This window comes from Vreelandella sp. 21 (assembly GCF_050995515.1).
Lineage (GTDB): Bacteria > Pseudomonadota > Gammaproteobacteria > Pseudomonadales > Halomonadaceae > Vreelandella > Vreelandella alkaliphila.
In genome coordinates this window covers 3,452,684-3,568,026 of the sequence record NZ_CP194673.1, presented here as the reverse complement: position 1 = coordinate 3,568,026, position 115,343 = coordinate 3,452,684, and the positions used below count along the sequence as shown (strand labels likewise).

Below are 115,343 nucleotides of genomic sequence, written 5' to 3'. Positions count from 1 at the left end.
ACATGAGTGGCAAATGTCCTGTAATGCATGGTGGTAATACGTCTACTGGCACCTCCAACAAAGATTGGTGGCCAGAGGCGTTGAACCTAGACATTCTGCACCAGCATGATCGTAAAACTAACCCGATGGATCCTGACTTTGACTATCGGGAAGAGGTCAAAAAACTCGATTTTGACGCCCTCAAACAAGATGTTCATGCCTTGATGACTGACAGCCAAGCATGGTGGCCAGCCGACTGGGGCCACTACGGTGGCCTGATGATCCGCATGGCATGGCACTCTGCTGGAACTTACCGCATTGCCGATGGCCGTGGTGGCGGTGGTACCGGTAACCAGCGTTTTGCACCGCTCAACTCCTGGCCGGATAACGTAAGCCTTGATAAGGCGCGCCGTTTGCTGTGGCCAGTGAAGAAGAAGTATGGCAATAAAATCAGCTGGGCCGACCTAATAATTCTTGCGGGTACGGTTGCCTACGAATCTATGGGGCTGCCCGCTTACGGTTTCTCGTTTGGTCGCGAAGACATCTGGCACCCAGAGAAAGACATTTATTGGGGGGCTGAAAAAGAGTGGTTAGCGCCTTCTGATGAGCGCTACGCTGATGTCAATAAGCCAGATACCATGGAAAACCCGCTTGCAGCGGTACAAATGGGGCTTATTTACGTTAACCCGGAAGGGGTAAATGGCCAGCCAGATCCGTTGAAGACGGCAGAGCACGTGCGACTAACGTTCGCCCGTATGGCGATGAACGATGAAGAAACAGCCGCACTTACAGCGGGTGGCCATACCGTGGGTAAATGTCATGGCAATGGTGATGCCGCTGCATTGAGCGCTGAGCCTGAAGCGTCTGACGTTGAGAACCAGGGCTTTGGCTGGGGCAACCCGACCATGGATGGCAAAGCAAGCAATGCCGTGACGTCGGGTATTGAAGGTGCTTGGACCACCAACCCAACTAAGTTCGATATGGGCTACTTTGACCTGCTGTTTGGCTACGAGTGGGAGCTGAAGAAAAGTCCTGCTGGTGCTCATCAGTGGGAGCCTATCGACATTAAAGAAGAGGATAAGCCGGTTGATGCAACCGACCCCTCTGTGCGTCACAATCCGATCATGACCGATGCGGATATGGCGATGAAGATGGACCCGACGTACCGTGCCATTTGCGAAAAATTCATGGCCGATCCGGAGTATTTCAAGCAAACCTTCGCTAAAGCGTGGTTTAAGCTAACGCACCGTGATCTAGGCCCGAAAGCACGCTATATCGGCCCAGAAGCGCCGGCTGAAGACCTTATCTGGCAAGATCCTGTGCCTGCAGGTAGCACCGATTACTGCGAAGAAGTGGTTAAGCAGAAAATTGCTGAGAGCGGCTTAAGCATTAGCGACATGGTCAGCACCGCGTGGGATAGCGCGCGCACTTACCGTGGTTCCGACATGCGCGGTGGTGCTAACGGTGCGCGCATTCGTTTGGCTCCCCAGAAAGATTGGCAAGGCAATGAGCCAGCGCGTCTTGCCGATGTGCTTAACGTATACGAGCAGATCTCTGTTGATACGGGGGCCAGCATTGCCGATGTGATTGTCTTAGCGGGTAGCGTGGGTATTGAAAAAGCGGCCAAAGCAGCGGGCTTTGATGTGCGTGTGCCGTTCCTCAAAGGCCGTGGTGATGCCACTGATGAGATGACTGACGTAGATTCTTTTGAGCCTTTAGAGCCACTTGCCGATGGCTTCCGTAACTGGCAGAAGAAAGACTACATCGTCAAACCCGAAGAAATGCTGCTGGATCGTGCCCAGTTGATGGGGCTCACCGCACCGGAGATGACCGTGCTGTTAGGTGGAATGCGTGTGCTGGGCACCAACTATGGTGGTACCAAGCACGGTGTGTTCACTAACCGTGAAGGTCAGTTGACCAACGACTTCTTTGTCAACTTGACCGATATGGGCAACAGCTGGAAGCCGGTGGGCAATAATGTTTACGAGATTTGCGACCGTCAAACGGGCGCGGTTAAGTGGACAGCCTCTCGCGTTGATCTAGTGTTTGGTTCTAACTCACTGCTACGCTCATACGCAGAGGTGTATGCCCAGGATGATAACGGCGAGAAGTTTGTCAAAGACTTCGTCGCTGCCTGGGCAAAAGTGATGAACGCGGACCGCTTCGACGTTGCATAAACGTCAAAGCAACGCTTGCTCTAAGTAACTTCCCTGTTCTAACCCGCATCGAGAGATGCGGGTTTTTTAATGCCAATGGCTTAATTGCTTCCGATAGGCAATTTGCGCTTGGCTGGCACTGACAGGGCTCAAATGCACCTCGGTTCCCGGTACGCATTGAGCAAGCAGCGCACAGGCCATCGGGGTAAGTGCACCTAGGCGTGGATAGCCGCCAATGGTTTGGCGGTCATTCATTAACACAATCGGCTGGCCGTCGGGTGGGATTTGCACGGCGCCAAGGGGAATTCCTTCAGAAATAATGCCACCGAGCGTGCAATGCAGAGGCTGGCCAGTGAGACGAACACCCATGCGATCAGCGCGATTATCTACTGTCCAAGGCTGGTTAAAAGCGTTGTACAGGCTGCGTCCGGCGAAATTTGAAGCTTGCGAGCCAAGCACCATGCTGAGTTGGCAGCTTTTTTCTGGCATGGCGGGGGCTGTTCCTTCAGGCAAGCTGCGCTCGCCGGGTGAGTTACCTTGCCAGGTGAGCTGATCGCCGGTTTGTAGCGGTTTGCCGTCGTCACGGAGCCCGCCAATTTGCTCGCGGGCAGTGCAGGAACGGCTGCCCAGAATCGTTGGTGCGTTTAATCCGCCAGGAAACGCCAGATAGGCCCGTAGGCCACGCCGAGGCTGGCTGAAAATGAGTGTTTGACCGGAACGCAGCAGAAAGCTTGTGTTGGTGGCTAATGGCTGTCCATCGATGGTGGCACCAAGATCGGCCCCGGTGAGCGCCAGACGTACCTCGGCATTGGCAACCAAGCTGAGGTTGCCACCCATAACAATCTCCAGTGCCGCGCTATCAGGTGCGTTACCGAGGAGCCAGTTTGCCCAGCGAAATGAAATCCAGTCGGCGGCACCGCTCTGGGTGACTCCCAAATGACCCACGGCGAACCGCCCTAAGTCTTGAATCAGAGCCAGTGGTCCGGCCTGCTTAACCGTTAGCATTGCCTGGCTCATGGCCGCTCCTCCATCGGCGTTGTATCGCCTCCTGATGCTTCAAACTCTGCTTTGCCAATCGCTTTAAAGCGCACCTTATCGCCAGGACGCAGCAGGGGCTCGCCCCGCTTAGCGTATTCAAATAGCGGTACGGCGGTGCGACCTAAAATATTCCACCCCCCTGGAGAAAGGAGCGGGTAGATAGCCGTTTGTCGATCGGCAATGCCCACACTGCCTGCCGCGACTTTGCGGCGGGGTGTTTTCAAGCGAGGCGTGGCGATGCCTTCGTCTACCAACCCCATAAAACCGTAGCCGGGGGCAAAGCCCAGCGCGAAGACGCAGTAATCATGGTCGCAGTGACGCTCGATCAGAGAGTTAACGCTGAGCCCTGCGCGTTTTGCCACCAGCGGAAGCTCAGGGCCAACGCTTTCGTCATACCATACGGGGATCTCATGCAACTGACCGTTCTGCGACTCGGCGGGCGTTAAGTGGTGCAAGGCACTGCGAATCAGCGTAGCGACTTGGCTAAAGGTTAGTTGCTGGCTGTCGTAGTGAACCAGCAGCGTGGTGTAGGAGGGAATCAGGTCAATGAGTGCCTCGCCCAGCACATCGCGCAGGGTTTGGTCGGCAGCGATGATCCACGCCATATTGGATTCATCGATAGTGTCAAACAGCCGTACCGTTACGGCGTCCATGGCCGCCGTTTCTAAACGCAGTTTCACGCAGACTCCAGCGCCGTAAAGGCATCACGAATCGCGCGCACGGCAGCCACTGACTCAGGGTTGTCGCCGTGCACGCACAGGGTGTCGCAGGGTAGGCGCAGCGCGCTACCGTCGCGGGCGGTCAGCGCCTCGCCTTTGGCGAGAGCAACGGCTTGCGCAACGATAGTGGCTTGGTCGTGGTGGACAGCGCCTGCCAGGCGGCGAGAAGCGAGGTGGCCGGTTGCTTCATAGGCGCGGTCAGCGAACGTTTCAAACCACAGGGTAACGCCCATTTTTTTCGCCAACTGACGATGAGGTTCCGGATCGGCAGTTGCCATGACCATCAGCGGAAGGTTGGCATCATAAGCACGTACCGCACGCATGGCTCCTTCCAATAACTCAAGATTCGCCGCCATGTCGTTATACATCGCTCCATGGGGCTTTATGTAGCTCAGCGTCACGCCTTCGGCTTGGCAAATTCCGGCCAGCGCACCGACCTGGTACAGCATCATATCCTCTACTTCTGCGGGCGAGCAGGCCATAGAGCGACGACCAAACCCCATTAAGTCAGGGTAACCGGGGTGGGCGCCAATACGTACGCCATGCTGACTGGCCAAGGCGACCGTGCGACGCATTACATGAGGGTCTGAGGCATGATAGCCACAGGCGATATTGGCACAATCGACGTAAGGCATTACGTCGGCATCTAAGCCAATCGACCAATTACCGAAGCTTTCGCCCATGTCGCAGTTGAGCAGTGGGAGTTTATTATCGATCATTGTGCACTCTCTTTATGAGTGAGCAGCTCAACCCTGCGTGCAAGGGAGCATCATAGACTGATAGCTGCGATAGGCGCTCATTACGGTCTCGTACTGCACTTGGTGCGCCATAATGAAGTCGTCATCGTAAATCGTCTCGTCTGGATACTCAGTAATCAGCTGTAGCGGGGTCAGCTGTTGGTCGTCAGGCGTTAGCAAGTAGGGGATATGGTGGCGCGTCAAGAACTCCAAGCTACCGGCATGAGCCTCGAAAACCTCGATTTGGCGTTGGTTATACTCAACCAATCCCGGTACGGTTGATAGGTGATCGGTAACCCCCTCTAGTAACGCTTGGGCCTGCGTTTCCCACTCTTGATGATAGCGGATGACGAGAAAGAAGCCCTTGGGGATTGACCATAGCTCAAAGTTACGTGGTATGTAGCCGGTTAAGGGGCGAGTCCATTCATGCGCAGGGTAGCCATGCAAATTGATATGCAGATTGGCGCCGCTTAACGCCTTGGCCCGTTCACGGATGGCAAGCTCGAACTCACCATTGGCCGCTTGTGCCTGTAAGTCGTTGCCAAAGGCCGTATAACGCGCCGCATGATGCATATGGGTTGGCTGCTCAGCGACTAGTCGTTGCTGTAGACGGTAGCCATCGGGGTTTTCTAAAGGTGAAAGCACAAAGTGTGTGCCCGCTTGCAGCGCTAGGTCACGCCCAGCACGAAGGGCGCCAACGATGCCTGAAGGCTCATTAGCATGCTGCGCAGCGCTAATCATTACTGCACGGTCGCTTCCTTGACGATAACGTGCAGACAGTAAGCGCCCGCAGCGACTCTTGGCGTTGATAATGTCGCCGCCGAGAGCTTCCAACTGCTTGGTGATTTGTGGAACGCTGGGAGGATGCGGAGCCGTATCAAGCGCAATATCACCTTGAGTAGGGGCTATAGATTTACATAGCGGCCGTAGACTGATCACCAGTGACATTGGCTTTTCAGGACAGTTACGAATTTCCGGCACAATCTGCCCAGGCTGAATCGAACGATCTCCTAGTGGTAAACCGGCATGGCACTGATAATACTCTAGTAGCGAAAAGTAGAGTTCCTCATGCATACCTTCGGTGAGGCTGATGTGCTCTCTACCAAAAGGTAGTGATGTGTCTTGGATCGGCAGGTTAACGCTGATATTCAGCTCTTCGAAAAAGGGCTGCTTGGTTGACCAGGGCGTTTGGATAATCGTCTCCATTGCCACTTCAAACAGACGCTCGTAATCGCAGGTGTAATACGTACTATCTCCCTCGCCATTCGCGGTGCGCCAAGCAATCCAGCCGCAAGGGGAGAGTTGCCAAGTATTTACATGGTCGAGGTGGCGCCGGTTGGGAGCAGCGACGCTGATTTGTTCGTGCTGGCCAGCGTCGTTGGTCAGCGTCAGTTCATAGTGATAGAGCGCAGTTTGGGTTGCGCAAGGCACTGCTTCCCAGGTCAGCGCCACCTGCTTCTCGAGTAGCCCGGCCAGAGGATAAGCTTCCAGCAGAAAACGTTGGGGTGACTCTTCGGGCGCAGGATAGCGGATATGTATTGCGCGCAGTGGGCAATCGCCGAGCGTTTCGTTAATGCTTTCAATAAAGTAGTGAATTAGCGGCTTATAGGCGCTGTAAAAGCGTGCCTTGATACCGTGCTGAGCAAGTAACTGTTCGGCGTGTTGTCGAGTGGATTGGTCATCGAAAACCCAGGCAGTCAGCTCATCACCGGGTGATAGCTGGCGCTGATACTGTGCCACGAGCGCATCGACGCTGCGCTCAAATGTGGTGTCTAGCAGTAGTGTCATTGTGACGTCCGCCCCGTTGGATCTAAGGTATCGCGTAGCCAGTCGCCAAGCAGGTTAAGACCCAGCACGGTGAGTAGGATCGCGACACCAGGAAATACGCTGATCCACCAGGCAGTTTGGAGATAGGTACGGCCTTCAGCCAGCATGCCGCCCCAGCTGGGGATCACTGGATCGACGCCTAGTCCCAGGAAGGTGAGACTGCTTTCCAGTAGAATATTGTTCGCCACATTGAGCGTCATTAGCACAATCACCGGACCAAGCAGGTTGGGAAGCAGGTGCTGGAAGAGAATACGCCAGTCGCGCACGCCAATCGCCTGGGCTGAAAGAATAAATTCGCGATCTTTAAGTGACAGTACCGACCCTCTGACCAGACGAGCGTACTGCACCCATTGAGAGACGATCAGCAGAATAATCATATTGGTCAGTCCGCCCCCGATGACCGCGATAAACGTGATGGCGAGCAGAATGAAAGGAAGCGCGAGCTGCACATCGGCAAAACGCATGACGATCATATCAACAATACCGCCGTAGTAGCCCGAAAGCAGTCCCATGACGATACCCAACACAACCGCTCCCAGAGCAGAGTAGAACCCCACCTTTAGTGAAATTTCACCACCGATAATGACCCGAGCGAGAATGTCGCGGCCCAATGGGTCCGTACCGAGCGGGAAGCTGCCATCGGCGAGTGGCGGGGTTAACCGCATGGCGAGATTAACGCCGCTTCCGCCGCCTGGAAATAGCCAGCCTGAAAATAGCACTGCAAAGGTAATACCGCCGACTAGCAGGGCACCCATGATGAACTCGAAGCTTTTGAAACGCTCCAAATCAAGAGAATTTACCGACATAATGGCACCTAGCTCTTACGCACGCGCGGATCGACAAAGCCGTAAGCGATATCGACCAGCAGATTGATGGAGATAATCATCAGCGAGAGGATTGTGATAACGCCTTGTAGCACTGGATAGTCACGGGCGGCCACGGCATCGAAGGCCAATGTTCCAAGTCCTGGCCAATTGAACACTCGTTCAACCACGACGATACCGCCGAGTAACCCGCCGAACTGCAAGCCAAAATAGGTGATTAGGGGAATCGAACAGTTGCGCAGAGCGTGCTTATAGAGCACGACGGAGTTGGAAAGGCCCTTAGCTCTTGCCACCATGATGTACTGTGAGCGGAGCGTTTCCAGCATCGTGGTTCTTACCAAACGCACGTTGGTTGCTGTCAAAATAATGCCCATCGTCGCTGCTGGCATGATAAAGCTTTGCCACCCTTCCATGCCGCTAGGAGGAAGCAAGTTAAAGGTAATCGAAAGCAGCAGCACCAGCATGATGGCGAGCCAGAAGTTCGGAAAAGAAAGCCCTACGAGCGATAGAATACGAATCAACTGATCGGGCCATTTGCCACGCGAAACAGCAGCTTTAATACCCAGCGGAATCGAAACAACAATAGACACCACAAGTGATGCGAAGGCGAGAGCCAGCGTGGCAGGCAGAGCTCGGCCGACCAGCTCACTTACCGGCGTACCGCCCATAAAACTGCGCCCCAGGTCACCGGTAAACAACCCTTTAAGGAACTCTAGATACTGGACCAAAAACGGTTGATTCAGGCCCAGGGCTTCGCGAATGCGTTCGAGGTCCGCCTCGGTGATACTTCCAGCGCCTTGTGCCAGCATCACCGCCGGATCGCCTGTAAGGCGAATCGCAAACGAAACGATCAGCGTTACGGCTACTAGCACAAATAGTGCTTGTAGCAATCGGTAGAAAAGAAACTTGGCCACGTGGCCTCCCTCTCGATAAACAAATGGCCGCCGCCGTTCATGGCGGCGGCGAATTGGACTTATTCAGAGACGTCGACGTTGGTCAGGCGTATCCGGTTATCGGGCGCCGGTTCAAAATTTTCTACCCGCTCTCCCACGCCGTACAGAGCGTTCAAACTATAAAGTGGCATTTCAAGTGCGCGCTCCTGGGTATAGCGAGCGATATCCTGCAGTAGCGTTTCGCGCGCATCGCGGTCCAAAATACCGCGCTGTGCGTTGAGCATCTCGTCTAGTTGTTCATCGCTGTCGTAAGGGTTCCAGCGTTCGCCTGTGTGATACATCAGGTAAGCAGTGTTGTCGTAGTCAAACGTCCAGCCGCCCCACTTCTGCTGAAACATTGCACCGGTGCGTCCTGCTGGAATGATGTCATTGAGTAGCACATTGGTTTCATAAGGCTGAATGGAAGCATTGAGTCCTACACCTTGCAGATAGGCGGCAACCACCTGAGCAACTTCGGCAAAGGTTGAGTCATTGCCACGAACATCAATCTGGAGCGTAGCCCCTGGTTCTACGCCTGCTTCCCTGAGCAGCTCTTGGGCGCGCTGAGGGTCATAAGGATAAGGCTCTAGTTCCGAATCGAATCCAAACGATTGGCTGCCTTGGAAACTGGCGATAACGTTTCCTTCGCCAGCCAGAATGGAATCAACAATCGCCTGGCGATCCACTGCCATGATAATGGCTTGGCGCACACGCTCGTCGGCGGTGATACCAGACTGGGTATCAAAGCGGAGCGCTTCTACCGTCGGTGATGCGACGCTGACTACCTTAGTATTGGGATGATCGTTGATCGCGCCAATCATGCCGATAGGGATGGTTGGTGGAAGCACAATGTCGATTCGTCCTGCCTGCAGCTCGGCGACGGCCGTAGATGGCTCAGAGATGAAACGATAGGTGACGCTATTGAGCTTGGGCGTGCCGCCCCAGTGATCGGTAAATGCTTCCAGTTGCACATCAGAACGTGGCGTGTAGTCGACTACTTTAAAGGGACCAGTGCCTACAGGGTGGGTATTAAAATAATCGTCGCCATGCTCCTCAATGTAACCGGGAGGCACGATCATGGCTCCGTAGCCAGCTAACTTCGTGAGCAATACGGGGTCGGGTTCATTTAAATAGAAGTCGACGGTGTAGTCATCAACAATATCGACACGTTCGATAGCGGTGTAGTTCGAGCGCTGTGGACCGCGTGCGCCCTCTTCGCCAAGTAGCCGATCAAAGGTGAACTTGACCGACTCGGCGTTGAACGGTTCTCCGTTATGAAAAACAACGCCTTCGCGTAGCGTGAAACGTAGGCGCGTACCGTTGTCCAGCTCTTCCCATGCTGTGGCTAGCCCAGGAACCAGCTCAAGATCAGGGCCACGGTAGGTTAGTCCATCAAAGATATTGGTGGCTACCGAGGCCCAGTTAACCAAAAAGGTGTCAATAGGATCCCAACTGCCTGGGTCTTGTGGCGAGGCTATCGTCAGCGAGCCTGCGTGGCTGGCAGTTGCTGTCGCCATGGCGGCCGCCAATGTGCAGGCTTGGAACAGTGTTGTCTTTTTCATTTTACAGTTCTCCAAAAGCTTATTGTTGATGTTTACTGCGGATGACTACAGGCAGTGCGAAGCGCCGCCACGTGAGACGAAATGACCAGCTTCTATTTCGTCTAAGGAGAACACCGTTGGCTCATCCCCTACCTTACGAATAGGACTTGGGATATCTCCCTCCAGCAGTAGGTGTTCGCGACGGTAGTGAGGGTCAGCCACTGGTACGGCAGAAAGTAGTTTCTGAGTGTAGGTGTGCTGAGGGGAGTCAAATACTCGCTGGCGTGGTCCCATCTCAACAATCTGTCCCAGATGCAGCACCGCGACGCGATGACTCATTTTTTCAACCACAGCCATATCATGGCTGATGAAGAGGTACGCGAGTCCCTCTTCGCGCTGTAACTGCATCATCAGATGAATAATTTGCGCCTGAATCGAGACATCCAGTGCTGAAAGCGCTTCATCGGCAATAATCAACTTGGGTTTCGAGGCCAGAGCCCGAGCGATGCAAACACGCTGCCGCTGGCCACCTGAAAACTCATGCGGGTAGCGATTAGCATGTTCTGGTTGAAGACCAACACGCTCTAACAGCTCGTTAACTCGCAGTTGGATGCGTTTTCGATCGCTCATCAATCGGTGGGTATGAATAGGCTCAGCAATAGAAAAACCTACGGTCTTACGCGGGTCTAGTGAAGCAAAGGGATCTTGGAAAATGTACTGCACCTGTTGGCGTAGCATCATTTTCTCGCTGCGTGACATTTCCGTAACAGCTTTGCCGGAAAAGACGATGTCGCCGCTGGTGCTCTCCTGCAACTGCTGAATGGTGCGGCCAATGGTAGATTTTCCGGAACCTGACTCTCCGACCAATGCCAGCGTTTCGCCAGGGAAAATATCAAAGCTCACGCTCTCTACTGCGTGGACGCGGTGGCTGACGCCGCCAAAAAAACCTTTGTTGATATCGAAACGCGTTACCAAGTTCTTGACGCTTACCACCGGCGTTTCCTGAGTGCGAACGGTATCCTGTACCGTCGGCTCGCCTTGAGTGATGATTTTATTGCCGTCAAAAATAACCAGTGGCTCGGCACGTGGCAGCGTTTGACCTTGCATGCTGCCCAATGTTGGAACAGCAGCCAGCAGTGCTTGAGTATAAGGAGCCTGGGGGGACGCAAAGAGGGTGCTGACGTCCGCTTCTTCCACCTTCTCACCATTACGCATTACGACAACGTGGTCGGCGACCTCTGCGACTACGCCCATATCATGGGTGATAAAGATAACCGCCATCCCCAGCTCCTTTTGGAGGTCGCGGATGATAGCCAGGATTTGAGCCTGGATGGTGACATCCAGCGCAGTGGTGGGTTCGTCAGCAACCAGTACCTTGGGCTTACAGGCAAGTGCCATCGCGATCATCACCCGCTGACGCATACCGCCGGAGAGTTGGTGAGGGTAGCGCTTGAGTAGGGACTCTGCATCAGCTAAACGCACAATGCGTAGCAGCCTTAATGCCTCTTCTCTGGCGGTGGCTCGGGTGTAATCGCCATGCAGCAGCAGTACCTCGGTGATTTGATCGCCAATGGTGTAGACCGGGTTCAGCGACGTCATCGGCTCCTGAAAGATCATTGAGATCTCTTTGCCACGAATTTTACGCATTTCCTTATCAGAAAGTTGCGTTAAATCAATCGGTTTACTGTCTGGGCTACGACGAAACAGGATATTGCCCTTAGCGATGGTGGCATTCAAATAGTGAACTAAGCCCATCGTGGCCAGCGAGGTCATGGATTTTCCTGATCCCGACTCGCCTACAATTGCCAGTGTCTGGCCAGCGTATAGGTCAAACGAAAGGTCTTTGACGACACGGTTGGAACCAAAGGCAATATCCAGCGATTGAACGGACAGTAGGGGAGGATGATCATGATGAGGCACAGTAATATACCTATATTTTTTATATGATTTATCTGTAAATTATCTGCATAGTGTTCACGTGTCAATTGTACGATTTACCCTCTTTTTTTAATGGTAGAAGAACCTTTGATATCGAAAACGAGTTGCTAGCTGCCCCTAAAACCGCGGACTATGGTTCAATTAGCGGGTGTCCGCTCTGCTAATATGGATTAACAATGCAAAATAAATAGGTAGGTATTAATGATAGATGTAGAGCAAATGGTAGCGGGTGGGCGTGGGCCGATTGTTTCGTCGGAGCACTTATCACACAAGGCGAAAGAGTTGTCTGAACTTGAATTCGGTTTGATCATCTCGAGCCATGCCTTCAATCGCTGGATGGTGCGTTGTATGACCGCTACTGGCTATCCAGAATTGGGGACGTTGGATGTGCTGGTTCTGCATAGTGTCAGCCATCGTGAACGTGCAAAGCGTCAAGCTGATATATGCCTCGTGCTAAATGTAGAAGACACTCATACTGTTACGTATGCGCTGAGAAAGTTAGTTAAACTCAATCTCGTTAAAGGTGAAAAACAAGGTAAGGAAACTTACTTTTGTACTACTGAACAAGGACGAAATGCCTGTAGCCGTTATGCCGAAATCCGTGAAGCCTGTCTAATTGATTCGCTTACATCGATGGGTATAGAACGTGCAGAAATCAGTAAAGTGGCAGGGATTTTACGTGCAATGTCAGGCCTGTATGACCAGGCAGCACGGGCAGCTGCTTCTCTTTAAAAAGTGTCAGCTTTGATGCAACGAGCGGCGCGTGAGCCTGTAAAAAGGATGAAGTGACTAAACGATTAAGGAGCCTATGCAATTCGAAGATCTCTAAGTTGTTCTGCAAGTTCTAATGTACAGCTTTAATTAGCACGATTTTTCAGTGACGTGATGCTTGAAACAAAAAAGCGGCTTCTATCTGCCTTGAACGCATATGAGCTATGTTGTGATGTGGCTTATAGAAAATGTAGAAGTAATGCGCCATTACTTCTGCTAAATCTAAGTGAGCCTCCACGAATATTACAAATAAGAGGAATGCTCCTATGCGTAACTGCATTTTTACTCCCCTTGCCCTAGTCACTATCTGTAGCTTGGCTGCCACGGCCCATGCGGCTGAATGGACCATGGCAACGCCTTATGGTGATGCAAGCTTCCATACCCAAAACAATAAACAGTTTGCAGAGGATGTGGCTGAGGCCACAAACGGTGACTTAACCATTACGGTGCACAGCGGTGGTTCGCTGGTCTCACATGGTGAAATTAAGCCGTCGGTGCGCCGCGGTACGATTGATGCTGGCGAAGTGTTCCTCTCTGTTCTTTCCAATGATGACCCTATTTTCGAAGTTGATACGCTGCCGGGGGTGGCCGGTAGCTATGAAGATGCCTATGCCTTGTGGGAAGCCACTAAGCCGATGATTACTGAGCTGTTTGCCTATGAAGGAATGGTGCCTTTGTATGCTGTCGCTTGGCCAGCGCAGGGCATTTACACCTCTGCGCCGTTAACGGATCCCGGTCAGTTCGACGGCTTGCGGGTGCGTGCGCCAAATATTAATACTCAGCGTTTCGTTGATAATTTAGGTGGCAGCCCGACAGAAACCGAAGAGTCTGATATTCCTACTGCCTTTAGCACCGGTCGTGTGGATGCCATGATTACGTCCAGTTCTACCGGTAACTCCATGGCAGCCTGGGACTATGTGACCGACTACACCGATGCCAACTTGTGGCTGCCTAAGAATATTGTGTTTATGAGTCAGCGCAGCTTTGATCGTTTAGATGAAGCTACCCAAGACGCGCTGATGGAAGCGGCTGCTCGGGCTGAAGAGCGTGGCTGGCAAATGAGCCGCGAGAACAATGAAACTAGCCTGGAGGCGCTGAAGGAAAATGGCATTTCAGTTTCTCAGCCTAATGAGGCGGTCTCTGCTGCTCTGCAAGCGGCGGGCGATGAGCTGTTTGCCGACTGGGAATCCCGTGCTGACGAAGACGCAAAACAAGCCTTAGAGAACTATCGCGAACAACGCGGTAACTGAGTCTTAACAACTAATGCTGGTTTTAAGTAATGCTGGCTTTAAGGGCGGCTGTTTATGCCGCCCTTACCACCCACGCGCTCAATGAGACTGCGAACATGATGTTTAAATTCGACAAACTCTACCGCCTCGGTGCTTGGGGTGCTGCCGCGTGTATGGTGGCTATTTGTGCACTTATCGCACTGCAGGTCACGTTTCGGTTAGTAGATGCGCTGCTTGTTTTGGTTGGCCTTAGCCGACTCGGCGTGAGCATAACCGGCGTTTCTGAGATGGCGTCTTATCTGTTAGTCGGGGCAACGTTTCTTGGGCTTGCCTACACCTTTGTCCACCATGCGCATATTCGGGTGACGCTGCTTATCTCGCGTCTACCTTCTGCCATACGCGTCTGGTTTGAGGTGTTTGGATTGCTCATTGCGGTAGTGATCAGCCTTTTGCTGACCTATGGCTTGATTGGACTGGCAAGAGAAAGCCTTCAATATAACGATGTATCGTCAGGCTTTTTATCGATTCCCTTGTGGATACCGCAATCGGTATTAGTTGTTGGGGTAGGGCTCTTGGCATTGGCACTTCTGGAAGCCTTGTGGATAGCGCTGCGTATCGCTATCCACGACCCTGCGAGCTTCCGTGAAGCAACCGCCATCGACGACAACGAAGCGCATTAAGACGCTACCCAGGAGACACCCTCGTGCTATTACTTAGTTTGGCTACCATCTTTACCCTCGTGGTGCTGTTAGGCAGTGGCGTCTGGATTGCCTTTGCTCTGATTGGCACTGCTTGGGTTGCTCTTCAGTTTTTTAGTCCCTTCGACCCCGGCCCTATTCTTGCCTCGGATTTTTGGGGAGCAAGCTATGGCTGGGATTTAACGGCATTGCCGATGTTTATCTGGATGGGTGAGATTCTGTTTCGCTCAGGTCTTGCCGACAATATGTTTCGTGGCTTGTCGCCCTGGTTAAATCGCCTGCCAGGACGTTTACTTCACACCAATATCATTGGCAGCGGCATGTTTGCCGCCGTATGTGGCTCTTCAGCGGCGACCTGTGCAACGGTGGGGAAAATGACCCTGCCAGAACTCGAACGCCGCGGCTATGACAGCAACATGGCGATTGGTACATTGGCCAGCGCTTCAACGCTAGGCTTGCTGATTCCGCCTTCCATCGTACTGATTGTTTATGGCGTGGTGACTGAACAGTCCATTACCCGGCTATTTATGGCAGGCATTGGGCCAGGGCTGATGATCTTGGCCATGTTTATGACCTATCTGGTGCTGTGGGCCCTATTGAAAGGTAACCGAAACGGCTTAACCGGCGCTGATGAGTCGGGCATGAGCTTTGTTGAGAAGCTGCGCAATACCTGGTCGCTGGTGCCAATCCTGCTGCTTATTGGCGGTATTATCGTATCGATCTATGGCGGCCTAGCATCACCAACAGAAGCTGCCGCGGTAGGCGTCGTGCTGTCGATGGTCATTGCGCATTTTAATGGCCACTTTAATCGAGACATTTTTACCAGCTCGTTATTTGCCGCAGTACGTACCGCGTGCATGATCGCCTTTATTATTGCTGGCGCGTCATTTTTGACCTCTGCGATGGGCTTTACTCAAGTGCCTATGCAGTTAGCTCGCACGATTGGTGAAATGGGTCTATCTCCTACGATGCTGCTAGTGGCCTTAACGGTGCTGCTGTTGATCATGGGCTGTTTTTTGGATGGTATTTCACTGATTCTGCTAGTCACGGCCATCATTATGCCAGTGGTTAGCGCCGCTGGATTTGATCTGATCTGGTTTGGTATCTATCTGGTGATTGTGGTCGAGATGTCACAAATTACGCCGCCTGTGGGGTTTAACCTATTTGTCATTCAAGGACTCACTGGTAAAGATATTGTCACCATCACGAAAGCAACACTGCCATTCTTTCTGCTGATGCTGCTGGCGATTGCTTTTATGCATCTCTTCCCTGAAATCGCCTTGTATCTACCCCAGGCACTGAATAGATAGTAGACGACTAACGGTCAATCTTGGCCATGAACGGAGATGCCCCGGCGGCCAGAGCGTTTGATGAAATACATGCTCTGGTCGGCGGCATCTATCAGCTCCCGTTCATTGCTGAAGTTGCCATTGCTTAAACACGCAATGCCCATAGATGCAGTGATATACAGTGCTTCTTGGTCAATTTCCAACATAGGTTGCTCATTTAAATACAGAGCAATGCGTTCGGCTAACTGTCTCGCGGTTTGAGCGGTCTCATCGGGCAAGATAATTAAAAATTCTTCACCGCCATAGCGCCCAGCCAAATCGCCTGAGCGAGTTAATGACGCTAGTATCTTACCAAAACGTTCCAGAATTAAGTCGCCTGTCTGGTGGCCATATTGATCGTTAAGCACTTTGAAATGATCTAAATCGATAAACACCACTGACATTGTGCGGCCTTGCTCATTGCAAAGCGCAAAACGTTCTTGGAGTTGCTGCTCTAACCACGCACGGTTGGCCAATTGAGTTAGTGGGTCAATACGGCTGCGTTCTTCTAATGCAGAATTATGCAACTGTAGTGTATCCAGCTGCTGTTGCTGAGCATCTAATCGTGCGGTGAGCGTCAAAGAGTGTTGATAGAGCAACTGCTGTGCGTCCGCCAGCAGTGTTTGACTATTCACCGGAGCGGGTACGGTGAGATCCAGAATATCTGTTAATAAATCAATTTGTTCTGACAAGTGATGGAAAAGCGCTTCAATGACATTCGTAGGCAGTGTTTCTGTGACCGCTAACTGCCTAAGCAACATTGCTAAGGTGGTGCTTGGTTCAGGGCTGAGCCATGCATCGGCGATTGAACCGGATAAACGTAGACAGAGTGTTGCCATGTCATCGGTTAAAAAGCCGTCATGACTTTGGTCAATAGCATGCACGATTGAGGACGGTAGCCCCCACTTGGCGGCTAACCAAGCGCCAATCAGTGTGTGGTCACTGCCAAAGTGGCGGCGTTCAGCGTTGACTAACTGTGCGTGAGACACTTTGCTTTCAGCGTATAGTGCCTCGGCCTCGTCTGGGTAGGTGGTGAGGATCGCGAAAATGCCTATATCCTGCAGTAGGGCAAGCGTGAATGCGCTGCCAACCTGTTCGGGGCAGAGTTGGTGAGCCAGCTTACTTGCTACCACGGCGGCAACAATGGCGCGTCGCCAAGTTTGTAGAGCTGCGTTCTCTGTGGGTGGCCAGGGAAACAGAGTGAAGCTCAATACGGTGGCGAGCGTTGCGTCTAATCCCAGTCGCTGGGTTGCTTCCAAACTGGTTTGTGCAGGATGAGCTGAACGAAGGTAGTGCACGCTATTCGCGGCCGCAATAAGGCGGGCCGTTAACCCAGGGTCGCGTTCAATAACATGAGCATAGTCACTCAGAGAAGCCTGAGGGGAGCGCGCTACTTCAAGCACTTGCATGGCAATAGCAGGAAGCGAAGGTAGGTTGGCCGAGCGTAATAACGCATTACCAAGAAAACTGGGAAGCCCATTAGTAAGCGAGGTATAAAGTGTTTCATCTTCTGTTGAACGGCTCGTCATATTACCCCTAAACGTGCTGTCCAGCGTAGCGAGCAGCCACTAAGTTATGTGCTAAGTTATCAATCATAGCGCCTGCGTCTGTTTAGCAGGGTTATAGATAGGCGTGGTACATCAGTAAAATAACTGTTTATGCTGTAGCCCGCTGCATTTTATTGCAACAGCTTATTACAACAGTGCTCTGTGGGCAGCTGCTCTACGATGACAAAAGTGAGTGCTCCAATGCACACCATAAACGAAGCGTCGGAGATTTTCCGTCAGTTGGCGGAAGGTTTAGGACGTAGTGGAAGACCTGACTTTTATACGACGCTTGTCGAGCAACTTGCCCAACTGCTTGGGATTGATCATGCGTTGATCGCTGCGGTCACCGAGCCTCATATGGCCACAACGTTGGCCGTTTGGTCAAATAATCATCATCAGGAAAATGTCGCTTATCCTCTCATTGGAACGCCTTGTGAAACGGTTTTAGGTAGAGAACCTTGCTTGTATGCCTGCGATGTTCAGGCGCGCTTTCCTAAAGACGAGCTACTCAGCCAACTGGGTGCAGAGAGTTACATGGGACTGCCTCTGTTTTCATCCGATGGCTCGGCCATTGGTATCTTAGCGGTGTTAAGCAATAAACCGATGCAGCTTGATGGACTTGAAAACGAAATTTTGCGCATTGTGGCTGCTCAAGCGGGGGCAGAGCTTGGTCGCTGCCAAGCCGAGCAAGCGCTTCGTCAAAGTGAAGAATTGGCCCGAGAGAGTGAGCGGCGTTTAAACACATTGCTTAATCACCTTCCTGGTATGGCCTACCGTTGCCTAAATGATCAACACTGGACGATGCAGTTGGTCAGCCAAGGGGCTGAGGCGCTCACGGGCTACCATCCGGACGAATTACAAGATAATCGACTCATCAGTTTTGCCTCCCTCATACACGAAGCCGATCAAGATCGCGTTCATCTAGCAGCACAACAGGCAATCCAGCAGCGTCAGCCATATCGCGTGGTGTACCGATTGCGCCATCGGGATGGCAGTTACCGTTGGATGTGGGAGCAAGGGCAAGCTGTTATCGATGATGATGGCCATGTTGCCTATCTCGAGGGCTTTATCTCAGATGTGACCGACCAGCACGAATCACAACGCGTGCAGGATGCGGTGGTACAAGTAGCCTCTACAGTTACCTCACGCGTAGGAGACGATTACTTCCACCAGTTGATCATCACGTTAGCCACGTTATTAGAAGCAGATGCTGGGTTTATCGCGTTATTGGATCAACCTGTTCCACAGCTTTTGGGAGCATCTAATAAGATAAACGCGGTGCTACCCGCAACAGCAGCCCAGACCGTTAGTTTAGTCACGAATGGCCAGTTAATAGATAACCAAACGTTTATGCTGCAGGGAACGCCTGCTGAACGAGTCGTGTTTGAAGGCGAGAGCGTTGTTCAAAGTGGCCATGCGTTTACGCTGCCGGGAACCTCATTAAGTACCCAGGCGTGGATAGGCCGCCGCTTGGATAATGCTAAGGGCGATGCCATCGGCGTGATGATGGTGTTTTATCAAACACCACTGACGACCAATGCGTTTGCAACTTCCGTGCTGAGAATTCTCTCTACTGGTGCTGCCGGTGAGCTTGAACGTCGCCGTGATCATCGTCACATACATCGTCTTGCCTACACAGATAACACAACAGGATTACCTAATCGTGCGCGCTTTATGGAGCTATTGGCCAGTATGGGAAAAGAGGCAGCTAGTCAGGGTGACTCTCTTTCACTGCTGCTGCTGGATATCCGACGCTTTAAAGAGGTAAATGATTTACATGGCCACGAGGTAGGAGATCAGTTACTCGCAACCGTAGCCGAGCGCTTGAGGCAAGCTAGCCTATCTAAAAGCGCTGTCGCACGACTTTCCGGTGATGAATTTACGATACTGCTACCCAACATTGAGGATGTTCGTCTTCAAGAAGTAGTGTTTCAGCTATGCGAGGTAATCAGGCGCCCCATCCAGCTGGGGCATCGTGTTTTTAATCTCGACGTCAGTATTGGGGTAGCCAGCTATCCAAGCGATGTATCGGAGGCCGGTGAGCTGTTTAACGCAGCCAGTATTGCACTCCATCACGCAAAACGCCGTGATAATAGCGTATGCCCCTATACACAGGCGATGCGTCAGACGCTGGAACGCCGGCAATGGATGACCGAGCGCCTGCATCAAGCCATTATTGAAGGGCGTCTACAACTTTACTTCCAACCCCAGTTTAGTCTTGCTAGCAAAACATTGACGGGGGCTGAAGCGTTGTGTCGCTGGTTTGACCCTGAGTGGGGCTGGGTAAGCCCCAGCGAGTTCATTCCTCTGGCGGAAGAGCGTGGCTTGATCCGCATGCTGGGAGACTGGGTGCTAGAAGAAGCGGCACGTCAGTTAAGTGTTTGGCAGGCTAGCAATATGCCACTGCCAGGTAGGCTCTCAATCAATATTTCAGCGCAACAATTTGCCGATCCTCAGCTAACCGCACATGTGGCTAAGCTAACCGCCTGTGTACCTCCGGGCAGCATTGCGCTTGAACTGACTGAAAGTGATTTTATGCGTGATCCCGATCAGGCGGTCACAATTACTCAGGCTATGCGTCAGGCTGGCTACGCGCTGTTTATTGATGACTTCGGTACGGGTTACTCATCGCTCTCGTATTTACGGCGCTTCGCTGCGGATGCGTTGAAGATAGACATTTCGTTTGTGCGTGACATGCTCGATAACCACCATGATCGGGCGATTGTGCAAACCATTATTGCCATGGCTGACACGCTTGATATGAAAACCCTTGCAGAAGGAGTTGAAAGCCCTGCCCAGGCCGATTTGCTCGCACAAATGGGCTGTAGCGAAGCTCAGGGGTACTGGTTTGGTCGTCCGCTACCCGCCGATGAGTTTGCCTCAATGTGGTTAACCCCTTAAGCCATTTTATTGACAGGTAGGGCGAGCAATTTCCATTCTCATCAATGGCGTCATCGTCCTGTCATCATCGTTGGCATACCCTACGGCGCCGCCGAACTCGCGAAAAAAGGAGTGCCACATGCGCCTCGCTCTGTTTGATCTTGATGACACCCTCCTGGATGGAGACTGCAGCGACCGCTGGAATTTATGGATGATTGAGCAGGGGTGGATCAGTGATGCCGAGATCTTTATAGCCCGTGCCGAACAGATGCAGCAGGCTTATCATGCCGGTAAGCTAAAGCTAGAGGAGTACTTGGCAATGACCTTGGCGCCGCTGCGGGGCCGCCGAGTAATAGATGTACAAAAAGAAGTTGAGCGCTTTGTCGCTACTCATTTGCAGCCCCGTATTTTTGATCAAGCCTGGCGCTGCCTGGACGCGCACCGCCAGTCAGGCGATATCCTCGTCCTCATTTCTGCGTCATCGCATCACCTGGTCGCGCCGATTGCGACGATGTTAGGGATTGATCATGTGCTGGCGGTAGAGCTAAGTGTCGAACATGCGGCAAGCGGGGCAAGCTACACCGGCCATAGCAAAGGCGTGCTCTCTTACCGTGGGGGGAAAGTAGTGCGTTTTCAGCAGTGGTTAACCGAGCAAAAAATTGCTCCCAGCCACACAACGTTCTACTCGGATTCCCGCAACGATATCCCGCTGCTGCAGTATGTCGACTGCCCGGTGGCGGTTAACCCTGACCCCGTGCTGGCGGAGGTGGCTAGTGTAGAAGGGTGGCAGCGCTTAGACTGGCGGATGGCAGCGTCGACAGACGCTTCATCGGCCAACGATCTATCAGGAAAATCGGCGCATGCCTGATGCCTACTATTTACAGTTAACGGAACAGCTTCGTTATTTAATTACCCAGCATGCCACGCAGTGGGAAGGCAAATTGCCCGCTGAGCGAGTGTTGGCAGAGCGCTTCTCTACGACCCGCGTTACGTTGCGCCAAGCCTTAGCGCAACTGGAGGGGGAAGGGCTCATTCACCGCAGCAATCGGCGTGGCTGGTTTATTTCACCGGCTCGGCTGGTGTATGACCCCACCCGGGACGCAGGCTTTAACGACTATGTGGGGGCTCAGGGGCGGCAACCACGCACGGCGGTTCTAAAGCTGGAAACCCGCTCACATCTGGTGGCTGCCCGTGCCTTGGGGCTGCCCGATGATCAGCCGTTTCACCATATTCGCCGTCGCCGTTACGTGGATGATCGCGCTGTGCTGGTGGAGTCGCTTTGGGTGGTGCCAGAGCGTGCGCCAGAGTTGCTAGACATCTACAGCGGACAGTCACTCTGGGGGTTGTTGAGAGGGCGGTGGGGGCATCACTTGGCCAATCGCTCGATACGCATGGTGTCCGAAGCGCTGTCGCCATTAGATGCAGAAGAGTTACTCGTTGCCCCGGGCGCGGCAGGGCTAAACATTTGCCGTGCCATTTTTGATGATCAACAGCGCCCTATTGAGTATGACGAAGAGCACTGGTTACACGATTCGTTATGCATCAGTGTTGAGCTGTCTGGCCAGCAGTAACAAGGTTACGAAGACAAGGGCGCTCAAGAGCCCCCTCACAAGAACCCTCACAAGAACTTATGCTTGAGCGTACATAACAACTTAAAAAATCGGTCAAACAAGCGTCATCGCACTGTCATTTAACAACGGCAAACTTCTGGTCTATACCAAAACGCTGGGAGCCTACCATGTCGAAACTTCGCCGTTTGTTCCAACCTACTCAGATTGCAACTGCTCTGCTTGCAACGACTGCCGTTGCCTTCACTTCGGTGGCTAGCGCCACTGAGCTAACGGTGTACACCGCCGTTGAGTCAGATGACCTGCAAAAATACGCCGAACGCTTCAATGCCGCCCATCCCAATATCACCATTAACTGGGTGCGAGATTCTACGGGCGTGATTACTGCGCGCTTGCTGGCGGAAAAAGATAATCCCCAGGCAGACGTCATCTGGGGCTTAGCCGCTACTAGTCTGCTGGTACTTGAAGAAGAGGACATGCTGGAACGCTATGCGCCCGCAGGCGTTGAAAACCTTGATCCTAAATTTATTGATGCTGCTTACCGTAATGGTGAAGACCCTGCGTGGGTAGGCATGGATGCCTGGGTCGCGGCCATTTGCTACAACACTATTGAAGGCGAGCGCCAGGGCGTGCCCATGCCGACCTCCTGGGAAGACCTGACCCAGCCTGAGTTTGAGGGGCATGTGATTATGCCTAACCCCAACTCCTCCGGTACCGGCTATCTGGATGTAGCCAGCTGGATGCAGCTGTGGGGCGAAGAGCAAGGTTGGGACTATATGGACCGTCTGCATAACAACATTTCCCGTTACACCCACTCAGGCTCTGCTCCTTGCAGCCTAGCGGCCACCGGTGAAGCAGTGGTTGGCGTGTCGTTTGCCTTCCGTGGTGCACGGTTAAAATCTCAAGGCGCACCGATTGAAGTGATCTTCCCGGAAGAGGGGCTTGGTTGGGATATGGAAGCTGCCGCCATCGTTGCGGGTACCGCCAAACAGGAAGCTGCACAAACGCTGATGGATTGGGCCGTTTCCCGCGAGGCTAACGAACTCTATAACGAAGGCTACGCCGTGGTGGCCTATCCCGGTGTGGCACAGCCGATTGAAAACTATCCTGCGGACATTACCGATCGCATGATTGATGCCGACTTCCAGTGGGCCGCAGTTAATCGCGAGCGCGTGCTGGCAGAGTGGCAGCGCCGCTACGACGGTAAAACCGAACAGTAAGTACGAACAGCTGCCCCGGCCAAGGCCGGGGCTTGGAGATGTTATGCAGACCACACTGACATCGCCGCTGACGGCTCACTCGGCGGCGAAACCCCTCTCACCCTCTGCGCACCTAAGCATAGATGGTGTCACCAAGCGTTTCGGTAGCTTTACCGCGCTGGACAACATTGCGCTACAGATTCAGGAAGGCGAGTTTGTATGCTTTTTAGGGCCTTCTGGCTGTGGCAAAACAACCCTGTTGCGCACTATTGCAGGCCTAGCTCAGCAAACAGCAGGTAGCTTAATTCAGCGCGGCAAGGATATTTCCATGCTGCCCCCGCAGGCGCGGGATTTTGGCATCGTGTTCCAATCTTATGCGCTGTTTCCCAATCTGACAGTGTTCGATAACGTTGCCTACGGGTTACGCAACCGTCGCAGTGATCGAGCGATGATTGATGCCCGCGTGGCGGAGTTACTTGCGCTGGTTGACCTTAGCGGTAGCGAGCATAAATATCCTGCCGCACTTTCTGGTGGGCAGCAGCAGCGGGTTGCGTTGGCACGAGCGCTGGCTACTGAGCCTGGCCTGTTGCTGCTGGATGAACCGCTCTCTGCGCTGGATGCGAGGGTGCGCGGTCATCTGCGACATCAGATCAAAGCTCTACAGGCGCGTCTTGGTGTGACCACCATTATGGTGACCCACGATCAAGAAGAAGCACTCACCATGGCTGACCGTATCGTAGTGATGAACCACGGGGTGATCGAACAAGTGGGTACGCCTGCCGAGATCTACCACCAGCCCGCCAGCGCTTTTGTAGCTTCATTTATTGGCACCATGAACTTTCTAGAGGTGACCGCACAGGCGAATAACCACGCGTTGCTAGGCACTATTTCCTGCCCTTGCTTGCCGCACGTCTACCCGCAAGGCCAAGCAGCTCAACTGGCCATTCGCCCCGAGTCAGTCGCGCTTAGTGCCAGCACCACTGGGCTGAGCGGTGATGTCATGGGCATTGAGTTTTTAGGTGCGTTTCAGCGGGTATCGCTGCGTCTTAACAATACCGAACAATGGTTGCTGGCTGATGTTCCCAGCCGCGATAGCGCCACACTAGGATTAAGGCTAGGGCAAACCTTGGGTATCCATCTGCCTGCTGATGCTGCCCGCTTATATCCGGCAGGGAGCAACCAGTCATGAGGGCGAGTATATTTTCAGCGCCTGCAGCAACGCCTTCGCTGGAAGCATTGATACGCCTGATCGTGCTGCTAGCGGCTGTGGCGCTGTTAGTATTCGGCCTGCTGTTTCCGCTATTTGCAATGTTGGTGAAAAGCCTGCAAGACCGTAGCGGCGACTTTATTGGGCTAGCTAACTTTGTGCAGTATTTTCAAACGCCAGCACTGGTCAATTCGATCGCCAATTCATTGCGCGTTGCGTTCACTACGACGGTGGTCGTCGCAGGGCTCGCCTTTTTATGCGCCTACGGTATTACCCGTACCTGCATGCCAGGCAAGCGGCTGTTTCGAATGTTGGCGATTTTGCCCATTCTAGCCCCTTCGTTGCTACCCGCCATAAGCTTGGTTTATCTGTTTGGTAACCAAGGTGTTTTGCGCGATGTGCTGGCAGGTCATTCGATTTATGGGTCGATTGGCATTGTGATGGGCATGAGTTTCTGGATTTTTCCCCATGCGCTAATGCTGCTAACCACTGCGCTGACAAATAGCGATGCACGCCTCTATGAAGCAGCAGAAGCACTGGGCACGCCGAAGTGGCGTACATTTTTGACGATTACGCTGCCCGGGGTGCGTTACGGGCTGATTTCATGCCTGTTCGTGGTCTTTACGCTTGCCATTACCGACTTTGGTGTGCCGAAAATTATTGGCGGCCAATTCAGCGTGCTCGCCACCGATGTGTATCGCCAAGTGGTGGGGCAGCAGAACTTCCAAATGGGCGCGGTGGTTAGCGTTATTCTACTGATGCCCGCAGTGCTATCGTTCATCGTCGACCGCTGGATACAGAAACGCCAAGTGGCTCAGCTTTCGGCTCGGGCAGTACCGTGGCAGCCAACGCCTAGCCCGCTGCGAGACTGGACGTTTGCGCTGCTGTGTTATTCGGTCGCGGGCATTATTCTGCTGGTCATTGGTACCGCGGTGTATGCGTCGCTCATACAGTTTTGGCCCTATAACCTGTCGTTTACGCTGCAGCATTACACCTTTCAAGGCTTAGCCGGCGGTGGCTGGGGGGCGTGGTTTAACTCCCTCAAACTGGCCTTTAGCGTCGCGTTAGTGGGTACACTGGTGATTTTCTTTAATGCGTGGCTGATTGAAAAGAGCGAAGGCTATCGACCGCTGCGCCAAGGCCTGCATTTTATGGCCATGCTCCCCATGGCGGTGCCGGGCATGGTTCTGGGCCTGGCTTATATCTTCTTTTTCAACCAGGCAGGTAACCCCCTTAACTGGCTTTACGGCACCATGGCGATTCTGGTGCTCAACACGCTAGTGCACTTCTATACGGTGTGTCACCTTACCTCTGTCACCGCGCTGAAACAGCTCGATCCGGAGTTTGAAGCCGTGGGGGCCTCGTTAAAAGTACCGTTCTGGACCACGTTTAGCCGCGTGACATTGCCGGTATCGCTACCTGCCGTGCTGGATATTTCTGTCTACCTGTTCGTCAATGCGATGACGACAGTGTCTGCGGTAGTGTTCCTCTATAACAGCGATACGCGGCTTGCTTCAGTGGCGGTGCTGCATCTGGACGAGGCGGGCTATTTTGCTAGCGCCGCGGCCATGGCTGTGCTGATTTTCCTTACCTCGCTGGTGGTTAAACTGCTCCACACTGCGCTTACCCACGTTCTCTTAAACAACGCTCAGCGTTGGCGTCAGGCGGGCTAAACAGCCCACTACGCCAGCGGCTAATATGTGCTTATAATCTGGTATAGACCAAAATGATGAGTCATTCACAAGCGCCTTACCTCTTAACCCCAGGGCCACTAACCACCTCCCAGGCGACCAAAGCAGCCATGTTGCGTGACTGGGGCTCCTGGGATGATGACTTTAACCGTGTGACTGCCGATGTGCGTGCGCAACTGCTTGCCATGGCCGAGGCGACAAGCGACGCCTATGCCTGCGTGCCGATGCAAGGCAGCGGCACTTTCGCCGTTGAAAGTGCGCTGGCCTGCGCAACCGACCCCAACGGCAAGGTGTTGGTGTTAATGAACGGCGCTTACGGCAAGCGGGCTGCTCAACTGCTCGATATGATGGGCCGCCGTTATGTGACGCTGGACAAAGGTGACTACCTACCGCCGCAACCCGAAGAAGTGGCGGCACTGCTACAGCAAGATGCTGACATTAGCGCTGTATTTCTAGTTCACTGCGAAACCAGCTCCGGCATTTTGAACCCGCTGGAAGCCATCGCTGAGGTGGTGCGCGCTCACGGGAAAACGCTGATCGTTGACGCCATGAGCTCGTTTGGAGGCGTACCGATCAGTCTGACAACAACGCCTATTGATGTGCTGATTTCATCAGCCAATAAGTGCATCGAAGGCGTGCCGGGCTTTGGTTTTGTGATCATTCGCCAGACGCTACTTGCTGCTGGTCAGGGGCGAGCCCACTCGCTGAGTCTGGATTTACACGCCCAGTGGGATTACATGGAACGCACTGGCCAGTGGCGCTTTACTCCGCCCACGCATACGGTGGTGGCCTTTCAAGCGGCGCTTGCCCAGCACCGGGAAGAGGGCGGCGTGATGGGGCGCTGCACACGTTATACCCATAACCGTAATGTGCTGGTAAAAGGCATGCGAGCGTTAGGCTTCAGCACGCTTTTAGAAGATGAGTGGCTATCGCCGATTATCACCACTTTTTTGAGCCCTACCGACCCTGCGTTTGAATTTAAGACGTTCTATGCAGCGTTGAAGGCGCGTGGCTTTTTGATCTACCCGGGCAAGTTAACTGACGTCGAAAGTTTTCGCATCGGCTGCATTGGCCAATTGGATGCGGCGGTGATTGAACAGTTACTCAGCGTTATTCAAGACGCCCTAACGAATATGGGTGTTTCTCTCTTCACTGAATCAAGGAGTGCCTGATGCACTATCAATCTCCTCAATGTCTGCAGGCGGTGATTTGTGACTGGGCGGGTACGCTGGTCGATTTTGGCTCCTTCGCCCCGACCCAGATATTTGTCGAAGCCTTTGCCGAACTGGGTGTGGCGATCAGCCTAGAAGAAGCACGCGGCCCGATGGGCATGGGCAAATGGGATCATATCCACACGCTGTGCAATCAGCCTGAGATAGCCGAGCGCTTTCTCCAGGCAGTCGGCCACCTGCCGACTGATACCGATGTGACGGCGCTTTATGAACGCTTTATGCCGCTGCAGATCGCCAAAATTGCCGATCACTCGGCGGTGATTCCTGGGGCGCTTGATACGCTAACTTGGTTGCGAGGGCAGGGGCTGAAAATAGGTTCGTGCTCTGGCTATCCGGCCGTGGTGATGGAAAAGGTGGTGGCGCTAGCCGCCGATAATGGCCTGAAGGTGGATCATGTGGTGGCCACCGATGAGGTGCCCAACGGTCGCCCACACCCCGCCCAGGCGCTGGCCAATGTCATTGCGTTAGGCATCAGTGATGTTGCTGCCTGTATCAAGGTGGACGATACCGCCCCCGGCATCCTTGAAGGGCGCCATGCAGGAATGTGGACGGTCGCACTCACTTGTTCAGGCAACGCCTTGGGGCTGAGTTATGGCCAGTATCAAGCGCTAAGCGATAGCGAACGCCGTGCAGCCCATGAGCGCGTGGCCGCTCAATTTGCTCCATCAAAACCGCACTACAGCATTGCCACTATCGCCGAGCTGCCAAGCGTTGTAGATGCCATTAATGCCCGTTTACAGCGAGGAGAGCGGCCTTGAGTCCAGCCGCACTGGCGTTAGTGCTGTTTTCGGTGTGTATGCATGCTGGGTGGAACGTGTTGGGTAAGCGCAATGCACCATCGCTGGCTTTTTTTGCCTTGGCTTACGGGGCAGGCGGTGCATTGTTGCTGCCGCTAGTGTGGCTTGGGCCATCGTTGGCGGCGCTACCCAACGCATTTTGGGGATGGCTGGCGCTTTCAGGGCTGTGCCAAATGCTCTATATGGCTGGCTTAGCCTGGGCTTATGCGCGTGGGGAAGTTAGCGTTCTTTATCCTATCGCTCGGGCGCTGCCGGTGGTGCTTGTGCCTCTCGTATCCATTGCGCTGCTTGGCAACCGCACGTTGGATGTGGCGGATGGCATTGGCATGGCCTTGGTGGTGGCGGGGGCGCTCTGCCTGCCGCTAAGCCATCCAGAGGCGCGCAGACTATCTACCTACTTAACACCAGCCATGGGGTTTGCACTGTTGGCAGCCGCAGGCACGGTGGGCTATTCGCTGATAGATAAGCAGGCACTGGCGTTGATGCAGCTAGCAGGCCATAGCAGTTTAACCGCCGGCGCGGTGTTTATGGTGTTACAAGCAGTGATGACCTTAACCTGGGCGATTCCGCTGCTGATGCTGCTACCCGCAGAGCGTCGCCGGTTGCCTGCCATCCGCCAGCAAGGGCTAGTGATGCTGGTCGTCACAGGGCTGATGATGACCTGCACTTATGGCCTGGTACTCATGGCCCTGGCACTAACCGACGAAGTGAGTTACGTCGTGGCGCTGCGCCAGCTCTCCATTCCGGTGGGGGTATTAATGGGCGTGCTGTGGCTAAAAGAGCCTGCATCGATGGCAAAAGCCGCTGGTACATTGATCATGTTGAGTGGGCTTCTGCTGGTGGCACTTTAAGCACGCGCTAGCCGACCGCTTGCCAGACTAGGTTGATTCCCACCAAAAACATGGCCAGGATCACTAGACGGTAAAATAGCGCTTCGTTGACGCGGCTTTGCAGCCACAGCCCGTTGCGCACGCCGATCCAGGCTACCGGCACCAACAGTAGCGACGCCCAGGCGCTTGTTACGTTGACTTCGCCAAGCCACATATACGGGCCGAGCTTGATGACATTCACCACCGCATAAATGACCGTGCAGGTGGCTATAAAGGTCTCTTTAGAGAGTTTGCGTGGCATCAAATAAATGTTCAGCGGCGGTGCGCCTGCATGGGCAATAAAGCTGGTAAACCCACAAACGCTGGCGGCAGGCAGCGCCCAGCGGGTGGAAATCGGCTTCTTCGCGACAGGCTTCAGCAACATATACACCGCAAACACAACGGAGATTACGCCCAGCACCAATCGCACGCCTTCATCACTTAAACTTCCAAACAGCAGTGTGCCAACTACCACGCCAATGACTAACCCCGGCAAAAACCGCCATACCTCGGCGTTTGCCTGCTTGCCCCACCATGCTTTTAGCGCAAATACATCCATGACTAGCAAGAGGGGTAGTAACAAGCCTGCTGCTTGGGTAGGGCTAATCGCCAGTGCCATGAGTGGCACCGAGAGCGTGCCGAAACCGCCCGCGAAACCACCTTTTGAAACGCCAGTCAGGTAAACAGAAAATACGATCAACACCCACGCGATAACGGAGTAATCGGGAAGCATGGCAAGTCCTTGGCAACCAGTCGTTGAAAAGCCTAACGCGAAAAGCCCCGCATTAGCGGGGCTATACAGCATAGCATTGGATAAATGTTAGCAGGCAAATTGTGCCGCCCGTTAGGCTTTCATTAACCACTCATGGTCGGGGTCGTTGTGAAATTTCCACGCCCGCTTGGGCCCCGCCATGACATTTAAATAGTAGAGCGAGTAGCCATGGGAAGCGCCCACAGGATGGTAGCCCTTGGGTACCAACACGCAGCAACCGTTCTCTACCGCCATGGTTTCGTCAAGGCTGCGGTCATCGGTGTAAACGCGCTGAAAGGCGAACCCTTGTTCAGGATTAATGCGGTGGTAGTAGGTCTCTTCCAGGTATGATTCGTGGGGTAAGTTATCCACATCGTGTTTATGTGGCGGGTAGCTCGACCAGTTACCCGCGGGTGTGAATACTTCAACCACCAGTAGGCTATCGGCGGGCTCGGTCTCCGGTAGAATATCGTGAACATGGCGGGTATTAGTGCCCTGGCCACGGGTGCTTTGCTTGATGTTGTCGGGAGCAATCAGTCTTGGGGCGTGATTGCCATGCCCAGGGGCAGCGCACACCGCAAGCTCTAAGTCCGTGGTCGCTTCCACCGCGTAGCTAACATGGTCAGGCAGATAAACCGCGTAGGGAGGGATCTGCTCAAAGATATCCATGCGCTTGCCGATGTCTTCAAAGCGGTGCTCGCCGCAGGTCACTGTGGCCCGCCCGGTGAGCAGCACCAGGCAGACTTCCTGGTCATCGCTGCTGGCCTCCAGGCGCTGGCCCTTGGCGAGTTTATGCACCCGAAAGCCAACGTGCGTCCAGCCAGCCGATTCAGGGGTAACGTCAATCACGGTGCCTTGGGCATCTGGGGCGGTGGGGCGTACCAGTAGTGAAGCCATATATCGCTCCTTCTGATGGCTAGCTGCTCGGTTGGCAGCTAGCCGTTGTCGATATGAAAGGTCTACACAGACCCGTTTGCGTCTGTTTAGACCGAGGCGTCGAGCAGGATTTTGCGACCTTCACGCAATGAAAGCTCCGCTGCATCGGCTAAGCGCAACGCCTCTAGGCCATCTTGGGCACCGGCGAGTGGCGCACGCTTCTCTTGCCAGGCGGCAACAAAGTCGCCAATTTCAAGTTGGTAGGCTTGGGCGTAGCGCTCCAGGAAGAACCACTTGGGTTTGTCTTCCACTTGGCCGGCTTCACCCGTAAAACGCAGTCGGGTGTCGCTCTCGTTCTGGGCCTGCAGCATGCCTTGGCTGCCAAAGGCTTCGATACGCTGATCGTAGCCGTAGCAGGCGCGCCGTGAGTTGCTGATTTGGCACAGCTTTCCACTGGCGGTCGTAAGGGTGACCATGGCGGTATCCACATCACCTGCCTCACCAATCGCTGGGTCAATGATGCTACTACCGACGGCAAAGACACTTTCAATAGGCTCATCAAGCAACCAGCGAGCCATATCAAGATCATGAATCATCATGTCGCGGAACAGACCGCCGGACTCAGCCACATACTCGGCAGGCGGGGGAGAGGGGTCGCGGCTAATAATCGTCAGCGTTTCAAGTGCGCCAATACGCCCTTCGGTAATTGCTTTTTTCAATGCAGCAAACTGTGGGTCGTGGCGGCGGTTAAAGCCTAATGCGCAGGTCACTGGGTGTTCGCTGAGTACTTGCAGAGCATCGCGCGTGCGCGCTAAATCCAGGGCGATAGGTTTTTCGCACAGAACCGCCTTGCCTGCACGGGCGGCACGCTCCAGATACTCCGCATGAGTAGGCGTGCTTGAGGCGATCAGTACGGCATCAATTTCATCATCTGCGAAGATTTCATCCACAGAGGCCGCTCGGCTAGCGTACTGCTCGGCCAGGGCTTCTGCGGCAGGCTGATGAAAATCAGCCACGGCAACCAGCGTAACGTTTGGGTGTGAATAAATGGCCTGGGCATGCACCTTGCCGATGCGTCCAGCGCCGATAAGCGCGAGTTTCATAAGCACTCCTATTTTGTTGTTGCTGTTGGCTTGGTGTTTATGTCTTACGTTTTTTAGTTGAGGCTTTTTCCAGGGCTTTGTCCCGGGATTTGTCTTGTCGCACGCCCAGGGCAATTGCCAAGGCTTGGGTTAAGCAGAGCGATGCAGTCAAGCCGCGAAAGCTTTTTACTTCTGCTTCGTTAACCACGAAGGCAACATCCGCGAAACGCGCCAGTGGGCTAAGGCTTGAATCGGTAATCACCACAATGGGTAGACCGCGCTGATGGGCGTCTTCGCAGGCTTTTTGGCTCTCTTCGGCATAGGGGGAGAAGCTGATGGTCAGTAGGGCGTCGTGTTGGCTCATCGCGCGCAGTTGCTCGCCGTACATCCCCCCCAAACCACTGACCAGCAACGCAGGTTTATCCACATGCGCCAGGGCATAGGTCATGTAGCTGGCGACCATGAAGCTGCGCCGTGCGCCCATCACATGAATCGCCTGGGCCTTTTCAAAAATATCCAGCGCCTTCTCTAGGCTCTCTGGATCAATACGGCTGGGTAGCTGCTCAAGCACGGCGCGGTTGGCGTCAGCGAACTCCCATAATAGTTGGGTGCTATCGGGTGTTTCTCCGGTGGCGCTGCGTACCGCACGAATTCGTTCGGTGTAGTTAGGCAACTCATCGACCAGACGGCTGCGAAACAGCTGCTGCATTTCGGAAAAGCCCTTAAAGCCCAAGCTATTGGCCAAGCGAATTAAGGTGGATGGCGTGACATCCGCCTGTTCGGCAATTTTGGCCACGGTCGCTAAAGCAACTTCCTGAGGGTGATCAAGCATAAAGCGCGCGGTTTGCTGTAAGCGTTTGCTCAGTGTGGCGTACTCGGCGGTGATCAGCGTTTCCAGCTCACGATAGCTCTGTGGTGGTTGTGGCATACAAATTCCTTCGCGTTGGCCCATCTAGCACCCTTTTGCTTATGTACTAGTGGATATGCAGTACTGAGCAAAGTGACTCGTTGTTATGCAGTCTAGTTGATTGGAATAAATATTCCATTTATACCAAAGTATAGAATAAATAATTTGCAATAACTGATGTTTGGAATCTATATTTCATAACGCCAAGGCATTTAATGCCACTTCCCTACCAACAACGATAACGTTATGAGGAATTGTTTATGGCACGTCTATCTCAATGGCTTCTAGCCTCTGCCGCCACCACTGCATTAATTGCAGGTGTCGCCCAAGCACAGGAACCGGAACAAGAAGAGAGCCGTTTCGTCATGGTGACCCATGGCGTTCCCTCTGACCCTTTCTGGTCGGTAGTGAAAAACGGCGCAGAAGCCGCTGCTGAAACCGTCGGGGCTAGCTTGGAGTATCGCGCGCCCTCCACCTTTGATATGGCCAAGATGCAGCAACTTGTAGAAGCAGCAGTGGCATCTGGTCCGGATGGTTTAATCCTCTCTTTTACCGACGAAAATGCCCTGGGTGGCGCTGTCCAAAATGCTGTCGATAACGGCATACCCGTCATCACCATTAACTCCGGTGGTGACGTGGCAAGGGATTATGGTGCCCGGCTGCACATTGGGCAAAGTGAGTATGAGGCAGGTAAGCAGGCTGCTGAGCGCATGCAGGAAATGGGCGTCGAGAAAGGCGTCTGCGTTAACCATGAACAAGGCAACCAAGGACTTGACCAGCGCTGTGATGGTTTTGTCGATGGCTTCGATGGCAATGCTGAGCAGCTAGCGACCACTTACGACCCCACCAATATTCGCAATGCCATTGTCGCTTACCTTAACGAGAACAGTGATGTGCGTGGTGTGCTGACCTTGGGTGCATTGGCCGCTGACCCGATGATTCGGGCCATGCGTGAGCAGGGGGCAACCGATATGTTCACCCTCGGTACTTTTGATCTTTCACCCGGCATTTTGGAAGCCTTGGATGCGGGTGAGCTGGACTTCGCGATCGACCAACAGCAGTACATGCAGGGCTACTTACCTGTCATGTTCCTAGATCAGTTCGTCAAAAATGGTCTGCTGCCCGCAGGGGATGTTGCCACCGGCCCTGGATTTGTTACTCAAGAAAACGCGGCTCAGGTCATTGAGCTGAGTAGTCAGGGCATCCGCTGATAACTACCTAATCGGAAAAGGCTCGGCGGTGTCGAGCCCTGGGAGTCGATCGCTATGAATTCCACTGAAACGAAACCATCGGTTGCGCCAGCAGCGGCTGATCAAGACGAACGTATCCAGAGAGTCTCTTTCTGGAAGAAAGCGCTTAATCGCCCAGAGTTGGGGGCGTTGGCCGGTGCCGTGTTGGTGCTTGCCTTCTTTATCGCTGCTTCCAGCGGCACCGGGATGTTTACCCCAGCGGGTATTATTAATTTTCTTGAAGTCGCCGCTCAGCTCGGCATTATCGCCACGGCGGCTGCGTTGCTGATGATCGGCGGAGAGTTTGATCTTTCGATTGGCTCGATGATTGGCTTGGCCGGCATTCTGATTGCTATCCCTGCGGTGGAGTATGGCTGGCCGCTATGGGCCGCAATTTTATTGGCGTTCGCCTGTGCGGGTCTGGTGGGCTGGATTAACGGTAATCTGGTCAATAAAACAGGCTTGCCGTCATTTATCGTTACCCTGGGCTTCCTGTTCATTCTGCGTGGCCTGGCTATCGGAACCAGTCGGTTGTTGACGGGACGTACTCAGGTGGGAGGAGTGCAGGATCATATCCCCGGAGATTGGTTTGCGGCGCTTTTCTCTGGAGAAGTCGCTACGGGCCTATTTAGCTGGATGGCAGCAAATGGCTGGATGGCGACCAACTTTGCGGGCAACCCCACGGTTACCGGTATTCCCGTCTCGATTGTCTGGTGGCTGGGCTTAACCGCTGTAGCGACTTGGGTGCTGCTGTGCACGCCTTACGGCAACTGGATCTTCGCTAGCGGTGGCGATGCCAATGCGGCGCGCAACTCAGGCGTTCCCGTCCATCGCGTTAAGATTTCACTGTTCATGTTCACGGCTTTCTCCGCCACCATCTTTGCCTGCATACAGGTGATGGATACCGGCTCGGCGGACACCATTCGCGGCCTACTAAAAGAGCTGGAAGCCATCATTGCCGTTGTCATTGGCGGTGCTTTGCTGACCGGTGGCTATGGGTCTGCCATTGGTGCAGCGCTGGGTGCACTGATCTTTGGCATGGTGCAAATGGGCATCTTCTATACCGGCGTTAACACCGACTGGTTCCAGGTTTTCCTCGGCGTGATGTTGCTGGTGGCGGTGCTATTCAACAATTACATGCGCAAAAAGGCGATGGAGGCCAAATAACATGACCACACGTACGCCAATGATTGAAATGCGCAGTGTCAGCAAACACTTCGGCAGCGTTATCGCCTTAAGTGATATCTCAATGCAGGTCTACTCCGGTGAGGTTATGTGCCTGCTAGGGGATAACGGTGCTGGCAAGTCAACGTTGATTAAAACCCTTTCTGGTGTTCACCAGCCCACCCACGGCGAAATGCTTTTGGATGGCAAACCAGCTCGTTTCAAGTCCCCAGCTTATGCATTAGACGCTGGTATCGCGACCGTTTTCCAGGATCTGGCGATGGTGCCGTTGATGTCGATTACCCGTAACTTTTTTATGGGGCGCGAACCGACGGTGGGCTGGGGGCCTTTAAAGCGAATTGATTGGAAATATGCCGACCGGGTTGCCAAAGAGGAAATGTCCAAAATCGGTATTGATGTACGCGATCCAAGTCAGCCGGTGGGTACGCTTTCCGGTGGGGAGCGCCAGTGTGTGGCGATTGCTCGTGCCGTCTACTTTGGTGCCAAAGTGCTGATTCTGGATGAGCCCACGTCCGCGCTTGGGGTCAAGCAGGCGTCTGTTGTACTGCGCTACATCGCTAAAGCCCGCGCCGATGGCCTTGCGGTTATCTTTATTACCCACAATGTCCACCATGCTTACCCAGTGGCGGATGCATTCACCCTATTATCACGCGGCGGTAGTTTGGGCTCCTTCCGCAAAGAAGAAGTCAGTCGCGAAGAAGTGCTCAACATGATGGCGGGTGGCGCTGAGCTTGAAAGCCTGGATGCAGAGCTTGCGGAATTCCAGCGGGAAGATAAAGCCAAGAAGGCCAGCTTAGCCGACCAAGACACTCAACCTGCCGATGCAAGCAGCACTGAACTCTCTTCACCGCGAACGGCGAACGGCTATTAAGGAGCCATGATGAATAAACCTACTCCATCATCGCCGTTCACGCTGGCCGTCTGCGCTGAAATGGTGTTCCGCCACTTGCCCGTGTTGGAGCGTGTTAAACGTATTTCTGAACTGGATTTTCAAGTCGAAATCTGGGACTGGACGAAGCACGACATTGACGCACTGGCCAATAGCGGGGCGACGTTTTCATCCATGACCGGCTATGTCACCGGCACCCTGGCAGATGCCACCGGGGCAGATGAACTGCTACGCACCGCCGCTGAGTCGGTTGAGGTAGCAAAGCGCCTTGGCATTCCGCGCCTTAACCTGCATGGCACCGGGCTAGATAGTAATGGGTTGCCCGTTCAGCCTTGCCAGCAGATGACGGGCGCTATGTGGCTCAAAGCCCGCGACACGCTCAATCGGCTTGCAGATCTTGGCGAGAAGAGTGACGTCACCTTCGTGCTTGAAAACCTCAATACCGACGTTGATCACCCCGGCGTACCGTTTGCTCGCTTGGAAGATGTTCTAGCGCTGGTGGAGAGTGTTGATCGGCCCAACTTGCGCATTATGTTGGACGTTTATCACGCTCAAATTGGAGAAGGTAATCTGATTGAATTGATTCGCCGCTGCGGGCCGTACATTGGTGAAGTGCAGGTAGCCGATGTGCCTGGGCGCTGCGAACCGGGGACTGGCGAGATTAACTACCCGGCCATTGCTCAAGCGCTGAACGACATAGGCTATCGCGGCACGGTGGGGTTAGAAGGTTGGGCCTCTGGCGACGACGAACTAGCACTCAAGCGGTTTCGGGACGCCTTCTCATTTTAGGTAAGCCTCATCGATAGCCACCCAAGACGCTTTTATGCCCAGTGCCCTCTTTTGCCCGATACCACGAATTTGTGACGTGGGGAGACATTTATGCTGAATAACAATAGTCAACACCGGCCGCTTGACCTGATTTGCCTGGGACGTGTGGCGGTCGACCTGTACGCCGAGCAGATTGGCAGCCGTTTAGAAGACGTGGCGAGCTTTGCCAAGTACCTAGGTGGCAGCTCGGGCAATATGGCTTACGGCACCGCTCGTTTAGGATTGAAATCTGCCATGCTCTCGCGGGTCGGCGATGAACAAATGGGCAATTTTGTTCGCGAGGAATTAGCACGAGTGGGGGTGGATACCTCCGCGCTACAAACCGACCCCGAGCGCCACACCGGCTTGGTACTGCTGGCGTTAAAAGATCGCGAAAGCTTCCCGCTGCTATTTTACCGCCGCGACTGTGCCGATATGGCCATCGACGCCGACGCCATCGACCCTGAATTTATCGCCCGGGCCAAGGCGCTGGCGATTACCGGCACCCATCTTTCTACCGATACCACTCGCCGGGCGTGCCGCAAAGCGCTGGACGCCGCCGCCCATCATGGCGTGAAGCGGGTGCTGGATATCGACTACCGCCCAGTGCTGTGGGGGCTGACTAACCCTGGTGATGGTGAAACCCGCTTTATTTCGGATGCAACCGTGACCACCGATCTGCAGCGCTGGCTGGCGGATTTTGACCTGATTGTGGGCACCGAAGAGGAGTTTCATATTGCCGGTGGCAGCACGGACACCTTAGCCGCTTTGCGCGCAGTACGTGAGGTTAGCGAAGCCACTCTGGTATGCAAGCTGGGGCCCATGGGCTGTGTCGTGTTTGAAGGCGCTATTCCTGACCGCATTGAAGACGGCATTCTGGTCAAGGGCGTTCAGGTCGAGGTGCTCAATGTACTGGGCGCTGGCGATGCCTTTATGAGTGGCTTGCTACGCGGCTGGCTGCGCAATGAACCCTGGCAAACCAGCGCCGGTTACGCCAATGCCTGTGGCGCGTTGGTGGTCTCCCGCCACGGCTGTGCCCCCGCCATGCCCACCGAAGACGAGTTATTTGATTACTTGGCGCGCCGGGGTGAGGTACCCCGTCCGGATATTGATCAACGCCTTAATCATCTGCACCGCGTCACTACCCGGGTGCCTAGTCAGTGGCCCGAAGTGTTGGGGTTGGCATTTGACCACCGTCGCCAGCTCACCGATATGGCCCGCGAAGAGCATGCCGACAGCGTGCGGTTGCCAGCACTCAAAAAACTCTTGGTCACCGCCGCTGAAGAGGGCGCCAAGCTGGGCGGCATCTCCACTCCCGCTATCCTGGTTGATGATGTGCTGGGTCAGGACGCACTCAATCATGCCAGTGGAAAAGGCTGGTGGATTGGTCGACCGGTAGAGCTGCCAGGCTCACGCCCGCTGCGTTTCCAGCATGGCGATGATTTAGGTGCCTGCCTACGAAACTGGCCTAGAGAGCAGATCATTAAATGCTTGGTGTTCTACCATCCTGACGATGAACTCTCACTGCGCCTAGAGCAGGAGGAGCGTCTGCGCCAGCTCTATCAGGCGGCCTGTACTTATGGGCTGGAGTTGCTGATTGAGATAATCCCTCCCGCTGATATGCAAAGCGATAACACGACGCTACCGCGCAGCCTTCAGCGACTCTACAACCTAGGCATTCGCCCAGACTGGTGGAAGCTACCCTCAATGACGGATATTGCCTGGCAGGCGGTGGGCGAGACGATTGAGCGCGAGGATGCATACTGCCGCGGGGTTGTACTGCTCGGGCTCGACGCCCCTATGGACGACATGAAACGCGGCTTTGAAGCAGCAGCCAATCATGCCTGCTGTAAGGGTTTCACCGTTGGCCGCACGCTATTTGCTAGTGCGAGTCGTGATTGGCTGGCCGGGCGTATCGACGACGCTAGCTTGGTAGCGCGAGTCGCCCAAAACTATGCCGAGCTGATAAAGGCGTGGCGGCAACTAAGGCAGGCGCAGCCGCAAACGCTGGCCCACACGGAGGAGGCGTAAGATGAGCACCATTCGACTCACCATGGCCCAGGCGCTGGTCAAGTATCTCTCCGCTCAGCGTATTGAGATAAATGGCCAAGAAGTGGCTCTGTTTGAAGGCGTGTTTGCGATTTTTGGTCATGGCAACGTGGCGGGGTTAGGCGAAGCGCTTTACCACGTGCAAGACGAATTGCCGACCTTTCGTGCCCATAACGAACAGTCCATGGCCAACGCGGCGATCGCCTTTGCCAAGGCCAATGGCCGCCAGCGCCTAATGGCGGCGACCAGCTCCATCGGCCCGGGGGCGACCAATATGGTGACCGCCGCGGCGCTCGCTCATGCCAACCGTTTGCCGATCCTGCTGCTGCCGGGGGACACCTTTGCCACCCGCGAACCGGATCCGGTGCTCCAACAAGTGGAGCATTTCGGTGACCCTACGATTAGCGTCAACGACTGTTTCCGCCCGGTGTCGCGCTACTTCGACCGGATTAATCGCCCAGAGCAACTGCTGACCAGCTTGCCACAAGCGATGGCTACGCTTCTGGATCCTGAACACTGCGGCCCTGTAACCCTGGCGCTGCCTCAGGATGTACAGACCTTTGCCTATGACTACCCAGAGGCTTTTTTTGCCCCCAACGTGCATCGCATTCGTCGCTCGCCACCGGATGCATACCAGCTAAGCCAAGCCATTACCGCGTTGCAGCAGGCTAAACGCCCGCTGATCATTGCCGGTGGCGGCGTGCATTACGCCGCTGCCTGCGATGCCCTGGCCGAGTTTGCCAAAACACGCGGTATTCCGGTGGCTGAAACTCAGGCCGGAAAAGGCGCACTGGCCGATAGCCACCCCTGTGCCGTAGGTGCCATTGGGGTGACCGGTAGTGCAGCTGCTAACCAATTGGCGGAGCAGGCGGATGTCATTCTGGCGGTGGGCACGCGTTTGCAGGACTTTACCACTGGCTCTCGGGCGCTGTTTGAAAGCAGCGATAAAACACTTATCGCCCTTAACGTTGGCCGTTTCGATAGCTTGAAGCATCAAGCGTTACCGCTTAGCTGCGATGCTTTGATCGGGCTGGGGCAACTCGACGCAGCGCTGGGCGAGTGGCGCGGTAGCGATGAATGGCGCGAACAAACCGGCACTCGCAAACGCGAATGGGCCGAAATAGTGCGCCGTGTAACCGCAGATCAAGGGCTAGCGCTGCCCACCGATGCTCAGGTGATCGGTGCAGTTAATCGCCAAGCTGGCAGCGATACTACCGTGGTCTGCGCTGCCGGTGGTTTGCCCGGCGAGCTGCACAAACTCTGGCAATGTTCGGGCCCTGGCAGCTACCACGTTGAGTACGGTTTCTCCTGCATGGGCTATGAAATTGCCGGCGGGCTGGGCGTCAAGATGGCTAAACCTGACAACGAGGTAGTGGTGCTGGTCGGTGATGGCAGCTACCTGATGCACAACTCGGAGCTGGCGACCTCGGTGATGCTGGGCCACAAGCTGACTGTGGTGGTGTTGGATAACCGCGGTTATGGCTGTATCAACCGCTTGCAGCACGCCACTGGCGGCGCGGGGTTCAACAACCTGCTGCAAGATTGCCGCACCGTCGAGGCTGGTGCACCGAAAACCGATTTTGCCGCCCACGCTAAAGCGTTGGGCTGTGAGTCTGAGTCAGTGAGCGGCATTGCGGAGCTGGAGCAGGCGTTGGTGCGCGCTCGCAGCGCCAACTCGACCTATGTGATTGCCCTGGATACTGACCCACTGCCCAGCACCCAAGAAGGCGGTGCCTGGTGGGAAGTGGCCGTGCCCGAGGTTTCCGAGCGTGAAGCCGTCAATAAAGCCTATCAAGGTTACCGCGAAGCCAAGCAGCGCCAGGCCCGCTAATCAAATACAGAACATCAGAGAGTCGGCGATAGGGTAAAGCGCCCTAACGCCAAAAATACTCAGACAAAAATGATAAGGAATACGCTATGCCGACGGTTACTTTAGGCATCAATCCGCTCACCTGGACTAATGATGATTTGCCCAGCCTGGGTGGCGCAACACCGCTGGAAACCTGTTTGAAAGAGGGGCGCGAGGCAGGCTTTAGTGGTTTTGAATTAGGTAACAAGTTTCCCCGCACGCCCGACGCCTTGAATCAGGTGCTTAGCGCCCACGACTTGGCGCTTGTGTCGGGCTGGTACTCCGCGCAGCTGTTGGAACGCACGCCTGAAGAAGAGATTGACGCTATTCAGGATCACATGAACCTGCTCAAGCAGTGCGGCGCTAAGGTGATGGTGCTATGTGAAGTTACCCACTGTGTACACGGCGATCAGGAGCGTCCGCTCTCCCAGCGTCCGCTCCTTTCCGAGCAAGAGTGGCAGCGCCTGCTGCATGGCCTTGAGGTGGTGGGTGACTACCTGAAATCCCAGGGCATTCAACTGGTGTATCACCACCACCTGGGCACAGTAATCGAAAGCCAGGCCGACGTTGAGCGCTTAATGGACAACACTGGCGAAGGTGTGGGTCTACTGCTTGATTTCGGTCATCTGCGCGGTGCAGGCGGCGATCCGCTCGCCATCGCCAAACGCTACAGCCAGCGCATTCACCATGTGCACTGCAAAGACCTGCGCTTCCCTGTGCTGGACGCAGTGCGCAACCGCGATAAAAGCTTTTTAAACGGTGTGTTAGACGGCCTGTTTACGGTGCCGGGGGATGGCAATGTAGATTTTCTGCCCGCCTTAACCCACCTGTGCGAACAGGGCTACCAGGGTTGGTTAGTGGTTGAAGCCGAGCAAGACCCTGAAGTCGCCCATCCGTTGACCTATGCTCGCCTGGGGTATCGCAACTTGCGCCAACTTGCCGAGCAGGCAGGTTTCGACATTGCCAGCTAAACAGTGCCAGTCGCCGCCTTTTAATCAGGAGCTTGTATGAAGACGTTATCCCATTATCTTAATGGTGAGTTCTCCACCGGTCAGAGCCAGCGCACTGCGCCGGTTTATAATCCGGCCACCGGCGAACAAAGCGCCCTGGTAGCGCTAGCCACCGCCGATGAAACTCGTGAAGCAGTGCGCATCGCCGACGAAGCCTTTGCCGTTTGGTCAAAAGTCTCGCCGCTAAAGCGCTCGCGCATCTTGTTTAAATTCAAGGCGCTGGTCGAAGAGCACACCGATGAGCTGGCGCGGCTCATCTCCAGCGAACACGGCAAGGTGTTTTCAGACGCCAAAGGCGAAGTGACTCGCGGCCTGGAAGTAGTCGAGTTTGCCTGCGGCATTCCCCACCTGCAGAAAGGCGAGCACTCTATGAACGTCGGCACCGGCGTTGATAGCTATTCGATGATGCAGCCGCTGGGCGTGTGCGCCGGTATCTCGCCGTTCAACTTCCCCGTCATGGTGCCCATGTGGATGTTCCCCATTGCCTTGGCCTGCGGCAACACCTTTGTCATGAAACCTTCGGAAAAAGATCCCTCTACGCCGCTGCGCTTAGCTGAGCTACTTAAAGAGGCGGGCCTGCCGGATGGTGTCTTTAACGTCATCAATGGTGATAAAGAAGCGGTAGATGTGCTGCTCACCGATGAGCGTGTTCAGGCGGTAAGTTTTGTGGGTTCCACACCCATCGCCGAGTACATCTACGCCACGGCATCAGCACATGGCAAGCGTGTTCAGGCGCTGGGCGGGGCTAAAAACCATATGGTGATTATGCCCGATGCGGATCTCGATCAAGCCGTGGGTGCCCTGATGGGCGCGGCCTATGGCTCAGCAGGCGAGCGCTGTATGGCGATTTCGGTGGCCGTGCCTGTGGGCGAAGAAACCGCTAACCGCCTGCGTGAAAAGCTGGTGGCTGAACTGGATAAATTGACGGTCGGGCCTGGCTTGGTTGATGGCCCTGATAACGATATGGGGCCGCTGATCACCCGCGAGCATCGCGACAAGGTGGCGGGCTATATTCAGGTTGGTGTGGATGAAGGCGCAGAGCTCGTGGTCGACGGTCGCCAGACAACGGTTGATATCGCAGGCGATGGCTACTTTATTGGCGGCACTCTGTTCGATCATGTGACGCCAAAAATGCGTATTCACTCCGAGGAGATCTTTGGCCCGGTGCTGGCGATTGCTCGCGTGGCCAGCTTCGACGAAGCGGTCAGCATGATCAACGCTCATGAATACGGCAACGGCACGGCAATCTTTACCCGCGATGGCGATGCCGCGCGCCAATACTGCGAGCAGATCCAGGTCGGTATGGTGGGGGTTAACGTACCGATTCCGGTACCCATGGCGTTCCACAGCTTTGGCGGTTGGAAACGTTCACTGTTTGGCCCGCTGCATATGCACGGCCCCGACGGCGTGCGTTTCTACACTCGCATGAAAACCATCACACAGCGCTGGCCCAGCGGCATTCGTGAAGAGACCAACCACTTCACCATGCCGACCATGTAAGCAGTCTATGGGGCACGACATCATTCAACGCCGGGCCCAGCCCGGCGTTATTGTTTTAGAACAGGGATAACCACAATGAAAACCCTCAAGATTGGTCTAATCGGCACCGGTTTTATGGGCAAAGCCCACGCCATTGCCTTTAATGCAGCATCCAGCGTTTTTGAGCTGCCCGCTAAGCCCGTTTGCGAACTGCTGGCGGATGTCGACCTCGCCACTGCGGAGATCCGAGCAAGTGCTTGGGGATTTGCCCGTGCCACCGATGACTGGCGCGCCTTGGTAGAAGATAGTGACGTGGACGTGGTGGATATCTGCGCGCCTAACTTCCTGCATAAAGAAATGGCGCTGGCCGCTATCGCCGCTGGCAAGCATGTTTACGCTGAAAAGCCGCTGGCGCTGAGTACGGCAGACGCCGACGAGATGGTCGCCGCGGCTGAAAAGGCGGGCGTCAAAACCCTGGTAGGCTTTAACTACATTCGCAATTCTGCCACCCAGTTGGCTCGTCAGATTGTTGCCAGCGGTGAAATTGGTGAGCTGATTCACTTTCGTGGGCGGCACAATGAGGATTACCTGCTCGACCCGCACAAGCCCCATGACTGGCATACCAAGCGGGCGACCGCTGGGGCCGGTGCGTTAGGTGATGTGGGGTCGCATATCCTCAATATGGCCGAATTTTTAACCGGGCAGCGGATTAGCGAGGTTTGCGGCCAGCTACAGACTGTCATCCCCTCTCGGCCCAATGCCGACGGGAGTGCTATGGCTGCGGTGGAAAACGACGATCAGGCCCAGGCCATGCTGCGGTTTGATAAAGGGTTAATCGGCAATATCGAAACGTCTCGGGTGGCGGCTGGTCGCAAAATGGGCTTGGCCTACACGCTAACGGGCACCAAAGGTGCCATTGTGTTTGATCAAGAGCGCATGAGCGAGCTGCAGCTGTATCGCCACGGCGATGCCCACGGCAGGCGTGGGTTCACTACGCTGTTAGCAGGCCCGGAACATCCCGACTATGCCGCGTTCAGCCCCGCACCAGGGCACGGTCTGGGCTATAACGATCAGAAAATTATCGAGGTGCGCGACCTAGTGGAGGGCATCATCAACCACCGCCCCCTCTATCCTGACTTCCGCGAAGCCGCGCGGGTGAATCGTTTGATAGATGCGATTGAGTCCTCAGATAAACAAGGTATGTGGGTAGCTGTATAAAGTTACACAGCTAAATCATTGAGCTATTTTCACGTGATTAGCTATTAAAGCAGGCCCACTGGCACTGAAACGGCAGGTTCAGCGTCAGTGGGTGCCTTCTGATCACAAAATAATCAGCGTGGCTAGCCCCAGGAACGTCATAAAGCCGACCACATCAGTAACGGTGGTTAAAATGACGGCACCTGATAATGCGGGATCTATTTGCAATCTTTTCAGCACTAAGGGAATCAGCACGCCTGATAAATTAGCAAGGCTCATATTCACAAAGATGGCCAACGTAATCACCAGCGTAATCAGCGGATCGCCGAACCACAGATAGGAAATACCACCAACGACGAGTGCCCACACCAGGCCGTTACTCATCCCCACCCACATCTCTTTGTTATAGAGCCACTGTTTGTTATTACCGGCGAGCTGACCGAGCGCTAAACCGCGTATCACCACCGTGAGGGTTTGGCTGCCCGCAATCCCGCCCATACTCGCGACCACCGGCATCAGGATGGCTAGCGCTACAATTTGGTCCAGTACCTCTTCAAACTGCCCAATTACGAAGGCCGCTAAAAAGGCCGTGAGCAGGTTAATACCCAACCAAATGCCGCGGCTCTTTGCGCTGCGGAGTATCGGGGTGAAGACTTCTTCTTCGTCGCTGACGCCCGACATGTGCTTTAACGTCATGTCTGCATCATCTTGGGTGATTTCTAATACATCAGCAGCGTTCAACTGGCCTACTAACAACCCGTCGCTATCGCAAACAGGGACAAAAGGCAGCTCTTTAGAGCGGAGCAGTGCGGCAGCCTCGCTTACCTTCATCTGATCATTAAGTGTGAAGGGGGCAACCATATACTCATCAACGACGCTCTCCTGTGGTTGTTTGACTAGATCAATGAGCGTCAGCGTGCCTAACAGGCGCTTATCCTTGTCGGTAATCATAATCTGTTGTGACTCATCGTCGAGCAGGTGATGAATGCGGATATAGCGCTGTACGGCTTCCAGCGATACGCCCTGTTTTACATTGACCGTCTCTGGGTCCATGTAACGACCGACCACGTCATCTTCATAAGAATGAAGGTTCTCAACTTGGGCGCGGATCTCTTGATCTAAGCTGGCATAGACAGTCGTTTTGATCTCTTCGTCGGCGACGTCGAGAACTTCAGCCACTTCCTGAGCATCTAGGCCTTTAACGATTTGTTCTACATCGCTGGCAGAAAGGTCTTCAATATAGTCGGCACGAATATCTTCATCGACTTCGGCGAGCACTTCACCGAGCAGTGCTTCCGGAATGTGCTCCCACAATCGGTCGCGAGTTTTGGTTGGGAAAGACTCAAGCGTGCGCGCAATCGATAAGATATCGAGTTCAGTAAACAGCTCGCTTAGGGCGGCGGTATCTTCCTCATCTAACCGTTTTTGAAGATAGAGCAGTTGCTCCTCTGAATTTGTGTATTTTTCCTCATCGCGCATAGAGCCCGTCCTTATTGGAAGCTTAGTGTTAAAGAAGTGCAAACTCCTGGCGGCTCGCTTTATGAATGTTATAGACAGGTAGGGTTGAAAGCCATGGCGGTATTGTGATGCAAGCGCACGATATACCAGCCCATATCGTGCCCAAGCAGCCCTACAGCTGGAAGTGGCGAGGCGTTGATGACATCACCTCACTAAACGATGAACTATCCAGTCACATTTAACTATGAGAAGAAGGCTCTGGCCGGGTAGCCAGCCAAAGTGCAATCAGCATTAGGAGAGCCACCACTGCCCCGCTTAACCAGCCAGGCCCGAGTGACCAAACGGTGATTATTGCACTCAACGCTATCGTGCAAACGGCAAAAATCTTAGCGCGCTTGGGTATGGCACGTTCCTGTTCCCAGGTAACCAGCAGTGGCCCGACATAGTGGCGCGAGCGAATCCAGGCTTCAAAACGTGGAGACCCCCTTGAGGCACAGTAAATAGCTATTAGCATAAACACGGTGGTCGGCAATAGGGGCAGAAAAATGCCTAATACGCCGATGCTAAAACTCATCCCTGCCAGCATTACCCACATGAGGCTGATCAGTCTCATTCTTGCTCCCCAATTGGCACACGGTAATGCATATATTGCCCGTTACGTACGGATAAGTATGGACTTATATGAAGGCTTTGCCACTCTGCGGGATAGAGCTCGTTGGCTGCTGACCATTATCTTAAGGCGTTAGGGCGAGAAGAGGGGCTGCAGCGTTACGGCTATTGATAGGCAGCAGCTCTACGTCATAAACCTCCGCGATGGTGGCGGGGTCAAGCACTAGGGCGGGCGAGCCGTGAGCAATACGCTGACCTTGATGTAACAGCCATACCCGGTCGGCGTAGGTGCTGGCGAGATTGAGGTCGTGCAGCACGCAGACAATCGCCATATGGTGCCGTTCTGCCCAGGCGCGTAGTTGACGCATTAAGCGCTGCTGCTGGCCGATATCGAGTGCGCTAGTGGGTTCATCCAGCAGTAAAAGGCCGCCATCTTTGGCGGTAGGTGAGCGCCGTGAGAGTAGTTGACAGGCACCTCGTGCAATCATTACCCGTTGGCGTTCGCCGCCAGAGAGTGAAAGTACGCTGCGTTTAGCTAAATGCGTCAGATCTAGGTCATGCAGCAGTTCCGCAATCAGTGCATTGCTGGGGTTGCTGCCTAAGCTCACTAGCTCAAAGGTTTGCCAATCAAAGCCGGGCAATTCTTGCTGGGCGACCAGCGCCCGGCGATTGGCAAGCTCGTTGATTGGCCACTCACTCAGGCGTTTGCCGTCCAGATGTAGCTCGCCCTGTTCACAGGGGCGAAACCCCGACAGCATGCTGAGTAGTGTGCTTTTGCCCGCGCCGTTGGGGCCAACAATGGCGAGTAGCTCACCAGGGCGAAGGGTGCCGTCCAGAGGCGCGATTGAGGGCGTGGTGGTAAAACCCGCCTGATGTAGGGTTAGCATGCCCGGTTCCGACGCATTAGCAGGTAAAGAAAATAGGGGCCGCCCAGTAGGCTGGTTAACAGCCCGACGGGGATTTCGGCGGGAGCGCCGAGGGTGCGCGCCAGGGTGTCGGCCACCACTAGCAGTAGTGCACCGCCTAACATAGAGGCGGGTAGCAGCAGGCGATGGCCAGGCCCGAGCCAAAGTCGCAGGCAGTGGGGGACGAGCAAACCAAGAAAGCCAATCACGCCGGTCAGCGCGACGCACAGCCCTACACCCAGCGAGGTAGCAACGACCACACGGCGTTTTAAGCACGTTGCATCCAGGCCTGCCGCATGGGCGGTAGATTCGCCTAGCTGAAGTAGGTCAAGCTCACGAGCGCTGCGTATTAACAGCCATAGGGCAACAGCAATCAGGGCAAGGGCTACGGCGGTGGTGCGCCACAGAGCGTTGGTAAGCGTGCCCATTCCCCATAAGCTGAGCTGACGAAGTTGATCGTCGCTGGCAATAAACGCCAGTACGCCGCCTCCAGCGCCTGCTAACGTGTTGATTGCTAAGCCTGCTAGTAGCAGTGACATGACGGCGGCACTGCCACCCCCTTGGCGCTTGGCAATGCCAAACACCACTAAGCAAACACTAAGCGCACCGAGAAAGCCCGCTGCAAACTGGCCGTAAAGGCTACCGGCAGCGCTGCCCTGAAATAGCACAATCCAAAGTGCTACAAATAGCCCTGCGCCACTGGCAAGGCCTAATAGCGTTGGGTCGGCCAATGGGTTTCTAAATAGCCCCTGCATGGCGGCACCACTGACCGCCAGCATCGCCCCCACGGCAACCCCCAGAAGTAGGCGCGGTAGGCGTAGCTGCCACCATACTTGGACACTGAGCTCATCTGCGCTGCCATTAATGAGCGCCCAGGGCGACACACCTAACGCGCCTGAAGCAGCACCCCAGCCAAGGGCGATCAATAACGCCAGGGTAAGGCCACTTAACACTCGTGCTGTTCGACTAAGCGGTAACAAGGGGCGATAACGGTCATGGGAAGCGCTGGAGATCATCGGCTGACCTGCTCTGTACCAAGCAGTGCTTCAATGTTCTGGCGCAAGGTAAATAGCTGCTCAGGCGTGCGAGGGCCAAAACCGAGCAGTGCTTGATCATCAATCACAATAAGCCGCTGTTCGCGTCCTGCGGGCGTTAAGCGCATCCCCGGTAACTTCCATAGTGCATTTTCACCGCCCAGAGCGTCTAACCCCCGTTGGGACATAATCACCAGCGCAGGTGCTTCTTTTGCCAGCGCCTCTGCGGCAACGCTTTGATAGCCCGCCATATCGCCAAAAGCATTGTCGAGGCCAACGGCATCCAAGGCTATATGGGCGGCGGTGTCGCTGCCGGCAACCCGCGGTGTTAGGCCACTATGGTGAAGAATAAACATTGCACGCGTATCAGGCAGCGGGGGAAGAGCCGCCAAGCGCTCAAGCGTCGCGGTGAGTGAGGTTGCTAACTCGTCACCCCTTTGTTGGCGTTGCGTGTGCTGAGCCACTGTGCGGACTTTCTCGGCAATCGAGGAAAGGTCAGCAGGGGCATCAATCACATCAACCGTTACGCCCACGGCCTCTAGCTGTTCCAACACTTCTTTCGGGCCGGAATGTCCCGCTGCTAACACACGATCCGGCGCCACTGAGAGTACGCTTTCTGCCGACAGCTGGCGCAGGTAGCCTACCGAGGGCAGTTCGGCCATTTCGGGCGGGTGGAGCACCGTATCATCGCGGGCAACGACCTCGATATCCGCGCCAAGCGCGGCGATGGTTTCAGCGATATCGCCGCCCAGAATGACCCAGCGTTCGTTGGCTAGCGCCCCTCCAGTGGTTAACCAGCCAATCAGTAGCGCGGCAAACGACTGGCATGCGAAGCGTGTGACATTCATGCCACGGCCTCTTGGTTACCGAGTTCATTCAGTAACTGCCTCCACTCGGGACGCTCCACGCGACCTTCCTGGCGCTCAGCGTAAATTTGCAGCACCAAAGAACCCTCTGCATCAAAGGCTTCTACACTGGTGACGCCACCGTCGCGGTTAGGCTTGCTGACCTGCCACACTTGCTCAATGGCGGTGTCATTAAGGTGCAGCGTGAACTGCTCGCCAAACAGGTTCAGCCAGCCGCGGGCGCGCTGAGGTTCAGGTAGTGTGCCAGTGCGAATTTGCACGCAGCCAGGACTGGCCACGAACAGCATCAGTGGCAGCGCGCGAGTATAACGGCCTTCCATTAGCTGGTTGGCTTCCAGACGCTCTAGATGGTGGCGCTGAAGCAGGGCGAAAAATTGGTGCACATCACGCATCGCCGCCCACTCGCTGGCGAGTGTCGGCGCTTCAGGAAGAGCACGCTTTAAGCGGGGCGCGCTTTGGGTAAACGCGGGGGTATCTATGGTGCCTAGGGCAGCTAATGCGCCCCATGGGCGGGGCAGCGGATTTTCCAGCGCAAAGCTTTTGTGAATGGCACAGCCATGCTGATTGAAAATTTGCAGGCTCCAGCGCCACTGACCTTGTTCACTCTCCGTTGGCAGGGGGGCGCGGTTAGAGCCATGGATAGGAGCATGAATAGGGTCGCGGATTAGGCAGGCCCAGTGCCAATGGGAATACAGCAACCGTAAATCTAAGCCACCTGGGTCAAGCAGCAAGCCGGTTTGCGGCCCGCCATCCAGGTCAGGGTAATCACCGGTTTGCTCGAGCACGGCTAAACGAGAGCGGGTGAGCGCTTTGACTCGGCCTAACAGGGGGAGGCGAGCCGCAAGGTCTTTCGGCGCGAGGGGCAGCGTCCATACGTCACGGCCTAAGCGCGCGGCCTGAAGTTCGCCTTCACTGATTGATAAGCGCTCGGCAATATCAATCGCTGGCAGGCGAGGCTGTGCTGCTCGTGCTGCGTCAAAGGCTTCAAGAATTGCGATCTGCTGGGACTCAATCATACGTCACCTCTAGGCTTAACATTGCAAGGAGTTACCACTGCCAGTTGAGGGTGGCGAACAGGCTACGTCCGTCGCCCAGACTGCCATCAGGCCGATACCACACTTTGTCGCCGAGGTTGGCGAGGCGCAGCGCGGTATCAATAGCGGGGGTGATTTGCCAAGCAAGGTGGATATCGTGCAGCCCATAGCCTGGCAGGCGTTCATCGTCGCCCTGTTTGTCGAACGCCTGAGCAAAGCGGCCCTGCCAGCCGATCCGTACAGCGCTGTTATAAAGTGCAACATCACTGCCCAGCGTCATTTCCAGGGGTGTTTGGCTACCCAGAGCCTCACCGCTGTCGCGATCTTTGCCGGATACCTCTGAAAGACCTATAAAGCTGGTTAGCAGCGGGAATGCGCTAGGTTGCCAAGTAAGTCGGGCGTCATAGCCCCATAGCTGAGCACGCTGCACGTTTACGGCTTGAGTCGTGCCCGCCATGATATCGACCTGAGTGTCAATGAAGTCGTCTGCACGAGTGTCGAAGTAGCTGGCGCGCGCCTGCCAGTCGCCCTGGTGCCATACCACACCGCTTTCCCAGGTACGGCTGGTTTCAGGCGACAGGTTAGGGTTGGGAATCCAGTAGTTGTCGGGCGTACAGAAAAATGGTCCTGCGCAGAAACCGGCAAAGTGGCGTTCGTTAGCGTAAAGCTCGGAAAGACTGGGTGCGCGGAAGGCTTCGGCGTAGCCTGAGAACAGCATCAAGGTGTCGTCGGGTCGCCAGGCAAGGCGGAAGCGCGGCGACACTTGGTCGTGCACGCTGTCGGCATCGTTTTGACCGCTGGCGTCATAGCGGTCATAGCGCGCGCCAATGCCAACGTCAAACTGCCCCGCGCCGCCTTCAGCCAAGTAGCTACCGGCAGTGAGGGTCGTGTCTAAATATGCCGCTTGGGTATCAATATCTGCCTTGGGGAAACCATTCGCTTCACCGTCAGGCCGTTGGCGAGCCTGCTCCAGCTCTGCGCCAAACACCAGCGTTTGTGAAAGCCAGCCATGGTCGATGCTGTGATAGCCATCGCTCTGCAGGCCGATCCGCTCAAGGGTACGGCTAGCCTGTGGCTCGTCGATATCCTGTTGGCTAAAGGTAAGCTGTGAGGTGATTTCAGTGGCACCACTCGGTTGCCAGCGGTGGCCAAGTTGTACGTTATTACTCTCAACATCACGATCGCGTAATGGGTTGCTAGCGCTGGTGGATAGCTGCTGCGGATTAGCGGGTTGGGTGGCGCGCTCATCATAGTGCTGCCAGCTAATAAACACCCGTTGGTCGTCGCTTGGTTCCCAGCCGCCTTTCAAAAGCAGGCTATTGAGGCTGGCATCTTCTACTGCTTCATCACCGCCCGCGCGACGAATATCGCTGGACTCGCTACGGCCCACAGAAAATAGCCCATCCACTTGCCCATTAGCCGTGTCGCGGCGGCCAAACGCCGTCAGGCTGCCGCGTAGCTCGTCGTTAGCTGTTGCCCCGCCCAGGGAAAGGCGTGCGCCGCTATCTTCACCTGGGGCTAATAGGTCGCTGGCCTCGACACTGGTAAAGCTAACAACGCCGCCCATGGCATTGCTACCGTACAGACTGGAAAGCGAGCCACGGGCAATCTGCACCTCTTGAATCAGCGCTGGGTCGAGGAAGAAGTTGCCCACATGGCCAGTGGAAATATCCTGGCGAACACCGTCCAGGCGCACCAGTACACCATTTCTGCCGAAGCCACGCATACTCAGCGTTTGGCCGTTACGGCGCCCTTGGCCAGCAACATGCAGGCCAGGCTGGCGGCTCAGCACGTCTTCAACGCGGCTCGCGGTGGCAAGCGTTGCATCTTGGCGGTCGATGATGTCGATAATCAGCGGTGCGCGGGACAGATCCGTCGGTGCTCGGGTACCTGTGACTGTGAGGGGGGCTAAGCCCGAGTCATTGGCGTTGGCAGGCAGAAGAGGGAGTAGGGTAAGGCAAAAGCCTAACGTGTGAGTTGGTTTCATGGGCCAGACAGTTCCAGCAGAAAGTGATGGATAATGTTGCTGGCTGGGTGCGATGGGCTACCTGGCTGGCTAAAAGGGTTAGTAGTAGGTAAGTGATTATTTTAAAAGGCTTACGCCGTTAAGATCAGCTTGCCGCTTTTCGTGCGTCGCAGCACATAGCGTCGCTGTTCATGGTGAATAACCAACTGACCGTCTTGATCAAGCAGCGCCTGACTTGTCACTTCGCGAGATGCGCTAGGCGAGCCTTCTGGCGGAACGTCTTTTTTTCTGGGCTGCATGAGAGGTTGTTTCCTGTGGTAATGATAACTATTAGCATTAATTTAGCAGATTTGACTACCTCTCACAACCATCACTCCCAACCTTACCTAACCACCGTGCAGATGCTTAACCAACAGTTTTTAAAGGTGGGGAATCGCTTGCTGATAAACGTTCACCTAACAGTAGAGTGCTCGTCATTACCCTGTCATTTAAATTGATTAGTGTCCTCTTAACATAAAACTAGCGCGTGTTAACCGTGACGAGAGGACTGTTGTTATGAGCAAGGAAATTGAAGATCATCGCCTGTTAAATCAGAGCAGCAACCAGCCGTTTGCGGATGTGTTAGCGCAGCATGTTTCGCGACGAGCGGTAATGCGGGGCGGCTTAGGTTTGGCCGCTGCTTCAATGCTTGGCTTTGGCGGTGCCGCCCAAGCATTGGCTTCAAACGGGGTGCAAAAAACGCCGCTGACGCTGGCGTTTGAGGCGGTTCAAGGATCGCTAACGGATGCTGTCGTAGTGCCTGAAGGCTATGTTGCCCAAGTGCTGGTGCCGTGGGGCACGCCGTTGAACACTGGTGACAGCTGGCAGTCCGACCAGTCAATGACCGCCGAGCGTCAAGCCGCTAGCGTGGGTATGAACCACGATGGAATGGCTAGTTTTGCCCTGGATGCTGACAACGCCTCACGGCGCTTTGTGCTGGTGCTCAACAACGAATATATCGATCAAGCAGCGCTGTGGGCACCTCAAGGTGGCCCGACCAATACGTCAGAAGGCAAGCGACCCGCCGAAGAGTCGCGTACCGAAATCAATGCTCACGGTGTCACCATTGTGGAAGTTGAGAAAGACGCTAACGGACACTGGTCGCATGTGCCTGGCTCCCGCTATAACCGCCGCCTTACCAGCGCGACGGTGATGGAAATGGCTGGCCCAGTGGCGGGCAGTGACTATGTGAAAACGCGCTTCTCACCGGCGGGTACGCAAACCCGTGGCACCAATAACAATTGTGGTAATGGGTTAACGCCCTGGGGCACTTATATCGCTTGCGAAGAGAACTGGCCCAATGTGTTTGTTAATCACGGCCAACTCTTCCAGGACGATGCGCGGATTGGTATTCCTACCGATAAAAGCCGCTATGGTTGGGATACCTCGGCGGGTGATGCCTCTGAAGAAAGCGATGAATTTGCGCGTTTCGACATCACGCCACGGGGTGAGCGCGCCGAAGATGATTACCGCAATGAAGCGCGCACTTTTGGCTACCAAGTTGAAGTCGACCCCTATAGTGATGCTCACGCGGTAAAACGCACGGCACTTGGCCGTTTCCGTCATGAAGGGTGCTGGCTGGGTAAGCTGGAAGCAGGGCAACCCGTGGTGTACTACTCTGGCCACGACTCCCGCAACGAGTACGTCTATAAGTATGTTTCTGACGCTGCCTGGGACCCCGCCGATGCCAATCGCCCAGGCGAAGCGTATGACCGCCTCGCCATTGGTAGTAAGTATCTGGATAACGGCACCCTCTATGTGGCTCGCTTCAACGCTGATGGCAGTGGTGAGTGGTTGCCGCTAACACCTAGCGCGCAAACACGCGATGGCCGTTCGTTGGCAACGGCTTTGGGGTTGGCAGAAAATGATTTAGCTGGGGTGATTATTAACACCTGTGATGCAGCAGATCTAATGGGAGCGACACCGATGGACCGCCCGGAGTGGGCAACCGTGGATCCTTCCTCTGGCGAGGTGTATCTAACGCTGACCAATAATTCGAAGCGTAGCGAAGAAGCTGCAGCGGCCACTTTCACCAATCAAGGCGATGACATTGCTCAGCTAGGGGTAGGCTATGAGACAGCCCCGGCCAACGCCGTTAATCCACGCGCTAATAACGAAGCCGGTCACATAATCCGCTGGCGTGAAAGCCGCCTGCCGAATGCCTTTCGTTGGGAAGTGTTTGTGTTTGGTGCCGCCACTAATGACGAAGGCAATCATTCTGGCCTGACTGAAATGAACCAGTTTGCCAGCCCCGATGGTCTGTGGTTTGACCAGCGTGATGATGGTCAGGGCATTCTCTGGATACAGACCGATAATGGTTACGAAGGCATTACCGAGTACACCAACGACCAGCTATTAGCCGTGGTGCCTAACAGCCTGGACGAGATTCAGGGTACCGGTCCGGTGATTAACAACAGCAACCAGCAGCAACTGAAACGCTTCGCCGTAGGGCCGAACGGTTGTGAAGTGACCGGCATTTTTGCGACGCCGGACAAAACGGCGCTGTTTATTAATATTCAGCACCCCGGCAACTGGCCCGCGGATGGTAGCGCACTGACCCAAGATGCCACCGCTGAGACCAGTGGCCAAGTACGCCCTCGGGCATCTACCGTTGTTATTCAGAAGCGCGATGGTGGGCCAGTGGGCGTTTAAATTAATAAGTAAGCATTGCGAAAGCCCCGTTTATGACGGGGCTTTTTTGCATACGGGGGCGCTCAATGGTTTCCATACGCTGCCAAAAATACATCCACGGCGCTGCTGATCTGACGATGAATTTCTTCATCGCTGGGGAGCTGGCGAACCCCCATACGCACCTCCATAACCAACATGCCTTGCCACATGCTACAGAGTTGGTCGGCGGCTAGTGTGGGTGCGTTAAGTGTTAAATGCCCGGCGCGGGCTAGCCCCTCAAGCTTTTCCTGCAGCCACTTTTTAGTGGCCCAGGGGCCTGCTTCGAAAAAGGCCAGAAGCAGTTCGGGGTACTGATTTCCCTGTGCACTCATGACGCGCTCAACGGCTAACACGTGGGGCTCCAACAAAAAGCGCACGAGGCTTGTGCCGACTTCAATCAGTGACTGACGCACGGCTTCATGAGTGTCGGGAAGCTGTTCTAGACCATGACGAATGAGGGCGGTTTCACGCTGAATGACGTTGCCAAATAGCGCTTCTTTGGTTGCAAAATGGCCGTACACAGTCACTTTGGAAACACCCGCTTCACGGGCAACGGCTTCCATGGTCACCCCTTCGAGCCCAAAGCGAAAAAATAGGCAGGCCGCCGCGTCTAGCATCGCGTTGTGCTTAGCCATATCTTTGGGGCGACCGGCGCTGCGTTTTTTGTCAGGCGGTAAAGGTTGCGAGTCCGTCATTCCGTAAAATCCGTGCCTATCGAATAAATAAATATTGAACGCTGCCGTACACATATTATAGTGAACCGTATCGTTCAAGAATAAACCATTTCGAGGCCATTATGGACACGTCCTTCAATACTTCCTGGCGCCACCGGAGTCGTGGCACGTTGGCGGCCTTAATTATGATGAGTGTCACGGTAGTTACGGTGGTTGCGCTTACTAGCCAGCACAGTCGTGCCCAGTTGGCCAACCAGCAAGAAACTGATAACGCTTTGTTGCAAGTGGTTACGCAGTCTCTTGCCCACTCCGAACAGCTGGAGCGGGACGTGCGCTTAACGGGGCGAGTGGTTGCACGTCAGTCAGTGTCGCTTGCCTTTGAACCCGCTGGCCGTGTTAGCGAGGTGTTGGCTGATAGGGGGAGTGCGGTTGAGCAGGGCGATGTGCTATCGACACTGGATACCCGTCGTCTTGAAAGCCGTTTGGCAGAAGTGGCCGCACGCAGTGAGGAAGCCCGCGCCGGTCTGGCTTTTGCTCAGCGCCAAGAAGAGCGTGAAGCGCAGCTTAATCAAAGTAATTTTGCCAGCCGTACGACGTTGGACCAAGCACGCACGGATCGGCTCACGCTTCAAGCTCGCCTTGCGGCACTGGCGGCTGAACGAGACAGCCTTACTGCTGATCTTGAGGACAGCACGTTAAAAGCGCCCTTCGCTGGACGCGTTATTGAACGTCATGTCAGCGTTGGTAGTTTAGTGACGAGCGGAACCGCCGCGTTTGAGCTTATCGATGTTGAGCAACTTGAAGCGCATCTAGGATTGCCTGCTCGGTTAGCGTCGACGTTTACACCAGGCGAGACGGTCACACTCAACGTTAATCACCACGCTATTGGCGGTAAGGTGCGTGCTCGGCTACCCCATATTGACAGCGACAGTCGCACGCAGACGCTGGTTGTCTCGCTTGACGCCTCAAACAGCGCGGTGCCTGGTGACCTCGTTGAACTTAGCTACGCAGTGGTAGAGCCTGCCAGTGGCTATTGGGTGCCGCTAGATGCCTTACGTGCTGCCGAGCGAGGATTGTGGAACGTACTGGTGGCAGTGCCGCTGGAAGAGGGGCATTTTCGTGTGGCACGGGCGAGCGTGGAATTACTGCACACTGAAGGCGATCAAGCCTTTGTGCGCGGAACCCTTGAGCCAGGAATAAGGATAATTACTAGCGGCATTCACCGCATCACCCCTGGGCTGCAGGTCACCCTCAGCGAGGATATGGCTTATGCAGCGCATTGAGTGGTTATTTAATCGCCGTTTAGTGGCACTAACCTTGGGGTTGCTGGTTGTGGCTGGGCTATCGGCTATTCAAACGCTTCCTCGGGCAGAAGACCCTCATCTGATTGCGCGTATGGCTACCGTGCTTGCGCCGTTTCCTGGTGCTACGCCTGAGCAGGTTGAAGCGCTGGTAGCGCGGCCTATTGAAAACGAGTTGCGCACTATTTCAGAAATCCAAGTGCTTGAATCTACGTCGCGCCAGGGCATCGCTGTTATCAGTCTTGAATTAGAAGACGCGGTTATTGATGTCACCCCTGTGTGGAGCCGAGTACGAGATAAATTAGGCGATATCGCGCCAACCTTGCCAGCCGGTGTGCAAACACCAGAGCTGCTGGATGACCGCGGTTACGCCTTTAGCATGGTGGCTGCCCTGCGCTGGACACTAGATTCTTCGCCCAACCCACAGTTGATGGAGCGCTACGCCGAACGCCTAGAAGACCAGTTTAGGCGTGTTGCAGGCACGGAGTACACCCATCTGTTTGGTGTCGCAGGGGAGCAGGTCGAGGTCATGGTCGACCCCTTAGAGCTAAATGCGTTGGGGCTTTCCGTAGGCCAATTGGCCGCCGCCATTGAAGCAAGTGATGGCCGCCGCACGGCAGGCGAAGTGGTCACTCGAGGCCATCGGCTAACAGTCGGGCTGAGCGGTGAATTTGATACGTTGGACAGGTTGCGCGATGTCGACGTGGCTATCCGGCAAGGTCAAACGGTTAGGCTAGGTGAGATTGCCGAGCTGCGCCGCGGCGTGCAGAACCCGCCCGCCGCCATGGCGCTGCTTAACGGCGAACGAGCCGTGTTTGTGGGTGCCCGTATGGCTCCCGGCCAGCGTATTGATGTTTGGGTTGAACGGGCTCAGCAACAACTCATGGCGTTTGCTGACGAGCTGCCCGTGGGCCTTGATGTTGAAGTGATGTTTGAACAAGCAAGTTACACCAATCAGCGCTTAAGCGATGTCGCTAGCAGCTTGCTGATAGGGTTAGTGCTGGTAGTGGCTATTCTGTTTTTAAGCATGGGCTGGCGCTCGGCGATCACCGTGGGACTAGCGATTCCCGCCACGGCGCTGCTCACGTTGGCGTTTTTCAAGCCGCTGGGTATTGATATCCACCAAATGAGCATTACCGGCATTATTGTGGCACTGGGGTTAATGGTGGATAACGCCATTGTCATGACCAACGCCCTTCGTGAGCGCTTCTTGCAAGGGGACTCAGTGATTGCCGCGACCCGAGATGCCTTGCGCCATTTAGCCGTGCCGTTACTCGCCAGCACCCTGACGACCATTCTAGCGTTTATGCCAATTGTGCTAATGCCAGGGCCCGCCGGAGAGTTCGTAGGACCGCTAGCCATGGCCGTTATTGTAGCGCTGGTGAGTTCTTACTTGGTATCGCTGCTGTTAGTGCCAGCGCTCTCTCCGATGCTGCTGGCCAGCGTGGCGAGGAAACCGTCAGGCTCACAAGATAACGTGGTCAAGCGTGGTTTTCGGCGTGCCGTACGTAGCTCGCTGCGTCATCCGGTGGCTGCCATGATCATTACCTTATGCGTGCCTGTGAGTGGCATCGCGCTAATGCCAACGTTAGACGTCGCGTTTTTTCCACCGGCAGACCGTGACCAATTCCACATTGAAGTACGCTTGCCACCGGCTAGCAGCATCGCCAATACCGCTGCGTTGGCCGATGAAGCCGTAACCCTTATCCGAGAGCTGCCGGGCATCAAGCGGGTGTCGGCATTTATCGGCGAAAGTGCCCCCATGATGTACTACAACGTATTGACCAATGAGGATAACAACCCGGCGTTTTTACACTTGATTGTCGATGCCGAGTCGTTAGCGGTGACTAATCAGCGGGTGCCAATGCTGCAGCAGGTGCTTGATCAGCACTTTCCGCAGGCCCAAAGCGTGGTGCGTAAGTATGAGCAGGGGCCTCCGTTTAAAGCACCGATTGAGCTACGGGTCTATGGCGATGACTTGGACATACTGTCATCGCTGGGGCTTGAACTCGCGAATCTAATGCATCAGTTGCCGCAGGTGACCCATGTGCGCGCAGGTATGCAGCGCGACCTGCCCAGGCTAACGCTGGATATCGACCAAACGGCGCTTCACGATGCAGGTTTAACGCCACAACGCCTAGCGGAACAGGTTGGTGCTGCACTGTCGGGCCAGTCTGCAGGCATGCTGCTGGAAGATACTCAGCAGCTCCCTGTTCGGGTACGGTATGTGGGTGAGTGGCGCACCGACGCTGAACAACTTGCCGCGCTGCGCTTAGTCAGCGATAGCGTCGCAGAGGGGTTGCCGCTAGCGGCAGTGGCGGAGGTATCGCTAACGCCAGCTTGGAGCGTGATTACTCGCCGTAATGCTGAACGGGTGCAGCTAGTACAAGGCTACTTGGTGGCCGATGCGCTGCCGGCAGTTTCCATGGCACAGCTAGAGGACGCGTTGCAGAACGCGCTCAATGCAGGAGAAATTCACCTCCCTTCTGGCTATCGCATTGAAACCGGTGGTGAGGCCGCCGAACGCAACGAAGCCGTGGGTAACCTGCTGGCCTCGGTGATACTGTTGGTGATTGCCATGGTGGCAACGGTCGTGCTGGCGTTTAATTCCTTTCGCCGCGCTGCCATTGTGTTTATTGCCGGTGCCCAGGCGATGGGCATGGGCATTGTAGCGCTGCTGCTCAGTGGTCATGCATTCGGTTTTGTCATTATTGTCGGCATTATGGGGCTGGTGGGTGTGGCGATTAATGCCACTATTATCATCATTGCTGCGTTTGACGACGATGAAGCGGCACGCCAAGGCGATATCGATGCCATGTTAGCGGTCATTAGCGGCCCCACCAGTCGGCATATTATCTCAACGACGATCACAACTTTCGCAGGATTAATTCCATTGATGATGGCGGCAGGCGGATTGTGGCCACCTTTCGCGCAAACCGTCGGATTTGGGCTGCTTTTGGCAACGCTGGTGTCGTTTTTCTTTACCCCAGCGCTTTATCGGCTTTGGGTAGCAAGAGCAAGCTCGTCTATCGGTAGCAAGCATGCGGTAGCGGGAAACGCAATCTGAGCATCCTTGCTAAGGTGGTGTGAGTTCTAGGCGACGATGCCCTTTACCTGGAGTGGCATCGTGCCTAGTCAACTACAGCTGTCGGCGCCAGCGATTCTCAATGGTGTCCAACTCTGTCGGGCCGTAATGCGCCTGCTGATGTGACCCGTAGTAGGCCCATAATTGATCGCCGTAATCGAAGTGCCACCACTCGCTAGGCAGGTTAGTGAAGCCTTGCTGTTGCATGGTGTGATACAGCAGGCGGCGATGATCGCGGGCGTTAACTTGCTGCGGCGTTAGCGTTTCCAGGCGCTCGAAATAGTCGCTATGAGAGGCAGGTATCGCTTCATCAAACAGCGTCCCCATATCCAGCGGCAGGCCATCGGCATCACATAGCGTGACATCGACGGCGCCGCCGGTGAGATGTGGACTGGGTTCTAATGGGTCGCGGCTGGGGACTGAGACAAACTCCCGTGTGCGCTCTAGTAGCTCCGCTTCACTGAGGTCGGGCTGATGATGTTGGATAGCTTCGTGCAGGGTATCAAATAAGTACTGCTGCACCCGCCATGGACGCCAGCCGTCGAGTACGATTAAGCCGATCCCCTCGGGGAGGCTGCGTGCTGCGGCGAGTAGCGCCCGATAAACGCTTTCCCGAACGAAACACTCCGGTACCGCGCCGGGAATGCCCAGCCGAGCATAGGCGGGGAATACGCTAACCGGTGCGGGGGCGAGGCTCATTGGCACCAAGCGCTCACCGTTATCTTCAATAGATGTTCGGCGCAGCTGTTCCCAGTTTGGAGCTAGGTGGCTGGGTAGAGGCGGCAAGGCCTTCAATAGTGTGTTCAAAGGCATCATGTTATCCAAGTAAAGGATTATTCAAGAAGAGCACTATCCAAACTGTGTAGGAAGCCAAAGCGTTAGTGGCGGAAACAGGATGAGTAGAATAAGCACCGCAATCGCCGTCAGTACAAAGGGCCAAATGGTTCTGAACAGCGACACTATCTCAAGCCGACTGACCGCGGCGGCGACAAACACGCAGGCACCCAGCGGCGGAGTGATTAACGCGATGGTAATGTTAAGCGTGATGATGACGCCCAGGTGAATAGGGTCGATACCCGCCATCATAGCCACTGGCGCAAAGATCGGCGTCAGTAGCATCAACGCTGACACTTCTTCCATAAACATGCCCGTTATAAAGGTAATGGCACTCAGTAACAGTAGAATCACTACTGCGTTGTCTATGTAAGGAGATAACAGCGAGACAAATTGCGCGGGCACTTGCGCATAGGATAGTAGCCAGCTAATCGTCGCTGAGGCGGCCATAATCAGAAAAATCGCCGAGGTTAAGCGTGCCGTATCGACGATAGCTTTCCAGCACTCTTTAAAACGCAATCCTCCCAACACGACCCCGCACAACGCGACATATAGCGCTGTTAATGCGCCTGACTCGGTCGGCGTAACGAAGCCAAGCACGATGCCAGCAACAATAATAAAAGGAGCAATAAGTGCAGGCAGAGCGGCTACGAAGGCTACGCCAAGTTGGCTGAGCGAGGGCAACTGGCCACTTTTGGGTAACCGATGGCGCCAGGCATACCAAGCGTTCATGCCCATAAAGGCAACCCCCAGCAGTAGCCCTGGCACAACGCCCGCCAGAAATAGATCGCCGACTGAGGTGTTGGTCAATGAGGCGTAGAGGATCATAAAGATACTGGGTGGAATAATCGGGCCGATCAACGAGCTACCTGCGGTCAACCCTGCGGCAAAGGCTCGTGAGTAGCCCTCTTTCTCCATAGCAGGCACTAACAGCGACCCAAGTGCCGAGGTGTCCGCCACCGCTGAGCCATTAACACCCGCGAAGAATACGCTCGACACCACATTGACGTGACCCATGCCGCCCCGCAAATGCCCTACCATCAGGCGGGCGAGCCCCATCAAGCGTTCAGTTAAGCCGCTGACGTTCATCAGGTTGCCAGCGAAGATAAATAACGGAATCGCCATCAAGGAGAATACATTGATACCACCAAAGAATTGTTGGGGCAGCATGCGTGGAATCATTGAGGGGTCGACAAACAAAAAGCCGACTATTGCGGTGGTAAGCAGGGCGATAAACAGAGGAAGCCCAAGCAAGACATGGCCCAGGAAAACAACCAGCATAGTGACAATCATAGGTCGTCCTCGATGGTCTTGAGTGGCGCAGGGCCATAGAGAAGCACATGCCAAGCTAGTAGCAAAAAGCCAATAGGTAGCGAGAGCAGTGGCACCGTGCGGCTAATGCCGAGCCCAGAGGTGGTAAACATGCTGACCGATAGCGCATAGCGATAGCTAACCCATGCACCCCCCGCTGCAATTAGCAAGGTGAGTAGCCATTGGTACACGTTGAGCAAGCGAGCAAAGGGGGCGGGCAGCCGCTTCTCTAACAGGCCAACGCGCATATGTCCTCCTTCAGACCAGACAGCGCCCGCCGCGAGCATCACGGTGGCGATGATCAAGAAACGTGAAAGCTCATCTGTCCAGATAGGCGCGCCACCAGCTATGTAGCGTGCAAACACCCCAAACAGAATGGCCGCAACATTGAGCGATAACAGTGCGCCCGCTAGGGTTAAGGTAACAGGGCGGCTGATCGCTAAAAGACGCGATCGAAGCGTATTAAACATGGCAGCCTTCCATGAAGCACAGAAACGTTAAGCACTTGAACATTAAGTACTTGGGTCTTAAGTACTTGGGTCTTAAGTACTTGGGTCTTAAGTACTGGAGTATTAAGTACTGGAAATAGGGGGCCAGCATGATGCCAGCCCCTGTTGTTAACAGCCGTTAGTCGAGCAGTTCACTCATGCCTGCATCTTCCAACGCCATATCGATCCAGCGCTGCTCGATATCACGCTCACCGAGCCACTCAAGGTAGGCAGGCTGGCCAATTTCACGGAAAGCGGCTAGCTCTTCTTCAGAGGGGCGAATTACTTCCATGCCTTGCTCTTCCAAATAGGCGATACGCGCCTCTACTTGCTCCTCATTGTGCTCACGGGCATTGTGATTAGCTTCGGAGACGGCTTCCATAAAGGCGCTGCGAAGCTCATCATCCCAACCCGCGATCATGTCACTGTTGCCTACCAGGAACTGGTCGGAGTACTGGATATTGGCAAGGGTCAGGTAGTCCTGCACTTCGTAAAGGCTGCCCAAGATGATATACATCGGCGGGTTCATTTGGCCGTTTGCCACCCCGGTGCGCAGTGCCATATAGGTCTCTGTCCAGGGGATGGGAGTGCCGGAGGCGCCGAAGGCTTCATAGAGAGCGACCTGGCTAGGATCCATAGCGCGGAAGCGGAGTCCTTCGAAGTCGTCAGGGTGACTGATCGGCCTTTCGTTATTGGTGAACGCCAAAAAGCCGCCCTCTTCCACAACGGCTAGCATATCGATACCGGCACGCTCCTGCAGAGCGTTGCTGACTTCCTGCCAATACTCCCCCTCATCGAAGAAAGTGTGGGCTGCAGAAAAATCGTCGAACAGAAACGGAATAGCGCTAACGAAGATTTCATCAACCAGCGGAGAAACACCCGCAAATGACGCCACATTGAGCATGGGCGTATTCATGGTTTGTTCCATGCGCTCCTCTTCTTCGCCGAGCATGCTATTCGGATAGAGCTCAAGCTGGATCTCACCGTCAGTTTTTTCGTCTACCAACGCTTTAAGATTCTCTGCAAAGACGTGGACAGCATTCTTTTCGGGGTCTGGGGCACCGTTGTAACTTAGATTAATCGTAGTCGCTGCAAGCGCGTTCCCTGCCATCAAAGCAGAGCCTACTAGGCACGCGGAAATAAGCTGTTTAGGCGCAAAGTAGTAGGGCAGTTTTGCTGGGTACATAGTCAGTCTCCTGGTTTATTGTCGTGAGCTACGGGGCGCTATGGGCGCGTTATTAGATTTATAAGGAGTGCCTACTAGAAGACTATGTATTGAGGTGTTGACTATGCAATACCTAAACTGTGGCTTTTATTGCAACAGTCGTGGTGCATCGGCGGAGAAAAAGCGCATGCCTTTGTGTAAGTGATTGATGCAAGTGATTGAGGCGACTGGGAGTTCCTGTCCTTTTAGGCTAACAATTTGTGCCCGCGTACCGTTCATCACCGGGTACTGCATGGGGAGTGTGAAGATCTCACCGCGCTCAATCTCATCCGCTACGGTGAGTTCGGGCATAAACGTAACGCCGATGCCTGAGCGGACGAAGTTCTTTAACACCGAAACAGAGTTTGTATGCAGGCGTGCTTCAAGATGAATACGCTCCTGGTGAGCCACCATATTAACCATTTGCCGCATACCAAAAGGATTGTCCATTAACGCCAGAGGCCACTCCTTTAAGTCATGCAGCGTTACTGGGCGGTTAAGATCACTTAGTGGGTGATTGGGGGGGACAATGACATCGAGCGGCTGGCGCGTTTCCACGTGGCAGAAAAGTTGCGGGTCTACCGGCGGTGCATAGAGTAGCGCTATATCCACCTCGCGATCGTGGAGTAACGACATCGCTTCATTGACACCCGCCATGCGGATTTCAACTTTGATACCGTCAAACGCTGACATAAAAGTGCCTAACGGTGCGGCGATCAGGTCAGCAATAAACCCTTCTCCCACGGCAATGCGAACTTCCCCTTTCGCTAGACTTTGAAGTGCCATTAGTTGGGAGAGCACCGCTTCTTCTGAAGCCCGCTGGGCATGAAAATGGTGCACCAGTAGCTGGCCCGCTGCAGTGGCACGCATCCCTCTTCCGTGCCGCTCGCATAGCTGGGTATCCAGCTCTTCTTCTAGTGCTTTTAGTTGGCGGCTAACGGCAGAAGCATCGACATTCAGGTGGGCGGCGGCGCGCCTGAGCGAGCCGCGCCGAATCACTTCATTGAGGTAGGTTAATGCACGCTGGTTAAGCATAAAACACGCCTATGTTGGGGTGTTCTATATCTTACCGGAAGCCTGCCCAGACTTGTCATGGTTGGAACTAGCTAAGCGGTTGGGGGGCTGTCTCGCGGAGGATATTTTTCTCTTCCACCGCGTCCGCCAGCATTTCGGCGGTAATGGCTGACAGTGTCCAGCCTAGGTGGCCGTGGCCGGTGTTATAGAAAACAGTGGGTAAACGGCCAGGCCCAACTTTGGGCAGCATATTAGGTAGCATTGGGCGCAGGCCAGCCCAGGGCACTACGCGTTGGGTGCTCACGCCAGGAAAGCACTCTTCTACCCAGCGAATCAGCGGTTGAATGCGGTCGTTGCGTATATCGCGATTCGCGCCGTTAAATTCAGCGGTGCCAGCCACGCGGAAGCGGTCGTGCCCCAAACGGCTGGTCACCAATTTGGTTTCATCATCTAGCAGGCTGACGGTTGGCGCGGCTTGCTGAGAGGCCTCGCCATCTAGCTGTACGGTGATGGAGTAGCCTTTTACGGGATAGATATTAACGCGATCGCCTAATTTGGCGGCAATGGCGCGGCTACCGGTCCCCGCACAAACTACTACGCTGTCAAAGCGTTGGCTCATGCTGTTGTTATCTACCGTGGCGCTTACCCAAACCCCATTCTCGTCAGCGCCAATATCGTCAATGTGGTGGCCATAGTTAAGCTGCACCCCACGTTTGGCGGCTGCTTGGGCTAGGCCGTTGGTGTATTTATGGATATCGCCAGTGGCGTCGCTTTCGGTATAGAAACCGCCATAGTAACTACCTGCCAGGGTTGGCTCGATGGCGCGCATTTCATCCGGCGTGACCGATCTGCGTTCAAGGCCGCCTTTCGCTAGCAACTGCGACACACGTGCTGCGTGGTCAAAGCCAGCTTTGTCGCGGTAGATATGCAAAATGCCCTGCTGTTTGAGGTCGAAATCAATCTGCTCGTCTTTCGCCCACTGGAATAAGTGTTCCCGGGCAGCAATCGCTAACCGAGTGGTTTCTGTGGTGTTGTCGGCATACCGGGGGATGGCGGCGATGAACTCTGCAAACCAACTGAGTTTGTGCCAACTAGGGCGAGGGTTGACCAGGAGCGGCGCGTCGTTTTTTAGCATCCAGCGCAGGCCTTTAAGCACCGTCGGCCAGTGGTTCCACACTTCAGCATTCGAGGCCGACAGCTGCCCGCCGTTGGCAAAAGATGTTTCCATCGCCGCATAGCGGTGTTTTTCAAAAACAGTCACATCAAAGCCGCGCTTTGCCAGGGCATAAGCACTTGTAATACCGGTGATCCCACCGCCAATAATAGCAATGCGTTGCATGTGTCTCTCCAGATTGTATGAGCGTCAAGCGATACCCCTAGCAACATTGGCTAGGCGTACCCCTTCCGTCATGGAACCTGAGAGATTCACGCATCTATTGAAGCGCTTGCTCCTTCGGTGGGCTGAGTGACGCAGTCATCAACCGCTCTTCGGAAAGTGTTAGTAATTACTGTTCTAGTAAATACCGTAACAATAGCGGTCCGGTGGCCTGAGAGTTTCCGGGGTCGTTGCTCCTTCGGCGCTGGTGGCTAGCACCAGTCTCTCCCGCTATTGCGTTCACAACGTTGTAACGCGTCAGTCGAAAAAGTGAAATAGGGTAAACGTCTTAAGGGGGCGTAAAAGGGAAGGAAGCGCTGCTTTATCGGCATGCTTTGCAATAGCGTGGTTTTAACTGACAATATCGAAAACTTTTTAGCGATGGACGAGACGCATGCAGGCAAACGGATTTTTTGATGGTGTAGGCGAAGCGATTGGCGATGCTATTCGCGTGGTGGTGGAGTTTTTATTGGGCTTCTTCACTAACTTTTTCGGCGCGTTTGATGACTTCATTGATGGCCTTACCCGCTCCCTGGGTATCAATGCGTCGTTCTTTAGCATTCTGGTGTTGGTAATTGGCTTGTGGCTGTTATGGCGCGGCTTTCGAGCGCTGCTGCGAGGCTCCCTGCTAGGAGCCATCGTGCGTATTGTGCTGGCGCTGTTTATCCTGTCGTGGCTAATGATGTAGGCCTGCGTCCCCCCATCCCTGCTTGCATGATGCCGCTGGCTAATACCAGTGCGCATCCGGCAAGCTGCAGTGGCAAAAGCGTTTCACCGAATAAGCTCCAGCCAAAGATCACCACTGCCACCGGCTCGCAGTAAGCCAGGGTTCCATACAGGGCGGTGGGCAGTCGGTTAATCGCCATCACGGCACACAGTAACGCTAAAAAACCGGGTAAGAAGCCGGCTACTAACAGCCAAGGCCATTGCCAAGCCGCGGCGGTTAGCCCTTCGGGCTGCCAAAGAGCAAACGGTAATATGACCAGCGCACCTACTAGCAGCTGCCAAAACGCGCAGACCCTACTGTCTAAATGACTTGGCAAACGACGGTTAATGAGCATAAAGCCGCTATAGGCAAACATGGCGGCTAAGGCATAGCCCATCCCAATAATGTCTTGGTGATCATCAAGGTTCAAACGAAACTCTTGCATCATCGCGAACCCAAACAGCGCCAAACCAATCAATCCAATTTGTTCAGTGGTAAGGCGTTCACCATAGAGGGAGTGAGCTGCCACGGCGGCGATAATTGGTGCTAGGTAGATCATCAAAATAGCGTTGGCCATCTGGGTGTAGTTCATGGCCTGAACGTAAAAGAGGATAAATGACGCCAGAAGTACGCCGCTGATGACTACCTGCCGTCCAGGCAGTGCGTTGAGTGCGGCGTGGCGTTTTGTCAGCACTAAATACGCCAGCAGAAACGTCGCCCCAAGGCCTAAACGATAAAACGTAATGCTTTCGGCATTTAGCCCGGTAATACGCGAAATAACGCCGATGGTTGCCATACCGACAGCTGCCACCACGGCAAGCAATAAACTAGAAGGGGTGACGTTTAACGGGGTACTGCTGGCGTTAGACATTAGCTGCTTTGTCATCCTGGAAGTGTGTTTGAGAATGTGTTTGAAAGTGGGTTTAAGGACGTTTTTTAACGCGTTCTTGAAAGTGCTTCATCAGCGTATGACGGATTGTCATTTGCTTATCTGGTGCATTTTGCCATCATCTGCACTCTTTTTGTGCAGAGAGAGTGCAATGAAAGCCTATCTTGGCAAGATGCGAGGAGAACCAACGCCGCGGCCCCGCGTCGGCTGGAAAGATGCCTGCTGGTCGTGGCTGGGCGCTTTTACTGGCATGGCCGTTATATGCTGGCTAAGCTCTGCTTGGCTCTCGCAGCAGTTATTAATCGTGGGCTCCTTTGGGGCAACGTCGGTATTGATTTATGCAGCGCCTGAAAGCCCGTTCGCCCAGCCAAGCCATGTACTGTTTGGCAGTGTTTTGTCGGCGCTGGTGGGGGTGGGGTGCTACCAACTGCTGGGCGCGACGCCTATCTCGATGGCACTAGCGGTGTCGCTTTCCATACTGGTGATGCAACTGACACACACCGTACATCCACCGGGGGCTGCCGCTGCGCTGATCGCGGTAGCCGGTGGGGCGAGTGTCCACAAGTTAGGTTGGTGGTATCCGCTGATCCCCATTGGTGCCGGGTGCGTGGTAATGCTGGTAGTGGCCATTTTGGTGAATAATTTAGCGCGCCACCGCCGTTATCCACGTTATTGGTAGCGGTGTAGCTGCTCCTCAATGGCGAAAACGTGCGCATCGTCTGTGCCTAATTCGCGTAACGCCTGGGCTAAGTTCAGTAAGTAAGCTTTATTCGAGCCGCTCGGGCCATGGGAATGGGCAATTTGGTGTGCAATATCATCCAACGATGCCTCGCCCAGAAAGGCTGGGTTATCTTCAGTAGCTAAGTAAATTAGTCCTTCCGTTGTTGCCTTTGCCGCCTGCACATTGCCACGCTGCGCTAGAAAAGTGAGCGGCACTTTTTCACGCAGGTAGCCGTTCTTTTCACGTACATCTAGTGGTGCCAGCACGTCGGGTGTAATGCGGTATGCCATGCCGTGACATACCTCCCCTTGGGCGCGAATCAGCGTAGCGACGCGCCCTGGTGCGTCCGGCGTGCCACGGTGGTCGTGGGAGCCTTGCCAAAAACGCCGCGCCCAGCCGGTAATGTAGGCGGGCTGGCGTTCCAAGTAGGCGAAGTCGGCCTTCCAGATCAGCGAGCCATAACCAAAAAGCCAGATATCGGTATGGCCATCGAAGAAGTTTCTTTGCTGGTTCAGGGCGGTAGTATCAAACATCGCTATCAAGCATCATGAGTACGGTACATCGGTTAAAGCGCTCATCTTATCATGCCTTTAGTGATTACTTACTTGACCATCTCCGGAGACCGACATGCGCGCTATTTTTCTCGTCGATAACGGCTCATTACGGCCTCAGGCAACCCATAACCTGCGCCGCGTAGCGTTTGCGCTTAGCCAGCAGTTAGGAGAAACCGTACAGGCGGCTTCCTTGCTGCACTCTAATAAAATTCCTCCCGAAGAGGTCGACGGCATCCCCGCGATGACTCTGGGCCCGGCTGCTGAGCGCAGTGCCGAGAATGGGGCGACAGAGATCATTGTGCTGCCGTTCTTCTTTGGCCCAAGCAAAGCACTGACGGGCTACTTGCCAGAGCGCATGGCAGCACTGCAGACGCGTTTTCCTCAGGTGAGCGTTCGTGTGGCCCAGCCGCTGGTGGATGAGCGGGGCAATAATGACCTGCGCTTAGTCAAGCTGCTGGCCGACAACGTGCGCGATAAGCGCCAAGCGGGGACTACGCCGCATGTAGCGCTGGTCGATCACGGTAGCCCGATTCCTGAAGTGACCGCCGTGCGCAACCGCTTGGCGGGACAGCTTAGTGTACTGCTTGGTGATGACGTGGCTTGTGTGGCGGCTGCCTCGATGGAACGCCGTGAAGGTGACGAATATCGCTTTAACGAGCCGCTGTTGGAGCATTTATTGGATACGCCGGAGTTCCAAGCAGGCCCGGTCATCTTAGCGATGCTGTTTCTCTCGCCTGGGCGTCATGCGGGGGAAGGTGGTGATATCGCCGAGATTTGTGCCGCCGCTGAACAGCGCCACCCAGGTTTGAGTGTGACAACCACAGGGCTGGTTGGCGAACACCCTGACATCGTCGCGATACTGCACGCACGGCTGCGCCAAGCACTTGATGGTGAACGCTTTCTACTCGAACTTCCGGCTACGCTAGACAATGCGCACTAGGTGGGAGGTGTAACGCTGCCCAAAGGCGCGTAGAATCGCGAGCCTTTGAATGCGCAATTACACTGTTAACCAGGGCTCACATCTTGATCGCAACCGCCAATATCACCATGCAGTTTGGGGCCAAGCCCCTGTTTGAAAATGTCTCCGTCAAATTTAATAACGGCAATCGCTACGGTTTGATTGGCGCCAATGGTTGCGGTAAATCCACCTTTATGAAGATTTTAGGTGGCGAGCTTGAGCCTTCGTCCGGCCAGGTCATGCTGGATAGCAGCACGCGGCTTGGTAAGCTACGCCAGGATCAGTTCGCCTATGAGAACGAGCGAGTCATTGACACCGTCATCATGGGGAACGCTGAACTGTGGAAAGTGGCCGCCGAGCGCGAACGGATCTACTCCCTGGCAGAAATGAGTGAAGCGGATGGCATGGCGGTGGCCGACTTGGAAGTACGCTTTGCTGAGCTTGACGGCTATACCGCTGAGTCTCGCGCCGGGGAGTTACTGTTGGGGCTAGGTATTCCCATTGAACAGCACACCGGCCCGATGAGTGAAGTTGCTCCCGGCTGGAAACTGCGTGTGCTGCTGGCCCAGGCACTGTTTTCCGACCCGGATGTGCTGCTGCTCGATGAGCCGACTAACCACCTGGATATCAATACTATCCGCTGGCTGGAAGATATTCTCAAAGCGCGCAGCAGTACCATGATTATCATCTCCCACGACCGCCACTTCCTGAACAGCGTGTGCACGCACATGGCGGATCTGGATTACGGGGAAATTACCCTGTTCCCCGGTAACTACGACGACTACATGACAGCCGCCACTGCTGCCCGTGAGCGCCAGCACTCGGATAACGCCAAGAAAAAAGCCCAAATTGCCGAGCTTCAGCAGTTTGTTAGCCGCTTCTCGGCCAACGCCTCCAAAGCCAAACAGGCCACTTCACGGGCGCGCCAGATCGACAAAATCAAGCTGGAAGATATCAAGCCTTCGAGTCGGGTTAGTCCGTTTATCCGCTTTGAGCAGAATAAAAAGATTCACCGCAATGCCGTAAATGTAGATGCAATTACCAAAGGCTACGATGATGAGAAGCCGCTCTTCGAGCGTTTCTCGATGACCGTAGAAGCAGGTGAGCGCATTGCTATTATCGGCCCCAACGGCATTGGTAAAACCACCCTGCTGAAAACCCTGGCGGGTGATTTGCACCCCGATGCCGGTGAAGTGAAGTGGACCGATGCAGCGGAAGTTGGCATGTTCGGCCAAGATCACACCGACGACTTTCCTGTTGATGCCACGCTCTTCGAGTGGATGAGCCAGTGGACCAAAGGCGGTGAGCAGGTGGTGCGCGGCGCGTTGGGCCGGATGCTGTTTTCCAGCGACGATATTGGTAAATCGGTGAAGGTCATTTCCGGTGGCGAGCAGGGGCGCATGCTGTTTGGCAAGCTAACGCTCACCAACCCGAACGTGCTGCTAATGGATGAGCCGACCAACCACCTGGATATGGAATCGATTGAGGCGCTGAACTTAGCGCTGGAGAACTACCCAGGCACGCTGATATTTGTCAGCCACGACCGCGAGTTTGTTTCCTCGCTGGCCACGCGCATTATTGATATGCAGCCCGAGGGCCTTGTCGACTTTAGCGGCAGCTACGACGACTACCTGCGTAGTCAAGGTGTTGTTTGATCGCTAACCGATCAACCAATAATGTGCGCGTAAGTCGACTCGGAGGCGGGTTGCTGCTCGGCATCGAGTAAGTTGCCGCTAAAGGTTTCGTTTAGCTCTTTGGCGAGTTCTACATAAACGTACATCTGCTGATTGCGACGTTTATGTAGTGGCGGCTTAACCAGCAAGCTAATCCCACGAATGGGTTCGTGGGTTTCGCCTTGAAGTAGGTCGGGCATTTCTCCAGGTGGAAAGGCGTTGGCGATCGTGATTGGGTTCGAGGGTTGTTTGCCTTTGATAAAGAAAACCTTTTTGACTGCATCATAGCTGGCTTCTTTTCCCCGTAGCCACTCGGCCAGGCGTTCGTCTGTCGTCGAATCGGGATGAGAAAAAATGACAAATAGAGAGTGCTGCTTTACTTTCGCTGTGCGCTTGGTGGGCACCGGTTCTTCTGGTTCAGGGGAGGGAGGCTGTGGTTCTGCTTTGGGTGCTGGCGGCGTGGCGGCCTTTGCTTTGGCGCGGCGTTGTTTGGGAAGAACCACGTAAACGAAAATAGCCGCAGCCACGACCCCCAGCACTAATGAAGCAACAGCGAGTAAGAACGGAAGTGAAGTGATATCCATCTCATTGAGTCCTATCTGTCGGCGCTTAGGCCCTATTATTTAGTCGTAAAATAGCGGCATTCAGTGTTAACGCAAGCGCCACCCAAAGCCAGTAAGGCACCATCAACCAAGCAGCTAACAGGCTCACATTAGCAAATAGCACTATGGCTAGTGTAATTAATCCCAACAGGAGCACGATATCTGCCAGCGCTGTGGTGATCTGCTTTCGCCCAAAGAACAGCCATGACCACGCCGCATTGGCCAGTAATTGCAGGCCATATACGACCAGACCGGCGGCGCGAAACGGAGAGTCATCGGCCATATAAATGCGCCACGCCGCAATGGCCATCAATAAATAAAGGATGCCCCAGGCGATCGGGAAGGCGATATCAGGTGGTGTCCAGCTGGGTTTGCGCAGTTTGCGATACCAGTCATCAGGGCGGAAACGTGCTCCCGTGGTGGCAGTAAGGCCAGCAAGCAGGAGTGACACCAGCAGGGCGAACAGCGAACCGAACATGACTCACCAGTATGTGAAAACGATAGAATCAATAGCCTAGCAGCGTTTTGACGCGTTCAGACATAAAAAAAGCACCACCTAAGTGATGCTTTTCGTTCATAAGGGTTCCGGCTTAACAAGAAATCTAGCCAATACGATCGTAGCCGTTATCCATAAACGGATAATCGGTGTAGCCCTTTTCATCACCGCCGTAGAACGTTTCATGGTTCGGCTCGGTAAGGGGGGCATTCACTCGGAAGCGTTCCGGCAGGTCGGGGTTAGCGATATAAGGGCGGCCAAAGGCTACGGCATCGGCGGTGTTTTGATTAATGCGTGACTCCGCGCGTTCTGCGTCGTAGTTGCCGCAATAAATCAGGCTGCCATTAAAACGCTCGCGCATTTGCTCACGAAAGCCATCAGGGAAAGTGATATCGCCACCGATCCAGTTAGGCTCGTTTAAATGCAAATAGGCTAAGCCGCGTTTGGACAGCTGCTCTGCCAGATAGAAGGCCATGGCTTCTGGCTCATCATCAGTCAGGCCGAACAGTTCGATAAAGGGCGTCAAGCGAATGCCCACGCGCTCTGCACCGAACACTTCAACTACCGCATCGACCACCTCTAGCGGGAAGCGCGCGCGGTTTTCCAACGAGCCGCCGTACTGGTCGGTGCGCTGGTTGGTGCCGGTGGCCAGGAACTGGTTAAGCAGGTAAGCGTTAGCCGCGTGGACTTCCACCATGTCGAAGCCTGCGCGTTTGGCACGAACAGCCGCTTGGCGGTAGTCATCAACAATGCCGGGGATCTCATCGGTTTCCAGTGCCCGGGGCGTGCTAGTAGGGTGCTGACCAGCCGTCCCGTCTTCAAATTCAACAAAGCACTGAGCGCCTTCGCCTTTTAACGCGCTAGGGGCAACAGGCTGTTGTCCATCCGGTTGCACCATTTCATGGGACACACGCCCAACGTGCCACAGCTGCAGCGCGATACGACCACCTTTGGCATGCACCGCATCCACCACGCCTTTCCAGCCAGCTTCTTGTTCATCCGTCCAAATGCCAGGTGTATACACATAACCCTTGGCTGTGGGGGAGATGTTGGTTGCTTCACTAATAATCAGCCCTGCGCCTGCCCGCTGACCGTAATAGGCTTCCTGCAAGGTGCCCGGCACGCTGTCTGGGGTGCGCGAGCGTGTCAAGGGAGCCATGATGACTCGGTTTGGGATCGACAAACTACCTAATTGAAGAGGGGTGAAAAGCGCTTCATACGCCATGAACAGACTCCTTTTGGAAGCGGTCAATTTAATCGTGGCGAACAGAATAGACCAGTTTACTAGTAAATGCTAACTCAGTAATTACCAGCCGCTACGGCGCAGTCATGGGATAAGATTTTTGAAGGCAAAACAAACCCCCGGCAACGCAATAAACCGGGGTATAGGTAAAGGGTTGCTTAGGCTCTCTGCCAAGGCCAGCGGCGCTTGGCTGGCGTATTGATTTGTTCAATAGCGTTGGTCAGCGCCAGCATGATGGTGCTTAACTGGCGGTGGCAAACGGCGCTGCTCAGAACGCCGGGGCACTGCTTGAGGAGTAAGTCACACTGCTGTGAGGCAATGAATATTTGCTCGGTGACGGGAGGGGCGAAGAGCGGCTTCGCTTGCTGGCTGCAGCGGGTTAGTTCCCGTGACAGCAGAGTGAGCATGCTGGTGTCTAGCCAGCAGGGCAGCGGGTCGTCTAGCCGACCGGCAATCGAGTGTTGCACTGCTTCGAAAGACGTGCGCAAAAATATCAACGTTTGGCGAAGCTGGCGCTGCTCACTAGTCATCGTGCTTACCCGACCTCAAATAATGGCTACCTCAGATAAATGAGAAAAGATAGTGTTTCTCATTTGCATCTTTAGTGACGATAGCGCTGGTTAATCGTACTGTCAATCTTGGGCTATAAGTGTGGTTCTCTATTCGCTACTTATCCATTGCCTGATAAAGCTGCCAGTCGTTGTTAGTGAGTGGCTCGGCGCCGTGTTGAGTGACCACCACGGTATCACTGATCCCTACGCCCCACTGGCCAGGAACGCGAAGGCAGAGCGGTAAGTGGAAGACCATGTTCTCTTCGAAGGGACGATGTAGGCCTTGGGCAATATAGCCGGTGCCTTCAACCCAACTAGGAGGGAACTGCGCACCCACCGCGTAGCCAAACACCCCCGAGAAGAACAGTTGATCACGGGTAGTTGCCAGCAATGCATCCGCTGCCTTCGCGGCATCATCAAAGGTGTGGCCCGGTTTCATATAACTGCATAGCGATTCGAACAGCGAACGGCACAAGTCGCGGGTGGCGGTTAATTCAGCACTAGGTTTTCCAGTCACGGCAGTGCGCATCATCGGCGCGGTATAGCGCTGGTAAGCGGCACCGAATTCTAAAAATATCGGTTCATTGGGCTGTATGACGCGGCGCTTGTGGTTCACGTGAATCACCCCAATGCGGTGCCCACTGGTCACGATAGGCTGCAAACTCATAAACTCGCTGCCGTTCTCTAGCAGCGCTTGAGCACCGATAGCGGCAATATCGTTATCAGTCATGCCAGGGCGAATAGCGGCCATCGCAGCTTCTAAACCTGCCGCAGTAATTCGTGCACTTTCGCTGAGCATTTCAAGTTCGGCGCTACTTTTAACAATGCGAATCGTATCGAGCAGGTCGCCTGCTTCACAGAAGCGCTCTTTACCTACTGAGCGGGCCAGCGCGTCCATCACGCCCACTCGCAAACCGCTGCTCCAGCCATCAATGCCAATTTGCTTGCAAGAAGTGAGTAAGTCCGCGAGCGGTGTAATGATCTCATCCAGGTTTTCCCATCGGTAACCAATGATTTCGTCGACACGGGCGGTGACCACTGCCGCTCCTGTTTCAATAGATGCCACCTGCAGTACCAGCTGTGTAGGTGTGCACACTAAGCAGGCGTGTACCGATACCTCGAAGGTGTGATAGCCGGTTAAGTAGTTAATGTCGGCAGGGTCGGTGAGCAGTAATGCATCTAGCCCGCGTTGTGTCATTGAATGGCGCACTTTGTCTAGGCGCGTTTGGTATTCGGCAGGCGCAAAGGGCAGCTCACTTTGGGCAAGCGTCTCGGCAAGGGCGGTGCGGTAGTGTTGATAATCCATAGCGGTCTCCGGTGGGGCTATGGTGAGTATAGGCAGCTGCTCTAGCGTTACGCTGCTGCGGTTATCAACGCTAGCAATAGCAGCGAGTTGTGCCTCAATCGTACCCGGTAATAAGGCGCAAACAGGAAGCACGTGGCCTCGCCCTCAATGGGGGCGGTGCATAAAAACGTGTGGTGACTATTTTCAGCGTGATAGACGTGTGTTTTATGTCCGAGTGTTGCTTTTTTAATAACATTTATCTTGTGGGAAAAGGTGTTGTTCGCCTCTGCAAGCCCATTGAATGCTGTTGCTTGCGCATTCGTACGCCGGTCTATATGATCTGATTGGTTAAAATAATCAACAAAAGGAAGGTGGCAAATGCAACCTCAAGCGTCTTCTGGTCATGTCGCGTCTTACTACGCGGCATCGTCAAACTCCACATCTCAAAGGCCCATGCTGGAGGGGGATGTTGAATGTGATGTCTGTGTCGTGGGGGCTGGCTTTACGGGCATCTCTGCAGCACTACATTTGGCGGAGCGTGGTCATCGGGTAGTGGTGCTGGAAAGCGTGGCGATTGGCTTTGGGGCGTCCGGGCGCAACGGTGGCCAGATCGTTAATAGCTATAGCCGTGATATGGATGTTATTGAGAAACAAAACGGCGCTGAAACCGCTCGGGCGCTGGGTGCAATGGCATTTGAGGGTAACCAGATTATCCGTCAGCGCATTGAAAAGTATCAGATCGACTGCGACCTAAAAGAAGGCAACTTGTTTGCCGCTTGTAACAAGAAGCAGTGGGAAGGCTTAAAGGAGCAAAAAGCCTTATGGGAGCGCTACGGCCATCAGAAACTTGAGCTGTTGGAAGGTGAAGAGGTTAGACGAGAAATAGGCAGCGATCGTTATGTGGGGGCATTGGTAGATCACTCTGGTGGGCATCTTCACCCTCTCAATTTGGTGCTGGGGCAGGCGGCGGCGTTGGAGTCGTTGGGTGGCAAGATTTTTGAGCACTCCCCTGTGACTCGCGTAGAGCACGGTGAACCGGTGACGCTGCATACCCCCAAGGGGCGCGTGACCGCTCAACGGGTCGTTATGGCTGGCAATGCCTATTTGCAAGGGTTGCTACCCAAGCTGGAAAGCAAGGCGATGCCGTGCGGCACCCAGATCATTACCACTGAGCCGCTGTCTGCAGAGTTAGCAGCACGATTACTACCTAACGATAAAGCGGTAGAGGATTGTAATTATCTCTTGGATTACTACCGCCTGACCGCCGATAACCGTTTGCTATATGGCGGCGGAGTGAACTATGGCGGGCAGGAGTCCGCCAGTATTGAGGCAGCTATTCGACCGAAAATGCTGGCTACTTTTCCAGAGCTTGGCGATGTCCGCGTCGATTACGCCTGGAGCGGTAACTTTTTGCTGACACTCAACCGCCTGCCGCAGTTTGGCCGCATTAATAGCAACGTTTACTACGCCCAGGGGTACTCTGGCCACGGGGTAACGTGCTCTCATCTGGCTGGCAAGTTAGTGGCAGAAACGATTAGCGGTGAAGAGACGCGTTTTGAAGCTTTTGCACAGATTTCCCACCTGCCAATGCCCGGCGGACGGTTGTTACGTGTTCCGCTTTCCGCGATGGGAGCGTGGTTCTACGCCATGCGTGACCGGTTGGCTGTTTAGCGCTGATTAGTTTGAGGATTGCTTGGAAGCGGGCTGGCGAATACGTTCGTCAGCCCGTTTTTATTTGCCACGGATGCTCACGGATAACACGGAATAAAAAGCTAATAGAAGGACGGGGATAGCAGCATAAGATAGGCAGAAGCAATAAAAGAGAGACGCCGAGCAGCGCCTCTCTCTATTCTCTTGGTGGGTTCTATTGGTGGTTTATCAGCTTATACGTGGCGCAGGTACCAGTCATACTCCATGGCGCTAACTTCGCGCATGGTTTCGGCGCGCTCTGCTTGGCGGTTGGCAATGAACACTTCAATAAAGTCTTCGCCAAGCTGTTCGCCAAGTACGCGGTTGTTGTTCAACAGGTGCAGCGCTTGGGTCCAGCTGTTAGTTAGCTGAGGTGCGATTTGATCATAGGCGTTGCCGACGATTGGCTCCGCAGGTGTAATCTGCTGAGTTAGGCCATGTTGGATAGAGGCCAGTACGGTGGCCAGTAACAGGTAGGGATTAACATCGGCACCCGCCACACGGTGTTCTATGCGCCGCGCTTCTTTTGGCCCAGCGGGGACGCGTATGGCCACAGAGCGGTTATCGTATCCCCAGGTAGGTGCCAAGGGCACATAGAGTCCTTCCTGAAAACGGCGGAACGAGTTGAGGTTGGGAGCCAGCAGTGCCATGGAGTCTGGCATCAGCTCCAGCAGTCCTCCTACGGCGTGTTGCAGTGCGGTGCTCTCCAGCGGATCGTCGCCGTTTTCGGCAAAGATATTGTGTCCGTTGCTATCTACCAAGCTGACGTGAACATGGGTGCCGCTACCCGCTTCTAAGCCGTAAGGCTTGGCCATAAAGGTAGCTTCAAAACCGTGCTTTAATGCCACGCCCTTGATCAATCGCTTGAGTAGTACCGAGTGGTCGCAGGCGCTTAACGCATCATCTGTGTGAATCAGATTGGCTTCAAACTGGCCGGGTGCACACTCTTTCAATACCGTATCCAGCGGCAAGCCTTGCGCCTGGGCGGCACTCTGCAAGTCATTGATAAACTCAGCGTACTCGTCTAGCTCAAGCACCGAATACAGCTGACTTTGAGTGGCCCGCTCGCCGCTGCAGGGAGACTGCGGTGGCTGAATCAAGTTTTCTTCGTCGCGTAAACGATCAACCAGATAAAACTCTAACTCAAGGGCGACGACAGGGGTTAAACCACGCTCGGAGAACTGCTCAAGAATGCGCCGCAGAATCTGGCGAGGATCGGCAAAAAATGGCGCGCCGTCCATCTCCTCCATGGTCATCAATAGCTGGCCATACTGGTTGTTATTCATCCAGGTGACCGGATTGAGCGTACCGGGAATGGCGCGACATACGCGGTCGCCGTCGCCGCTGGAAAGCCCCAGCCCCGTCTCTTCAACGGTGTTGCCATTGATGTCCAACGCAAATACCGAAGCAGGCAAATAGATGCCTTTTTCAAACACTTTGCCAAGGTTATCGCTAGGGATGCGTTTACCACGAATGACACCGTTAAGATCACTGATTAACAGGTCAATGCTGGTGATCTCTGGGTGACTGTCAAGAAAGTCCGAGGCTACGTTTTGAGCGTCTGTGTTATTGGCAGAGGACATACGTTGTACCTTATTTTTATGCCGTTTTAGTTGTGTTTCTGCTAACAGTATCCTTGCTTCGGCAGCCGCCTGTGTCAAATATTTAATAACAAAAATAGTGTCATTATTTTTTGTCGGTAACGGATGTGTTTTTTAATTCTTTGTTTATCAATAGTTTAATATGTTTTTTCATAAAAATGCTATTTTGCTATTGGAAAATAAAACAAGCCACGCTATGTTGAAGTGACTGTTGAATAAAACATAACAACTGACAAAGTGGTTTGACTATGCAAGCAACGCATTCCCCACGCCCACTGGTGGGTGTTATCGCCTGCTGCCGAGAAGTGGAAGGCCATCCCGCGCAGATAGTGACCGATAAATTCCTGCAGGCGCTTTACCACTACGGCATCACGCCGGTGATTCTTCCTGTGTTAGCCGCCGATACGTTGACGCCCGAGCAGCATGCTGAACAGGCCATTGCTCTGTTGGGCAGCCTGGATGGCTTGCTGCTAACTGGCAGTTATACCAACGTCGCTCCTGACCGCTATGGTGCAGAACGCGCCCCAGAGAATACCCGTGCTGACGCACGGCGCGATGAGGCGGCACTGTGCTGGGTACACGAGGCGTTACGTCAGGCGTTGCCCTTATTTGGCATTTGTCGCGGCTTTCAGGAAATGAATGTCGCCTTTGGAGGCACCCTTCATCAGGCAGTTCAAACGCTACCAGGCATGCTTGATCATCGTGAGCCGCCCGCTGACGACATGGCGGGCCATTATGCGCCCTCTCATACGGTAAAGATCCGCCCGGATGGCGCCCTGGCGGCGCTCTATAGCAGCGAGCATGCTGAGGTGAATTCACTGCACCAGCAGGGGATTGATCAGCTTGCACCAGGTCTGGATGCAGAAGCCTGGGCACCTGATGGATTAGTTGAAGCAATTTCTGTGCGCGACGCTGCTGCGTTCGCCCTGGCTGTGCAGTGGCACCCGGAGTGGCGTCCTAAAGAACATCCTTTCTATGACGCACTCTTTCAGGGGTTTGCGGCGGCCTGCCGTCAGCATCGTACCCAACGCGCCGCCCAGCCAGTTAATAGCTGAATGCTTGTTGCAACGACTTGAACAGGAGCCGACCTATGCAGACCCAGGACTATCAGGCGTTGGATCGCCAACACCACCTTCATCCATTCACGGACTTTAAATCACTTGGCGAAGAGGGTAGCCGCATCATCACTCACGCCGATGGGGTATACATTTACGACAGCCAAGGCAATCGTATTCTTGATGGTATGGCGGGACTTTGGTGCGTCAATCTCGGTTACGGCCGACAGGAGTTGGTTGATGCCGCCACCGAGCAGATGCAGCAGTTGCCGTATTACAACAATTTCTTTAAAACCACCCACCCCCCGGCAGTAAAGCTGGCCGCTAAGCTGAGTGAGCTGGCACCCGAGCATATCAATCATGTGTTCTTTACGGGTTCCGGGTCTGAAGCCAACGATACCGTGCTGCGCATGGTGCGGCGCTATTGGGCGATCAAAGGCAAGCCGGAGAAGCAATGGGTCATCTCGCGTGAAAATGGTTATCACGGCTCTACTGTCGCGGGCATGAGCCTTGGCGGTATGGCGCCGATGCATGATCAAGGCGGCCCGTGTGTGCCGGGGATTAGCCATATTTGCCAGCCTTACTGGTTTGGTGAAGGGCGCGATATGAGCCAGGAAGCCTTTGGCAAGCAGTGTGCCCAAGCGTTGGAAGAGCAAATTCTGGCGTTGGGTGAAGACAAGGTGGCGGCGTTTATCGCTGAGCCGGTGCAGGGCGCAGGCGGTGCGATCATTCCGCCGGACAGCTATTGGCCTGCGGTGAAAGAGGTGTTGGCCAAGTACGACATTCTGTTGATTGCCGATGAAGTGATTTGCGGGTTCGGGCGTTTAGGCGAGTGGTTTGGCAGTACTCACTATGGGTTAAAACCTGACCTGATGCCGATTGCCAAAGGGCTATCGTCGGGCTATCTGCCCATTGGCGCGGTGCTGGTGGGAGATCGCGTGGCCGATACGCTGATCGAAGACGGCGGTGAGTTCTTCCACGGTTTTACTTACTCTGGTCACCCGGTCTGTGCAGCGGTTGCGCTTAAAAACCTCGAATTGCTGGAAAGTGAACGGGTAGTCGAGAAAGTCCGCGATGAATTGGGGCCCTATCTGGCTAAGCGTTGGCAGGAACTGGCTGAGCATCCGCTGGTGGGTGAAGCCCGTTCGTTGGGCTTGATTGGGGCACTAGAACTGGTCGCCGACAAGAGCACCGGTGAACGCTTCGATAAGTCTCTTTCCGCGGGCAACTTGTGTCGTGATTTGTGCTTTGAACATGGCCTGGTGATGCGCTCAGTGGGCGATACGATGGTGATGTCTCCGCCGCTAATTATCACCCGCGATGAAATCGATGAATTGGTCAGTAAGGCGCGTTTGGCGTTGGATAAAACCGCTGAAAAGCTGGCGATAACACACCCTATGGAGAGTGCATAATGGCGGCAGATACACCGAAAACCCTCGCCGACTGGCAATCAAAAGCCGCATCACTGAGCTTTGAAACGCGCGCTTTCATTAATGGTGAGTTTGTCGCTGCCGCTGATGGTAGCACGCTGAGCAGTATCAACCCTGCCACCGGACATGTTATTGCTGAAGTAGCCAGCTGCGATGCGCAAGATGCTGAGCTTGCGACGCAGGCAGCCCGTGCAACCTTTGAAAGTGGTGTCTGGTCACGTTGCCACCCAAGTAAGCGCAAACGGGTGCTACTGCGTTTAGCCGAGTTGGTAGAGACACACCGCGATGAACTGGCGCTGTTAGATACGTTGGACATGGGCAAGCCGATTTCCAGTTCGCTAGGGGATTTGGCAGGCACCGTCGCCTGTCTGCGCTATCAGGCGGAGTGTATCGACAAGCTTTACGGTGAAGTGGCTCCTACTGGCGATCGTGCGCTAGGGTTGGTACTGCGCGAGCCAATGGGCGTTATCGCTGCCATTGTGCCTTGGAATTTCCCACTAATGATGACGTCGTGGAAGATTGCTCCGGCACTGGCGGCGGGCAACAGCGTCATTCTCAAGCCGTCGGAAAAATCACCTTTGTCAGCGCTGCGCTTGGCCCACCTTGCCAAGGAAGCGGGTATTCCCGATGGCGTCTTTCAGGTGCTGCCAGGGTACGGCCATACGGTGGGCAAGGCTCTGGCACTTTCCATGCAGGTTGATGGTCTAGCGTTTACCGGCTCCACCGGCGTGGGTAAACAGCTGATGCAGTACGCCGGACAATCCAACTTGAAACGCGTGTTTCTGGAGTGCGGTGGCAAAAGCCCCAACATCGTTTTTGCCGACTGCCAGCACCTTGATGCCGTCGCCCAAAGCGCTGCGGAAGCTATTTTCCACAACCAAGGCGAAGTCTGTATTGCCGGTTCACGCCTGCTGGTGGAAAACAGCATTCGCAAAGATTTTGTGGCTCGGGTAGTGAAAGCTGCTGAGCATATGCAGCCGGGAGATCCGCTCGATCCGGGTAGCTTCATGGGTGCCATGGTTGATGAAGCGCAGTACCAACGAGTACTGGAGTATATTCGCCAAGGCGAAAGCGAAGGTGCCACCCTGAAACTGGGCGGCGAACCTAGCGATTCCAATGGGTACTTCCTGCCGCCTACGGTCTTCGATGATGTGACTCCCGAGATGTGCATTGGCCGCGAAGAAATATTTGGCCCTGTGCTGAGTGTGTTTGGGTTCGACAGCGAAGAGCAAGCCATTGCTCTGGCCAATGACAGCGACTACGGCCTGGCTGCCGGCGTTTGGAGTCAAGATATTGACCGCATCATGCGGGTCTCTCGGCGGCTGCAATCCGGCCAGGTATATGTGAATAACTGGGCCGGTATCGATCAGACCGTTCCTTTCGGCGGTGTTAAGCAGTCGGGCAATGGACGCGATAAATCGCTTCACGCACAGGAGAAATACTGTGAAGTGAAGACGGTATGGATGTCGCTTAGCCCTTAAAACATCTTTACCACGTATTGATTTGAGTCATCCACAGCGCCAGACGTCGCCGTATAAGCGGTGGCTCTGGCCATGGCTTCCCTGTGCCTGAACGCCGTATCAGAAAGGTAATAACAATCTCTGCAATGGTCTCAGCGATGACCAGCACAACGGTTTCTAACGCGGTTACATCACTATCAACACCAACAACAAGCAAATGCTGAGTGAGGACATTATGTCGACCGACACCACTGTTAAGGAAGATCAGGAAATACCACGGCCAAGTTTAAAAGCGACCATGATCCCCATTGTGTTTATGGCAGCATCTTTGGGCGTATTTATTGGCTACTTCGAAACGGATCCGCACTTGCCGCTGTTTTTAAGTGCGATTGTGGCGACGGCGGTGGCCATTGCGACAGGTAGCCGCTGGAAACAGCTTGAAGCGGGCATCATGCGCTCTATTGGCCTGACGACTCAGGCAATTGTCATTCTGATCATTATCGGCACCATTATTGGCTACTGGATTGCCGGTGGGATTGTGCCCACGATGATCTATTACGGCCTGAGTATTCTGGCACCGGATTACTTTTTGGTCGCGGCGTGCTTAATCTGCTGTTTGGTATCGTTGGCTGGCGGCAATGCCTGGACAGCGGCCGGCACTATTGGTATCGCTTTAATGGGCGTCGGTGAAGGACTAGGCCTTAACCCCGCAATGGTCGCGGGAGCCGTGATCTCCGGCGTGTATTTTGGCGACAAAATTTCTCCGCTTTCCGAAACCACCAATATGGCGCCAGGTGTGGTCGGTGTTGATCTGTTTGAACACATTCGCTATATGCTCTACACCACGGTTCCTGCGCTAGCGGTTGCTCTGGTGCTTTACACCATTATCGGCCTGAACATGACGCCTTCCGGTGATGGCGCGGCACAGGTAGCCGAGTTACAGCAGAGCCTCAATGAGCTGTTTATCATTAGCCCCTGGCTGCTACTGGTGCCAGCGGCCGTCATCGTGATGATGATCAAGAAAGTACCCGCCATTCCCGCGCTTTCTGTTGGCTCGCTGATGGGGATTGTCTGTGCGATTGTGGTTCAGGGCGTCCCGTTAGGCGATAGCTTTACTATTTTTGTGGAAGGCTACGCGGTAGACACTGGAAACGTTACGGTGGACGACCTGCTGACCAACGGCGGCGTTAGCGCCATGATGTGGACGGTTTCGCTGATCATTATCGCGATGAGCTTTGGCGGGATTCTTGAGTCAGCAGGGTTCTTTCGCACCATCGTGGAAAGTCTGCTCAAACTGGCCAAGACCACTGGCAGCCTGATTGCTACCACGGTAGCAACATCGATGGCCGCTAACGTCGTAGGTTGCGATCAGTATCTCAGTATTATTCTGCCTGCCCGTATGTATGCCAGCGAGTACAAGCGTCGCTCGCTCAAACTGAAAAACCTGTCTCGCACAGTGGAAGATGCAGGCACCATGACATCACCACTGGTGCCCTGGAATACCTGCGGTGCCTTTATGTTTGCCACGCTTGGGGTCAGTGCCTTTAGCTATGCGCCCTACGCCTTTCTGGCGCTGCTGAGTCCGATGTTCGCGATTATTTATGGCTTTACCGGCTTCCGTATCGCCTATGAAGATGGGCCGAAAACGGTAAGTGCCGACTCGGGATTAGCGGGAGTTCGTAGCGCCTGAACGGAACAGAATGGCTGAAGCTGATTAAAACGATTATTTTTCAAAACGCCACGTTAATTGAGAGTTTGCCCCACAGCCGTGGGGTTTTTTTTGCGCTATTATGTGCCCATCAATAGACCGCCAACGTAATTTAATTTACTTATTGATAGGGAGTGAAAAAAGCATGTCGGATGACGTGGGTGCGAGCTTGCGCTCCTTGCGCAAGCAGCGAGGGATTTCGCAGCGTGAACTGGCAAAGTTGTGTGGGGTCACCCACTCAAGTCTTTCGCTAATAGAGCAAGGAAAAGTTAGCCCATCAGTCAGTTCCCTGAAGAAAATCCTAAACGCATTCTCTATGAGCGTCGGTGATTTTTTTACGATGGATCTTGATAGTCAGGAGCAGATTTTCTATTCGGCGGATGACTTGGTTGATATCGCATCCGGCGATATTTCCTTCAAACTTGTCGGGGCAAATCGGCCTAACCGTGCGCTGGCGTTTATGGTTGAGCGATATCTGCCGGGTGCGGACACTGGGCAAGCCATGATTACTCACTACGGTGAAGAGGCTGGCTTTGTCGTAGAAGGCGAGATTGAAATCATTGTTGGCAGCACCGCCAGGCGCTTAGGGCCGGGGGAGTCTTATTATTTCAAGACAAGCGTTCCGCATCGTTTCCGAAATATTAGTGATGCCCCCTGCAAGATAATTAGCTGCGCTACGCCCGGTAAGGCGTTCTGATATTACTGGCATGGCTACCGTTTATTGTTTGACCATGCCAAACACGCCAGACAGCAGTGATATTCAAAACACACCACTCACTAACACCCCTGCCAAACCGCTCATTAGACACATGAGCGGGGCTCTTAACTACGACAAAACGGCCAGACCTGATAAAACCTGCGGCACTGAAACTCTGCTTCGCAAGCGTTGAGTTGCGCTTGATAACGGTTAGCGCGGGCTGCCACTTGGCTGCCTGCACGCAGCACGTGGGGTTTACTGCGGTAGGAGCCTCGCTGATAGCCACCTGCGCCTTCATGGTAAGCGTAGTAAAGGTGTTCAGGGTTACTCAGCGAGATACCTGCCTGTTGCTGTGAGCGGCGGTTATACCAGCCAATAAAATCCGTAGCGTGCTTCATATGGGTTCGGCGGGCAAACAGGCTGCCCGCTTGATCCTCATACTCCTCCCAAACGGGATCTTGGGCTTGGGCATAGCCTTTGGCGGAGGAGGGGCGTGGGCCGGGGATAAAGCCCAGGTAATACTTGCGGTCTGGGCGCACATGGCTGCGAAATGAAGATTCCTGCTGAATAAATGACATCTGTGTGGCAATAGGTGTGCCCCATTTCTCTTCTGATTCCCGGGCATAGTCATACCAGCTCGGCTGCTCACGAAAGATTTCACAAATATTGCTCTGATCTTCCGGCGGGTTAGGAGCAAAGGTTGCGCAGCCTGAAACAGCCAGTACGGCGCACAGCGCTATCAATAGGCGAAGCGTTGAGAGGAGCACCGAATTATCAACAGGGTGGCGCATGACAAAATCCTTGTGAATAAGTTTTTTTTACTAGGCATACAGTGTGATGCTCAACACGGTCTAAGCCTACCTCACCTAGCGAAGTAGTAACTCTAAACAGCGCCGCAGCCGTTGGGCTTCACGCACTAATGTCTCGCCCGATAACATGCCCACGCCCATTACCAATCCTGTCCGTGAGTCCTTGTCAGCGCACACCGGGCTTAGCGGGCGAACAATCAAGTGTTCTTTGAGCAGTGCTTGGGCAAGTGCTACATCATTAACCCCGGGCTCAAACTCAACGCACAAGCTAATCGCGCTAGTCGGGGGGGACACATTGCGCACTTTGGGTAGTGAGCTAAGCTGGTCGTGCAGCACCTGCTGACGGCCTAGATAGTCGCGCTGGATGCGGCGACACCAAGTGTCTAAGTCACCATCAAAAATAAATTGCGCCAATACCGCTTGATCAAGCATACGGCCTTCGCGAAACAGCTCGCTGCGTAAGCGGTTCATTGGCCCTGCCAAATGGCGTGGCACCACCAAATAGCCAAGCCGCAGGCCGGGAAACATCATCTTAGAGAACGAGCCTACCAGTAAATGGCGTTCCGAGTTGGGATCAAACAGCAGGTTAGTGTGATCGTCTCGGGTGAATTCGTAGTCATCCTCTACTACATAGGTGGGCGATAAAGCATCACAGAGCTGCTGCTTATGAGCAGCGCGTGTGGGCACGCTAAGCGGATAGTGATGAGAGCCGGTCAAATACGCGAGCGCAATATTACCGGTCGTCTGCGGAAACACATGCCCACTATCGGAAAACCAAGGCAGCATCTCAATCGAAAGCCCTGTGGCTGTGAATACGTTGCGCGCCCCCCAATAACAGGGCGACTCCATCGCCACGGTATCGCCTACATCGGCCAATGCCATGGCGCATAGCTCAATACCGTTATGGGTACCATCGGTGATGATGATCTGTTCGATATCACAATGAATATTACGCCAGCGCGCCAGAAACTCCCGGATTGCGCGCTTAAGCGGCCCATAGCCACCAGTAGAGTAAGAGAGCAATAAGGCATTTTGTGGCACGGTGACGCTGGCATACAGCTGACGCCACTTGCGCATTGGAAACTGGGCGATATCCGGTATGCCAGGCACAAAGGCACCGCTTTGCACGGTGCTGGCGCCAGGCCAACGCAATACTTGCTGAGCACGTTTTGAAAGCTGAACACTCTGTGACGTGGGAGCGACAGAAGCCTCTTTCTTACAACTCCAGGTGCCCTTGCCATGAAATGTCGTTAGCAGTCCCTCTTCAACAAGTGTCGAAACCGCCACCGCTAGCGTATGTCGGGCAACGCCCAACGTTAATGCCAACTGACGGTGCGACGGCAATCGAGTTTGGTTCGGCCACGCCTTAGTAACCGCCTGCCTCAATGCCTGCTCCAGTCGTACTTGTTTGCTTAAACGCTCAGGTTGCTGCGCATAGTGTTTTACAAGCTGCTGTAACACGTCCTGGCGGTCCATTCACATCCTCTTATTGTCATGATGCTCCCCGTTTAGATAGTAAAACAGAAAAGTGGTCTGGTTGAACGCGAAAGTGGTGCATTCGTTCACCAGCGCATTACTGCTAGCGTGCATACCATGTTGCAGATCAGGAGAAGATCATGAGCTTTATCGAACAGTGGTTACACGATGCAGTACCCACCCTGGTGGGTGGCGAGTGGCGCAAGGGGCAACAGACCTTTGCCGTCGATAACCCCGCAACCGGCGAGACGATTGCCCGGGTTGCCGACTTAGGCGCTGATGACGCCCGCGACGCAGTGGCCGCAGCGTATGCCGCCGGGCCCGCGTGGCGCGCAACACCAGTGAAACAGCGCTCGGCATTGCTGCGCCGCTGGTTTGAGCTGATCAATGAACACGCCGATGACTTAGCCCGCTTGATGACCTTGGAGCAGGGCAAGCCGCTAGCAGAAGCCAAGGGCGAAGTGACTTACGGCGCCTCATTTATTGAGTTTTTCGCTGAAGAAGCCAAGCGTATGGCTGGGGAAACCCTACCCAGTCACGGCGCGGATAAGCGCCTAATGGTGCTGCGTGAGCCGGTCGGCGTAGCGGCAGCAATTACCCCGTGGAACTTCCCGCTGGCGATGATTACCCGCAAGTGCGCCCCGGCCTTGGCCGCAGGCTGCACCGTGGTGATTAAGCCCGCCGAAGCCACGCCGTTAACCGCGTTGGCAACGGCCTACTTGGCGCTTGAAGCGGGCTTGCCAGCCGGCACCATTAACGTGATTACCGCCTCAAAACCGGCAGCGGTGGGTGAAGTGCTCACTACCGACTCTCGGGTGCGTAAAGTCTCGTTTACTGGCTCGACCCCAGTGGGTAAACACCTGCTCGCTCAGTGCGCTAGCACAGTGAAGAAAACCGCAATGGAACTGGGCGGCAACGCACCGTTTATCGTCTTTGATGACGCTGATGTGGACGCCGCCGTGGAGGGGGCGATTGCCTCAAAATTCCGTAACGCCGGGCAAACTTGCGTGTGTACCAACCGTTTCCTGGTGCAGGACGGTGTTTACGATGCGTTCGTCAGCAAGCTGACCGAGCGAGTTAGCGCGCTGAAGGTCGGCGATGGTTTAACGGAAGGCAGCTCCATCGGCCCGCTGATTAACCAAGCGGCGGTGGAAAAAGTACAGCGTCACGTTGACGACGCGGTGAATCATGGTGCGCGACTGCTCTGCGGTGGCAAGCCCCACGCCGCAGGCGAGCGCTTCTTTACACCCACGGTGCTTGCTGACGTAACCACCCAGATGGCGGTGGCCGATGAAGAAACCTTCGGACCCGTCGCGCCAGTGTTCCGTTTCCAGCGTGATGAAGAAGCGATCGCCATGGCCAACGATACCCCGTTTGGCTTGGCGGCCTACTTCTACGCCACGGGTTACCGCCGTATCTGGCACACCATGGAGCAGTTGGAATACGGCATGGTTGGTGTCAATGAAGGCCTGATTTCTACCGAGCTGGCGCCGTTTGGCGGCGTGAAAGAGTCTGGGTTGGGGCGCGAAGGTTCCCACCACGGGTTAGATGAGTTTACTGAACTGAAATACGTCTGCGTTGGCGGTCTATAAGGAAAACGATGATGAATAACCAAGAATTGAACGAACTGAAAAATCGCTATGTGGCCAACGGTGCCGCCACGCCTACCACCCAGTTTGCCGAGCGCGCTGAAAACGCCGAGTTATGGGATGCCGATGGCAACCGTTGGATCGATTTTGCGGGGGGGATTGGCGTATTAAACCTGGGCCACCGCCACCCGAAAATTGTCGCGGCAGTTGAAGCGCAGCTCAAGAAAGTCATGCACACCAGCGCGGCGGTGATCTCCTACGCCCCTTACGTGCAGCTGTGCCAAAAACTTTGTGAACTGACGCCGGTGCGTGGCCCCGAGCGTAAAGCAATGCTGGTTAATACCGGTGCGGAAGCGCTGGAAAACGCCGTGAAGATCGCCCGCGCGGCGACTGGTCGTACAGGCATTATCACGTTCGACGGTGCTTTCCACGGCCGTACCATGATGACGCTGGCCATGACCGGTAAGGTACTGCCCTATAAGAACGACTTCGGCCCTATGCCGGGTGATGTTTTCCGCGCACCGTTCCCCAACCCGCTGCACGGCATCAGCGAAGAAGCGTCGTTAGACGCCATTCGTACGCTGTTCAAAACCGATATTGCCCCGCATCGCACGGCGGCTATCGTGATTGAGCCGGTACAGGGCGAGGGCGGTTTCTACATCGCCTCACCGGATTACCTGAAAGCGCTACGTGCGCTGTGCGACGAGCACGGTATTCTGCTGATCGCCGATGAAGTTCAGTCCGGCTTTGCCCGTACCGGCAAGCTGTTTGCGCTGGAACATAGCGGCATTGAAGCGGACATCCTCACTACCGCCAAGAGCCTGGCGAACGGCATGCCGCTATCGGCGGTTGTGGGTAGTGCCAAAGTGATGGATGCCTCTGGCCCCAACTCCCTGGGTGGCACCTACAGCGGTAACCCGCTCTCCTGCGCAGCGGCGCTGGCGGTCATCGAGGTGATCGAAGAAGAAAATATCCTGGCGCGCAGTGAACAGATGGGCAAAATGCTGGCCGAGCGTTTTGCGGTGTGGGAAGCGCGTTTCCCTGCCGTTGCCCACGGCCGCCAGCTCGGCGCTATGGCCGCGTTCGAACTGCTTAACAGTGAAGGCAAGCCGGATACTCAGATGACTGGAGCGCTGTGTGCCAAAGCCCGTGAGAAAGGCCTGATTCTTCTTTCGTGTGGTTTCTACGGCAACAGCATCCGCATTTTGGTGCCGCTAACGGTGTCGTCTGCAGTGCTGGAAGAGGGCTTGAGCATTATCGAGGAGTCTCTGGAAGCGCTCAGCTAAATCGTCCTTCTAAGCATCATCAAACCCGTCATCGCCAAACAGTGAAAGCTGCTGGCGATTGGCGGGTTTTGTTTTTTTAGCGCGCTGAGTGGGCGGTCGTCGCTGGCTGGCGAGCTTATCCACAATGGCTCGGCTGGATTCCCTGGCCTCTGGCGTGCGACGCAGTTCATAGAGCAGCTTCTTCCAGTGCCGCGCTTCGGCTTCGAAATCGTTGGTGATGGGGTAGTCGGTGCCCGGTTGAAAGCCGAATCGCTGGCGTAGGCTTTCGGGTAGTGCCCAGGGCTTGGCGCGCCATTCCAAGGGCAGGGGCGCTAGTTCTGGCACCCAGCGGGCGACAAACTTGCCTGTGGGGTCGTTATCCTCCGCTTGTTTAATCGGGTTATACACCCGCAGCGTGTTAGTGCCGGTGGCACCTGCTTGCATCTGCACCTGGGGGTAGTGAATGCCCGGTTCGAAGTCGGTAAACAGACGTGCCAAGTGCAGCGCGGGTTCATACCAGTGCAGCCCCAGGCCGAAGGTGGCGTGGGAGATCAGCATGGCGCGCATGCGAAAGTTAAGCCAGCCGGTAGCGATAAGACTGCGCATACAGGCATCGACTAGCGGCACGCCGGTTTGGCCGTTCTTCCAGGCAATGAGGTTGGGGTGGTTGGGATCGCGCTCCCGCAGGCCGCGCAGCGCCGGGTGCAGCGTTTGATGCTCGATGCTTGGCTCACTTTCCAACTTCTGAATAAAGTGGCAGTGCCAGTAAAGTCGCGAGGTGAAGGCGCGTAGTGAGCGGGCCCAGGCGGTATCATCGGCATGCTTCTGCCGCTGACGGCGTAACGACTGGACAACTTCGCGCATGGAAAGCGTGCCCCAGGCCAAATGCGGTGAAAGCCGCGAACCAAACTCCCACGCTAGCAGCGGCTTAGACAGCGAGCCGCGATAACGCCGCCCGCGTGCTTGCACAAAACTACGCCACAGTGCGCGGCCTTCGTTGCGCCCGCCCCGCTGGCGCTGGGGGCAGGGTGTGGTATCAAATCCCAGCGTTAAGGTAGGTAGTTGCTGAACGTTAAGGTGGTGAAAGGCTTCCCAGCCTGACACTGCTTGGGCGCTTTGCGGCGCGTGGCAGGTCGGGGCAGACATCAGCGTTTCCCAGTGGCTCTCCCAACGGGTTTGGTGCCCAGAGCGGCTGCTAAGTCCTCGTACTACACCGTGCTGGCGGGCTTCCCGCCAAGCTACACCGTTGGTTTGGCACCAAGCATGCACTTGTTTATCCCGCTCAAAGCTCCAGGCGTTGCCCGTTTCCTGATGAGAGTGAAGGGCAATGTGGCCGTAGTGAGCTTTTAGGGCGTTCAGCAAATCGACAATATCACCTTGCCAAATACATAGCGGTAGGCCAATGGTCTCCAGTGCGTTGGAAAGGTCGATAAGAGCGTCAGCGGCAAACTGCCAGTGGCGCAGGGCGCTATCTGGTGCTTGCCACTGGCCAGCTTCAATCGCAAAAACAGGCAGTACAGGGCCAGCCGCCGATGCACTGGAAAGTGGCGCATGATCATGAATGCGCATATCGCGTTTGAACCAAACGACCTGGATGGGTGCCTTAGCCATGCCGTATCCTGATGGTTTGCTCGGCATAACGCCTATTCGTCATAAAACCATGACGTTACCATCAATTGATAGACGTCGTAAGCGGCAGGCCGCTACGCTAGCGTGTTAGACAAACTCAATAGGAGAGAGTGCATGTATATCGCCATGAACCGTTTTCGGATTGCCCCAGGCCGCGAAGAGGATTTTTTAGAGGTGTGGCGCAACCGCGATTCTCATTTGGATGAAGTGCCGGGTTTTACACAATTCCAAATGCTGCAGGGCGAAAGCCAGGAAGACCACACCGTGTTTATCTCCCACAGTGTGTGGGAATCAGAAGAAGCCTTCCGCGCCTGGACCAAGTCAGAAGCGTTCCGCAAGGCTCATGCTAACGCCAAAGCGCCGGAAGGTATCTATCTTGGCCCACCTAAGTTTGAAGGGTATGACGTCGTACTATAAGCCATATTTCATATCTGTTTAGGCAATCGCGGGTGGTGTCAGCGGTGGCAAGTAGCGCTCAAGCAATTGGGCGGCATGCAGCACCTTGAGGTCTTGATATTTGCCCGCTACTAAATGAAGGCCTACTGGCAGCCCTTGATTATCCAAACCGCAAGGAAGGGATGCAGCGGGCTGCTGGGTGAGATTGAAGGGGTAGCTGAACGGCGTCCAGTCCATCCAGTCTCGGTAGGTTTCCCCTGGTGGTACGTTGTGGCCCGCTGCAAAGGGTGAGATGGGCATCGTGGGGGTAACCAACAAGTCATAGCGTTCATGAAAAACTGCCATTTGGGCGGTCAATTCACTGCGCTGACGCCGGGCGGTGAGATAGTCGGAAAGCGATACATCCTGTCCGCGTCGGGCAATATCGAGAAACCCTGGGTCGAGTGATGCCTGCTGCTGTTCGTCCAGTTTTTCTAGCGCTTGGGTAGCACCTGCAAACCAGAGGGTGTTAAACGTCTTGATTGGATCGCTAAAGCCAGGATCAACCCGCGTTACTGTGGCGCCCAGCTCTTCGAAATAAGCAATGGCTTCCTCTACCTTTCGAGCAATGTCTGAGGCTACTTCTACGTAGCCAAGATCTGCACTATAGGCGATGCGCCAGCCCTTTAGGTTAGCAGGAGGCGGTGTTAGCCAGTCTGGCCCTTGGGGGTTGCCGGAGTAACCATCCCTGGCATCTGGCTGGGCCATCACGCTAAGCATTAGCGCACTGTCGGCCGCCGTGCGGGTCATTGGCCCTAAATGGGAAAGTGTACTCATGGCGCTAGCGGGCCACTGGGGAACCCAGCCAAAGGTTGGCTTTATGCCAAAGGTGCCGGTAAAGCTGCATGGGATACGGATCGAGCCACCCGCGTCGCTGCCTTGGTGTAAGAGACCTAGATTAAGCGCCGCCGCTGCCCCTGCGCCGCCGGATGATCCCCCGGGCGTCAGTGCGCTATTCCACGGGTTGCGGGTAATGCCGTGCAGGGGGTTATCAGTGACGCCTTTCCAGCCAAACTCGGGCGAAGTCGTTTTGCCAATGACGATGGCCCCAGCATTGCGAAGGTGACGGCTGATTGGCGCATCCACCTCCCAAGGGCCGTCTGATGGAGTAGTGGTTGAACCCAGGCGTGTCGGTAGGCCTTTCGTTAAGGTTAAATCCTTAATGGAGACAGGAATGCCGTCTAGCGGGCCGCTGGGTTTATCTGCCTGCCAGCGCTGGGCCGACTCTTCTGCCAAGCGCCGAGCCTCTATCTCGTTCACGCAGGTAAACGCATTGACCTTTGGGTTGTCGCGGGCAATTCGCTCCAAGCAGTCGTTTACCAGCGCCTCTGGGGAAAGCGTCCCCTTGCGGAAGCGGGCTAATGCTTCCACAGCTGTGAGTGTCTCAAATGTCTCCGTCATTGTTACTCTCCAGCGTTACTAACGCTATCTTCAACACTGGCCGCATTCAACATGGCCTGTAGAAGGACGTTACAGCCAGCGTGAACATGCTCTGGAGTGGCACTTTCAATTTCGTTGTGGCTAATGCCGTCCTTGCAGGGCACAAAGATCATTGCTGCGGGGGCTACACGGCCGACGAACATGGCATCGTGACCAGCACCACTGATGATATCCATGTGCGATAGGTTGAGTTGCTTGGCCCCTTCGCGCACTGCATCAACACAGGCTTTATTGAAGTGCTCAGGGGCAAAATTTGCGGTGGGCGTTAATTCATATTCCAGCCCATGCCGTTGGCAAATTTCTTCGACCGCCGTCGCTAAGGATTGACTCATTGAGATGAGGGCTTCTGGCTCCCAGTGGCGCATATCCAGGGTCATTTTAACTTGGCCTGGAATAACGTTACGCGAGCCAGGATGTAGTGACATACAACCAACCGTACCGCGCCCGTGGGGCTGATGATCAAAGGCAATTCGGTTAAGTGCTTGGGTGACTTCTGCCGCGCCCATCATGGCGTCGCGCCTTAGATTCATTGGCGTGGGACCCGCATGGGCTTCAAGCCCGGTTAGGGTTAAATCAAACCACTTTTGACCAAGCCCACCGATAACCACGCCGATGGTGGTGTCGGTATCTTCTAAAATCGGCCCCTGTTCGATGTGTGGTTCAAAGTAAGCTTTTATCTCACTGGGTGAGACCTCATCGCTACCACGATAGCGAATGGCATCCAGTGCATCACTCACCGTGATGCCATCGGCGTCGGTGCGCGCCATCATGGCGTCAAATTCAAGCACGCCAGTAAATACCCCAGAACCCATCATGCAGGGTGGGAAGCGACAACCCTCTTCGTTAGTCCACGCAACGACTTCAATGGGCGACTGTGTAGTGATGTTGTGTTCATTAAGCGTTCGGATTACTTCTAGGCCTGAAAGTACGCCAAAACAGCCGTCATACTTCCCACCAGTGGGCTGGCTATCCAAGTGGCTGCCCGCCATGACGGTTTTGGCTGTTGGGTCGCTGCCTTCCCGGCGGGCAAAAATATTACCGATATTATCAATGCGGATGGTGCAGCCTTCTGCACGACACCATTGGATAAATAGATCGCGTCCCTGTCGATCAAGATCCGTCAGCGCCTGTCGGTTAACGCCACCCTTAGCCGTCGCGCCCAGCTTCGCCATGTCCATCAGCGATTGCCAAAGACGGTCGCTGTCGGTGCGAAGGTTAGTGAGCGCGCTTGTTGGCGTTATGTAGGTAGTCAATTTAGTATCCTCCCAGGATGAAAAGGGTGCTACAGCACGCGTTTTTCCATTTATAAGTCATATAGTTTGGAGCGATGAGCTAGAGTGCCCAGTAGGTCGTTGCTGACTAGCATTTGTTCGGCCATTTCGGCTTCTAGCGCACTCATGTGATGCTCTGCATCTAGCATATGCTCGGCCATCACTTGACGGACACGCGAGGTATCTTCAGCTCGGTAGGCATCTAGCAACTGCCGGTGATAGTCCTGGTTAGCGTGATCGAACTGCTTACGTTCAGGCACGTAAGCTTTTTTGATCACGACTAGGTCGCGCAGCATGTCGTTTAAAAACTGGCATATAAACGCCAACAGTGGATTAGGGCAGGTGCGCGCCAGCAGTTGGTGAAACTCCAACTCTAAAAAGCGCTGGCGCTTATGGTCTTCCTCGCCGCCACAGCAAGTGCAGGCTGCTATATTCGCTTCAAGCTGTTGAAAGTCCTCTTCCGAGAGTCGGCCGACGACGGATGCCGCCAGCTCGACCTCTAACAGCTTGCGCAATTGATACACTTGCTTGCCATCTAACTGTTGGAAATGCAGAAAGTTACGTAGCATGCGGCTGGCGGGCTCCATGCCCGGCTGATTAATAACGGCCCCTCCTTGAGGCCCGGTTTTTAAAGTGATTAGCCCCTCAACCTCAAGAATCTTAAGCGCTTCGCGTATAGTGGCTTTGGCGCTGCCATAGAGCTCCATCAGAGCTCGCTCATTTGGCAGGCGATCACCTTCACCGAGCCCCTCCGATGCAATCCAGCCTTTGATATCATCACTGATAAGCTCGGCGAGTTTAGGGCGACGCTTAGCGGTTGAACTAGCAGTTGAAAAAGGGGCTTTGGCCATCAAGACACTCCTTTGTTGATTGTTAGCGATCAGCTACTGAGGGCTTAGTTTCTTGTGCATAAGCTGGTTTAGGTTCTTGTGCATAGTTAGGTAAACGCTCGGGGTGGTACTCCGCATCATAGTCGTAGCGCGCCTGGGTAAAGCGTTCCACAACCGCTGTGTCACGGCGATGCAATGCATGGCTTAGGCCAACAAACAGTGCGATGTTGAGCAGTAGCCCCCAAATACCCGCATGGAAGCCAAGGGGGGCACTTAGCGGGCCAAAGGTCATCAGAAGCACGCAGCCAACGCCAGCCCACAAACCTACTAGAGCAGCAGTAGGGTGAGCTTTTTTCCAAGTGATGGCACCGAGTGTAGGAATCACCAATTGTGCAGTGCCTGCCAGAGCAGCAATGCCGATAGTGACCAGAACACCGGGTACGGTAAGCGCCATGATATAAGCCACCAGTGAGAAGCCCACCAGTGATAAGCGACCGATATAAACAATACGGGCTTGGCTTGCGTCACGGTTCACATAGCGTTTGTAAATATCCATTGTCACTACCGTGGATACCGCGTGAATCTGTGAGTTTGCCGTTGACATGGCGGCTGATGCGCCCGCTGCCATAATCAGTGAAGCAAGTAGATATGGCGCATACTCCATGAGCATGATGGGTAGGATTTGGTCGGGATTTTCCACATTCGGCTCAAGCAGCACACCCGAGTAACCTGATAGAACAGAACCTACATAGGCAAAAGCTGCTAAGCCCAATAAGAAGGGCATTAAGTTAAACAGCTTGCCGTGCTTAACTGAGTACATGCGCAACCAAATTTGTGGGCCCATAAAGGCGCCAATAGCCGTTATCGCAAACAGTGAGAACCACATGGGATAGCCCATCGTGCCGTTCGGCCCTGGCATAGTGAGATGTTCAGGAGAGGTTTGCTGGAGTTGGCTGAATAGAGCGGATGGCCCACCCACTTGGGTGGAAATATAGTAGCCTGCGTACATCATGCCGAAGAACAGCAGAGCCCCATAAATGACGTCGGTCCAGGCAATGGCACGAATGCCACCAATCCATACATAGATAATAATAATGAAGTAAAACAGCAGCGCGGCGAGCCAGAAAGGAATCAAGCCACCAGAGGCAACTTCAATTAAATAGGCACCACCCGTTAACTGGATCTGTAAATACGGTACGGTAAAAATCAGCGTAATCGCCGCAACGGTAATGCGCAGCGCTTCGCTGTTATAAAAGTCGCCAATTAAATCTGATGGCGTTAAATAATTGAACCGCTTTCCTAAAAACCAAACCCGCTTGCCGATCCAGTAATACATAAAGCCAAACAGCAAGTTCCAGGCTAGCGCAGTCAGAAAGACCGGGCCATTGGTATAGAACGTAGCGTTAGAACCCAAGAAGGCAAACGCACTCCACCACGTGGCCGCTACGGTGAAAAATACCGCTATGCTACCCATCGCGCGGCCTTGAACGAAGAAGTCTTCACTCGTTTCTTGCGATTGACGTGCCGATAGAACCCCTACTAATAAAGGGATGATCATAAATGCGGCAATAATTAATAAGCTACCGGTCATGCGTTATCTCCCTTTTATGGTTGCTTAATGGTGTGGTTAGCCGTTGATGATGGGCTGCCCCAGTTTGTCAAGTACGCCACTAAAAACAGCGCCGTTAATGCAAACCACCAAAAGAGATTCCAGGCCAATAAAAAGGGGATGCCCATCAACATGGGTTCTATACGATTGGCTAGCATGATGATGGGACTTTCTAGCATGAAGAACCCAAGCAGCATGCCGCTATAAAGCGCTAGTTTAAGAGGAGGTAGATATTTCATAACACGTTTGCCCTTTGTTTATGGTTTGTGTGTGAGCTTGGTTTTCAGCGCAAAGCAATCCAGCAAAAGCTATCCAACAGCAGCGTTATTAAGCGCAGCGCGGTTGCCAAGCGTTAGTGGGGCGTGAACCACTCATTCGTTGTATTTATTCGTATAGATATAACAAATAGGCGTTTTTCAAAATATCGTCAAGCCAGAATGGATAACGAGAGCCTGCTTATTACGTATAAATTTTCTAACGTGAACACAAGAAAAGCGTAATTTTATAAACATGTTAAGTGGCGCATGCTGAGGCTATGTCTCATAGCGATGGAGCTGGACACCATGTTTGACCTACAAAACAACACTACCCCTCAGGCGTTTATTGACGAACAAAACGCTTCTCCCAGCGCGCTTAATCAGCACTATTGGATGCCGTTTAGCGCTAACCGTGATTTCCGCGCCAACCCGCGCATGATTACTGGCGCGGAAGGGCGCTATTACATCGATGACCAGGGCCGTAAGCTATTTGATTCACTCTCTGGCTTATGGACCTGCGGTGCAGGTCACAATTGTGAAGAGATCCAAAAAGCGGTGGCGGCGCAGCTCGGCTCTCTCGACTTTGCGCCAGGTTTTCAAATTGGCCATCCGCTGGCGTTTAAGCTGGCGGAAAAAGTGGCCAGCCTTACACCTGCGGGGCTGGATCATGTGTTTTTCACTAACTCTGGTTCAGAAGCCGCTGATACCTCTGTCAAAATGGCCAAGGCCTACTGGCGGCTAAAAGGTAAGCCCGAAAAGACACGCATGATTGGCCGTGCCAAGGGCTATCACGGGGTGAATATTGGTGGCACCAGCCTGGGTGGCATCGGTGGCAATCGTAAGCACTACGGCCAATTGATGGATGTGACGCATCTGCCGCACACGCTGCAGGCAGGTCACGCCTTCACCCGTGGCCAAGCCGAAACCGGCGCCGAGCTTGCTGATGCGCTGCTTGATCAAATCGCCCTGCACGATGCATCCACCATTGCGGCGGTGATCGTTGAGCCAATGTCTGGCTCTGCCGGGGTGATTGTGCCGCCTAAAGGCTATCTGGATCGGCTGCGCGAGATCTGTACCGCCCACGATATTCTGCTGATATTCGATGAAGTGATCACTGCTTTTGGCCGCAGTGGCGCAACCACCGGCGCAGAAGCGTTTGGCGTTACGCCGGATATCATGAATGTTGCCAAGCAGATCACTAACGGCGCTATTCCTATGGGTGCGGTGATTGCTTCCAGCGAAATTTTCGACACTTTTATGCACGCTGGCGGTGCCCAACACGCCATTGAGTTTTCCCACGGTTATACCTACAGCGCCCACCCTGTCGCTTGTGCCGCTGGTTTAGCGGCGCTTGAAATGATGGAGCGTGACAACTTCCCTGCCCAGGTAAGTGCTATCGCGCCCGCTTTTGAACAAAAGCTGCACGCTCTAAAAGGTCGCAATCACATTGTTGATATTCGCAACTATGGTTTGGCGGGCGCACTTCAATTAGCCCCCAGAGATGGCGACCCCACCATTCGCCCTAGGGATGCCCATTTAGCCTTGTGGGAAGCTGGGTTTTACGTGCGCTATGGCGGCGACACACTGCAGTTCGGCCCTCCGTTTGGCTCCACAGAGGCTGAGCTAGAGCGGCTGTTTGATGCCGTTGCCACCACCCTGGATTCGTTAGCATAACCGACTGACCTAAATTTCAGAGAGTTTAAATATGAGCGTTGTTTCCCATCTGATTAACGGTGAATTAATCGACAGCCAGCGCACGCTGGACGTGACCAACCCTTCAACGGGTAAAGTGATTCGCCAAGTGGCGGACGCCAGCGCCGCCGACGTAGAGCGGGCTATTGCCGCCGCCCAAGCTGCGTTTCCCGCTTGGCGAGATACGCCACCTGCTAAGCGTGCCCAAGTGATGTACCGCTTCAAGCAACTGCTAGAGGAGCACGCTGACCGCTTGGTGCAATTGGTCAGTGAAGAGCACGGTAAAACCCCTGAAGATGCGATGGGCGAACTGAAGCGCGGCATCGAAAATGTCGAGTATGCCTGCGGTGTGCCTGAGCTATTAAAAGGTGAGTATTCCCATAACGTTGGGCCGGGTATTGATGCGTGGTCCAATTTCCAGCCATTGGGCGTAGTGGCCGGCATTACTCCATTTAATTTCCCTGCCATGGTGCCGCTGTGGATGTATCCGATGGCGATTGCTTGCGGCAACACCTTTATTCTCAAGCCTTCGGAAAAAGACCCTTCGGCGGCGATGGCGGTAGCCGAGCTGTTGCAAGAAGCTGGGTTGCCAAAAGGCGTGATGAATGTGGTGCACGGTAGTCGCGAAGCGGTGGAAACGCTGCTAGATGCTAAGGCCGTTAAAGCCATCTCATTTGTTGGCTCAACGCCGGTAGCAGAAGCTATCTATTCCCGTGGTTCGGCCGCTGGCAAACGCGTTCAGGCTCTGGGTGGGGCGAAGAACCATGCCGTGGTGCTTCCAGACGCTGATTTGGAAAACGCTGCCAATACTCTGATGGGGGCGGCTTTCGGAAGCTGCGGTGAACGCTGCATGGCCATCTCGGTGGCGGTATGCGTGGGTGACGAGACGGCAGATCGATTAGTTGAAACGCTGCTGCCTAAAATTGCTGAGCTCAAGGTTGGCCCTGGTACCGATAAAGGCTTGGATATGGGCCCGCTGGTGACGGCAGAGCACCGTGACAAGGTGTTGGGCTATATCGAAGACGGCATAAAGGCAGGTGCGTCACTAGTGGCCGATGGCCGTGAGCTGAAAATCGCGGGTCATGAAGATGGCTATTTCGTTGGTGGTTGCCTGTTCGATAACGTTACTACCGAGATGCGCATTTACCAGGAAGAGATTTTCGGGCCAGTGCTGTGCGTGGTGCGGGTCGGCAGCTTAGATGATGCTATGCAATTGATTAACGACCATGAATACGGCAATGGCACCTGCCTGTTTACTCGCGATGGCGAGGCTGCTCGACGCTTTACCGATGGCATCGAAGTGGGCATGGTGGGTGTTAACGTACCGCTTCCCGTACCGGTGGCCTACCATAGCTTTGGCGGCTGGAAACGCTCGTTGTTTGGCGACCTTCACGCCTACGGCCCTGACTCTGTACGCTTCTATACCCGCCGAAAAGCGGTTTCCCAGCGCTGGCCTTCGGTGAGCGAAGCCACACGTGCCGAGTTTTCGTTTCCCACTAACCAACGTTGACGCCGTAAGCTAACTACGCCATCTTCTCTGCACCACTGCTCAGCGGTGGTGCACTTTTTTGGTGTGCGTATCTTAGTCGTAAAGGGACGAGCAGCGTGGCGAGAACACAGGACGAAATTCGGCAAACCAACGTAAAAAAGATTCTTCAGGCGGCGGAGCAATTGTTTGCTGAAAAAGGCTATGCCGGAGCATCGATGGGGGAAATTGCCCAGTTGGCCGATCTGCCCAAATCCAACGTGCACTACTATTTTTCCACTAAAAAGGCGCTCTACCAGGAAGTGCTGCTAGCGCTGCTGGAAATCTGGAAACAGGACGCGCTGTGCTTCGAACTCTACGACGACCCACGAGTCGTGCTTTCTAGCTATATCCGCGCCAAAATGAATCATTCTCGCTACCGCGCTCACGGTTCGAAAATATGGGCAGCGGAAGTAATGCAGGGCGCACCCATTCTAAAAGAGCGCCTGCGCGATAACTTATACGAATGGGCTAAATTGAAAGAGTCGAAAATTCGCGAGTGGGTCGAGTCCGGTCAAATTAACCCCGTTGAACCGTCCTATCTCCTTTATATGATTTGGGCCTCCACCCAGCACTACGCCGACTTCGACTACCAAATCTACCTGCTTAACGACGATAAACCCTTAGACGACCTGCAGTTTGAAAAAGCCGTGCAGTCGGTAACCTCGGTGATTTTGCGGGGGATTGGGTTGACGGCGTAGAGCAGTGCTCAATGACTGAGTTGCACAGATGTATCAAACTTATGCCGCTTTCGCGATAGTAACGTGCGGAACTTGCGCAGGTTGTCGTGGGCATAGAGCACGCTGTCGCAAAAGCGGTCGTACTCATCTAAATCAGCGACTGCCACGATCAACACAAAATCACACTCACCCGTTACTTGATAGCACTGCTTCACTTCAGGGGCGTTGACCGCTGATGTTAAGAACTGCTGGTAGAGTAACTTGTTATCCCGCTCCATGGTGACTTCCACCACCATGTGTAGGCGCTGGCCTAAGGCATCAGGGTTGAGTAGCGCCACTTCACGCTCAATGACTCCCGCATCGCGTAATCGATTAACCCGCTTTAAACAGGCCGAGGGGGAAAGCCCTATTTCATCCGCTAATGCTTGATTGGTCAGGCTGGAATCGCTTTGAAGCTGGTCAAGAATTCTTCGATCAATAGCGTCCATGAATAAGATTCTCTTTCTATGTTAATAAAGAACGAATAGTGATTGTAGGCACCGTATTGGAAAGAAGATTCTGCGTCATCTCCATTATCATAACGTTTGTTAAAACAATGGCAATGGAGGGCTTGATGCGGATCACAATTCACTATTTATTGGCGGTGGTAGGTCGTGTACTGCAAGACGCGCTGCGCGTGTATGTGACATTACTCAAAATCCTGATACCTGCTTTGCTCATCGTCAAAGGGTTAGAACTACTCGGTATGATCGAGTGGCTGGGGGCGGCATTAGCTCCTTTAATGAGCACACTCGGTTTGCCTGAACAAATGGGTGTTGTGTGGGCGGCGGCGCTCTTCACCAATTTGTACACCGCCATTGCGGTGTTTTTCCAAGTCGTCGGTGAAACGCCTTTGAGTGTTGAGCAGGTAACGGTACTGGGTGCGTTGATGCTGGTAGGGCATTCGCTTCCCGTTGAGGGAGCGGTAGCCAAGCGCGCTGGCGTACCTTGGTGGGGCACGCTGGTTCTGCGTGTGGGTGGGGCTTTACTGCTTGCTTGGTTGTTACACTGCTTCTATTCGTATTTTGGTTTGTTGCAAGCTCCCGTTGAATTGGTCTGGCAGCCAAGTTTTTCATCAGCACCAACGCTCAGCGGTTGGGCATTGGCACAGTTGGAAACGTTAGCGCTTATTTTTGTGATTATTTTAGCGCTGATTGTGCTCTTAAAACTTTTAAAAAGGCTGGGTCTAGAGCGTTGGATTCATCTTGGTTTGCTACCGTTGCTCAAGCTATTAGGCATTGGTCGTTCGGCAGCGAATGTGACGGTCATTGGTTTCACGCTGGGACTAAGCTATGGCGCAGGGCTGCTGATTCGTGACGTGCAAAACGGGGTGCTTAGCAAGCGCGACAGCACGCTAGCGCTGTGTTTTCTCGGCCTCTGCCATAGCGTAATAGAAGATACGCTGCTGATCTTAATGCTTGGAGCCGATATAACGGGTATCTTATGGGCACGGCTCTTCTTTGCCGTTATTGTAACCGCGGTGATTGCCCGCTGGCCCAAAGCCACGTTGAAGAATAAATCACCTCATCATCAACCCAGGTGATTAAATTCACCCCTACCCACGATGACTGCCTTACCGCCCACATTGACATAGCCAGACTTAATCTCACCATTGGCGGTGGTGTGGATAACGCTTGGTCGCCCCATTTCAACACCCTGGTGAATCTTGCAGTGTAGGGGATCTGGCTTGAGTGACGCTAAATAGCCAGTTAAAGCTGCTGCAGCGCTGCCAGTGGCGGGGTCTTCGCAAATACTGGCGTGCATGGAGAACATGCGGCTCCGTACAATCGTCTCTCCGTTGTCTCGTTGTTCCAGTACATAAAGGTATATCTGCTCAGTGCCGCTGCGTGTAACGGCATCCGCCCATACTGCACCGGCGATTTGTATGTGCTCTAGAGCCGCTAGGTCGGCTAGTTCAATAAGATGAAAGGGCAGCCCGAAAGAGGCAATGATGGGATCGCCAATGACTTGGTGGATGTCTAGCCCTAGTAGCTCAACGGCAGTAAGGCGATCAATCGTGCTGCCCGTGACCATGACGGGCTGGGCGATTTTGAATGTTGCTGTATTTTTTTCATAATTAACCGCTAATTCGCCGACAGGTGGCTGTAGCACAATGCCCTGCTCGCGGTTGACGAGGTTTAACTCCGCTAGTAGATGCGCGGTACCTACCGTGGGGTGGCCAGCAAACTGCAGCTCAGACGTCGGTGTAAAAATCCGCATAGGGTAGTGATTAGCCGCTGTCGCCGCGCCTAAAAATACCGTTTCAGCCAAGTTAAGTTCATTGGCAATTGCCTGCATAGTGCTGGTTTCAAGCTCATCGGCATCTAAAAAAACTGCCAACTGATTGCCCGAAAAAGGCTTATCGGTAAACACATCCAACAGGTAATACTCAGCAGTTTTCATAGGGACCTCTTTTGCATGACGAGTGCTGCCAAAACGGTTTACAACCCTCTTTTTGCGCCTGGGTGCGAGTGATTCCAATATCTTCTAGCAGTCGGTCATCAAGGGTTAGTAGCTGACGGCGGCTACGGCGGCGTTGATGATAGTGACGTAACTGACAGCGAAACTGAGTGAGGCTGAAGCGTAGCATGGCAGTTCTCCTTGATGACGATGTGCTCCACCAGATTACGCAGCCATGCTAGGTCAATACAGATATAGGCTTTTCTATTTTCAAGATACAGATGGTATATGTTATACCTCTGTATGGTTGCTGGGCAGGGTATCTGTATTGTTTTTAAAACGTCTTCAAGAACGTTTTGAAGAGCGATTTTAAAAGCATTTCAAAGATAGAGGGCTGGAGTCATGACGCGCTACGAAGAAGTCGCTTGTATTTTGCGGGAGCGAATTGAGCACGGTATTTACCGCGTGGGCGATCGCCTGCCTTCTATTCGAGCGGTATGTCAGGAGCTTGATGTCAGTATCTCGACGGCTCAGGAAGCCTATCGGCAACTGATGGATGTGTCGCTGATCGAATCACGGCCGAAATCGGGCTACTTTGTACTTCCAAGCAGAGTGCCTGCGGTGCTGCCTTCTGTCTCTCGTCCTGCGCAGTGCCCGCTGGATGTCTCCCAATGGGATCAAGTATTAGAGCTGGTCGCTACCGAGCGTGACGATAGTCGGCTGCTGCTTGGGCGCGGTGTGCCGAACCTGGCTTATGAAACGCTTAAGCCGCTGTCGAAAACACTGGCGGGGCTGCACCGTAAGAACGATCTGAATGGCTTTAACTACGACAAACTGAGTGGTAGCCCCGAGCTGCGTCAGCAGGTAGCGCGGCTGGCCATTGCCTCCGGCTGTTTGCTGCATCCGGATGACATCATGATCACCACCGGCTGCCAGGAAGCATTGTCGATAGCGCTGCGCACCCTTACTCAGCCTGGCGACGTGGTGGCCGTGGACTCGCCTAGCTTTTACGGCACCATGCAGATCCTAAAAGCCAATGGTCTAAAAGCGTTGGAGATTCCTACTGATCCGCAAACGGGCATTAGTTTGGAAGCGTTGGAAATGGCGCTGGAGCAGTGGCCGATCCGTGCCATCCAGGTCACTCCGACGTATAACAATCCGCTGGGCTACACCATGAGCGAGGCGCGCAAACAGGCGCTGTTTCAACTCGCCCAACGCTTCGACGTGGCCATCATTGAAGACGATATCTACGGTGATCTCTCCTATACCCACCCAAGGCCGTTGACGGTGAAGTCTTTCGATGACGATGGGCGGGTGCTGTTATGCAGTGGCTTTTCGAAAACGGTGGGGCCAGGACTACGAGTGGGTTGGCTAGCGCCGGGGTGTTATCGAGATAAGGCGCTGCATATGAAGTATGTCTCTACCGGTGCCTCGGCCACATTGCCGCAGTTGGCGGTGGCGGAGTTTGTCGCCAAAGGCCACTACGAGCGTCACCTTCGCTATGTTACCCGCCAATATCAGCGCCAACGGGACATCATGATCAACTGGGTGCAGCGCTATTTTCCAGAAGGCGCGGGCATCAGTTATCCACAAGGCAGTTTTTTGCTATGGGTGGAGTTACCTGCCGACGTGGACTGCGTACGCCTTAATGAACGCTTAGCCAAGCGCGCCATCCATGTGGCTCCTGGCTCGCTATTTTCAGCCTCGGGCAAGTTTCGCCAGTGTTTGCGACTTAACTACGCATTTACGCTAACACCGGCCATTGAAGATGCCGTGCGCACCGTGGGAGAACTCGCCACCGAAATGGTGGAGGAGGCACAGCGGTATGAGGTATCGCTAAGTTAAAACGCTTCTTGAACGGTACGCCATACGCACATACCAATGAAGTAAACGGATGCAATGCCCCATCCCCATAGGGCCCAGGCGGCATGCGCGGGGCTGGAGAGCACCAGTGACGTTGCACAGGCGCACCATAATAGCGTGACGGCGATATTGAGTGGCATGAACTGACGAACACGAAACGGATGCAGGAACTTCATCTTGGTCACGGTAAGAATGGCGAGAAAAACGATAGATGCAAAGGTGATGAAGGGCGGTAAATCGAGAATATAAAAATAGGCCGCAGCAATGTTCCAGGCAGCAGGAAAGCCAACAAAGTAATTATCCTGGCTTTTCATATTAGTGTTGCAGAAACAGAACATCGATGACAGCAGAATGATAAACACTGACAGCAATTCGAAATTGGGCGGTAACTCGATAAAGAAGTAAATGAACAGAGCGGGAATAAATGCCCAGGTTAGATAATCGATGACCATATCAAGCGTCGAGCCATCGAAGTGGGGCAGGATGGTTTTTACTTCATACTTACGCGCCAGAGTGCCATCGAAACCATCGACCATCATCGCCGCGCCAAGCCATAGTAAGCAGGCGACTGGATTGTTGTCGATCAGCGAGAGCAGCGCCATTGTGCCGAGCAGTACGCCGCTGGCCGTGAATATATGCACGCTCCAAGCTTTCCATATCGAAGCGCGGGATTCTGTGTGCGAAGAGAGCGTTTGGACCACGTTAACCCCATTGGGAACGTGATGTCCCCTTGCTGTTCGGTGTATAGATGAGTGTGTAAAAATCATACCCTACTACAAGACGGCACCCAGCGAATACGTAGGCCGGCCATCTGGGCATGGCACGTTTGTGCAAAAAGTATAGTGTCTTGTGCCTCTGTTGCTATTTTGGTCGTTGAAATTGCTGCCTTGCCTGTTCGACGTGCTCGCGAGTGATGCACGTCAGCGAGTGATCATTGAGTAGCCCCATTGCCTGCATAAACGCAAATGCAGTGGTTGGACCAACGAATTTCCAGCCGCGCTTTTTCAAATCTTTAGCAAGTGCGATGGATTCAGGCGAGGTGGTCTGAGTTTGTGGTGCGGCAAGTGAATCGAGGGTTGGCTCGAAACGCCAGAAATATGCGGCCAGTGAGCCTTCCTGGTTGACCATTTCCAGCGCCCGCTGAGCATTATTAATCACCGCCTCGATTTTGCCACGATGGCGAATAATGCCGGCGTCTTGCAGCAAGCGCTGCACATCCTCTTCGCCAAAGCGGGCAACGTGATGGAAGTCGAAATGATGGAAAGCAGCGCGAAAGTTCTCGCGTTTGTTGAGAATGGTGCGCCAACTTAAGCCTGACTGAAAACTTTCCAGGCAGAGCTTTTCGAATAACCGCTGGTCGTCAACCACCGGAAACCCCCACTCGTTGTCATGGTAGGGCAGAAATTCGGGGGCACCGCCACACCACTGGCAGCGTGGAAGATTATCTGGGGCAATAAAGTCAGGCATAGCAGTATCTCATTTCGTAGTACTTCTACTGTATTCCATTGGCGATACGTTGTTTACTGAATGTTTGATAGATCCGTGATGGAAAGATCCGTGATGGGAAGTAGCCAGTCCACTACGTAATACGTTCAGGAGGTAGCACTATGACCAAGATTCGCGCAGCGACCATTCATGATCTTGATGCTTTAACCCAGCTATTAGACGGCTATCGGCAGTTCTATAGTCAGCCGAGTGATATCGGTGCGGCGCGGGACTTCTTGCGTCAGCGCTTTGGGCAGGCTGACTCGCGTATCTTAGTTAGTGAAAATAGCGACGCTAACCTCACTGGTTTCGTGCAGCTTTATCCTGGAGTTTCCACGGTGGGCTTGAATGCGCGTTGGACGCTAAATGATCTTTTTGTGTTGCCGGAGTGTCGTGATAAGGGGACGGGAAGGGCGTTAATGGAAGCCGCTACCCAACTGGCTCGCGAGCATGGTGTCGCGCGCTTAATCCTTATGACGCAGGTAGAGAATGAGCGCGCCCAGCACCTTTATGAGTCCTTGGACTGGCAGCGCAACACGGCGTTTTACGGCTATTTGCTGGATATCAAATAACGGCAATGATGACTAAGGAGCCGTCATTTCAAGCCCGGCGTTTAGCCGGGCTCAAACAGCTCAGGTTTTAACTGCACTATAGATTTACGCGTTGCTTAGCTTGCGCGCTCGATGCAGGTTCTCCATCGTATTCAGACACGCCTGGGCGGCTTCTTGCCCTTTGGTAACAAAGTGCTGGGTGTAGAAGTCGTGGTGAGTGCTGTGCTCATGGAAGTGGTGTGGTGTTAAGACGACCGAGATAATCGGTACTTGCGTATCTAACTGCACGCGCATTAAGCCATCAATGACCGCATGGGCGACAAAGTCGTGGCGATAAATGCCGCCGTCTACCACAAAGCCTGCCCCGACAATGGCGCCGTAGCGGCCACTCTCGGCGAGTACCTTTGCCTGGAGGGGGATTTCGTAAGCACCTGATACGGTGAAGATGTCCACTTGTTCGGCGCTAAGACCGCAGCGTTCTACTTCAGTGATAAATGCTTCATAGGCCTTCTCGACAATATCGTGATGCCAGTGGCCTTGAATAAACGCAATGCGCTGAGCCGTGGTGTGTGTTGAAAGCGTTAGCGGAAATGTCTGATTCATGGTCATTCTCTTGGATAAGTTGTACCAGAATCAGGGCACGCGGAACCGATCGTCAGGCAACCGCAAAAGGTGGCTGAAGCCACTTTTTAAGTTGCGTGTCTAAGGTACCGTTCTCTTTCATCCGGACTATCACCGTCGGCTTCGGCTTTTCACCGAATCTGCTGACCTCAAGAAATAAAAAACAACAGTCTTGAGCGCTCGCGGGCTTAGATGACAGAAGTTTATTCAGCCATCATCACCGCCGGTGGGGACTTTCACCCCGCCCTGAGAACTTTGCTGATTATCAGCCCGGCTATATTACGCTTTTTCTAAATACCAAGCCACGGGGGTGTCGTAATCTTTGCGGGGTCGCGCTGCATAATGATTTCACCGTGGCGAACGGAAAGTAGCACCTCGCCCTGAGTACGCAGCACGCTGTAGTCATCTTCACCCTCCAGCAGGTTGAAGCTGGCGGGTTTGCCGACCTCGATACCGTAACGCGCTTCAATATTGAGTGTGCGTGCGCTGTTGTCAGTGATAAGCGACAGCGCCTGGCTGAAATCCTGATAGCCCATCATTTGGCAGATATGCAAGCCAAAATCGAGCGTCCGCAACAGCTTACCGTTACCCAGCGAGTACCAGGGGTCGAAGATCGAATCCTCGGCAAAGCAGCTTGCCGCCTGCATCAATTTGCCCATCCCCTACCGTTTGTGGCGCGTCCTGGGGAGTGATTGCCGAGAAAATACCGTTCTCAATCTCAAGCCGGTAGAGCTCAGGGCGCTGGCGTAGCCGGGCGTTAATGATCTGCATGTGCATAGGTCAGCTCTCTCTCATCAAGTGAATGGAAATTTTCTAGTGATGGGAGCAACCTGCATGCCAAGCTTATCTTCTCAAAGCGTTTAGAGTGCGCTCTCCACTAGCAATCCCCGCATTAACGTTTCGATCATGCTCTCGTACTCGTCTGCTAATGAGAATTGCTGCGGATCTTGTAGCCAATCAAAGCAAATGCCGATTAAAAAGCTATGGTACTGGCGCCGGGCGCTGGCGGGCGTGAGGTCAGCGCGCAGATGGCCGGCTTGCCGGGCATTCTCAAATAGCTGCTCAACCTGCATTTCAGCATGCTCGGACAGCCGAGTGATCATGCTGATACGTGGATGATCATCTTCCAGCTTTTCGCAGCGATGCAGCACGATGGTGGCGGCGCGCTGTAACGGAAGGTTATGGCAGATAGCGCCAAGCGCACTCAGGGCAATCTCTTGCAGGCATTTGGTGGGGGTGTGGCCCAGTCGCAGCACAGCATCATCGACAATTTCATCGAGCGGCACGCGAACACGCTCTAGCAGGGCATCGAATACCGCCGCTTTATCCTCAAAATGCCAGTAAATCGCACCTCGGGTAACGCCAGCCGCTGCGGCAATATGAGCCAATGTGGTGCGCGACACGCCTTGAGCGAGAAACTGAGTTTCTGCAGCATCAAGGATGGCCTCGCGGGTGCGTTCAGCCTCAGCTTTGCGGCGTGACATAGCGGCTCCTAACAAAAAAGTGCACTTATATTGGCATTACTGAATGGCAAAGTCGCCAGTAGGTGATTAGTATACACGCTCACTGACATTCATGGATGTCAGTGAAATTTTTATGTCTGTGTATTGATAACACCACCGAGGAGTCCGCTGTGCGTAACACTGTGATTCGATTGCTTCCAGCGCTGCTGGCCCTGCTGCTGGCAACAGGTGACGCTTATGCCGAAAGCCAGAATGAGCCTCCTCTTCGGCCGGTGAAACTGGTGACATTAGAAGCGTCTGGTGCCGCGCTGCAGCGACAATTTCCTGCGCGCGTTGAAGCCACTACACGCAGCAATCTATCGTTTCGCATGGCGGGTGAGCTTTTAGAGATTAACGTGACTCCCGGTCAGCGGGTAACGGAAGGCACCCTCATCGCGCGTATTGATGATCGTAATATGCGCAGTGAATTGGATAGCGCCCGTTCACGGTTAGAACTGGCACGGGCCACTCACGAACGCATGCGCTATACCCTAGAGCGTGGAGCGATTAGCCAAGCACGGTTTGATGAATCAGAGGCGGAGTTGCGTGCCGCTCGGGCGACCTTTGAACAGGCCGAAGAGCAACTGGAAAATACCCAACTGCGCGCACCTTACGATGGTGTGATTGCCCAGGTGCCGGTAGATAATCGGCAGATTGTCCAGGTGCAGGAAACCGTGGCGGTGATTCAGCAGCCAGGGCAGCTTGATGTGATCTTTCATTTACCGCAGCAAATCGTTCAGCAGATACCGCGCAACGATGAGGTGACCCCGTTTGAAATGGCGATGGCCTTTGAAGTGCGGTTTGGCAATAGCGAAAAACCTTACCTTGCGCAGCTGGCGTCTTATACCACCCAGGCCAGCGCCCAAAGCTTGGCTTATGAGGTAACGCTTCGGCTACCGCAGCCCGACGATATCACGCTGCTTGATGGCATGAGCGCCACCGTGCGGCTTGATTTAGGCCAACTGTTACCAGCGTCTGAAAGTCTTGTTTGGCATTTGCCGCCTAACGCCATTAGCTATCAAGGTGAGAGCTCGGAGCAGGCGGTGGTGTGGCGTTTTCAGGCGCCGGATCGTTTAGAGGCGGTACCGGTCGAGGTGGGGCGTTTAACTTCTAAGGGGTTAGAGGTGAGTGGCGAACTAGCCGCGAATGATCGTGTAGTGGCAGCGGGAGCCCATCGTGTCAGCGCTGATATGCGTGTAACACCATGGGAAAAGGAACAGGGGCTATAAGATGGTTGATTACTTCTTACGCCACCGGGCCGCTAGTTATTTAATGACCGTGGTGCTGCTCTTCGGCGGGGCGCTCGCTTTCACTGGCATGGGGCAGCTTGAGTTTCCTGAATTTACCATTCGTAATGCGCTAGTCACCACCCAGTATCCTGGCGCTACGCCAGAAGAAGTGGAGCAGGAAGTCACCTCGACGCTAGAAGAAGCCATTCAAGAAATGCCCGCGATTAAACGCATCAGCTCGGTGAGTTCTAACGGGTTTTCTCAAATCACCATCGAGCTGCAAAGCACGGTGCAAAACGATGAGCTTCAGCAGCTGTGGGATTCGTTACGCCGTAAAGTTGGCGATGCGCAGGCCGCCTTGCCGCCAGGTGCTAGCCAGTCACGAGTTAACGATGACTTTGGCGATGTGTTCGGCTTGATGATTAACCTGACCGGTGATGGCTATGCCATGCCCGATTTGAAAAGCCAGGCCGAGTTTCTTAAGCGTGAACTCGCCTTGGTCGACGGCGTTGAAAAGGTGTCTCTGGCGGGAGTAAGAGAGGAGCGCATTTTCATTGAAGTTGACCGAGAGCGGCTACGTGCGCTGAACATTCCGCTAAGTTCACTCCAACAATTGCTTAATACGCAAAATGCCGTAGTGGACTCGGGTCACTTGAAACAGGGGGGGCAGCGTTTCCGAGTAACGCCTTCGGGTAGTTCCGCCGATATTGATGATTTACGCGCGTTAATCGTTAGTGAAGGTAACGGCGAGCTGGTAAGGCTGAGCGATATCGCAGAGGTTTCCCGTGGCTTGACCGAGCAACCGCAGCAGCTTTACCGCGACATGGGGCGACCGGCTATTTCCCTGGGCATCTCGTTTGAAAGCGGCGTCAACGTGGTCGAAGTAGGCGCCCGGCTTGAACAGCGGCTTGAAGAACTGGAAGCACGCACCCCGTTGGGTATGGAACTCAACGTGGTCTATGACCAGCCGAGCGTGGTGGATGAGGCGGTATCCGGTTTCTTAATCAGCCTGATCCAGGCGGTGGCCATTGTGATCGTAGTGCTCATGCTGTTTATGGGCTGGCGCAGCGGCCTACTAATGGGCTTTATTCTGCTGATTACCATTATTGGCACCTTTATGCTGATGCGCATTCACGGTCTGCAATTGGAAAAAATCTCGCTGGGGGCACTGATTATAGCCCTGGGGATGCTGGTCGATAACGCCATTGTGGTCACTGAAGGCATGCTGGTGGGCCTAAAGCGTGGCCAGAGTATTCGTGAGTCGGCGCATCAGGTGGTTAAACAAAATGCCTGGCCGCTGCTAGCAGCCACGCTGATCGCAGTTGCCGCGTTTGCTCCAATTGGGTTGTCGCCAGATACCACCGGTGAATTTATCGGCTCGCTGTTCTATGTGTTGCTGTATTCACTGCTGCTAAGTTGGCTGACAGCGCTGACGCTCACGCCTTTCTATTTCAAACTGCTGTTTCGCAATGTGGCGCCTAGCAGCACAGATGAAGATCCTTACAAAGGGATGGTGTACCGTTTGTTTAGCCGCGTGATTGTGGCGGGTATCCGGCTGCGTTGGCTAACACTTGGTCTGGTGATGGTCATACTGGCAGGTGCGGTTGTCGGTTTTGGTTCCGTCAAAAATGCCTTTTTCCCTGCCTCAAATACGCCCATCTTCTTTGTTGATTACCGCACGCCGGAAGGCACCGATATTCTGGAAACCGAGCGGCGGGTTGCAGAGCTGGAAGAGGTGGTTATGGAAATGGAGGGTGTCCGCCATCTCACCACCGTGGTAGGCGGCGGTGCCCAGCGCTTTACTCTGACCTATGCGCCGGAAGACCGCTATGCCAGCTATTCTCAGCTAATTGTCGAAACCGATGACAAAGCTATACAGCAAGCGCGCATGGCGGATATCGAAGCCGTACTTGAACGCGATCACAGCGATATCGACTATAAAATTGCCCCGCTGGAAGTTGGCCCTGCCCCGAAAGCCAAGATCGAAGCCAGGCTTTACGGCAGCGACCCCGCTGTATTACGCCAGCTAGGTGATCAAGTCGCAGCACTGTTTAGTGATACGTCTAATATGGTCAGTGTCCGCACCAACTGGCGTAACCGTGTTCAGGCCGTGGTGCCAATTTTTGCCGAAGACACAGCGCGACGGCTGGGCGTTACGCGCGAGAATCTGGCAGCCACACTGGCGCTGAGTACGAGTGGTAGTCAGGTGGGCATCTACCGTGACGGCAGCGACTTGATTCCGATTGTCGCCAGAGCGATACCCGAGCAGCGCAACGATATCGATAATGTCGGGTCGCTTAACGTATGGAGCGCCGAGCAGGGGCGCTACATCACTGCGGATCAAGTGATGCGCGATGTGACGACCCAGGTAGCAGATCCACTAATTATGCGCCGTGACCGAGAGCGTATGCTGGCGGTGTATGGCGAACCCGACCCGCTAAGCGGAGTGACGGCGGCTAGCGTATTGGCTCAAGTCCGACCTCAAGTAGAGGCGCTAGAATTGCCACCCGGTTATCGGCTTGAGTGGGGCGGTGAATTTGAGACCGCCGGTGAAGCCCAGAGCGGCCTATTTGCATCGTTGCCACTTGGGTTGGTGATGATGTTTATTATCACGGTGGTGTTGTTTAATAACTTCCGTCAGCCGCTGGCGATCTGGTTTTTGGTGCCGTTGACCATTGTCGGCGTAGTGGCCGCGTTACTGCTAACCGGGTTGCCTTTCTCGTTTATGGCGCTGCTGGGCACGCTGAGTTTGATTGGGATGGTGATTAAAAATGCCATTGTTCTGGTGGAAGAAATCAATGTTCAACTGCCACTACACAAAGATCGCTATCACGCCGTGGTGCGCGCCGCCATTAGCCGCGTGCGACCAGTTTCAATGGCTGCGCTAACCACCATGCTGGGGCTGATACCGCTGATTAGTGATGCATTCTTCGCCAGCATGGCGGTCGCGCTGATTGGTGGTCTCGGTGTTGCCACGCTACTCACCCTTATCGTGCTACCGGTGATCTATTGCGTGCTTTACCAGATCAAGATTCATGAGGATTCATCGAGCACTTAATTCAGCGCAGCAGCGACCTCTTCAACTTGTAGCGCTAAGCTTTGTAGGCCGCCACCGGAGAGGTACCAAAGTGCCGGGGTTAGCATCACTAGCTGGGGGGTAGTACCTGCCTCGGCTAGTGCTTGGCGCAGTTGGTCGGCATCCGCAGGTTCATCGCCAATGGCGGCGCTGCGATCAATGACCAGCACGACGTCTGGTTTGATGTCGGCAATGGCATCAGCAGAAAGCGGTGTAAATGTGCGTTCACCACGGGTTTCTGAGGTCACACTCTCCGGCATGTTGAGCGCTTCCACGCCTAACACATCGTGAACGACGGGATGTTGGTTAAGCATCAGGTTGCCGCCGTTGTGAGTGACGACCAGTGTCCTGGGGGCATTGCTGAGTGCTTCGCGTAGCGCTTCGATCTCTGTGTGGAGCGTTGCAAGTGCCTCATCAGCTTCACTTTCCGCCCCAAATTGGCTGGCTAGCTCACGCACGTTGTCGTCAAAAGCGGCGAGGTAGTTATCGCCTTGCAAACTGGTGTTAAGTAGCGGGGCAATATCGCCAAGCGCTTCTTCCCAATCGCCCTGGCGGCCAGTGTAAAGAATCAGGCTAGGCTCGCTAGCGCTGATGGCCTCCATATCCGGTGAGCGCAGGCCACCAATATCGCTATAGCGGTCGCTAGCGTATTGCTCTAGGTAGGTGGGCAGGCTCTGCTTGGGGACGCCAACCACCTGCTCGCTTAAGCCCAGCGCATCTAACGTATCTAGACTGCCTAAGTCGAAGGTGGCGAGGCGCTGTTCGGCATGAGCGTTTACGCTGATGGCTGAAAACAGTACGGCTGTGGCGAATGTAGGAACGAATTTAGTGGCAAAAGAGGTAGGCTTCATCGGAGTTCCTTTTATGA

The 115,343-nt window shown here is 54.4% G+C and carries 100 protein-coding genes, 1 pseudogene and 3 riboswitches; of the genes and pseudogenes, 47 read left to right on the top strand and 54 right to left on the bottom strand.

The features are described from left to right. Window positions 1-2: 2 nt before the first annotated feature. Window positions 3-2,156: a catalase/peroxidase HPI gene (gene katG, locus ACN06F_RS16245; RefSeq protein ID WP_433924306.1), complete on the top strand. Its 2,154-nt coding sequence runs from the start codon at window positions 3-5 to the stop codon at window positions 2,154-2,156. A gap of 66 nt (window positions 2,157-2,222) precedes the next feature. Here katG and ACN06F_RS16240 read toward each other — a convergent pair whose 3' ends face one another. The 8 genes from ACN06F_RS16240 to ACN06F_RS16205 are packed head-to-tail and all read right to left on the bottom strand — an operon-like array spanning window position 2,223 to window position 11,673. After that, window positions 2,223-3,152: a biotin-dependent carboxyltransferase family protein gene (locus ACN06F_RS16240; RefSeq protein WP_433924305.1), complete on the bottom strand. Its 930-nt coding sequence runs from the start codon at window positions 3,150-3,152 to the stop codon at window positions 2,223-2,225. Then, a complete protein-coding gene (gene pxpB, locus ACN06F_RS16235) occupies window positions 3,149-3,853 on the bottom strand; it encodes a 5-oxoprolinase subunit PxpB (RefSeq protein ID WP_433924304.1) in 705 nt (234 codons plus the stop codon). Before pxpB ends, ACN06F_RS16240 begins: the two co-directional genes overlap by 4 nt. After that, complete coding sequence (locus tag ACN06F_RS16230; RefSeq protein ID WP_433924303.1) at window positions 3,850-4,611, bottom strand: 5-oxoprolinase subunit PxpA; 762 nt, start codon at window positions 4,609-4,611, stop codon at window positions 3,850-3,852. The genes pxpB and ACN06F_RS16230 overlap by 4 nt, the downstream gene beginning before the upstream one ends. Before the next feature lie 27 nt (window positions 4,612-4,638). Continuing rightward, a complete protein-coding gene (locus ACN06F_RS16225) occupies window positions 4,639-6,417 on the bottom strand; it encodes a peptidase M14 (protein ID WP_433924302.1) in 1,779 nt (592 codons plus the stop codon). Next, complete coding sequence (locus ACN06F_RS16220; RefSeq protein ID WP_120386225.1) at window positions 6,414-7,262, bottom strand: ABC transporter permease; 849 nt, start codon at window positions 7,260-7,262, stop codon at window positions 6,414-6,416. The genes ACN06F_RS16225 and ACN06F_RS16220 overlap by 4 nt, the downstream gene beginning before the upstream one ends. An 8-nt stretch (window positions 7,263-7,270) precedes the next feature. Further along, on the bottom strand, window positions 7,271-8,194 hold the full coding sequence (locus ACN06F_RS16215; RefSeq protein WP_120386226.1) for an ABC transporter permease: 924 nt from the start codon (window positions 8,192-8,194) through the stop codon (window positions 7,271-7,273). Between the two features lie 59 nt (window positions 8,195-8,253). Then, a complete protein-coding gene (locus ACN06F_RS16210; protein WP_120386227.1) occupies window positions 8,254-9,774 on the bottom strand; it encodes an ABC transporter substrate-binding protein in 1,521 nt (506 codons plus the stop codon). A gap of 45 nt (window positions 9,775-9,819) precedes the next feature. Continuing rightward, a complete protein-coding gene (locus ACN06F_RS16205; RefSeq protein WP_120386228.1) occupies window positions 9,820-11,673 on the bottom strand; it encodes an ABC transporter ATP-binding protein in 1,854 nt (617 codons plus the stop codon). A gap of 219 nt (window positions 11,674-11,892) precedes the next feature. On the opposite strand from ACN06F_RS16205, the gene ACN06F_RS16200 reads away from it, so the two are divergent. From ACN06F_RS16200 to ACN06F_RS16185, 4 genes are all read left to right on the top strand, one after another. Next, a complete protein-coding gene (locus tag ACN06F_RS16200; protein WP_433924301.1) occupies window positions 11,893-12,423 on the top strand; it encodes a winged helix DNA-binding protein in 531 nt (176 codons plus the stop codon). Window positions 12,424-12,728: 305 nt separating this feature from the next. Beyond that, window positions 12,729-13,712, top strand: coding sequence for a TRAP transporter substrate-binding protein (locus tag ACN06F_RS16195; protein ID WP_433924300.1), 984 nt, complete (start codon window positions 12,729-12,731; stop codon window positions 13,710-13,712). Window positions 13,713-13,807: 95 nt separating this feature from the next. Beyond that, window positions 13,808-14,371, top strand: coding sequence for a TRAP transporter small permease (locus ACN06F_RS16190; RefSeq protein WP_038478846.1), 564 nt, complete (start codon window positions 13,808-13,810; stop codon window positions 14,369-14,371). A 23-nt stretch (window positions 14,372-14,394) separates the two neighbouring features. Next, window positions 14,395-15,699, top strand: coding sequence for a TRAP transporter large permease (locus ACN06F_RS16185; protein WP_038478843.1), 1,305 nt, complete (start codon window positions 14,395-14,397; stop codon window positions 15,697-15,699). A 14-nt stretch (window positions 15,700-15,713) separates the two neighbouring features. On the opposite strand, the gene ACN06F_RS16180 is transcribed toward ACN06F_RS16185, so the two are convergent. Then, window positions 15,714-17,246 (bottom strand): diguanylate cyclase, encoded by a 1,533-nt coding sequence (locus tag ACN06F_RS16180; protein ID WP_433924299.1) that lies wholly within the window; start codon window positions 17,244-17,246, stop codon window positions 15,714-15,716. Between the two features lie 219 nt (window positions 17,247-17,465). On the opposite strand from ACN06F_RS16180, the gene ACN06F_RS16175 reads away from it, so the two are divergent. The 9 genes from ACN06F_RS16175 to ACN06F_RS16135 all read left to right on the top strand — a co-directional run bounded on the left by ACN06F_RS16175 (window position 17,466) and on the right by ACN06F_RS16135 (window position 28,689). After that, complete coding sequence (locus ACN06F_RS16175; protein ID WP_433924298.1) at window positions 17,466-20,165, top strand: EAL domain-containing protein; 2,700 nt, start codon at window positions 17,466-17,468, stop codon at window positions 20,163-20,165. A gap of 118 nt (window positions 20,166-20,283) precedes the next feature. After that, complete coding sequence (locus ACN06F_RS16170) at window positions 20,284-21,012, top strand: HAD family hydrolase (RefSeq protein WP_433924297.1); 729 nt, start codon at window positions 20,284-20,286, stop codon at window positions 21,010-21,012. After that, window positions 21,005-21,715 carry a UTRA domain-containing protein gene (locus ACN06F_RS16165; RefSeq protein ID WP_038478831.1) on the top strand — a complete coding sequence of 237 codons (711 nt, stop codon included), beginning with the start codon at window positions 21,005-21,007 and terminating at the stop codon, window positions 21,713-21,715. Before ACN06F_RS16170 ends, ACN06F_RS16165 begins: the two co-directional genes overlap by 8 nt. Before the next feature lie 167 nt (window positions 21,716-21,882). Then, complete coding sequence (locus tag ACN06F_RS16160; protein WP_095603645.1) at window positions 21,883-22,932, top strand: putative 2-aminoethylphosphonate ABC transporter substrate-binding protein; 1,050 nt, start codon at window positions 21,883-21,885, stop codon at window positions 22,930-22,932. A 43-nt stretch (window positions 22,933-22,975) separates the two neighbouring features. Next, the gene (locus tag ACN06F_RS16155) at window positions 22,976-24,100 is read left to right on the top strand and encodes a putative 2-aminoethylphosphonate ABC transporter ATP-binding protein (RefSeq protein WP_038478825.1); all 1,125 of its coding nucleotides are present in this window, start codon (window positions 22,976-22,978) and stop codon (window positions 24,098-24,100) included. Beyond that, window positions 24,097-25,791, top strand: a complete 1,695-nt coding sequence (locus tag ACN06F_RS16150) for a putative 2-aminoethylphosphonate ABC transporter permease subunit (protein WP_038478822.1) — start codon at window positions 24,097-24,099, stop codon at window positions 25,789-25,791. The genes ACN06F_RS16155 and ACN06F_RS16150 overlap by 4 nt, the downstream gene beginning before the upstream one ends. A gap of 53 nt (window positions 25,792-25,844) precedes the next feature. Continuing rightward, window positions 25,845-26,981 (top strand): 2-aminoethylphosphonate--pyruvate transaminase, encoded by a 1,137-nt coding sequence (locus ACN06F_RS16145; protein ID WP_038478820.1) that lies wholly within the window; start codon window positions 25,845-25,847, stop codon window positions 26,979-26,981. Continuing rightward, entirely contained in the window at window positions 26,981-27,799 is an 819-nt protein-coding gene (gene phnX, locus ACN06F_RS16140; protein ID WP_038478816.1) for a phosphonoacetaldehyde hydrolase, read from the top strand. Before ACN06F_RS16145 ends, phnX begins: the two co-directional genes overlap by 1 nt. Beyond that, a complete protein-coding gene (locus ACN06F_RS16135) occupies window positions 27,796-28,689 on the top strand; it encodes an EamA family transporter (protein WP_095603647.1) in 894 nt (297 codons plus the stop codon). The genes phnX and ACN06F_RS16135 overlap by 4 nt, the downstream gene beginning before the upstream one ends. A 7-nt stretch (window positions 28,690-28,696) precedes the next feature. Here the strand turns inward: ACN06F_RS16135 and ACN06F_RS16130 are convergent, their stop codons facing one another. The 4 genes from ACN06F_RS16130 to ACN06F_RS16115 form a co-directional block, all read right to left on the bottom strand. Continuing rightward, window positions 28,697-29,440 carry a sulfite exporter TauE/SafE family protein gene (locus tag ACN06F_RS16130; protein ID WP_038478810.1) on the bottom strand — a complete coding sequence of 248 codons (744 nt, stop codon included), beginning with the start codon at window positions 29,438-29,440 and terminating at the stop codon, window positions 28,697-28,699. Window positions 29,441-29,551: 111 nt separating this feature from the next. After that, window positions 29,552-30,355, bottom strand: coding sequence for a 5-deoxy-glucuronate isomerase (gene iolB / locus ACN06F_RS16125; protein WP_038478807.1), 804 nt, complete (start codon window positions 30,353-30,355; stop codon window positions 29,552-29,554). A gap of 86 nt (window positions 30,356-30,441) precedes the next feature. Next, window positions 30,442-31,437, bottom strand: a complete 996-nt coding sequence (gene iolG / locus ACN06F_RS16120; protein WP_038478804.1) for an inositol 2-dehydrogenase — start codon at window positions 31,435-31,437, stop codon at window positions 30,442-30,444. A gap of 37 nt (window positions 31,438-31,474) precedes the next feature. After that, window positions 31,475-32,344, bottom strand: a complete 870-nt coding sequence (locus ACN06F_RS16115) for a MurR/RpiR family transcriptional regulator (RefSeq protein WP_038478801.1) — start codon at window positions 32,342-32,344, stop codon at window positions 31,475-31,477. A gap of 239 nt (window positions 32,345-32,583) precedes the next feature. Here ACN06F_RS16115 and ACN06F_RS16110 point away from each other — a divergent pair, with 239 nt between their 5' ends. The 9 genes from ACN06F_RS16110 (at window position 32,584) to ACN06F_RS16070 (ending at window position 44,038) form a co-directional block, all read left to right on the top strand. Next, on the top strand, window positions 32,584-33,534 hold the full coding sequence (locus ACN06F_RS16110) for a sugar ABC transporter substrate-binding protein (protein ID WP_038478799.1): 951 nt from the start codon (window positions 32,584-32,586) through the stop codon (window positions 33,532-33,534). A 54-nt stretch (window positions 33,535-33,588) separates the two neighbouring features. Continuing rightward, window positions 33,589-34,719, top strand: a complete 1,131-nt coding sequence (locus ACN06F_RS16105) for an ABC transporter permease (protein ID WP_038478796.1) — start codon at window positions 33,589-33,591, stop codon at window positions 34,717-34,719. Window position 34,720: 1 nt separating this feature from the next. Then, window positions 34,721-35,608, top strand: a complete 888-nt coding sequence (locus tag ACN06F_RS16100) for an ATP-binding cassette domain-containing protein (protein ID WP_038478793.1) — start codon at window positions 34,721-34,723, stop codon at window positions 35,606-35,608. A gap of 6 nt (window positions 35,609-35,614) precedes the next feature. Further along, entirely contained in the window at window positions 35,615-36,415 is an 801-nt protein-coding gene (locus ACN06F_RS16095) for a TIM barrel protein (RefSeq protein ID WP_205739024.1), read from the top strand. 90 nt (window positions 36,416-36,505) lie between these two features. After that, window positions 36,506-38,464 carry a bifunctional 5-dehydro-2-deoxygluconokinase/5-dehydro-2-deoxyphosphogluconate aldolase gene (locus tag ACN06F_RS16090; RefSeq protein ID WP_433924296.1) on the top strand — a complete coding sequence of 653 codons (1,959 nt, stop codon included), beginning with the start codon at window positions 36,506-36,508 and terminating at the stop codon, window positions 38,462-38,464. Window position 38,465: 1 nt separating this feature from the next. Next, entirely contained in the window at window positions 38,466-40,313 is a 1,848-nt protein-coding gene (gene iolD / locus ACN06F_RS16085) for a 3D-(3,5/4)-trihydroxycyclohexane-1,2-dione acylhydrolase (decyclizing) (protein ID WP_433924295.1), read from the top strand. A gap of 86 nt (window positions 40,314-40,399) precedes the next feature. Continuing rightward, window positions 40,400-41,302 carry a myo-inosose-2 dehydratase gene (iolE, locus tag ACN06F_RS16080; protein WP_433924294.1) on the top strand — a complete coding sequence of 301 codons (903 nt, stop codon included), beginning with the start codon at window positions 40,400-40,402 and terminating at the stop codon, window positions 41,300-41,302. Between the two features lie 36 nt (window positions 41,303-41,338). Beyond that, window positions 41,339-42,841: a CoA-acylating methylmalonate-semialdehyde dehydrogenase gene (locus tag ACN06F_RS16075; protein WP_433924293.1), complete on the top strand. Its 1,503-nt coding sequence runs from the start codon at window positions 41,339-41,341 to the stop codon at window positions 42,839-42,841. A gap of 75 nt (window positions 42,842-42,916) precedes the next feature. Beyond that, complete coding sequence (locus ACN06F_RS16070; protein ID WP_038478774.1) at window positions 42,917-44,038, top strand: Gfo/Idh/MocA family protein; 1,122 nt, start codon at window positions 42,917-42,919, stop codon at window positions 44,036-44,038. A 102-nt stretch (window positions 44,039-44,140) separates the two neighbouring features. On the opposite strand, the gene mgtE is transcribed toward ACN06F_RS16070, so the two are convergent. The 8 genes from mgtE to hemP all read right to left on the bottom strand — a co-directional run bounded on the left by mgtE (window position 44,141) and on the right by hemP (window position 52,188). Further along, on the bottom strand, window positions 44,141-45,496 hold the full coding sequence (mgtE, locus tag ACN06F_RS16065) for a magnesium transporter (RefSeq protein ID WP_120386241.1): 1,356 nt from the start codon (window positions 45,494-45,496) through the stop codon (window positions 44,141-44,143). 217 nt (window positions 45,497-45,713) lie between these two features. Further along, the gene (locus ACN06F_RS16060) at window positions 45,714-46,088 is read right to left on the bottom strand and encodes a YbaN family protein (protein WP_232471422.1); all 375 of its coding nucleotides are present in this window, start codon (window positions 46,086-46,088) and stop codon (window positions 45,714-45,716) included. Window positions 46,089-46,209: 121 nt separating this feature from the next. Continuing rightward, window positions 46,210-46,971, bottom strand: coding sequence for an ATP-binding cassette domain-containing protein (locus ACN06F_RS16055; RefSeq protein WP_433924292.1), 762 nt, complete (start codon window positions 46,969-46,971; stop codon window positions 46,210-46,212). After that, a complete protein-coding gene (locus ACN06F_RS16050; RefSeq protein WP_433924291.1) occupies window positions 46,965-48,005 on the bottom strand; it encodes a FecCD family ABC transporter permease in 1,041 nt (346 codons plus the stop codon). Before ACN06F_RS16050 ends, ACN06F_RS16055 begins: the two co-directional genes overlap by 7 nt. Next, a complete protein-coding gene (locus ACN06F_RS16045) occupies window positions 48,002-48,871 on the bottom strand; it encodes a heme/hemin ABC transporter substrate-binding protein (protein ID WP_433924290.1) in 870 nt (289 codons plus the stop codon). Before ACN06F_RS16045 ends, ACN06F_RS16050 begins: the two co-directional genes overlap by 4 nt. Further along, window positions 48,868-49,905 (bottom strand): ChuX/HutX family heme-like substrate-binding protein, encoded by a 1,038-nt coding sequence (locus ACN06F_RS16040; protein WP_433924289.1) that lies wholly within the window; start codon window positions 49,903-49,905, stop codon window positions 48,868-48,870. Before ACN06F_RS16040 ends, ACN06F_RS16045 begins: the two co-directional genes overlap by 4 nt. A gap of 31 nt (window positions 49,906-49,936) precedes the next feature. Next, window positions 49,937-51,910, bottom strand: coding sequence for a TonB-dependent receptor domain-containing protein (locus ACN06F_RS16035; RefSeq protein WP_433924288.1), 1,974 nt, complete (start codon window positions 51,908-51,910; stop codon window positions 49,937-49,939). A gap of 110 nt (window positions 51,911-52,020) precedes the next feature. Then, window positions 52,021-52,188 carry a hemin uptake protein HemP gene (hemP, locus tag ACN06F_RS16030; protein ID WP_084183610.1) on the bottom strand — a complete coding sequence of 56 codons (168 nt, stop codon included), beginning with the start codon at window positions 52,186-52,188 and terminating at the stop codon, window positions 52,021-52,023. A gap of 256 nt (window positions 52,189-52,444) precedes the next feature. Here hemP and ACN06F_RS16025 point away from each other — a divergent pair, with 256 nt between their 5' ends. Beyond that, complete coding sequence (locus tag ACN06F_RS16025; RefSeq protein ID WP_433924287.1) at window positions 52,445-54,580, top strand: PhoX family protein; 2,136 nt, start codon at window positions 52,445-52,447, stop codon at window positions 54,578-54,580. Window positions 54,581-54,642: 62 nt separating this feature from the next. Here the strand turns inward: ACN06F_RS16025 and ACN06F_RS16020 are convergent, their stop codons facing one another. After that, entirely contained in the window at window positions 54,643-55,293 is a 651-nt protein-coding gene (locus ACN06F_RS16020) for a TetR/AcrR family transcriptional regulator (RefSeq protein ID WP_038478750.1), read from the bottom strand. A gap of 101 nt (window positions 55,294-55,394) precedes the next feature. Between ACN06F_RS16020 and ACN06F_RS16015 the strand changes: the two genes are divergently transcribed. After that, window positions 55,395-56,555: an efflux RND transporter periplasmic adaptor subunit gene (locus tag ACN06F_RS16015; protein ID WP_433924286.1), complete on the top strand. Its 1,161-nt coding sequence runs from the start codon at window positions 55,395-55,397 to the stop codon at window positions 56,553-56,555. After that, window positions 56,542-59,640 (top strand): efflux RND transporter permease subunit, encoded by a 3,099-nt coding sequence (locus ACN06F_RS16010; RefSeq protein WP_433924285.1) that lies wholly within the window; start codon window positions 56,542-56,544, stop codon window positions 59,638-59,640. Before ACN06F_RS16015 ends, ACN06F_RS16010 begins: the two co-directional genes overlap by 14 nt. Window positions 59,641-59,712: 72 nt before the next feature. Here the strand turns inward: ACN06F_RS16010 and ACN06F_RS16005 are convergent, their stop codons facing one another. From ACN06F_RS16005 to ACN06F_RS15980, 6 genes are all read right to left on the bottom strand, one after another. Then, window positions 59,713-60,474: a M15 family metallopeptidase gene (locus tag ACN06F_RS16005; RefSeq protein ID WP_198349393.1), complete on the bottom strand. Its 762-nt coding sequence runs from the start codon at window positions 60,472-60,474 to the stop codon at window positions 59,713-59,715. Between the two features lie 33 nt (window positions 60,475-60,507). Then, the gene (locus tag ACN06F_RS16000; RefSeq protein ID WP_038478744.1) at window positions 60,508-61,785 is read right to left on the bottom strand and encodes a TRAP transporter large permease; all 1,278 of its coding nucleotides are present in this window, start codon (window positions 61,783-61,785) and stop codon (window positions 60,508-60,510) included. Beyond that, on the bottom strand, window positions 61,782-62,273 hold the full coding sequence (locus ACN06F_RS15995; protein ID WP_120386249.1) for a TRAP transporter small permease: 492 nt from the start codon (window positions 62,271-62,273) through the stop codon (window positions 61,782-61,784). Before ACN06F_RS15995 ends, ACN06F_RS16000 begins: the two co-directional genes overlap by 4 nt. Window positions 62,274-62,430: 157 nt before the next feature. Continuing rightward, window positions 62,431-63,477, bottom strand: coding sequence for a TRAP transporter substrate-binding protein DctP (dctP, locus tag ACN06F_RS15990; RefSeq protein ID WP_231657940.1), 1,047 nt, complete (start codon window positions 63,475-63,477; stop codon window positions 62,431-62,433). Between the two features lie 126 nt (window positions 63,478-63,603). After that, window positions 63,604-64,530, bottom strand: a complete 927-nt coding sequence (locus ACN06F_RS15985; protein WP_120386251.1) for a LysR family transcriptional regulator — start codon at window positions 64,528-64,530, stop codon at window positions 63,604-63,606. 67 nt (window positions 64,531-64,597) lie between these two features. Beyond that, window positions 64,598-65,848 carry a D-amino acid dehydrogenase gene (locus ACN06F_RS15980; RefSeq protein ID WP_433924284.1) on the bottom strand — a complete coding sequence of 417 codons (1,251 nt, stop codon included), beginning with the start codon at window positions 65,846-65,848 and terminating at the stop codon, window positions 64,598-64,600. 55 nt (window positions 65,849-65,903) lie between these two features. Further along, window positions 65,904-66,011, bottom strand: a riboswitch (glycine riboswitch). Between the two features lie 23 nt (window positions 66,012-66,034). Beyond that, a riboswitch (glycine riboswitch) is annotated at window positions 66,035-66,125 on the bottom strand. 153 nt (window positions 66,126-66,278) lie between these two features. On the opposite strand from ACN06F_RS15980, the gene ACN06F_RS15975 reads away from it, so the two are divergent. Continuing rightward, window positions 66,279-66,572 (top strand): hypothetical protein, encoded by a 294-nt coding sequence (locus tag ACN06F_RS15975; RefSeq protein ID WP_038478731.1) that lies wholly within the window; start codon window positions 66,279-66,281, stop codon window positions 66,570-66,572. On the opposite strand, the gene ACN06F_RS15970 is transcribed toward ACN06F_RS15975, so the two are convergent. After that, window positions 66,547-67,461: a DMT family transporter gene (locus ACN06F_RS15970; protein WP_038478728.1), complete on the bottom strand. Its 915-nt coding sequence runs from the start codon at window positions 67,459-67,461 to the stop codon at window positions 66,547-66,549. The genes ACN06F_RS15975 and ACN06F_RS15970 overlap by 26 nt on opposite strands. Window positions 67,462-67,630: 169 nt before the next feature. On the opposite strand from ACN06F_RS15970, the gene ACN06F_RS15965 reads away from it, so the two are divergent. Then, the gene (locus tag ACN06F_RS15965; protein ID WP_009722933.1) at window positions 67,631-68,158 is read left to right on the top strand and encodes an HPP family protein; all 528 of its coding nucleotides are present in this window, start codon (window positions 67,631-67,633) and stop codon (window positions 68,156-68,158) included. Here ACN06F_RS15965 and ACN06F_RS15960 read toward each other — a convergent pair. Beyond that, the gene (locus ACN06F_RS15960) at window positions 68,149-68,733 is read right to left on the bottom strand and encodes a gamma-glutamylcyclotransferase (protein WP_038478724.1); all 585 of its coding nucleotides are present in this window, start codon (window positions 68,731-68,733) and stop codon (window positions 68,149-68,151) included. The genes ACN06F_RS15965 and ACN06F_RS15960 overlap by 10 nt on opposite strands. A gap of 94 nt (window positions 68,734-68,827) precedes the next feature. On the opposite strand from ACN06F_RS15960, the gene ACN06F_RS15955 reads away from it, so the two are divergent. Next, window positions 68,828-69,694, top strand: a complete 867-nt coding sequence (locus ACN06F_RS15955; RefSeq protein WP_433924283.1) for a sirohydrochlorin chelatase — start codon at window positions 68,828-68,830, stop codon at window positions 69,692-69,694. An 83-nt stretch (window positions 69,695-69,777) separates the two neighbouring features. After that, window positions 69,778-71,367: an ABC-F family ATPase gene (locus tag ACN06F_RS15950; protein WP_038478718.1), complete on the top strand. Its 1,590-nt coding sequence runs from the start codon at window positions 69,778-69,780 to the stop codon at window positions 71,365-71,367. Between the two features lie 11 nt (window positions 71,368-71,378). Here ACN06F_RS15950 and ACN06F_RS15945 read toward each other — a convergent pair whose 3' ends face one another. From ACN06F_RS15945 to ACN06F_RS15925, 5 genes are all read right to left on the bottom strand, one after another. Further along, window positions 71,379-71,969, bottom strand: coding sequence for a cell division protein ZipA C-terminal FtsZ-binding domain-containing protein (locus ACN06F_RS15945; protein WP_433924282.1), 591 nt, complete (start codon window positions 71,967-71,969; stop codon window positions 71,379-71,381). 25 nt (window positions 71,970-71,994) lie between these two features. After that, entirely contained in the window at window positions 71,995-72,465 is a 471-nt protein-coding gene (locus ACN06F_RS15940) for a TspO/MBR family protein (protein WP_433924281.1), read from the bottom strand. A 124-nt stretch (window positions 72,466-72,589) separates the two neighbouring features. Further along, window positions 72,590-73,708 (bottom strand): alkene reductase, encoded by a 1,119-nt coding sequence (locus ACN06F_RS15935; RefSeq protein WP_433924280.1) that lies wholly within the window; start codon window positions 73,706-73,708, stop codon window positions 72,590-72,592. 176 nt (window positions 73,709-73,884) lie between these two features. Continuing rightward, complete coding sequence (locus tag ACN06F_RS15930) at window positions 73,885-74,256, bottom strand: hypothetical protein (RefSeq protein ID WP_198349406.1); 372 nt, start codon at window positions 74,254-74,256, stop codon at window positions 73,885-73,887. 136 nt (window positions 74,257-74,392) lie between these two features. After that, complete coding sequence (locus ACN06F_RS15925; protein WP_433925127.1) at window positions 74,393-75,583, bottom strand: M24 family metallopeptidase; 1,191 nt, start codon at window positions 75,581-75,583, stop codon at window positions 74,393-74,395. Between the two features lie 357 nt (window positions 75,584-75,940). On the opposite strand from ACN06F_RS15925, the gene ACN06F_RS15920 reads away from it, so the two are divergent. After that, on the top strand, window positions 75,941-77,233 hold the full coding sequence (locus tag ACN06F_RS15920; RefSeq protein ID WP_038478700.1) for an NAD(P)/FAD-dependent oxidoreductase: 1,293 nt from the start codon (window positions 75,941-75,943) through the stop codon (window positions 77,231-77,233). A 212-nt stretch (window positions 77,234-77,445) separates the two neighbouring features. Here ACN06F_RS15920 and ACN06F_RS15915 read toward each other — a convergent pair whose 3' ends face one another. Continuing rightward, window positions 77,446-78,834: a glutamine synthetase family protein gene (locus ACN06F_RS15915; protein WP_433924279.1), complete on the bottom strand. Its 1,389-nt coding sequence runs from the start codon at window positions 78,832-78,834 to the stop codon at window positions 77,446-77,448. A 266-nt stretch (window positions 78,835-79,100) separates the two neighbouring features. On the opposite strand from ACN06F_RS15915, the gene ACN06F_RS15910 reads away from it, so the two are divergent. The 5 genes from ACN06F_RS15910 (at window position 79,101) to ACN06F_RS15890 (ending at window position 85,202) form a co-directional block, all read left to right on the top strand. Beyond that, window positions 79,101-79,907 carry a gamma-glutamyl-gamma-aminobutyrate hydrolase family protein gene (locus ACN06F_RS15910; RefSeq protein WP_038478694.1) on the top strand — a complete coding sequence of 269 codons (807 nt, stop codon included), beginning with the start codon at window positions 79,101-79,103 and terminating at the stop codon, window positions 79,905-79,907. A gap of 35 nt (window positions 79,908-79,942) precedes the next feature. After that, window positions 79,943-81,319 carry an aspartate aminotransferase family protein gene (locus tag ACN06F_RS15905; RefSeq protein WP_095603664.1) on the top strand — a complete coding sequence of 459 codons (1,377 nt, stop codon included), beginning with the start codon at window positions 79,943-79,945 and terminating at the stop codon, window positions 81,317-81,319. Next, complete coding sequence (locus ACN06F_RS15900; protein ID WP_095603665.1) at window positions 81,319-82,818, top strand: aldehyde dehydrogenase; 1,500 nt, start codon at window positions 81,319-81,321, stop codon at window positions 82,816-82,818. Before ACN06F_RS15905 ends, ACN06F_RS15900 begins: the two co-directional genes overlap by 1 nt. A gap of 214 nt (window positions 82,819-83,032) precedes the next feature. Further along, entirely contained in the window at window positions 83,033-84,487 is a 1,455-nt protein-coding gene (gene nhaC / locus ACN06F_RS15895; RefSeq protein WP_095603667.1) for a Na+/H+ antiporter NhaC, read from the top strand. 163 nt (window positions 84,488-84,650) lie between these two features. Continuing rightward, the gene (locus ACN06F_RS15890) at window positions 84,651-85,202 is read left to right on the top strand and encodes a cupin domain-containing protein (protein WP_051626371.1); all 552 of its coding nucleotides are present in this window, start codon (window positions 84,651-84,653) and stop codon (window positions 85,200-85,202) included. Between the two features lie 125 nt (window positions 85,203-85,327). Here the strand turns inward: ACN06F_RS15890 and ACN06F_RS15885 are convergent, their stop codons facing one another. Next, a complete protein-coding gene (locus tag ACN06F_RS15885; protein ID WP_433924278.1) occupies window positions 85,328-85,993 on the bottom strand; it encodes a lysozyme-like domain containing protein in 666 nt (221 codons plus the stop codon). A gap of 75 nt (window positions 85,994-86,068) precedes the next feature. Further along, window positions 86,069-87,487 carry a PLP-dependent aminotransferase family protein gene (locus tag ACN06F_RS15880; protein WP_433924277.1) on the bottom strand — a complete coding sequence of 473 codons (1,419 nt, stop codon included), beginning with the start codon at window positions 87,485-87,487 and terminating at the stop codon, window positions 86,069-86,071. Between the two features lie 140 nt (window positions 87,488-87,627). Here ACN06F_RS15880 and ACN06F_RS15875 point away from each other — a divergent pair, with 140 nt between their 5' ends. Both ACN06F_RS15875 and gabT read left to right on the top strand, forming a co-directional pair. Beyond that, entirely contained in the window at window positions 87,628-89,079 is a 1,452-nt protein-coding gene (locus tag ACN06F_RS15875; protein WP_433924276.1) for an NAD-dependent succinate-semialdehyde dehydrogenase, read from the top strand. Between the two features lie 11 nt (window positions 89,080-89,090). Further along, window positions 89,091-90,362 carry a 4-aminobutyrate--2-oxoglutarate transaminase gene (gene gabT, locus ACN06F_RS15870; protein WP_198349421.1) on the top strand — a complete coding sequence of 424 codons (1,272 nt, stop codon included), beginning with the start codon at window positions 89,091-89,093 and terminating at the stop codon, window positions 90,360-90,362. 9 nt (window positions 90,363-90,371) lie between these two features. On the opposite strand, the gene ACN06F_RS15865 is transcribed toward gabT, so the two are convergent. Next, entirely contained in the window at window positions 90,372-91,952 is a 1,581-nt protein-coding gene (locus tag ACN06F_RS15865) for a deoxyribodipyrimidine photo-lyase/cryptochrome family protein (RefSeq protein ID WP_433924275.1), read from the bottom strand. Between the two features lie 132 nt (window positions 91,953-92,084). On the opposite strand from ACN06F_RS15865, the gene ACN06F_RS15860 reads away from it, so the two are divergent. Continuing rightward, a complete protein-coding gene (locus ACN06F_RS15860; RefSeq protein WP_253486157.1) occupies window positions 92,085-92,387 on the top strand; it encodes an antibiotic biosynthesis monooxygenase family protein in 303 nt (100 codons plus the stop codon). Window positions 92,388-92,405: 18 nt separating this feature from the next. Here ACN06F_RS15860 and ACN06F_RS15855 read toward each other — a convergent pair whose 3' ends face one another. From ACN06F_RS15855 to ACN06F_RS15835, 5 genes are read right to left on the bottom strand one after another with little or no spacing between them, the layout of a single operon-like run. Next, a complete protein-coding gene (locus ACN06F_RS15855; protein ID WP_433924274.1) occupies window positions 92,406-93,806 on the bottom strand; it encodes an amidase in 1,401 nt (466 codons plus the stop codon). Between the two features lie 2 nt (window positions 93,807-93,808). Beyond that, window positions 93,809-95,098: a Zn-dependent hydrolase gene (locus tag ACN06F_RS15850; protein ID WP_433924273.1), complete on the bottom strand. Its 1,290-nt coding sequence runs from the start codon at window positions 95,096-95,098 to the stop codon at window positions 93,809-93,811. A gap of 50 nt (window positions 95,099-95,148) precedes the next feature. Next, a complete protein-coding gene (locus tag ACN06F_RS15845; RefSeq protein ID WP_433924272.1) occupies window positions 95,149-95,967 on the bottom strand; it encodes a FadR/GntR family transcriptional regulator in 819 nt (272 codons plus the stop codon). Window positions 95,968-95,989: 22 nt separating this feature from the next. Beyond that, window positions 95,990-97,537, bottom strand: a complete 1,548-nt coding sequence (locus tag ACN06F_RS15840) for a sodium:solute symporter family protein (RefSeq protein WP_433924271.1) — start codon at window positions 97,535-97,537, stop codon at window positions 95,990-95,992. Window positions 97,538-97,551: 14 nt separating this feature from the next. Then, window positions 97,552-97,794, bottom strand: coding sequence for a hypothetical protein (locus ACN06F_RS15835; RefSeq protein WP_089040622.1), 243 nt, complete (start codon window positions 97,792-97,794; stop codon window positions 97,552-97,554). Window positions 97,795-98,118: 324 nt separating this feature from the next. On the opposite strand from ACN06F_RS15835, the gene ACN06F_RS15830 reads away from it, so the two are divergent. The 3 genes from ACN06F_RS15830 (at window position 98,119) to ACN06F_RS15820 (ending at window position 101,730) form a co-directional block, all read left to right on the top strand. Next, window positions 98,119-99,486 carry an aspartate aminotransferase family protein gene (locus ACN06F_RS15830; protein ID WP_433924270.1) on the top strand — a complete coding sequence of 456 codons (1,368 nt, stop codon included), beginning with the start codon at window positions 98,119-98,121 and terminating at the stop codon, window positions 99,484-99,486. A 31-nt stretch (window positions 99,487-99,517) separates the two neighbouring features. After that, complete coding sequence (locus ACN06F_RS15825; RefSeq protein WP_433924269.1) at window positions 99,518-101,014, top strand: CoA-acylating methylmalonate-semialdehyde dehydrogenase; 1,497 nt, start codon at window positions 99,518-99,520, stop codon at window positions 101,012-101,014. A 95-nt stretch (window positions 101,015-101,109) separates the two neighbouring features. After that, window positions 101,110-101,730, top strand: a complete 621-nt coding sequence (locus ACN06F_RS15820) for a TetR/AcrR family transcriptional regulator (protein WP_089040624.1) — start codon at window positions 101,110-101,112, stop codon at window positions 101,728-101,730. A gap of 8 nt (window positions 101,731-101,738) precedes the next feature. Here ACN06F_RS15820 and ACN06F_RS15815 read toward each other — a convergent pair whose 3' ends face one another. After that, complete coding sequence (locus ACN06F_RS15815; protein ID WP_433924268.1) at window positions 101,739-102,197, bottom strand: Lrp/AsnC family transcriptional regulator; 459 nt, start codon at window positions 102,195-102,197, stop codon at window positions 101,739-101,741. 125 nt (window positions 102,198-102,322) lie between these two features. On the opposite strand from ACN06F_RS15815, the gene ACN06F_RS15810 reads away from it, so the two are divergent. Beyond that, complete coding sequence (locus ACN06F_RS15810; protein ID WP_433924267.1) at window positions 102,323-103,291, top strand: hypothetical protein; 969 nt, start codon at window positions 102,323-102,325, stop codon at window positions 103,289-103,291. Here the strand turns inward: ACN06F_RS15810 and ACN06F_RS15805 are convergent. Continuing rightward, entirely contained in the window at window positions 103,279-104,151 is an 873-nt protein-coding gene (locus tag ACN06F_RS15805) for a PhzF family phenazine biosynthesis protein (protein WP_433924266.1), read from the bottom strand. The two genes, ACN06F_RS15810 and ACN06F_RS15805, sit on opposite strands and share 13 nt — an antisense overlap. Next, entirely contained in the window at window positions 104,138-104,338 is a 201-nt protein-coding gene (locus tag ACN06F_RS15800) for a DUF1127 domain-containing protein (protein ID WP_038478640.1), read from the bottom strand. Before ACN06F_RS15800 ends, ACN06F_RS15805 begins: the two co-directional genes overlap by 14 nt. Window positions 104,339-104,550: 212 nt before the next feature. On the opposite strand from ACN06F_RS15800, the gene ACN06F_RS15795 reads away from it, so the two are divergent. After that, window positions 104,551-105,993: a PLP-dependent aminotransferase family protein gene (locus ACN06F_RS15795; RefSeq protein ID WP_038478637.1), complete on the top strand. Its 1,443-nt coding sequence runs from the start codon at window positions 104,551-104,553 to the stop codon at window positions 105,991-105,993. Here the strand turns inward: ACN06F_RS15795 and pcsA are convergent. Both pcsA and ACN06F_RS15785 read right to left on the bottom strand, forming a co-directional pair. Next, complete coding sequence (gene pcsA, locus ACN06F_RS15790; RefSeq protein ID WP_342743730.1) at window positions 105,990-106,670, bottom strand: phosphatidylcholine synthase; 681 nt, start codon at window positions 106,668-106,670, stop codon at window positions 105,990-105,992. The genes ACN06F_RS15795 and pcsA overlap by 4 nt on opposite strands. A 202-nt stretch (window positions 106,671-106,872) precedes the next feature. Then, window positions 106,873-107,478, bottom strand: coding sequence for a DNA-3-methyladenine glycosylase I (locus tag ACN06F_RS15785; protein ID WP_433924265.1), 606 nt, complete (start codon window positions 107,476-107,478; stop codon window positions 106,873-106,875). Window positions 107,479-107,618: 140 nt separating this feature from the next. Here ACN06F_RS15785 and ACN06F_RS15780 point away from each other — a divergent pair, with 140 nt between their 5' ends. Next, the gene (locus ACN06F_RS15780; protein WP_433924264.1) at window positions 107,619-108,068 is read left to right on the top strand and encodes an N-acetyltransferase family protein; all 450 of its coding nucleotides are present in this window, start codon (window positions 107,619-107,621) and stop codon (window positions 108,066-108,068) included. 84 nt (window positions 108,069-108,152) lie between these two features. Here the strand turns inward: ACN06F_RS15780 and ACN06F_RS15775 are convergent, their stop codons facing one another. The 4 genes and pseudogenes from ACN06F_RS15775 to ACN06F_RS15760 form a co-directional block, all read right to left on the bottom strand. Then, complete coding sequence (locus tag ACN06F_RS15775; protein ID WP_253486147.1) at window positions 108,153-108,650, bottom strand: 6,7-dimethyl-8-ribityllumazine synthase; 498 nt, start codon at window positions 108,648-108,650, stop codon at window positions 108,153-108,155. 105 nt (window positions 108,651-108,755) lie between these two features. Beyond that, window positions 108,756-108,926: riboswitch (FMN riboswitch) on the bottom strand. A gap of 32 nt (window positions 108,927-108,958) precedes the next feature. Continuing rightward, window positions 108,959-109,300: pseudogene (locus ACN06F_RS15770) on the bottom strand (amidohydrolase family protein); the annotation flags it as partial. Next, window positions 109,254-109,445, bottom strand: a complete 192-nt coding sequence (locus ACN06F_RS15765; protein WP_176472092.1) for a hypothetical protein — start codon at window positions 109,443-109,445, stop codon at window positions 109,254-109,256. The gene ACN06F_RS15765 and the pseudogene ACN06F_RS15770, both read right to left, overlap by 47 nt. Window positions 109,446-109,528: 83 nt before the next feature. After that, entirely contained in the window at window positions 109,529-110,152 is a 624-nt protein-coding gene (locus ACN06F_RS15760) for a TetR family transcriptional regulator (RefSeq protein ID WP_038478614.1), read from the bottom strand. Window positions 110,153-110,301: 149 nt separating this feature from the next. On the opposite strand from ACN06F_RS15760, the gene ACN06F_RS15755 reads away from it, so the two are divergent. After that, window positions 110,302-111,399 (top strand): efflux RND transporter periplasmic adaptor subunit, encoded by a 1,098-nt coding sequence (locus ACN06F_RS15755; protein WP_051626368.1) that lies wholly within the window; start codon window positions 110,302-110,304, stop codon window positions 111,397-111,399. Between the two features lies 1 nt (window position 111,400). Further along, window positions 111,401-114,457: an efflux RND transporter permease subunit gene (locus ACN06F_RS15750; protein WP_253486146.1), complete on the top strand. Its 3,057-nt coding sequence runs from the start codon at window positions 111,401-111,403 to the stop codon at window positions 114,455-114,457. On the opposite strand, the gene ACN06F_RS15745 is transcribed toward ACN06F_RS15750, so the two are convergent. Then, complete coding sequence (locus ACN06F_RS15745) at window positions 114,454-115,326, bottom strand: ABC transporter substrate-binding protein (protein ID WP_038478607.1); 873 nt, start codon at window positions 115,324-115,326, stop codon at window positions 114,454-114,456. The genes ACN06F_RS15750 and ACN06F_RS15745 overlap by 4 nt on opposite strands. Window positions 115,327-115,343: the final 17 nt, after the last annotated feature.

Bases quoted from the DNA above. Each gene is read 5' to 3' on its own strand.
- katG (WP_433924306.1), top strand. From the start codon at position 3: ATGAGTGGCAAATGTCCTGTAATGCATGGTGGTAATACGTCTACTGGC.
- ACN06F_RS16240 (WP_433924305.1), bottom strand. From the start codon at position 3,152: ATGAGCCAGGCAATGCTAACGGTTAAGCAGGCCGGACCACTGGCTCTG.
- ACN06F_RS16230 (WP_433924303.1), bottom strand. From the start codon at position 4,611: ATGATCGATAATAAACTCCCACTGCTCAACTGCGACATGGGCGAAAGC.
- ACN06F_RS16225 (WP_433924302.1), bottom strand. From the start codon at position 6,417: ATGACACTACTGCTAGACACCACATTTGAGCGCAGCGTCGATGCGCTC.
- ACN06F_RS16220 (WP_120386225.1), bottom strand. From the start codon at position 7,262: ATGTCGGTAAATTCTCTTGATTTGGAGCGTTTCAAAAGCTTCGAGTTC.
- ACN06F_RS16210 (WP_120386227.1), bottom strand. From the start codon at position 9,774: ATGAAAAAGACAACACTGTTCCAAGCCTGCACATTGGCGGCCGCCATG.
- ACN06F_RS16200 (WP_433924301.1), top strand. From the start codon at position 11,893: ATGATAGATGTAGAGCAAATGGTAGCGGGTGGGCGTGGGCCGATTGTT.
- ACN06F_RS16195 (WP_433924300.1), top strand. From the start codon at position 12,729: ATGCGTAACTGCATTTTTACTCCCCTTGCCCTAGTCACTATCTGTAGC.
- ACN06F_RS16190 (WP_038478846.1), top strand. From the start codon at position 13,808: ATGATGTTTAAATTCGACAAACTCTACCGCCTCGGTGCTTGGGGTGCT.
- ACN06F_RS16180 (WP_433924299.1), bottom strand. From the start codon at position 17,246: ATGACGAGCCGTTCAACAGAAGATGAAACACTTTATACCTCGCTTACT.
- ACN06F_RS16175 (WP_433924298.1), top strand. From the start codon at position 17,466: ATGCACACCATAAACGAAGCGTCGGAGATTTTCCGTCAGTTGGCGGAA.
- ACN06F_RS16170 (WP_433924297.1), top strand. From the start codon at position 20,284: ATGCGCCTCGCTCTGTTTGATCTTGATGACACCCTCCTGGATGGAGAC.
- ACN06F_RS16165 (WP_038478831.1), top strand. From the start codon at position 21,005: ATGCCTGATGCCTACTATTTACAGTTAACGGAACAGCTTCGTTATTTA.
- ACN06F_RS16160 (WP_095603645.1), top strand. From the start codon at position 21,883: ATGTCGAAACTTCGCCGTTTGTTCCAACCTACTCAGATTGCAACTGCT.
- ACN06F_RS16155 (WP_038478825.1), top strand. From the start codon at position 22,976: ATGCAGACCACACTGACATCGCCGCTGACGGCTCACTCGGCGGCGAAA.
- ACN06F_RS16150 (WP_038478822.1), top strand. From the start codon at position 24,097: ATGAGGGCGAGTATATTTTCAGCGCCTGCAGCAACGCCTTCGCTGGAA.
- ACN06F_RS16145 (WP_038478820.1), top strand. From the start codon at position 25,845: ATGATGAGTCATTCACAAGCGCCTTACCTCTTAACCCCAGGGCCACTA.
- phnX (WP_038478816.1), top strand. From the start codon at position 26,981: ATGCACTATCAATCTCCTCAATGTCTGCAGGCGGTGATTTGTGACTGG.
- ACN06F_RS16130 (WP_038478810.1), bottom strand. From the start codon at position 29,440: ATGCTTCCCGATTACTCCGTTATCGCGTGGGTGTTGATCGTATTTTCT.
- iolB (WP_038478807.1), bottom strand. From the start codon at position 30,355: ATGGCTTCACTACTGGTACGCCCCACCGCCCCAGATGCCCAAGGCACC.
- iolG (WP_038478804.1), bottom strand. From the start codon at position 31,437: ATGAAACTCGCGCTTATCGGCGCTGGACGCATCGGCAAGGTGCATGCC.
- ACN06F_RS16115 (WP_038478801.1), bottom strand. From the start codon at position 32,344: ATGCCACAACCACCACAGAGCTATCGTGAGCTGGAAACGCTGATCACC.
- ACN06F_RS16110 (WP_038478799.1), top strand. From the start codon at position 32,584: ATGGCACGTCTATCTCAATGGCTTCTAGCCTCTGCCGCCACCACTGCA.
- ACN06F_RS16105 (WP_038478796.1), top strand. From the start codon at position 33,589: ATGAATTCCACTGAAACGAAACCATCGGTTGCGCCAGCAGCGGCTGAT.
- ACN06F_RS16100 (WP_038478793.1), top strand. From the start codon at position 34,721: ATGACCACACGTACGCCAATGATTGAAATGCGCAGTGTCAGCAAACAC.
- ACN06F_RS16095 (WP_205739024.1), top strand. From the start codon at position 35,615: ATGATGAATAAACCTACTCCATCATCGCCGTTCACGCTGGCCGTCTGC.
- ACN06F_RS16090 (WP_433924296.1), top strand. From the start codon at position 36,506: ATGCTGAATAACAATAGTCAACACCGGCCGCTTGACCTGATTTGCCTG.
- iolD (WP_433924295.1), top strand. From the start codon at position 38,466: ATGAGCACCATTCGACTCACCATGGCCCAGGCGCTGGTCAAGTATCTC.
- iolE (WP_433924294.1), top strand. From the start codon at position 40,400: ATGCCGACGGTTACTTTAGGCATCAATCCGCTCACCTGGACTAATGAT.
- ACN06F_RS16075 (WP_433924293.1), top strand. From the start codon at position 41,339: ATGAAGACGTTATCCCATTATCTTAATGGTGAGTTCTCCACCGGTCAG.
- ACN06F_RS16070 (WP_038478774.1), top strand. From the start codon at position 42,917: ATGAAAACCCTCAAGATTGGTCTAATCGGCACCGGTTTTATGGGCAAA.
- mgtE (WP_120386241.1), bottom strand. From the start codon at position 45,496: ATGCGCGATGAGGAAAAATACACAAATTCAGAGGAGCAACTGCTCTAT.
- ACN06F_RS16060 (WP_232471422.1), bottom strand. From the start codon at position 46,088: ATGAGACTGATCAGCCTCATGTGGGTAATGCTGGCAGGGATGAGTTTT.
- ACN06F_RS16055 (WP_433924292.1), bottom strand. From the start codon at position 46,971: ATGCTAACCCTACATCAGGCGGGTTTTACCACCACGCCCTCAATCGCG.
- ACN06F_RS16050 (WP_433924291.1), bottom strand. From the start codon at position 48,005: ATGATCTCCAGCGCTTCCCATGACCGTTATCGCCCCTTGTTACCGCTT.
- ACN06F_RS16045 (WP_433924290.1), bottom strand. From the start codon at position 48,871: ATGAATGTCACACGCTTCGCATGCCAGTCGTTTGCCGCGCTACTGATT.
- ACN06F_RS16040 (WP_433924289.1), bottom strand. From the start codon at position 49,905: ATGATTGAGTCCCAGCAGATCGCAATTCTTGAAGCCTTTGACGCAGCA.
- ACN06F_RS16035 (WP_433924288.1), bottom strand. From the start codon at position 51,910: ATGAAACCAACTCACACGTTAGGCTTTTGCCTTACCCTACTCCCTCTT.
- hemP (WP_084183610.1), bottom strand. From the start codon at position 52,188: ATGCAGCCCAGAAAAAAAGACGTTCCGCCAGAAGGCTCGCCTAGCGCA.
- ACN06F_RS16025 (WP_433924287.1), top strand. From the start codon at position 52,445: ATGAGCAAGGAAATTGAAGATCATCGCCTGTTAAATCAGAGCAGCAAC.
- ACN06F_RS16020 (WP_038478750.1), bottom strand. From the start codon at position 55,293: ATGACGGACTCGCAACCTTTACCGCCTGACAAAAAACGCAGCGCCGGT.
- ACN06F_RS16015 (WP_433924286.1), top strand. From the start codon at position 55,395: ATGGACACGTCCTTCAATACTTCCTGGCGCCACCGGAGTCGTGGCACG.
- ACN06F_RS16010 (WP_433924285.1), top strand. From the start codon at position 56,542: ATGCAGCGCATTGAGTGGTTATTTAATCGCCGTTTAGTGGCACTAACC.
- ACN06F_RS16005 (WP_198349393.1), bottom strand. From the start codon at position 60,474: ATGATGCCTTTGAACACACTATTGAAGGCCTTGCCGCCTCTACCCAGC.
- ACN06F_RS16000 (WP_038478744.1), bottom strand. From the start codon at position 61,785: ATGATTGTCACTATGCTGGTTGTTTTCCTGGGCCATGTCTTGCTTGGG.
- ACN06F_RS15995 (WP_120386249.1), bottom strand. From the start codon at position 62,273: ATGTTTAATACGCTTCGATCGCGTCTTTTAGCGATCAGCCGCCCTGTT.
- dctP (WP_231657940.1), bottom strand. From the start codon at position 63,477: ATGTACCCAGCAAAACTGCCCTACTACTTTGCGCCTAAACAGCTTATT.
- ACN06F_RS15985 (WP_120386251.1), bottom strand. From the start codon at position 64,530: ATGCTTAACCAGCGTGCATTAACCTACCTCAATGAAGTGATTCGGCGC.
- ACN06F_RS15980 (WP_433924284.1), bottom strand. From the start codon at position 65,848: ATGCAACGCATTGCTATTATTGGCGGTGGGATCACCGGTATTACAAGT.
- ACN06F_RS15975 (WP_038478731.1), top strand. From the start codon at position 66,279: ATGCAGGCAAACGGATTTTTTGATGGTGTAGGCGAAGCGATTGGCGAT.
- ACN06F_RS15970 (WP_038478728.1), bottom strand. From the start codon at position 67,461: ATGTCTAACGCCAGCAGTACCCCGTTAAACGTCACCCCTTCTAGTTTA.
- ACN06F_RS15965 (WP_009722933.1), top strand. From the start codon at position 67,631: ATGAAAGCCTATCTTGGCAAGATGCGAGGAGAACCAACGCCGCGGCCC.
- ACN06F_RS15960 (WP_038478724.1), bottom strand. From the start codon at position 68,733: ATGTTTGATACTACCGCCCTGAACCAGCAAAGAAACTTCTTCGATGGC.
- ACN06F_RS15955 (WP_433924283.1), top strand. From the start codon at position 68,828: ATGCGCGCTATTTTTCTCGTCGATAACGGCTCATTACGGCCTCAGGCA.
- ACN06F_RS15945 (WP_433924282.1), bottom strand. From the start codon at position 71,969: ATGGATATCACTTCACTTCCGTTCTTACTCGCTGTTGCTTCATTAGTG.
- ACN06F_RS15940 (WP_433924281.1), bottom strand. From the start codon at position 72,465: ATGTTCGGTTCGCTGTTCGCCCTGCTGGTGTCACTCCTGCTTGCTGGC.
- ACN06F_RS15935 (WP_433924280.1), bottom strand. From the start codon at position 73,708: ATGGCGTATGAAGCGCTTTTCACCCCTCTTCAATTAGGTAGTTTGTCG.
- ACN06F_RS15930 (WP_198349406.1), bottom strand. From the start codon at position 74,256: ATGACTAGTGAGCAGCGCCAGCTTCGCCAAACGTTGATATTTTTGCGC.
- ACN06F_RS15925 (WP_433925127.1), bottom strand. From the start codon at position 75,583: ATGGATTATCAACACTACCGCACCGCCCTTGCCGAGACGCTTGCCCAA.
- ACN06F_RS15920 (WP_038478700.1), top strand. From the start codon at position 75,941: ATGCAACCTCAAGCGTCTTCTGGTCATGTCGCGTCTTACTACGCGGCA.
- ACN06F_RS15915 (WP_433924279.1), bottom strand. From the start codon at position 78,834: ATGTCCTCTGCCAATAACACAGACGCTCAAAACGTAGCCTCGGACTTT.
- ACN06F_RS15910 (WP_038478694.1), top strand. From the start codon at position 79,101: ATGCAAGCAACGCATTCCCCACGCCCACTGGTGGGTGTTATCGCCTGC.
- ACN06F_RS15905 (WP_095603664.1), top strand. From the start codon at position 79,943: ATGCAGACCCAGGACTATCAGGCGTTGGATCGCCAACACCACCTTCAT.
- ACN06F_RS15900 (WP_095603665.1), top strand. From the start codon at position 81,319: ATGGCGGCAGATACACCGAAAACCCTCGCCGACTGGCAATCAAAAGCC.
- nhaC (WP_095603667.1), top strand. From the start codon at position 83,033: ATGTCGACCGACACCACTGTTAAGGAAGATCAGGAAATACCACGGCCA.
- ACN06F_RS15890 (WP_051626371.1), top strand. From the start codon at position 84,651: ATGTCGGATGACGTGGGTGCGAGCTTGCGCTCCTTGCGCAAGCAGCGA.
- ACN06F_RS15885 (WP_433924278.1), bottom strand. From the start codon at position 85,993: ATGCGCCACCCTGTTGATAATTCGGTGCTCCTCTCAACGCTTCGCCTA.
- ACN06F_RS15880 (WP_433924277.1), bottom strand. From the start codon at position 87,487: ATGGACCGCCAGGACGTGTTACAGCAGCTTGTAAAACACTATGCGCAG.
- ACN06F_RS15875 (WP_433924276.1), top strand. From the start codon at position 87,628: ATGAGCTTTATCGAACAGTGGTTACACGATGCAGTACCCACCCTGGTG.
- gabT (WP_198349421.1), top strand. From the start codon at position 89,091: ATGAATAACCAAGAATTGAACGAACTGAAAAATCGCTATGTGGCCAAC.
- ACN06F_RS15865 (WP_433924275.1), bottom strand. From the start codon at position 91,952: ATGGCTAAGGCACCCATCCAGGTCGTTTGGTTCAAACGCGATATGCGC.
- ACN06F_RS15860 (WP_253486157.1), top strand. From the start codon at position 92,085: ATGTATATCGCCATGAACCGTTTTCGGATTGCCCCAGGCCGCGAAGAG.
- ACN06F_RS15855 (WP_433924274.1), bottom strand. From the start codon at position 93,806: ATGACGGAGACATTTGAGACACTCACAGCTGTGGAAGCATTAGCCCGC.
- ACN06F_RS15845 (WP_433924272.1), bottom strand. From the start codon at position 95,967: ATGGCCAAAGCCCCTTTTTCAACTGCTAGTTCAACCGCTAAGCGTCGC.
- ACN06F_RS15840 (WP_433924271.1), bottom strand. From the start codon at position 97,537: ATGACCGGTAGCTTATTAATTATTGCCGCATTTATGATCATCCCTTTA.
- ACN06F_RS15835 (WP_089040622.1), bottom strand. From the start codon at position 97,794: ATGAAATATCTACCTCCTCTTAAACTAGCGCTTTATAGCGGCATGCTG.
- ACN06F_RS15830 (WP_433924270.1), top strand. From the start codon at position 98,119: ATGTTTGACCTACAAAACAACACTACCCCTCAGGCGTTTATTGACGAA.
- ACN06F_RS15825 (WP_433924269.1), top strand. From the start codon at position 99,518: ATGAGCGTTGTTTCCCATCTGATTAACGGTGAATTAATCGACAGCCAG.
- ACN06F_RS15815 (WP_433924268.1), bottom strand. From the start codon at position 102,197: ATGGACGCTATTGATCGAAGAATTCTTGACCAGCTTCAAAGCGATTCC.
- ACN06F_RS15810 (WP_433924267.1), top strand. From the start codon at position 102,323: ATGCGGATCACAATTCACTATTTATTGGCGGTGGTAGGTCGTGTACTG.
- ACN06F_RS15805 (WP_433924266.1), bottom strand. From the start codon at position 104,151: ATGAAAACTGCTGAGTATTACCTGTTGGATGTGTTTACCGATAAGCCT.
- ACN06F_RS15800 (WP_038478640.1), bottom strand. From the start codon at position 104,338: ATGCTACGCTTCAGCCTCACTCAGTTTCGCTGTCAGTTACGTCACTAT.
- ACN06F_RS15795 (WP_038478637.1), top strand. From the start codon at position 104,551: ATGACGCGCTACGAAGAAGTCGCTTGTATTTTGCGGGAGCGAATTGAG.
- ACN06F_RS15785 (WP_433924265.1), bottom strand. From the start codon at position 107,478: ATGCCTGACTTTATTGCCCCAGATAATCTTCCACGCTGCCAGTGGTGT.
- ACN06F_RS15780 (WP_433924264.1), top strand. From the start codon at position 107,619: ATGACCAAGATTCGCGCAGCGACCATTCATGATCTTGATGCTTTAACC.
- ACN06F_RS15775 (WP_253486147.1), bottom strand. From the start codon at position 108,650: ATGAATCAGACATTTCCGCTAACGCTTTCAACACACACCACGGCTCAG.
- ACN06F_RS15765 (WP_176472092.1), bottom strand. From the start codon at position 109,445: ATGCACATGCAGATCATTAACGCCCGGCTACGCCAGCGCCCTGAGCTC.
- ACN06F_RS15760 (WP_038478614.1), bottom strand. From the start codon at position 110,152: ATGTCACGCCGCAAAGCTGAGGCTGAACGCACCCGCGAGGCCATCCTT.
- ACN06F_RS15750 (WP_253486146.1), top strand. From the start codon at position 111,401: ATGGTTGATTACTTCTTACGCCACCGGGCCGCTAGTTATTTAATGACC.
- ACN06F_RS15745 (WP_038478607.1), bottom strand. From the start codon at position 115,326: ATGAAGCCTACCTCTTTTGCCACTAAATTCGTTCCTACATTCGCCACA.